Origin of the sequence: Pseudomonas sp. 203-8, assembly GCF_020708595.1 — a bacterium.
In the GTDB taxonomy this organism is placed as follows: domain Bacteria; phylum Pseudomonadota; class Gammaproteobacteria; order Pseudomonadales; family Pseudomonadaceae; genus Pseudomonas; species Pseudomonas aeruginosa.
Map to the genome: position 1 here is coordinate 1 of NZ_JAJFDF010000015.1, position 111149 is coordinate 111149.

General features: G+C 66.2%; 109 protein-coding genes, 1 tRNA gene and 2 pseudogenes. 53 read left to right on the forward strand and 59 right to left on the reverse strand.

Annotation, left to right across the window (positions count from 1 at the left end; translation table 11 throughout):
• Nucleotides 1–127 precede the first annotated feature (127 nt).
• Nucleotides 128–331, reverse strand: a pseudogene (locus LJF27_RS28405) (restriction endonuclease); the annotation flags it as partial.
• 298 nt (nt 332–629) lie between these two features.
• Nucleotides 630–890, reverse strand: a complete 261-nt coding sequence (locus LJF27_RS28410; protein ID WP_046880622.1) for a hypothetical protein — start codon at nt 888–890, stop codon at nt 630–632.
• 206 nt (nt 891–1096) lie between these two features.
• Here LJF27_RS28410 and LJF27_RS28415 point away from each other — a divergent pair, with 206 nt between their 5' ends.
• On the forward strand, nt 1097–1369 hold the full coding sequence (locus LJF27_RS28415; protein WP_003123013.1) for a hypothetical protein: 273 nt from the start codon (nt 1097–1099) through the stop codon (nt 1367–1369).
• A gap of 30 nt (nt 1370–1399) precedes the next feature.
• Here LJF27_RS28415 and LJF27_RS28420 read toward each other — a convergent pair whose 3' ends face one another.
• On the reverse strand, nt 1400–1825 hold the full coding sequence (locus LJF27_RS28420) for a VOC family protein (protein WP_003116492.1): 426 nt from the start codon (nt 1823–1825) through the stop codon (nt 1400–1402).
• Between the two features lie 100 nt (nt 1826–1925).
• Between LJF27_RS28420 and LJF27_RS28425 the strand changes: the two genes are divergently transcribed.
• Nucleotides 1926–2810 (forward strand): LysR substrate-binding domain-containing protein, encoded by an 885-nt coding sequence (locus LJF27_RS28425; RefSeq protein ID WP_003123014.1) that lies wholly within the window; start codon nt 1926–1928, stop codon nt 2808–2810.
• On the opposite strand, the gene LJF27_RS28430 is transcribed toward LJF27_RS28425, so the two are convergent.
• Nucleotides 2783–3736 carry a LysR family transcriptional regulator gene (locus LJF27_RS28430; protein ID WP_003085661.1) on the reverse strand — a complete coding sequence of 318 codons (954 nt, stop codon included), beginning with the start codon at nt 3734–3736 and terminating at the stop codon, nt 2783–2785. The genes LJF27_RS28425 and LJF27_RS28430 overlap by 28 nt on opposite strands.
• 220 nt (nt 3737–3956) lie before the next feature.
• On the opposite strand from LJF27_RS28430, the gene LJF27_RS28435 reads away from it, so the two are divergent.
• From LJF27_RS28435 to LJF27_RS28460, 6 genes are all read left to right on the forward strand, one after another.
• Entirely contained in the window at nt 3957–4391 is a 435-nt protein-coding gene (locus LJF27_RS28435; RefSeq protein ID WP_003116494.1) for a RidA family protein, read from the forward strand.
• Nucleotides 4388–5635 carry an aminotransferase class V-fold PLP-dependent enzyme gene (locus LJF27_RS28440; RefSeq protein WP_023103461.1) on the forward strand — a complete coding sequence of 416 codons (1248 nt, stop codon included), beginning with the start codon at nt 4388–4390 and terminating at the stop codon, nt 5633–5635. The genes LJF27_RS28435 and LJF27_RS28440 overlap by 4 nt, the downstream gene beginning before the upstream one ends.
• A 288-nt stretch (nt 5636–5923) precedes the next feature.
• Complete coding sequence (locus LJF27_RS28445) at nt 5924–7219, forward strand: 3-keto-5-aminohexanoate cleavage protein (RefSeq protein ID WP_003118649.1); 1296 nt, start codon at nt 5924–5926, stop codon at nt 7217–7219.
• Complete coding sequence (locus LJF27_RS28450; protein ID WP_023116711.1) at nt 7216–8463, forward strand: MFS transporter; 1248 nt, start codon at nt 7216–7218, stop codon at nt 8461–8463. Before LJF27_RS28445 ends, LJF27_RS28450 begins: the two co-directional genes overlap by 4 nt.
• A gap of 30 nt (nt 8464–8493) precedes the next feature.
• Nucleotides 8494–9195 carry a haloacid dehalogenase type II gene (locus LJF27_RS28455; protein ID WP_023103462.1) on the forward strand — a complete coding sequence of 234 codons (702 nt, stop codon included), beginning with the start codon at nt 8494–8496 and terminating at the stop codon, nt 9193–9195.
• A gap of 106 nt (nt 9196–9301) precedes the next feature.
• The gene (locus LJF27_RS28460; protein ID WP_003106624.1) at nt 9302–10618 is read left to right on the forward strand and encodes an Nramp family divalent metal transporter; all 1317 of its coding nucleotides are present in this window, start codon (nt 9302–9304) and stop codon (nt 10616–10618) included.
• 51 nt (nt 10619–10669) lie between these two features.
• Here LJF27_RS28460 and LJF27_RS28465 read toward each other — a convergent pair whose 3' ends face one another.
• The 3 genes from LJF27_RS28465 to LJF27_RS28475 all read right to left on the reverse strand — a co-directional run bounded on the left by LJF27_RS28465 (nt 10670) and on the right by LJF27_RS28475 (nt 13001).
• Nucleotides 10670–11143: an SRPBCC family protein gene (locus tag LJF27_RS28465; protein WP_023103463.1), complete on the reverse strand. Its 474-nt coding sequence runs from the start codon at nt 11141–11143 to the stop codon at nt 10670–10672.
• Between the two features lie 68 nt (nt 11144–11211).
• Complete coding sequence (gene ampDh3, locus LJF27_RS28470; RefSeq protein WP_003114198.1) at nt 11212–11979, reverse strand: N-acetylmuramoyl-L-alanine amidase AmpDh3; 768 nt, start codon at nt 11977–11979, stop codon at nt 11212–11214.
• A 626-nt stretch (nt 11980–12605) separates the two neighbouring features.
• A complete protein-coding gene (locus tag LJF27_RS28475; protein WP_003106627.1) occupies nt 12606–13001 on the reverse strand; it encodes a DoxX family protein in 396 nt (131 codons plus the stop codon).
• A 560-nt stretch (nt 13002–13561) separates the two neighbouring features.
• Here LJF27_RS28475 and LJF27_RS28480 point away from each other — a divergent pair.
• Nucleotides 13562–13789: a hypothetical protein gene (locus tag LJF27_RS28480; RefSeq protein ID WP_003085644.1), complete on the forward strand. Its 228-nt coding sequence runs from the start codon at nt 13562–13564 to the stop codon at nt 13787–13789.
• A gap of 209 nt (nt 13790–13998) precedes the next feature.
• Here LJF27_RS28480 and LJF27_RS28485 read toward each other — a convergent pair whose 3' ends face one another.
• The 5 genes from LJF27_RS28485 to LJF27_RS28505 all read right to left on the reverse strand — a co-directional run bounded on the left by LJF27_RS28485 (nt 13999) and on the right by LJF27_RS28505 (nt 17514).
• Nucleotides 13999–14820, reverse strand: coding sequence for an aldo/keto reductase (locus LJF27_RS28485; RefSeq protein WP_023103464.1), 822 nt, complete (start codon nt 14818–14820; stop codon nt 13999–14001).
• Between the two features lie 31 nt (nt 14821–14851).
• Entirely contained in the window at nt 14852–15292 is a 441-nt protein-coding gene (locus tag LJF27_RS28490) for a VOC family protein (RefSeq protein WP_023103465.1), read from the reverse strand.
• 85 nt (nt 15293–15377) lie between these two features.
• Entirely contained in the window at nt 15378–15701 is a 324-nt protein-coding gene (locus LJF27_RS28495) for a DUF3325 domain-containing protein (protein ID WP_003114195.1), read from the reverse strand.
• A complete protein-coding gene (locus tag LJF27_RS28500) occupies nt 15701–17221 on the reverse strand; it encodes a PepSY-associated TM helix domain-containing protein (RefSeq protein WP_003103038.1) in 1521 nt (506 codons plus the stop codon). Before LJF27_RS28500 ends, LJF27_RS28495 begins: the two co-directional genes overlap by 1 nt.
• Entirely contained in the window at nt 17218–17514 is a 297-nt protein-coding gene (locus LJF27_RS28505; RefSeq protein WP_003085639.1) for a DUF3649 domain-containing protein, read from the reverse strand. Before LJF27_RS28505 ends, LJF27_RS28500 begins: the two co-directional genes overlap by 4 nt.
• Nucleotides 17515–18169: 655 nt before the next feature.
• On the opposite strand from LJF27_RS28505, the gene LJF27_RS28510 reads away from it, so the two are divergent.
• Nucleotides 18170–20161, forward strand: coding sequence for a DEAD/DEAH box helicase (locus LJF27_RS28510; RefSeq protein ID WP_078465432.1), 1992 nt, complete (start codon nt 18170–18172; stop codon nt 20159–20161).
• A 13-nt stretch (nt 20162–20174) separates the two neighbouring features.
• Here LJF27_RS28510 and LJF27_RS28515 read toward each other — a convergent pair whose 3' ends face one another.
• Nucleotides 20175–20825, reverse strand: a complete 651-nt coding sequence (locus tag LJF27_RS28515) for a class I SAM-dependent methyltransferase (protein ID WP_078465431.1) — start codon at nt 20823–20825, stop codon at nt 20175–20177.
• Between the two features lie 117 nt (nt 20826–20942).
• Here LJF27_RS28515 and LJF27_RS28520 point away from each other — a divergent pair, with 117 nt between their 5' ends.
• The 6 genes from LJF27_RS28520 (at nt 20943) to prpD (ending at nt 29454) form a co-directional block, all read left to right on the forward strand.
• Complete coding sequence (locus LJF27_RS28520; RefSeq protein ID WP_003085635.1) at nt 20943–21665, forward strand: GntR family transcriptional regulator; 723 nt, start codon at nt 20943–20945, stop codon at nt 21663–21665.
• A gap of 10 nt (nt 21666–21675) precedes the next feature.
• Nucleotides 21676–22572, forward strand: a complete 897-nt coding sequence (prpB, locus tag LJF27_RS28525) for a methylisocitrate lyase (protein ID WP_003103044.1) — start codon at nt 21676–21678, stop codon at nt 22570–22572.
• Between the two features lie 92 nt (nt 22573–22664).
• On the forward strand, nt 22665–23792 hold the full coding sequence (gene prpC, locus LJF27_RS28530; protein WP_023103467.1) for a bifunctional 2-methylcitrate synthase/citrate synthase: 1128 nt from the start codon (nt 22665–22667) through the stop codon (nt 23790–23792).
• A 130-nt stretch (nt 23793–23922) separates the two neighbouring features.
• Nucleotides 23923–26529 (forward strand): Fe/S-dependent 2-methylisocitrate dehydratase AcnD, encoded by a 2607-nt coding sequence (gene acnD, locus LJF27_RS28535; protein ID WP_003085627.1) that lies wholly within the window; start codon nt 23923–23925, stop codon nt 26527–26529.
• 118 nt (nt 26530–26647) lie between these two features.
• Nucleotides 26648–27835 carry a 2-methylaconitate cis-trans isomerase PrpF gene (prpF, locus tag LJF27_RS28540; protein ID WP_003103056.1) on the forward strand — a complete coding sequence of 396 codons (1188 nt, stop codon included), beginning with the start codon at nt 26648–26650 and terminating at the stop codon, nt 27833–27835.
• Between the two features lie 134 nt (nt 27836–27969).
• The gene (gene prpD, locus LJF27_RS28545; protein WP_003103059.1) at nt 27970–29454 is read left to right on the forward strand and encodes a 2-methylcitrate dehydratase; all 1485 of its coding nucleotides are present in this window, start codon (nt 27970–27972) and stop codon (nt 29452–29454) included.
• Here the strand turns inward: prpD and LJF27_RS28550 are convergent.
• A complete protein-coding gene (locus LJF27_RS28550) occupies nt 29432–30220 on the reverse strand; it encodes an AraC family transcriptional regulator (RefSeq protein ID WP_023116715.1) in 789 nt (262 codons plus the stop codon). The genes prpD and LJF27_RS28550 overlap by 23 nt on opposite strands.
• A gap of 106 nt (nt 30221–30326) precedes the next feature.
• Here LJF27_RS28550 and LJF27_RS28555 point away from each other — a divergent pair, with 106 nt between their 5' ends.
• The gene (locus tag LJF27_RS28555) at nt 30327–31142 is read left to right on the forward strand and encodes a sulfite exporter TauE/SafE family protein (protein WP_023116716.1); all 816 of its coding nucleotides are present in this window, start codon (nt 30327–30329) and stop codon (nt 31140–31142) included.
• Between the two features lie 125 nt (nt 31143–31267).
• On the opposite strand, the gene LJF27_RS28560 is transcribed toward LJF27_RS28555, so the two are convergent.
• Entirely contained in the window at nt 31268–32683 is a 1416-nt protein-coding gene (locus LJF27_RS28560) for an amino acid permease (protein ID WP_003103066.1), read from the reverse strand.
• Nucleotides 32684–33113: 430 nt separating this feature from the next.
• Nucleotides 33114–33323: a hypothetical protein gene (locus LJF27_RS28565; RefSeq protein WP_009875978.1), complete on the reverse strand. Its 210-nt coding sequence runs from the start codon at nt 33321–33323 to the stop codon at nt 33114–33116.
• Between the two features lie 154 nt (nt 33324–33477).
• Here LJF27_RS28565 and LJF27_RS28570 point away from each other — a divergent pair, with 154 nt between their 5' ends.
• Complete coding sequence (locus LJF27_RS28570; RefSeq protein ID WP_025921241.1) at nt 33478–36603, forward strand: transglycosylase domain-containing protein; 3126 nt, start codon at nt 33478–33480, stop codon at nt 36601–36603.
• A gap of 4 nt (nt 36604–36607) precedes the next feature.
• On the opposite strand, the gene LJF27_RS28575 is transcribed toward LJF27_RS28570, so the two are convergent.
• From LJF27_RS28575 to azoR1, 3 genes are read right to left on the reverse strand one after another with little or no spacing between them, the layout of a single operon-like run.
• Nucleotides 36608–37768: an AAA family ATPase gene (locus tag LJF27_RS28575; RefSeq protein ID WP_003123024.1), complete on the reverse strand. Its 1161-nt coding sequence runs from the start codon at nt 37766–37768 to the stop codon at nt 36608–36610.
• Between the two features lie 55 nt (nt 37769–37823).
• Nucleotides 37824–38129, reverse strand: coding sequence for a DMT family transporter (locus LJF27_RS28580; RefSeq protein WP_003103070.1), 306 nt, complete (start codon nt 38127–38129; stop codon nt 37824–37826).
• A 9-nt stretch (nt 38130–38138) separates the two neighbouring features.
• The gene (gene azoR1 / locus LJF27_RS28585) at nt 38139–38777 is read right to left on the reverse strand and encodes an FMN-dependent NADH-azoreductase AzoR1 (protein WP_023116718.1); all 639 of its coding nucleotides are present in this window, start codon (nt 38775–38777) and stop codon (nt 38139–38141) included.
• A 126-nt stretch (nt 38778–38903) separates the two neighbouring features.
• On the opposite strand from azoR1, the gene LJF27_RS28590 reads away from it, so the two are divergent.
• Nucleotides 38904–39833 carry a LysR substrate-binding domain-containing protein gene (locus tag LJF27_RS28590; RefSeq protein WP_003123025.1) on the forward strand — a complete coding sequence of 310 codons (930 nt, stop codon included), beginning with the start codon at nt 38904–38906 and terminating at the stop codon, nt 39831–39833.
• Between the two features lie 144 nt (nt 39834–39977).
• On the opposite strand, the gene putP is transcribed toward LJF27_RS28590, so the two are convergent.
• Nucleotides 39978–41498, reverse strand: a complete 1521-nt coding sequence (putP, locus tag LJF27_RS28595) for a sodium/proline symporter PutP (RefSeq protein WP_003103073.1) — start codon at nt 41496–41498, stop codon at nt 39978–39980.
• 311 nt (nt 41499–41809) lie between these two features.
• Nucleotides 41810–44992 carry a bifunctional proline dehydrogenase/L-glutamate gamma-semialdehyde dehydrogenase PutA gene (putA, locus tag LJF27_RS28600; RefSeq protein ID WP_003085590.1) on the reverse strand — a complete coding sequence of 1061 codons (3183 nt, stop codon included), beginning with the start codon at nt 44990–44992 and terminating at the stop codon, nt 41810–41812.
• A gap of 463 nt (nt 44993–45455) precedes the next feature.
• Between putA and LJF27_RS28605 the strand changes: the two genes are divergently transcribed.
• Nucleotides 45456–47519: a TonB-dependent receptor gene (locus LJF27_RS28605; protein WP_003101985.1), complete on the forward strand. Its 2064-nt coding sequence runs from the start codon at nt 45456–45458 to the stop codon at nt 47517–47519.
• A gap of 121 nt (nt 47520–47640) precedes the next feature.
• Here LJF27_RS28605 and LJF27_RS28610 read toward each other — a convergent pair whose 3' ends face one another.
• Nucleotides 47641–48393 (reverse strand): AraC family transcriptional regulator, encoded by a 753-nt coding sequence (locus LJF27_RS28610; protein WP_003085585.1) that lies wholly within the window; start codon nt 48391–48393, stop codon nt 47641–47643.
• 190 nt (nt 48394–48583) lie between these two features.
• Here LJF27_RS28610 and lon point away from each other — a divergent pair, with 190 nt between their 5' ends.
• The 6 genes from lon (at nt 48584) to cmoB (ending at nt 54863) form a co-directional block, all read left to right on the forward strand.
• On the forward strand, nt 48584–50983 hold the full coding sequence (gene lon / locus LJF27_RS28615; RefSeq protein WP_003101982.1) for an endopeptidase La: 2400 nt from the start codon (nt 48584–48586) through the stop codon (nt 50981–50983).
• A 110-nt stretch (nt 50984–51093) separates the two neighbouring features.
• Complete coding sequence (locus LJF27_RS28620; protein ID WP_003085581.1) at nt 51094–51498, forward strand: protease inhibitor I42 family protein; 405 nt, start codon at nt 51094–51096, stop codon at nt 51496–51498.
• Between the two features lie 98 nt (nt 51499–51596).
• A complete protein-coding gene (locus LJF27_RS28625) occupies nt 51597–52349 on the forward strand; it encodes a substrate-binding periplasmic protein (protein ID WP_023086588.1) in 753 nt (250 codons plus the stop codon).
• A gap of 131 nt (nt 52350–52480) precedes the next feature.
• Nucleotides 52481–53053, forward strand: coding sequence for a hypothetical protein (locus LJF27_RS28630; protein WP_003085577.1), 573 nt, complete (start codon nt 52481–52483; stop codon nt 53051–53053).
• Between the two features lie 104 nt (nt 53054–53157).
• Nucleotides 53158–53898: a carboxy-S-adenosyl-L-methionine synthase CmoA gene (cmoA, locus tag LJF27_RS28635; protein WP_003123029.1), complete on the forward strand. Its 741-nt coding sequence runs from the start codon at nt 53158–53160 to the stop codon at nt 53896–53898.
• Nucleotides 53895–54863 (forward strand): tRNA 5-methoxyuridine(34)/uridine 5-oxyacetic acid(34) synthase CmoB, encoded by a 969-nt coding sequence (cmoB, locus tag LJF27_RS28640; protein WP_003085573.1) that lies wholly within the window; start codon nt 53895–53897, stop codon nt 54861–54863. Before cmoA ends, cmoB begins: the two co-directional genes overlap by 4 nt.
• 90 nt (nt 54864–54953) lie before the next feature.
• Here the strand turns inward: cmoB and pdxJ are convergent, their stop codons facing one another.
• The 12 genes from pdxJ to rpoE form a co-directional block, all read right to left on the reverse strand.
• The gene (pdxJ, locus tag LJF27_RS28645; RefSeq protein WP_003101974.1) at nt 54954–55700 is read right to left on the reverse strand and encodes a pyridoxine 5'-phosphate synthase; all 747 of its coding nucleotides are present in this window, start codon (nt 55698–55700) and stop codon (nt 54954–54956) included.
• On the reverse strand, nt 55693–56394 hold the full coding sequence (recO, locus tag LJF27_RS28650; RefSeq protein WP_003101972.1) for a DNA repair protein RecO: 702 nt from the start codon (nt 56392–56394) through the stop codon (nt 55693–55695). Before recO ends, pdxJ begins: the two co-directional genes overlap by 8 nt.
• Before the next feature lie 60 nt (nt 56395–56454).
• A complete protein-coding gene (gene era / locus LJF27_RS28655; protein ID WP_010793857.1) occupies nt 56455–57372 on the reverse strand; it encodes a GTPase Era in 918 nt (305 codons plus the stop codon).
• Nucleotides 57365–58054: a ribonuclease III gene (gene rnc, locus LJF27_RS28660; RefSeq protein WP_003085565.1), complete on the reverse strand. Its 690-nt coding sequence runs from the start codon at nt 58052–58054 to the stop codon at nt 57365–57367. The genes era and rnc overlap by 8 nt, the downstream gene beginning before the upstream one ends.
• Entirely contained in the window at nt 58051–58428 is a 378-nt protein-coding gene (locus tag LJF27_RS28665) for a DUF4845 domain-containing protein (protein WP_003085562.1), read from the reverse strand. Before LJF27_RS28665 ends, rnc begins: the two co-directional genes overlap by 4 nt.
• A 168-nt stretch (nt 58429–58596) precedes the next feature.
• The gene (lepB, locus tag LJF27_RS28670) at nt 58597–59451 is read right to left on the reverse strand and encodes a signal peptidase I (RefSeq protein WP_003101969.1); all 855 of its coding nucleotides are present in this window, start codon (nt 59449–59451) and stop codon (nt 58597–58599) included.
• A 5-nt stretch (nt 59452–59456) separates the two neighbouring features.
• Nucleotides 59457–61256: a translation elongation factor 4 gene (gene lepA, locus LJF27_RS28675; protein ID WP_003085555.1), complete on the reverse strand. Its 1800-nt coding sequence runs from the start codon at nt 61254–61256 to the stop codon at nt 59457–59459.
• A gap of 149 nt (nt 61257–61405) precedes the next feature.
• The gene (gene mucD / locus LJF27_RS28680) at nt 61406–62830 is read right to left on the reverse strand and encodes a serine protease MucD (protein WP_003114183.1); all 1425 of its coding nucleotides are present in this window, start codon (nt 62828–62830) and stop codon (nt 61406–61408) included.
• 39 nt (nt 62831–62869) lie between these two features.
• Nucleotides 62870–63325 carry an alginate biosynthesis regulator MucC gene (gene mucC / locus LJF27_RS28685; protein ID WP_003101962.1) on the reverse strand — a complete coding sequence of 152 codons (456 nt, stop codon included), beginning with the start codon at nt 63323–63325 and terminating at the stop codon, nt 62870–62872.
• On the reverse strand, nt 63322–64272 hold the full coding sequence (mucB, locus tag LJF27_RS28690) for a sigma factor AlgU regulator MucB (protein WP_017002466.1): 951 nt from the start codon (nt 64270–64272) through the stop codon (nt 63322–63324). Before mucB ends, mucC begins: the two co-directional genes overlap by 4 nt.
• A gap of 8 nt (nt 64273–64280) precedes the next feature.
• The gene (mucA, locus tag LJF27_RS28695; protein ID WP_003101958.1) at nt 64281–64865 is read right to left on the reverse strand and encodes an anti-sigma factor MucA; all 585 of its coding nucleotides are present in this window, start codon (nt 64863–64865) and stop codon (nt 64281–64283) included.
• 31 nt (nt 64866–64896) lie between these two features.
• Nucleotides 64897–65478 (reverse strand): RNA polymerase sigma factor RpoE, encoded by a 582-nt coding sequence (rpoE, locus tag LJF27_RS28700; protein ID WP_003085543.1) that lies wholly within the window; start codon nt 65476–65478, stop codon nt 64897–64899.
• A 408-nt stretch (nt 65479–65886) separates the two neighbouring features.
• On the opposite strand from rpoE, the gene nadB reads away from it, so the two are divergent.
• Nucleotides 65887–67503 (forward strand): L-aspartate oxidase, encoded by a 1617-nt coding sequence (gene nadB / locus LJF27_RS28705; RefSeq protein ID WP_003101954.1) that lies wholly within the window; start codon nt 65887–65889, stop codon nt 67501–67503.
• Here the strand turns inward: nadB and LJF27_RS28710 are convergent.
• Nucleotides 67472–67924, reverse strand: a complete 453-nt coding sequence (locus LJF27_RS28710) for a protein YgfX (protein ID WP_003114181.1) — start codon at nt 67922–67924, stop codon at nt 67472–67474. The two genes, nadB and LJF27_RS28710, sit on opposite strands and share 32 nt — an antisense overlap.
• Nucleotides 67908–68162 carry a succinate dehydrogenase assembly factor 2 gene (locus LJF27_RS28715; RefSeq protein ID WP_003085532.1) on the reverse strand — a complete coding sequence of 85 codons (255 nt, stop codon included), beginning with the start codon at nt 68160–68162 and terminating at the stop codon, nt 67908–67910. The genes LJF27_RS28710 and LJF27_RS28715 overlap by 17 nt, the downstream gene beginning before the upstream one ends.
• A 272-nt stretch (nt 68163–68434) precedes the next feature.
• On the opposite strand from LJF27_RS28715, the gene LJF27_RS28720 reads away from it, so the two are divergent.
• On the forward strand, nt 68435–69379 hold the full coding sequence (locus LJF27_RS28720; RefSeq protein ID WP_003101947.1) for a YgfZ/GcvT domain-containing protein: 945 nt from the start codon (nt 68435–68437) through the stop codon (nt 69377–69379).
• A gap of 100 nt (nt 69380–69479) precedes the next feature.
• Entirely contained in the window at nt 69480–70316 is an 837-nt protein-coding gene (locus tag LJF27_RS28725) for an HDOD domain-containing protein (protein WP_003085528.1), read from the forward strand.
• An 8-nt stretch (nt 70317–70324) separates the two neighbouring features.
• On the opposite strand, the gene LJF27_RS28730 is transcribed toward LJF27_RS28725, so the two are convergent.
• Together LJF27_RS28730 and LJF27_RS28735 are read right to left on the reverse strand one after the other, a co-directional pair.
• Nucleotides 70325–71707, reverse strand: coding sequence for a sensor histidine kinase (locus LJF27_RS28730; protein WP_003101943.1), 1383 nt, complete (start codon nt 71705–71707; stop codon nt 70325–70327).
• A complete protein-coding gene (locus LJF27_RS28735) occupies nt 71700–72371 on the reverse strand; it encodes a response regulator (RefSeq protein WP_003085524.1) in 672 nt (223 codons plus the stop codon). The genes LJF27_RS28730 and LJF27_RS28735 overlap by 8 nt, the downstream gene beginning before the upstream one ends.
• Nucleotides 72372–72581: 210 nt before the next feature.
• Here LJF27_RS28735 and LJF27_RS28740 point away from each other — a divergent pair, with 210 nt between their 5' ends.
• Genes LJF27_RS28740 through LJF27_RS28760 form a run of 5 tightly spaced genes read left to right on the forward strand, consistent with a single transcriptional unit; the run spans nt 72582 to nt 77955 of the window.
• A complete protein-coding gene (locus LJF27_RS28740; RefSeq protein WP_003116508.1) occupies nt 72582–73865 on the forward strand; it encodes an OprD family porin in 1284 nt (427 codons plus the stop codon).
• Nucleotides 73866–73894: 29 nt separating this feature from the next.
• Complete coding sequence (locus LJF27_RS28745) at nt 73895–74878, forward strand: tripartite tricarboxylate transporter substrate binding protein (RefSeq protein WP_003085519.1); 984 nt, start codon at nt 73895–73897, stop codon at nt 74876–74878.
• Between the two features lie 48 nt (nt 74879–74926).
• On the forward strand, nt 74927–75397 hold the full coding sequence (locus LJF27_RS28750; protein WP_003101933.1) for a tripartite tricarboxylate transporter TctB family protein: 471 nt from the start codon (nt 74927–74929) through the stop codon (nt 75395–75397).
• Nucleotides 75398–75407: 10 nt separating this feature from the next.
• Nucleotides 75408–76925, forward strand: coding sequence for a tripartite tricarboxylate transporter permease (locus tag LJF27_RS28755; protein ID WP_003116509.1), 1518 nt, complete (start codon nt 75408–75410; stop codon nt 76923–76925).
• Nucleotides 76918–77955: an AbrB family transcriptional regulator gene (locus tag LJF27_RS28760; RefSeq protein ID WP_003114172.1), complete on the forward strand. Its 1038-nt coding sequence runs from the start codon at nt 76918–76920 to the stop codon at nt 77953–77955. The genes LJF27_RS28755 and LJF27_RS28760 overlap by 8 nt, the downstream gene beginning before the upstream one ends.
• Before the next feature lie 126 nt (nt 77956–78081).
• On the opposite strand, the gene ung is transcribed toward LJF27_RS28760, so the two are convergent.
• From ung to LJF27_RS28775, 3 genes are all read right to left on the reverse strand, one after another.
• Nucleotides 78082–78777 carry a uracil-DNA glycosylase gene (gene ung, locus LJF27_RS28765; RefSeq protein WP_003106436.1) on the reverse strand — a complete coding sequence of 232 codons (696 nt, stop codon included), beginning with the start codon at nt 78775–78777 and terminating at the stop codon, nt 78082–78084.
• A gap of 99 nt (nt 78778–78876) precedes the next feature.
• Nucleotides 78877–79698: a VanW family protein gene (locus LJF27_RS28770; protein WP_003106439.1), complete on the reverse strand. Its 822-nt coding sequence runs from the start codon at nt 79696–79698 to the stop codon at nt 78877–78879.
• Between the two features lie 56 nt (nt 79699–79754).
• Nucleotides 79755–80636: an AraC family transcriptional regulator gene (locus LJF27_RS28775; RefSeq protein ID WP_003106441.1), complete on the reverse strand. Its 882-nt coding sequence runs from the start codon at nt 80634–80636 to the stop codon at nt 79755–79757.
• A gap of 132 nt (nt 80637–80768) precedes the next feature.
• Between LJF27_RS28775 and LJF27_RS28780 the strand changes: the two genes are divergently transcribed.
• From LJF27_RS28780 to LJF27_RS28810, 7 genes are all read left to right on the forward strand, one after another.
• Nucleotides 80769–82277: a CoA-acylating methylmalonate-semialdehyde dehydrogenase gene (locus tag LJF27_RS28780; protein ID WP_003116510.1), complete on the forward strand. Its 1509-nt coding sequence runs from the start codon at nt 80769–80771 to the stop codon at nt 82275–82277.
• Nucleotides 82278–82288: 11 nt separating this feature from the next.
• On the forward strand, nt 82289–83452 hold the full coding sequence (locus LJF27_RS28785; protein ID WP_003116511.1) for an isobutyryl-CoA dehydrogenase: 1164 nt from the start codon (nt 82289–82291) through the stop codon (nt 83450–83452).
• Nucleotides 83453–83517: 65 nt separating this feature from the next.
• Nucleotides 83518–84336, forward strand: a complete 819-nt coding sequence (locus tag LJF27_RS28790; RefSeq protein WP_003085498.1) for an enoyl-CoA hydratase — start codon at nt 83518–83520, stop codon at nt 84334–84336.
• 58 nt (nt 84337–84394) lie between these two features.
• A complete protein-coding gene (locus tag LJF27_RS28795; protein WP_003120788.1) occupies nt 84395–85498 on the forward strand; it encodes an enoyl-CoA hydratase/isomerase family protein in 1104 nt (367 codons plus the stop codon).
• A gap of 111 nt (nt 85499–85609) precedes the next feature.
• Nucleotides 85610–86506, forward strand: coding sequence for a 3-hydroxyisobutyrate dehydrogenase (mmsB, locus tag LJF27_RS28800; RefSeq protein WP_010793850.1), 897 nt, complete (start codon nt 85610–85612; stop codon nt 86504–86506).
• Between the two features lie 56 nt (nt 86507–86562).
• Nucleotides 86563–87207 (forward strand): potassium channel family protein, encoded by a 645-nt coding sequence (locus tag LJF27_RS28805; protein WP_003085490.1) that lies wholly within the window; start codon nt 86563–86565, stop codon nt 87205–87207.
• Nucleotides 87208–87322: 115 nt separating this feature from the next.
• The gene (locus LJF27_RS28810) at nt 87323–87964 is read left to right on the forward strand and encodes an NAD(P)-dependent oxidoreductase (RefSeq protein WP_003110820.1); all 642 of its coding nucleotides are present in this window, start codon (nt 87323–87325) and stop codon (nt 87962–87964) included.
• Nucleotides 87965–87998: 34 nt separating this feature from the next.
• On the opposite strand, the gene LJF27_RS28815 is transcribed toward LJF27_RS28810, so the two are convergent.
• On the reverse strand, nt 87999–89975 hold the full coding sequence (locus LJF27_RS28815) for an alkyl/aryl-sulfatase (RefSeq protein WP_004348205.1): 1977 nt from the start codon (nt 89973–89975) through the stop codon (nt 87999–88001).
• Between the two features lie 102 nt (nt 89976–90077).
• Between LJF27_RS28815 and LJF27_RS28820 the strand changes: the two genes are divergently transcribed.
• Nucleotides 90078–90992, forward strand: coding sequence for a LysR family transcriptional regulator (locus LJF27_RS28820; RefSeq protein ID WP_003098349.1), 915 nt, complete (start codon nt 90078–90080; stop codon nt 90990–90992).
• Nucleotides 90993–90995: 3 nt separating this feature from the next.
• Here LJF27_RS28820 and LJF27_RS28825 read toward each other — a convergent pair whose 3' ends face one another.
• The 4 genes from LJF27_RS28825 to LJF27_RS28840 form a co-directional block, all read right to left on the reverse strand.
• Nucleotides 90996–91184 carry a hypothetical protein gene (locus LJF27_RS28825; RefSeq protein ID WP_003098351.1) on the reverse strand — a complete coding sequence of 63 codons (189 nt, stop codon included), beginning with the start codon at nt 91182–91184 and terminating at the stop codon, nt 90996–90998.
• Nucleotides 91185–91306: 122 nt separating this feature from the next.
• Complete coding sequence (locus LJF27_RS28830; protein ID WP_003085479.1) at nt 91307–91552, reverse strand: DUF1145 domain-containing protein; 246 nt, start codon at nt 91550–91552, stop codon at nt 91307–91309.
• A gap of 116 nt (nt 91553–91668) precedes the next feature.
• Nucleotides 91669–92124 (reverse strand): hypothetical protein, encoded by a 456-nt coding sequence (locus LJF27_RS28835; protein WP_003114164.1) that lies wholly within the window; start codon nt 92122–92124, stop codon nt 91669–91671.
• A 95-nt stretch (nt 92125–92219) separates the two neighbouring features.
• Nucleotides 92220–92399 (reverse strand): hypothetical protein, encoded by a 180-nt coding sequence (locus LJF27_RS28840; protein WP_073672623.1) that lies wholly within the window; start codon nt 92397–92399, stop codon nt 92220–92222.
• A 232-nt stretch (nt 92400–92631) separates the two neighbouring features.
• Here LJF27_RS28840 and LJF27_RS28845 point away from each other — a divergent pair, with 232 nt between their 5' ends.
• From LJF27_RS28845 to LJF27_RS28880, 8 genes are all read left to right on the forward strand, one after another.
• Complete coding sequence (locus LJF27_RS28845; RefSeq protein ID WP_003114162.1) at nt 92632–93708, forward strand: DUF2157 domain-containing protein; 1077 nt, start codon at nt 92632–92634, stop codon at nt 93706–93708.
• Complete coding sequence (locus LJF27_RS28850) at nt 93705–94520, forward strand: DUF4824 family protein (RefSeq protein WP_017002463.1); 816 nt, start codon at nt 93705–93707, stop codon at nt 94518–94520. Before LJF27_RS28845 ends, LJF27_RS28850 begins: the two co-directional genes overlap by 4 nt.
• Before the next feature lie 80 nt (nt 94521–94600).
• On the forward strand, nt 94601–94813 hold the full coding sequence (locus LJF27_RS28855; RefSeq protein ID WP_003098360.1) for a cysteine-rich CWC family protein: 213 nt from the start codon (nt 94601–94603) through the stop codon (nt 94811–94813).
• A complete protein-coding gene (locus LJF27_RS28860; protein ID WP_003098362.1) occupies nt 94813–95505 on the forward strand; it encodes a pseudouridine synthase in 693 nt (230 codons plus the stop codon). Before LJF27_RS28855 ends, LJF27_RS28860 begins: the two co-directional genes overlap by 1 nt.
• A 135-nt stretch (nt 95506–95640) precedes the next feature.
• Nucleotides 95641–96684, forward strand: coding sequence for a L,D-transpeptidase (locus LJF27_RS28865; RefSeq protein ID WP_003098363.1), 1044 nt, complete (start codon nt 95641–95643; stop codon nt 96682–96684).
• 79 nt (nt 96685–96763) lie between these two features.
• Entirely contained in the window at nt 96764–97501 is a 738-nt protein-coding gene (locus tag LJF27_RS28870; RefSeq protein ID WP_003114158.1) for a murein L,D-transpeptidase catalytic domain family protein, read from the forward strand.
• Nucleotides 97502–97952: 451 nt separating this feature from the next.
• Entirely contained in the window at nt 97953–98855 is a 903-nt protein-coding gene (gene phaG / locus LJF27_RS28875; protein WP_016263849.1) for a (R)-3-hydroxydecanoyl-ACP:CoA transacylase, read from the forward strand.
• Nucleotides 98856–98985: 130 nt separating this feature from the next.
• Nucleotides 98986–99059: transfer RNA gene (locus tag LJF27_RS28880), tRNA-Gly, on the forward strand.
• Between the two features lie 108 nt (nt 99060–99167).
• Here LJF27_RS28880 and LJF27_RS28885 read toward each other — a convergent pair.
• The 13 genes and pseudogenes from LJF27_RS28885 to LJF27_RS28945 form a co-directional block, all read right to left on the reverse strand.
• Nucleotides 99168–99902, reverse strand: coding sequence for a hypothetical protein (locus tag LJF27_RS28885; RefSeq protein WP_023116719.1), 735 nt, complete (start codon nt 99900–99902; stop codon nt 99168–99170).
• A gap of 13 nt (nt 99903–99915) precedes the next feature.
• Nucleotides 99916–100728, reverse strand: a complete 813-nt coding sequence (locus LJF27_RS28890) for a hypothetical protein (RefSeq protein ID WP_023116720.1) — start codon at nt 100726–100728, stop codon at nt 99916–99918.
• A 106-nt stretch (nt 100729–100834) separates the two neighbouring features.
• Nucleotides 100835–101845 (reverse strand): tyrosine-type recombinase/integrase, encoded by a 1011-nt coding sequence (locus tag LJF27_RS28895; protein WP_023116721.1) that lies wholly within the window; start codon nt 101843–101845, stop codon nt 100835–100837.
• Nucleotides 101845–103137 carry a hypothetical protein gene (locus tag LJF27_RS28900; protein ID WP_023116722.1) on the reverse strand — a complete coding sequence of 431 codons (1293 nt, stop codon included), beginning with the start codon at nt 103135–103137 and terminating at the stop codon, nt 101845–101847. The genes LJF27_RS28895 and LJF27_RS28900 overlap by 1 nt, the downstream gene beginning before the upstream one ends.
• A gap of 229 nt (nt 103138–103366) precedes the next feature.
• Entirely contained in the window at nt 103367–104650 is a 1284-nt protein-coding gene (locus tag LJF27_RS28905) for a zonular occludens toxin domain-containing protein (protein WP_023116724.1), read from the reverse strand.
• Between the two features lie 3 nt (nt 104651–104653).
• On the reverse strand, nt 104654–105010 hold the full coding sequence (locus tag LJF27_RS28910; RefSeq protein ID WP_003114150.1) for a DUF2523 family protein: 357 nt from the start codon (nt 105008–105010) through the stop codon (nt 104654–104656).
• A gap of 4 nt (nt 105011–105014) precedes the next feature.
• Nucleotides 105015–106079: an attachment protein gene (locus LJF27_RS28915; RefSeq protein ID WP_253153522.1), complete on the reverse strand. Its 1065-nt coding sequence runs from the start codon at nt 106077–106079 to the stop codon at nt 105015–105017.
• 417 nt (nt 106080–106496) lie between these two features.
• Nucleotides 106497–106745, reverse strand: a complete 249-nt coding sequence (locus tag LJF27_RS28920; protein WP_003140506.1) for a major capsid protein — start codon at nt 106743–106745, stop codon at nt 106497–106499.
• A gap of 12 nt (nt 106746–106757) precedes the next feature.
• On the reverse strand, nt 106758–107009 hold the full coding sequence (locus LJF27_RS28925; protein ID WP_003115979.1) for a hypothetical protein: 252 nt from the start codon (nt 107007–107009) through the stop codon (nt 106758–106760).
• A 121-nt stretch (nt 107010–107130) separates the two neighbouring features.
• Nucleotides 107131–107565 (reverse strand): phage destabilizing protein, encoded by a 435-nt coding sequence (locus LJF27_RS28930; protein WP_023115529.1) that lies wholly within the window; start codon nt 107563–107565, stop codon nt 107131–107133.
• Between the two features lie 516 nt (nt 107566–108081).
• Nucleotides 108082–108369: a lysogeny maintenance protein PflM gene (gene pflM / locus LJF27_RS28935; RefSeq protein WP_031760609.1), complete on the reverse strand. Its 288-nt coding sequence runs from the start codon at nt 108367–108369 to the stop codon at nt 108082–108084.
• 256 nt (nt 108370–108625) lie between these two features.
• Nucleotides 108626–108742, reverse strand: a pseudogene (locus LJF27_RS30420) (Arc family DNA-binding protein); the annotation flags it as partial.
• Entirely contained in the window at nt 108739–108954 is a 216-nt protein-coding gene (locus tag LJF27_RS28945) for a hypothetical protein (RefSeq protein WP_023086597.1), read from the reverse strand. The pseudogene LJF27_RS30420 and the gene LJF27_RS28945, both read right to left, overlap by 4 nt.
• A gap of 112 nt (nt 108955–109066) precedes the next feature.
• Between LJF27_RS28945 and LJF27_RS28950 the strand changes: the two genes are divergently transcribed.
• The 3 genes from LJF27_RS28950 to LJF27_RS28960 all read left to right on the forward strand — a co-directional run bounded on the left by LJF27_RS28950 (nt 109067) and on the right by LJF27_RS28960 (nt 111101).
• Nucleotides 109067–109339: a DNA-binding protein gene (locus LJF27_RS28950; RefSeq protein ID WP_071534339.1), complete on the forward strand. Its 273-nt coding sequence runs from the start codon at nt 109067–109069 to the stop codon at nt 109337–109339.
• Nucleotides 109340–109394: 55 nt separating this feature from the next.
• On the forward strand, nt 109395–110093 hold the full coding sequence (locus tag LJF27_RS28955; protein WP_023116727.1) for a hypothetical protein: 699 nt from the start codon (nt 109395–109397) through the stop codon (nt 110091–110093).
• Nucleotides 110094–110165: 72 nt separating this feature from the next.
• On the forward strand, nt 110166–111101 hold the full coding sequence (locus tag LJF27_RS28960; protein ID WP_023090798.1) for a DUF6602 domain-containing protein: 936 nt from the start codon (nt 110166–110168) through the stop codon (nt 111099–111101).
• Nucleotides 111102–111149 lie beyond the last annotated feature (48 nt).

Below are 111149 nucleotides of genomic sequence, written 5' to 3' on the forward strand. Positions count from 1 at the left end.
AACACCAGGGCCGCGGCCTCTCGTTTGAACTCGGCGGAAAACGTACGTCGTTGCTTGCTCATCAGACACCTCTCTCACGGCGAGGATTTTCGCCTAAATCGGTGTCCGGGATCAGTAGACCACTACACTTGCCGATACGCGCAATACCAAAGTAATGCGGCTGAGCACTGAGGCGCTGATCAGCAAAGGACTTATCTGTCAGCTTGCCCTTGTAGTAAACCACCTGCACCCCTGGCTTAAGGATGGCGCTGTATCGCCTTGGGTAGTGGTAGACAGCTCCAGTTTCGTCGTCCCAGATCGACACATCATTCTCAGCGATAACGGCGGGCATAGCTGCAGAGTCCTTTCATGATGGTTGAGCGACAGCCTATCAGGCACCTGCCCAAAATCGAACCTGGCAAAGAGCGGGAGCAATGCCCCTCTACTAGAAACCTATACCTACTTGAGATCGTTAGGCATGTAGCGAAAAGGCATGCCCAATTCACCACAACAGCCTAGCCAGACAAGGCGGATAGTACGGCACAGACGCTCATAGTTAAGGCCTGTGTGAATTCGGCTCAATGAACATACCGGCTCACATAGAGACTCCTCTAACCCCCGGCCTCGCCGGGGGGCACCGCCTCCGTCGGTTATCGTTGTCTGCGTGCGTATTCCGCCTCGAACAGCGACAGGGCGTCGCTGAGCAACGACAGCAAGGAGCCGGTGATGCGGCGGTGCTTTCGCCGGTCTTCGGTTTCGTCGAGCAGGTCAAGGAGGCTCAGCGTTCCGATCGCCGACTCCAGCCGGCGGCGGGCGGTGTCGAACAGATCTTCGCTGGCTGCGCTGCAGTCCAGGTAGAGGGTGGCGCAGCCGGGATGCTGGTTGCATTGCGAGGTGCGTCGCAGGGGGATGAAGGTGGAAGGGGACTGTGCGGTGACGGTTTTGCCCGTATAAGGTGCCGCTCCGGCAAGGTGCGAAGCGCTTCACAAAATGCCAAACAGAGGGCGAGCGCATCCCATCGCCAACACGCAATCGCCTTGAATGGCCGCTTCGATTCCTCGTCATGCGGGGATGCCGTGCCCGGCTCCAGCGCATCGCCACCCACACCGGAAACCCCATGCCCTACCGCGTTCTCCTGCTCATCCTGGCCCTGACGCCCGCCCTCGCCTCCTCCGCCACCCTGGACGAACGCCTGGGTGACCTTGAACACGCCTTCAAGCCCGACCTCGACGGGACGACAAGCGCAAAGCCGGCCAGCCCGCCGCCGGAGCGGTTCAAGCTGGCGCCGCTGGGGAGCGTGGTGCGCAAGAAAGAGTGCGCGACGTCGATCCTGCCGGATGAGCAGTCCAGCTGCGCGGCGCTGGAGTTCTGCACGGACTGCGCGCAGTAAGCGCAGCCTCCAGGCGGAGCGCCGGCAATCTCACTTGGCGAACAACTGGTCCATGTCGCGGAAGCTCTTGAACTCCAGCGCGTTGCCGCAGGGGTCGAAGAGAAACAGCGTGGCCTGCTCGCCGACCTGGCCCTTGAAGCGGATGTAGGGCTCGATCACGAAGCGGGTGCCGCGCTGCTTCAGGCGTTCGGCCAGGGCGTGCCAGTCGTCCCAGGCGAGGACCACACCGAAATGCGGCACCGGCACGTCGTGGCCGTCCACCGGGTTGCTGCCGGCGTGGCGCTGGGAGTCGGTCTGCGGGTGCTGGTGGATGACCAACTGGTGGCCGAAGAAGTCGAAGTCGACCCAGTGCTCGGCGGAGCGGCCTTCGCTCAGGCCGAAGACCTCGCCGTAAAAGCGCCGGGCGGCGGGCAGGTCGTGGACAGGGATGGCGAGGTGGAAGGGCATCAGGCTCATGGCGCGGTTCCTCTGTGGGTGTGCCGGGATTATTTGCCGTGCCGATTTCGATGGAAAGCGCATAATATTTCGCCTGAGCAACACTTTTTTCGAGGCTTGGATGATCCGCGAACTCCGCACCCTGGTCGCCGTGGCGCGCCGGGGCTCCTTCGCCGCGGCGGGGGAACAGGTGGGGCTGACGCAGTCGGCGGTGAGCGCGCAGATCCGCGCGCTGGAACGCAGCGTCGGCGTCGAGTTGTTCAAGCGCACACCGCGCGCGGCGCACCTGAACGAGGTCGGGCGGCAGGCGGTGCGTACGGCCGAGCAGATCCTCGCGCTGTTCGACGGCATCGGCCAGGGCGACAGCCCGCGCGGACGCCTGCGCATCGGTGCGGTGAACACGGCGCAGACCGGGCTGCTGCCGGAGGTGCTCAAGCGCCTCGCCGAACAGGCGCCGCACATCGAGCCGCAGGTGGTGCCGGGCGTCTCGCTGCACCTGCTGGACCAGGTGGACGCCGCCGAACTGGACCTGGCGATCCTCATCCGCCCGCCGTTCAACCTGCCGCGCGGGCTCTCCGCGCAACGGGTCGAGCGCCAGCCGTTCGTGCTGATCACGCCGCCGCAATGCACCACGACGGATGCGCTGGAATTGCTGCGCACGCAACCGTTCATCCGCTACGACCATGTGTCCTTCGGCGGTCGCCTGGTGGGCGATTTCCTCGAGGCGCAGCAGCTCAGGCCGCGCCAGGTGATGGAGCTGGATGAGATCGACGCGATCGCGCGGATGGTGGAGAACGGTCTCGGCGTGGCGCTGCTGCCCCGGGCCGGGCTGTGGCTACGCGAGCCGGCGCGGGTACGGGTGATCGAACTGGGCGCGCTGGAATTCCAGCGCGAGCTGGTGATGGTCAGCCGCAGCGGTTCGGCGCAGGACGACCTGGTCGGTGAATTCCGCCGCGCCCTGCTGGCCGAGACGGCGGCTCAGGAGGCCGCGCCGACCACCGCGTAGCGCGGCGCCGGGCGCGCCAGCTCGCCGAGGAAGGTCCACAGGCGTTCGGCCTCGCCGGGTAGCGGCAGGCGGCGACGGATCAGGGTGTAGCGCAACGGCACGTCGAAGCGCTGGCCGCCGGCGCGCACCAGGCGACGGCTGGCGAGGTCCTCGCGGACCAGGGTATGCGGCAGCCAGGCGACGCCCAGGCGCGACTGGGCGAAGAAGCGCAGCCCCTCGGTCTGGCTGGAGCTGTGATGGCGCTGGAGGAACAGGCCGCTGTCGCGCAGCAGCGGTTCCAGGGCCCAGCCCAGGTGGCATTCCTCGGAGTAGCCGAGGAACGACAGCGCTTCGGTCTGCAGGCGGTCGAGGTTGAACAGCGGCTGGCCGGCGGCGTCCGGCGCGCAGACCGCCACCAGTTGTTCGTGACCAAGCTCCAGGCGCTGGAACTCGGCTTCGCTGTCAATGCCCAGGCGGCGCGACACCGCCTCGCCTTCGTCGAGCAACGCCACCACGTAGTCCACCGAGCCGTCGCGCAGGCGCGACAGGCATTGCGGCAGGTAATCGCAGTCGACGCTGAACTTGGCGCTGCGGAAGTCCGCCTGCAGACGCGGAATCCAGTGCGGGAAAAACACCGAGGAGAGGATGTGCGGGGCGCAGAAACGGATGCGCCGCTGGGCGTCTTCGTCGCGCTCGCGGATCGACTGGCGCAGGTTGTCCAGGGCGCGCACCGCGTCCTGCGCCACGCCTTGCAACTGGCGGCCGGCCTCGGTCAGTTCGAGGGCGTGCTTGTGGCGCTCGAACACCGGCGCGCCAAGCCACTGTTCCAGGGTCTGGATACGCCGGCTGAGCCCGGACACGGAGACATGGCACTCCTGCGCCGCACGGCTGAAGCTCTTGATCCGACAGAGGACGAGGAAGTCCTTGAGCATCACCAGGTCGATCATCGTTGCGCGTTCCTCAACGGTCGGGCGTTTTCAGTCTACTTCGCGCGGCGGTGCCTGTTGCAAGGCTAAAGTTCGGTTTGTTTTGCCGATTTGGCAAGCAGCTCGTCGACTCCCGCAAAACAGACCGGGAAAACCGGCCCACAGTAGTGAGGTCGCGCTTTTCCAGCCATCGACCCGCCCGAGCATCGTGGCCGGGCGGGTCCGCCACGAGGACAGGACCATGCAGACATCCCCCGCTCCGGCCATCGTCGCCGGCGGCGCCTACCAGCCGGTGGTGCTCCACGCCGGCATCGCCTACGTCAGCGGCCAGTTGCCGCGCCAGCACGGCGAGCTGCGCTGGACCGGCAAGGTCGGCAGCGAACTCGACCTGGAACAGGCCCGCCAGGCCGCCCGGCTCTGCGCGGCGCGCTGCCTGCAGGCGCTGGAGGAGGCGCTGGGCGGCCTGCAACGGGTCGAGCGGCTGCTCAAGGTGACCGGCTACGTCGCCAGCGCGGCGGGTTTCGTCCAGCAGCCGGCGGTGATCGATGCCGCCAGCGAATATTTCGACGAGGTGCTCGGCGCGCGCGGCGGCCACGCCCGCGCCGCCGTCGGCGTGGCCGAGCTGCCGCGCGGCGCCGCGGTGGAGGTGGAACTGATCGCGGCGGTGCGGCCATGAGCGCGCTCTTCCCCGCCGCCCCCGACGCCTTCGGTGCCGACGAACTGCTGCGCCTGCGCCGCGAGACCCCGGCCTGGGGCAGCTACGCGCACTTCGCCCATGGCTCCGCCAGCCTGCCGCCGCAGGTGCTCTACGACGCCCTCGACAGCTGGCTGGAAGCCGAGCGGCGCTGGGGCGTGCAGCGCGCCGCCGAGCATTTCGCCGAGCCCTTGCTGGCGGTCCGCGACAGCGTCGCGCGAGTGCTCGGCACCCAGCCACGGCACATCGCCCTGCTCGACTGCGCCAGCCGCGCCTGGTCGGTGGCCTTTGCCGCGGCCCTGGCCGCCCATCCACGGATACGGGCGATCAGCAGCTTCGACGAATACGGTTCCAACAGCCTGTGCCTGCTCGCCGCGCGCCAGCAGCGCGGGCTGGAGCTGCGCCTGATCGACGCACGCAGCGACGCCGCACAGCTGTTGCAACGGCTCGACGAGCAGTTGCACGACCTCGCCCCCGGCCAGACGCCGCTGCTGTCGCTCAGCGCGGTGCCCACCGGGCATGGCGCGGCTACCGCGCTGGAGGGCGTGGCCGAGCGCATCCGCGCCCATGACGGGCTGTTCTTCCTCGATGCCAGCCATGCGGTCGGCCAGTTGCCGCTGGCGGTGGAGGCGATCGGCTGCGACGTGCTGGTGTTCCCGCCACGCAAGTGGCTGCGCGGGCCAAAGGGACTCGGCGTGCTCTATCTCGGCGAACGCGCCCTGGAGCGCCTGGCCCTGCCCGACGGGCTGGACGTCGGCGGCGCGCAATGGAGCGACGCCTTCGCCTTGCAGGCACGGGATGACGCGCGGCGCTTCGAATGCTCGGAGTTCAACCCGGGGCTGCGCCTGGCGCTCAAGGCCAGTTGCGACTACCTGTTGCAGACCGACGTCCGGCGCATCGCCCGGCGCAACCGCCAGTTGCGCGAACGCATCGCCCAGCAGCTCTACCGCCGGCTCGGCTGGACGCCGCTGGAACAAGGGCCGCACGCCAGCGCGCTGATGACCTACGCGGCCCCCGAACTGAGCGGCGAGCAATGGTTGAAGCGCCTCCACGCGCGCGGCGTGAACGCCTCCTACATTGGCCCGCAGTATGCCCGCTGGGCGCTGCGCGAGCAGGCGCTGCCGGGGGTCCTGCGCCTGACTCCGCACTACCTGACCGACGACGGCGAGATCGAGCGCCTCGGCGAGGCCCTGGAGGATTGCCTGCGACAGCGCGCCGCCAGTTGAGCGAGCTTGCGCGAATGGCAACGTTGCGCCGCCGTGCCGGCGGTTGGCGCAACGCCGGGCGATTTGCGCAAGGTCTTTGTGCCGGCGGCAACGAGCGTTGCCGAATGCGCCGCGCACGGCCGCCGCCATGCGGTTTAAATCCCTCTCGTAGAACAACGCATAACGATCCCGCCAGCGACATCTTTCACCTGCCTGAGACACCGACGACTTTCGACGCCCTGGGCAGCCTTTCGGTCCGCCGCGGACCGCTCCGCCCTCAATGGAATGATGAATGGAGGAAAGACGACCATGACCGGATCCCGGAAAACCCTGATTCTCGGATGCGCCTCCACCGGCGCCAAGTTCACCCCGCGCAACCACGCCGCCACCGGCGACCGCCTGCTCGACAGCATCTGCACCGGCGCCACCATCCGCACCGCCCCCGGCGAACTGCTGGACGAAGCGCGCCAGCTCTACGAGATGGGTTGCCGCTACTACCACTATCACGCGCGCAACCCGCTGACCCAGGAACAGACCACCGACAACGACATCTACCAGGCGGTCAGCCGCGCCCTGCAGAACCGCTTCCCCGACCTGATGCTGAGCTTCGGCGCCAGCCGCAACGGCAGCGAGGTGCAGGAGAACATCCGCCGCTTCGGCGAGTGGGAGCGAGTCAGCCACTGCGCCATCCCGCTGCATCTGGGCGGTGCGCACTTCGTGACGATCCAGGCGGCCATCGAATTGCAGGTGATCTGCGAGCTGGAGAAGCAAAGGCGCAAGCTCGACCTCGACTATGCCTCCAGCCCGGCCTTCCTCGCCGACCTGCGCGACTACCAGCCGTCCACGGCGCTGGAAAAGGCCGAGTTGCAGACCCACTCCACCAGCAAGGGCGCCGACTACGGGGTGACCTCGCCGATGACCCAGTTCCAGGTCTACCGCAACGCCATCCAGGCGCGCCAGAAGCTCGGCCTGTTCCACGAGGTGGAGTGGGTGCAGCATGTGCGCAGCTACGCCATGACCCGTTTCGCCGTGGAGCACCCGCGCCTGCGCCTGGGCGGTTCCGGCCAGTTGAACGTGATCCTGCTGTTCGGCTTCTCGCCACGCCTGCCGTTCCCGGAGACCTACCAGCAGTTCCGCGCGGTGATCGAGAGCGCCAAGAGCCTGGAGTACGACATCGGCGAACCCGGCGTGCGCAAGCGCAAGGTCAGCATCACGGTCGGCGCGGCGGTGATGCCGCAGCATGCCGCGCAGCACTTCCGGCCGCTCGACGTCGGTCCTCGCGCCGGCACCCCGCTCTGCGCGGTGCGCCGGCTGGCCGCCTATGCCGCGCAGGCGGACAGCCAGGTCGATGTGCTGCGGGTCGGCATGGAGGACACGCCCTACGCGGTGGACGATGACGGCCGGGTGACGCTCAGCGACAACTGCCAACTGCTGCGCCAGGCCCTCGACGAACTGCGCGCCAACGGCGCCGAGGCCGAGCTCGACGGCGAACGGATCTTCCAGCGCATGGGCATGGAACGCACCCTCGGCGAATACCTGTCGCTGCAGCGCCTGCATCCGCTCGGCGAAGCCAACTTCACCCTCGCACGGGAGTTCGTCCAGTGACCGCCGCCCTCGCCGCGAACCCGACCCAGCGCTACCGCTGGGTCATCCTGCTGATCGCCACCTTCGCCCAGGCCTGCGCCTGCTTCTTCGTCCAGGGCATCGGCGCGATCGCCGTGTTCATCCAGAACGACCTGCAACTCTCGTCGCTACAGATCGGCCTGCTGGTGTCGGCGGCGCAGTTGGTGCCGATCGTCGGCCTGCTGGTGGCCGGCGAGCTGCTCGACCGCTACTCCGAGCGGCTGGTGGTCGGCCTCGGCACGCTGATCGTCGCGCTGGCCCTCTGCGCCTCGCTGTGGGCCACCGACTACCTGAGCATCCTGCTGTTCCTGGTGGTCGTCGGCGCCGGCTACAGCACGGCGCAGCCGGGCGGCAGCAAGTCGGTGTCACGCTGGTTCGCCAAGACCCAGCTGGGCTTCGCCATGGGCATCCGCCAGGCCGGGCTGCCGCTGGGCGGCGCGCTGTCCGCCGCGCTGCTGCCGTACCTGGCGGGGATCTACGGCTGGCGCAGCGCATTCCTCGCCGGCGGCCTGGTAGCGTTCCTCGGCGCGCTGGCCTTCATGCTCTTCTACCGCACCCCGCCGGACGCCCCCGCGCTCGGCGCGAACCCCGCCGAACGCGACCTGGGCGCGGTGGTGAAGTCGCGGCTGGCGATGATCACCGACCCGGCGATGAAGAACATCGTCTGTTCCGGGGTGGCGCTGATCTCGGTGCAGTACGGCATCCTGGTGTTCACCGTGCTCTACCTGCACGAGACCCTGGAGATCGGCATCGGCATGGCCGCGACCCTGCTGTTCGTCGCCCAGGGCAGCGGCGTCGCCGGGCGCATCCTGCTGGCCGCCTGGAGCGACCGCTGCCGCGCCGGGCGCTACTTCCCGGTGATGGTCTGCCTCGGCGCGGTGATCCTCGGCCTGCTGGCGCTGGTCCTGCTGCCCCTGCAATCACCGTTGGGGATGGGCCTGGTAGTGGCCTGGCTGGGCTTCTTCGGCTTCGGCTGGTACGGTCCCTGGGTGGCCTATGTGGCGGATACCGCGCCGGTCGGCAAGACCGGCTTCGCCCTCGGCCTGGCGATGGCCATCAACCAGTTGGCGATCGTTCTCGCGCCGCCGGCGCTGGGGCTGCTCAAGGACTTCAGCCACAGCTTCGTCCCCGGCTGGCTGGCGCTCTGCCTGATGGCGGCGGTAGCCCTTGTGGTCACCGCCTGGAGCGGCCGCGGCCTGCCCACCGCGCTGCCACAGAAGCACTGAAGCGATGACGGCCACGGCCGAGGAGGCACGATGCGCGCGATCCTGTTCGATGTGTTCGGTACCCTGGTGGACTGGCGTTCCAGCCTGATCGAGCAGTTCCAGGCGTTGGAGCGCGAACTCGGCGGGACCCTGCCCTGCGTGGAACTGACCGACCGCTGGCGCCAGCAATACAAGCCGGCGATGGACCGGGTACGCAACGGCCAGGCGCCCTGGCAGCACCTCGACCAGTTGCACCGGCAGAGTCTCGAGGCCCTGGCCGGAGAGTTCGGCCTGGCGCTGGACGAGGCCCTGCTGCAACGCATCACTGGCTTCTGGCACCGCCTGCGGCCGTGGCCGGACACGCTCGCCGGGATGCACGCGCTGAAGGCCGACTACTGGCTCGCCGCGCTGAGCAACGGCAACACCGCGCTGATGCTCGACGTCGCGCGGCACGCCGGGCTGCCCTGGGACATGCTGCTGTGCGCCGACCTGTTCGGCCACTACAAGCCCGACCCGCAGGTCTACCTCGGCGCCTGCCGCCTGCTCGACCTGCCGCCGCAGGAGGTGATGCTCTGCGCGGCGCACAACTACGACCTCAAGGCCGCGCGCGCCCTCGGCCTGAAGACCGCGTTCATCGCCCGGCCGCTGGAATACGGCCCCGGCCAGACCCAGGACCTCGCCGCCGAGCAGGATTGGGACCTGATCGCCAGCGACCTGCTGGACCTGCACCGGCAACTGGCGGCCTCGGCCTGACCGACTTCCTCCTTCCTGCCCCCTGAACCGCTCGCCCAACCCGCGCGCCACGGCGCGCCGGGAAAGGCGCGCGCAGCGCCGGCACGCGTCCGGCAGGAGCTTCGTCATGTCCGCGAAGGATACCCCGGCCCCCCAGGCCGCCGAGCCCGGTCGCGCCCAGCCGGTCGAAGTCCCCGGCGGCGGCCACTGGTGGCGCCGCCTGCTGGCCTTCGCCGGCCCCGGCTACCTGGTCGCGGTGGGCTACATGGACCCGGGCAACTGGGCCACCGACGTCGCCGGCGGCGCGCAACTGGGCTACCTGCTGCTCTCGGTAATCCTGCTCTCCAGCCTGATGGCGATGCTGCTGCAGGCGCTGTCCGCGCGCCTGGGCATCGCCAGCGGCCTGGACCTGGCCCAGGCCTGCCGCGAACGCTACTCGCCGAGCACCTGCCGCCTGCTGTGGCTGGCCTGCGAGACGGCGATCATCGCCTGCGACCTGGCCGAGGTGATCGGCACCGCCATCGCCCTGAAGCTGCTGTTCGGCCTGCCGCTGGCCTGGGGCGCGTTGCTCTGCGTGGGCGACGCGCTGCTGGTGCTGGTCCTGATCGGACGTGGCCAGCGGCCGCTGGAGGCCTTCGTGGTGGCGTTGCTGACACTGATCTTCGCCTGCTTCGCGGTACAGTTGCTGCTCTCGCGTCCCGAACTCGGCGAGGTGCTCCAAGGGTTCTTGCCGAGCCCGCGGGTGCTCAGCGATCCGGCTGCCCTGTACCTGGCGATCGGCATCGTCGGCGCGACCGTCATGCCGCACAACCTCTACCTGCATTCCTCGCTGGTGCAGAGCCGCGCCTACCCGCGCAGCCTTGCCGGCAAGCGCCAGGCGCTGCGCTGGGCGGTGGCCGACAGCAGCCTGGCGCTGACCCTGGCGCTGCTGGTCAACGCGGCGATCCTGATCGTCGCCGCCAGCGTGTTCCACCGCAACGGGCACACCGAGGTGGTCGATATCGAGCAGGCCCACGCGCTGCTCTCGCCATTGCTCGGCCTGGAACTCGCCTCGCTGCTGTTCGCCGTGGCGCTGCTCGCGTCCGGCCTCAACTCGACGGTCACCACCACCCTGGCCGGGCAGATCGTCATGGAGGGCTTCCTCCGCCTGCGCCTGGCGCCCTGGGCGCGGCGCCTGCTGACCCGTGGCGTCGCAGTGCTGCCGGTGCTGCTGGTGACCCTGCTCTACGGCGAGGATGGCACCGCGCGGCTGCTGATCTTCAGCCAGGTGATCCTGTCGATGCAGTTGCCGCTGGCAGTGATCCCGCTGCTACAGTTCGTTTCCGACCGGCGCCTGATGGGCCCGCTGGCGATCGGCGCCGGGACCCGGTGGCTGGCCTGGGCGGTAGCGCTGGCGATCGTCGGCCTGAACCTGCAACTGCTGGCCGACTTCGCGTTCGGCTGAGCATTGCCTGAGGGCACGCTGCGCGGTGCGGGACGCGCACTCAGGCAATGCTCAGCCATCGAGACCGCGGGGAAAACGGTCGGCCACCAGGTTCAAGGCGATACCGCGCTCCAGGCAGGCCTTGAGCCCGGCCAGCACCAGGGTGAAACCTTCGGTGGCGTCGACCACCCGCGGGATGACCTCTTCCGGGGTGCCGACGAAACCGCTGTTGCGGATGCTGACGAAGGTCCCGGCGCCGGGCAGTTCCTCGAACAGCCACTCCACCTGGGAAGGGTTGCTGTCGCCATTCGGCCATTCGATGAGGATGCGGCGGTTCGTTTGCAGGTCTTTCACTTCGATTTCCTGGGAAACCCCGTACATGTCCCAGTGCCAGCGCAGCCGTTTCCCGGCTTCGAGGCGGGCATCGCCGCGGCTGAACCAGAATCTGGCGGTGATGGCCGGATCGACGAAGGCTTCGAAGACCTCGGCGATGGGGCGGCGGATCAGCATTTCCGCCTTGGCGACGACCTGTGCGACGGCAGTCATGGCAAGTCCTCCATGGGGGTGGGCAAGGGAGCGGCCGCCGCATCGGGCGGCCGCTCGCGGTTAATGGCTCAGGCCGGGTATTTCTCGTTCAGAGCGTAGAGGATCGCCGCCGTCTCCACATCCAGCGCGCCGTCGTAGTTCTCCGGGCGGAAATGCATCTGGAAGGCGCGCAGCAGGCTGGCGAAGTAGGCGTCGTCGACCGTCGCCGGCAGCGCATAGCCGTACAGGCGGAACGCCTCCAGCAGGTCGGCGCGCGGCGGCAGGCCGTCGCGCTCGAAGCCTTCGCGATAGCGATCGCGGGTGGCATCGTCGTACCAGGCGCCGATACCGGCCTCGTAGAGTTCCTTCCAGGGCAGCTTCGGACCCGGGTCGGACTTGCGCCCGACGGCGATATCGGAGTGGCCGACCACGTTCTTCGGGGTCATGTCCGGGTAGCGCTGCAGGATGTTCTTCGCCAGTTGCTTGAGTGCGTTGATCTGCGAGCGCTCGTAGTCGGGGAAGGTGAACACGCCGTCGTCGTCGCGGGCGAGGTTGACGATCTCGATGCCGATGGAAGTGTCGTTGAGGTTGTCGCGGCGCGCCCAGCCGCTGACGCCGGCGTGCCAGGCGCGGTCTTCCTCGGCGACCAGGTTGAAGATGCGCTGGCCCTTGAAGCCGGCGGCCTTGTAGCTGGGGTCGTGCGGCGCCGGGATCAGGTAGTGGGCGCTGGCGGCGCCGGTGGTCAGCGCCTTGACCGAGGCGGCGAAGTCGAGCGCGGTGTAGTGCAGCACCAGGAAGCGCACGCGTTTGCCGTAGGGGGTAGTGGTGCGATAGCTGTTGTAGTCGATGGTCAGCATGGTTTTCACCTTTTTGCGGATGATGGAAAGCCTCCGGCCACAGGCTCGCCTGTAGCTAGGGACGTCGATGCAGCGATGAGGTTCAGGGGCCGGCCGAGGAAACGCGGGCCCCGGCTAAACCGGAAGGAAGAAGACCGGGCATAAAAAAGCCCGGCACGCGGCCGGGCAAAAGGGATACACCAAAGGCAAGCCCCAGCGAACTGGGGGTACGGGGGCTCACCGAGGCCACTGAACGATGGCGTTATGACAGCAGTCGGCACAACCGAACTTTAAGTTGGCCGGACGCCGTGCGGGCGCACCCCAGAGCCTTTCGCAGCGGTCGCCGCCCGCTGCGTCCGGTTGCGCGGCGGGCGGAAACGACGAAGCCCGGCGCTGGGGCCGGGCTTCGAGGGCGACCACGGGAAACGTGATCATGGGAAAAAACTACCGCGAGCGTCCCGCCGCGTGCAACACCGTTCGTCCGTTGGCCGCTCTACTTTGCACTTCTTCACAAAGTTCACCAATAGCCATACAGACCCTCGACAGAGCGGCTACTACTCTATCCACGCCAGGTCCGATTGCTCCTCCATCTCCTGGCATTCCCGGCCACTGTCCACCCCCGCACAGTGGCTTTTTTTCGCCTGCGCCTAGCGTCGTGCCAGCGGCGCCTCGTCCCGCGCCAGCATCAGCGCCAGGATGCAGCCGAGGAGGAACGCCTGCAGCGCCAGGCGAGCGGCCAGCAGCGTCGGCGGGAAGGATGGGAACAGGTCGGGGTGCTGCCACATGTAGAGGTTGGCCGGGGTCACGCAGAGGGTCAGGATGAACAGCCCGCACGCCGCCAGCCGGCGCCATGCCGGCACCAGCAGGGCGGCGGCGCCGAGCAGTTCGAAGACCCCGCTGACCCACACCGCCGCCAGCGGCCAGGGCACGTAGGGCGGGACGATGCCGACGAAGAAATCGGTGAAGACGAAATGGCCCAGCCCACCCAGCAGGAACCAGGCGGACACGAAGGCCACGAGCAGCGTGCGAGCGGGCGACGGCATGGATAACCTCGGCGCGGCGATGGAACGGCAATCCTGCCACGCGCCGCCGACGCCAGGCCCATAACCTTTGCCCGGTTGGCAGGCGTCCGCCGAAACAAATGCTCAAACATTCCCGCCGCCGGGGCGACATCTGCTCAAAAAATGTCCTGGCCTTTCTTCGTCGAAAGACATAGAATCCGGGACTGCGTACCAAACTGAAAGTCAATCAGGCTTTACCCCACGACCGGGCCCACAGATGAAAAGGGCTCTACCATCAGGGTTACAGCCTTCCGATGGTTCTTCGGTCGCCACTCTTCTGAAGCAATCCCCTGCCACGCAGGGCCGATGGGAAGACCGGCGTCCCGCAATACCACCCACAGATTGATCAGGATCCTGGCCTGGAAACTTTCCTGCCAATCGATCCTCTGATTAGTACCTGAACTGCCAGCTTGCTCTTTTCGAAAAAAGCCGGCATAACCAGTACGTTCCCCCGACACAAAGCTTTCTTGGCACTGTCACGGAGCGGGAACATTTGCAATATACGCTGTTCCATAAGCGTGAAAGTAAAGGAACATAAGAATATGTCTATTCAACATCGTACTCAGGATGCAATTCGCACCCTAACCGCCGCATTTGCGCCGTTCGACTGCCTGATCCAGGCAACTCGTAAAGGAAACTTCAGTTTCACCATCGTTGACCAGCATGGCGTGGCCTGCCACAGCGAGCGCCTGTATCCGGAGCAGTACGACGACTCCGGCAAAATGGAAGAAGTGATCAATCGAGTTCGCAAGAAAACACTGGCTGCCTGAATCATGCAAGCATCAGCGCGAATGCAAGGAAAAGCCCCGTCCCCGACGGGGCTTTTTTGTGGGACAGCGAAAAATACAGGTTAAGTTGAAGAAAGTTCCCACGCAGGAAATAAATATTTACTTATTCCTTTTTAAATATTTCCTCGCCAACTTCGTCATATTCCCGCGGCCAGGGGAAACAAGCGCAGGCCGTTTCTCCCGTACTCCACTCAGACGATCGCCAGGTTTCGCTTGCGGGTAGGCGGCGGAAACGCCTGGTCGAGCGCCCGCAGGTCGTCGGCGCTCAGTTCCAGGTCGGCCGCCGCTGCATTCTGGCGGATGTGAGCGGACGTCACCGCCTTCGGGATCGCGATCACCCCCTGCTCCAGTAGCCAGGCCAGGGCGACCTGGGCGCTGCTGGAGTCGTGGCGCGCGGCGATCTCGCCGAGCGCCGGGTGCCGTAGCAGCCTGCCGCCCTGCCCCACCGGACAGTAGGCCATCACCGGCATGCCGCGCTCCTGGCACCAGGGCAGCAGGTCGTATTCGATACCGCGTTCCTCCAGGTTGTACATCACCTGGTTGGCGGCACAGGCGCTGCCGTCCAGTTCGTACATGTCGCCCAGGTCGAAGTTGGACACGCCCCAGCGCAGGATCTTGCCCTGGTCGCGCAACCGCTCGAAGGCTTCGATGGTTTCCTCCAGCGGATACCGGCCCTGCCAGTGCAGCAGGTAGAGGTCGATGGTTTCGCAACCGAGCCGGCGCAGGCTGCGCTCGCAGGCCGCCGGCAGACCCTTGCGGCTGGCGTTGTGCGGGTAGACCTTGCTGACCAGGAAGACCTTTTCGCGGCGTCCCGCGATAGCCGCGCCGACCACGTCCTCGGCGCCGCCCTCGGCGTACATCTCGGCGGTATCGATCAGCGTCATCCCCAGTTCGATGCCTTCGCGCAGCGCCGCGACCTCGCGCTTACGTTCGCCGGGCTGCTCGCCGATATGCCAGGTACCCTGGCCGATGGCGGCGACCTCCTGGCCATCGATCAGCGTGAGCGTTTTCATGCAGCGTCTCCTGTGGTGAATGGACGGGGCCTCATGCCCAGGGATCATAGCTGCCGAAGCTCCAGACGTGGCCCTCTGGATCGCGGCAAGTGAAGCCGCGACCGCCGTAGTCCTCGTCCTTGATGTCGATGACGATCTCGGCGCCGGCGGCCTGGGCGCTGCGGAACAGGGCGTCGGGATCGACGACCACCAGGTAGAGGCTCTGGGTATTGCCGCCGGCTTCGTCGACGTGCCGCATCAGCCGACCGTAGGCGTTGTCGCGGACGCTCGAGCCGAGCATCAGCATGCCGTTGGCGCCGTTCGGGCTGGCGTAGGTCAACTCGGCGTGGAGCACCTGTCCGTCCTCGCCGGGCACCACCAGCTTGCGCTGGAAGCCAAAGGTCCGGCACAGCCAGTCGATGGCGGCCGGCGCATCGCGGTAACGCAGGCAGGGAATGACGCTGGCGACGGTGTTGCTGGCGGGCGTGTGCATGGCGCATACCTCCGGGGGAAAGCACGACCACCAGCATAGACGCTGGACCGGACCGCCCCCGAGGCACGGATGGGCGGCGCGCCCTTCAGCGCAGCAGCGCCAGCACCCCGCCGAGCAACGGCACTCCGGCGGCGCAAGGCAATGCCCAGCGTGGCCGCCAGGCGAGCAGCAGGACCAGCGTGCCGGCCGCCAGCATCAGCAGGCAGGACCAGAAGACGATGCCGATCTCCACGCCCTGCCGGTGGATCGAGAAGGCCAGTGCCAGGCCCAGGTCGAGCAGCGCCACGCCGCGTAGCAGAAGCACCCGGGGAGCCGACGGCTCGTGGCCGAGGAGGTTCTTGTGGTGGCGGTTCATGGCCAGGCAGAGAGCGGTGAAAGCCAGCAGGTTGAGGCCGAAGACCAGCAGCATCAGGCCACCTCCTGGACGTTCAGGCGTCGCCGGACGGGCTTGCTCGACGCTTGCCGACGTCGCCAACCTAGCCAGGCGCAGAGCAGGCCGAGGCCCAGCAGGCTGAGGTCGACGCCGGCCAGCACCCAGTCGCCGCGCTGCAGGCTGGCCAACAGGTTGCCTTCCGGGCTACGCAGCAGGCCGAGCAGCGGCAGGCCCAGCGCCAGCACGGCGGCGAGGCGCAGTTGCGTGCGACCGAGGGTCCCGCTGTTGCGGCGGACGATGGCCCACAGCGCGACCAGCGCCCAACTGGCGCAAAACACGCGGATCTCCCAGGTGTCGCGGCCGGCCAGTTGCGTCGGCAGCAGGCGGTTGCCCCACAGCAGCGCCAGGCTGGCCAGCGGCAGGCCGCCGCAGACCGCCAGGTTCAGCGCCCGCACCAGACCAACGCCACGACTGCCGCGGACCTCGCGCTTGGCCAGCCAGACCTGCAACCCGCCGAAGATCATCATCGCCCCGGACAGCCCGAGCAACAGGTACATCCAGCGCACCAACTGGCCGCCCCACTGGATCATGTGCAGGCCGGTCAGCCAGCCGTAGGTGGCGTAGCCGGGCGCATAGGACGGCTGGGCATGCAGCAGTTCGCCGCTGGAGGCATCGAAGTTGACCGTGCGCTGGTCGTCGAGGATGCGCGAGGCGTCGCGCCGGCGGATGTCCACGGTGGCCGCCTCGTCATAGGGATGGTGGACGCTGATCCAGCCCGGCGCGCCGCCGTCGCCCCAGACCTTGCCGGCCTCGACGATCAGGCCGTCGATGGACGCCGGCGGCCCCGCCGGGCGGCCGACTTCCTCGCGTTCGTAGGAGCCCTGCACTTCATGGAAGAAGCGCTCGCCATCGTTCTGGTAGACCACCTGCAGGCCCGCCTGCATGTAGTAGACGATGAAGATCACCAGGCCGGTGTAGGCGATCATCAGGTGGAACGGCAGGCCGATCACCCCCAGCACGTTGTGCGCGTCGAGCCAGGCGCGCTGCCGCGCCGCCTGCGGGCGCAGGGTGAAGAAGTCCTTGAAGATCCGCCGGTGCACGATGGTCCCACTGACCAGCGCCACCAGCATCAGCATCCCGGCGATGCCGACGATGTACAGGCCGACCATGCCGGCGTGCAGGTCGTAGTGCAGGGTGAAGAAGAACTCGCCGCCGACTGTCTTCGGCAGCGGCTGGCCGCTCACCGCGTCCAGCTGAAAGACCTTGAACTCGCTGCCGTCGCGCGGCTCCCAGCCGGCGTTCCAGTAGGGCGCCCGCTCGCTCGGCGGCAGCATCCACCAGGCATGGGCATCGGGGGCGCGCTGGCGCAACCAGTCGCGCACCTGGTCGGCGCCCAGCGACTGCGCGCCGGGCAGGTGCAGGTCCGGCTGCATCCAGCGGGTCAGCTCCTTGTCGAAGCTGGCCAGGCTGCCGGCGAAGACGATGACGAACAGCAGCCAGCTGACCAGCAGCCCCGACCAGGTATGCAGGCCGGACATCGATTGACGCAGGTTCATGGACGCGCTCCGTAGTCGAGGCCGAGCCAGGCCAGGCCGCCCAGCGCCAGGCTGGCCAGCGCCAGCACCCAGCAGGCGCGCCAGGCGCTGCGCGCGGCGAAGGCGTAGACGATGGCCGCGACCCACACGGCGAAGCAGCCGAGGCTGCCGAACGAGACCCGGTCGGGACGCGGCAGCGGCAGGTAGATGCTCAGGCAGGCGGTGACCGCATAGGCCAGCGCGTAGCCAAGCAGGACCGCGACGAGGATGCGGCCGGTGACGGACAGTCCGCCGGCCAGGGCCTGGCTGGTCATGGGGCGGCGTCCCGGGTGGAAACAGGGCCTTGCATCGTCGCTACCTCGTCTGGCTGGCACGGCGACGCCGCGCTCGCGGGTGGCGAGGCGGTCGTCGATTCGGAAGGTTTGCGACTGTATCTCAATTACGTTCGCATTTGTACTTGCTCCAGACGACCGCCAGGTCGCGTCGCGCCAGGGATTGCCGGGGTCCGACGAGTGCGGGTCGTATCCCGTCGCATTCGTCCGCCGCGCCATACGTCCATCTCCGCTCTGCGCAAGCGCGCCGAGCTTGGTAATATCGGCTGTTTGCGGTTTCGGCTGGTTTCGCCGAAGGACATACCGGATGACTTCACCCTCCGCCCCAGACACCCAGCTCAGCCTGGCCATCGACCCGGCCCGGCCGTATGCGCGGCTGACCCTCGGCAGCCACGTGCACAGCGGCTACGACCTGCGCAGCGGACGCATGCAGAGCATTTCCCGGCACCGTGCGGCGCTGGCCTTCATCTATGCCGGCGAGGCGGTTTCCGGGCGTCCCGGCAGCGAGCCACGGGAGGCCCAGCGGCGTATCGAACGGCGTCCGGCGCACGAGCAGGAATACCGCGAGACCCTGCGCCGCCTCGGCTTCAAGCCGGCGACCCGGCGCAGCGACGCGCTCGAGGAGAGCGCCGGCGAGATGTTCGAACTGCCCGGCGACAACGCCTGGCTGCACTTCATGCAGGACGACCTGCCGCGCCTGCGCCAGCAAGGCTGGTTCATCGACATCCGCGCCGACTTCGCCTACGACCTGACGCCCATCGACGCCTGGTACGCCGAGGTCGAGGAAGCCGACGACCGCCAGTGGTTCGAGCTGGAACTGGGCATCCAGGTCGCCGGCCAGCGGGTCAGCCTGCTGCCGGCGCTGACCGAACTGATCCGCCGCAGTCCGGCCCTGCTCGATCCGCGCGCCCTCGCCCGGCACGCCGACGAAGAGCAACTGGTGCTGCGCCTGGAACTCAACCCGCCGCTGCGCGTGGCGCTGCCCTTCGGCCGCCTGAAGCCGGTGCTGGCGGCGCTTTCCGACTTCTACCTGGGCGACCCCGAACCGCAGCGCAAGCTGCGCCTGGGCGCACCGGACGCGGCGCGCCTGGCCGATCTCGACGAGTTGCCGCTGGCCTGGGAAGGCGGCGACAACCTGCGCGACTTCGCCCGCCGCCTACGCAGTTTCCAGGCTCGTCCGGCGACCCCGCCGCAAGGCCTGCGCGCCGAACTGCGGCCCTACCAGCTCGAAGGCCTGAGCTGGATGCAGACCCTGCGCGAACTCGACAGCGGCGGCGTGCTGGCCGACGACATGGGGCTGGGCAAGACCTTGCAGTCGCTGGCCCACGTGCTCCTGGAAAAGCAGGCCGGGCGGCTCGACACGCCGGCGCTGGTGGTGATGCCCACCAGCCTGATCCCCAACTGGCTGGACGAGGCCGAGCGCTTCGCCCCCGATCTGCGCGTGCTGGCCCTGCACGGCGCCGGCCGGCGCCGCGACTTCGCCCGCATCGACGAGCACGACCTGGTGCTGACCACCTATGCCCTGCTGCCACGCGACGCCGCCGAGCTGGGCAAGCGGCGGTTCCACCTGCTGATCCTCGACGAGGCGCAGAACATCAAGAACGCCACCACCAAGGCCGCCGTCGCCGCCCGCGAGCTGGCGGCACGGCATCGCCTGTGCCTGACCGGCACGCCGCTGGAGAACCACCTCGGCGAACTCTGGTCGCTGTTCCATTTCCTGATGCCCGGCTGGCTCGGCGACGCCCGCCAGTTCGCCCAGGACTACCGCACGCCGATCGAGAAGCACGGCGACGAGGCACGCCTCAGTCACCTGGCCGCGCGCCTGCGGCCGTTCCTGCTGCGACGGACCAAGGAACAGGTGGCCTCGGAACTGCCGCCGAAGAGCGAGTTCACCCAGTTCGTCGAACTCAGCGAGGCGCAACGCGAACTCTACGAGACCGTGCGCCTGGCGCTGGACCGCAAGGTCCGCGAGGAGATCGCCCGGCGCGGCCTGGCGCGCAGCCGCATCGTGATCCTCGAGGCGCTGCTCAAGCTGCGCCAGGTCTGCTGCGACACGCGCCTGCTGCAACGCCAGGAAGACGGCGCGCGCAGCGGCCGGGCGCTCAGCTCGGGCAAGCTGGCCTACCTGCTCGACATGCTCGACGAACTGATCGCCGAGGGTCGCCGGGTCCTGCTGTTCTCGCAGTTCACCTCGATGCTCGCGCTGATCGAGGACGCCCTGCGCCAGCGCGGCGTCGACTACGTCCTGCTGACCGGCGAGACCCGCGACCGCCGCGCCCCGGTACAGCGCTTCCAGAGCGGCAAGGTGCCGGTGTTCCTGATCAGCTTGAAGGCAGGCGGGGTCGGCCTCAACCTGACCGCGGCGGACACCGTGATCCACTACGATCCCTGGTGGAACCCGGCGGTGGAGAACCAGGCCAGCGACCGCGCCTACCGCATCGGCCAGGACAAGCCGGTGTTCGTCTACCGGCTGATCGCCCGCGGCACGGTGGAAGAGAAGATCCAGCACCTGCAGCAGGAAAAGGCCGCCCTCGCCAACGGCCTGTTCAGCGAAGGCAACGGCGACGGCTGGAAGCTCGACGAGGCCGATATCGACGCGCTGTTCGCGCCCTTGCCCAAGGCGCTCTGAGGGCCGCCCGGATTCAGCGCGCGACGCCGCGGTAGACGTAGGTCATCGGCCGCGGCCCGGGCAGGTAGCCCTGTTCCAGCTCGTCGATGCGAAAGCCGGCCTCGCGCAGCAAGGCCGGCATGTCGCGGTCCAGATGGCAACCGCCGGCCAGCGGTTTCCACCAGGGCGTCAGGCGCCGTTGCCAGGCCAGCACCGAGGCGTCCGGCGCGCGCCCGTGCTCGCAGAACAGCAATTCGCCGCCACGCTTCAGCACCCGACGCATCTCGCCCAGCGCCGGCAGCGGCGCGGCGATGGAGCAAAGGGTGAAAGTGCAGACGATGGTGTCGAAGCTTTCCGCCTCGGCGCGGATCTCGCCAAGCTCGAGGGCGACCATTTCCACCGGGATGCCGATTTGCGCCGCGCGCTCGCGGGCCAGCGCCTGCATTTGCGCGGCCGGGTCGACGCCGACGATCGCCGACACCTTCGCCGCGTCGTAGAAGCCCAGGTTGAGCCCGGTGCCCAGACCGATCTCCAGCACCCGCCCATGGGCGCGCGGCAGCAGCAGCGAACGCTGCTTCATCACGTCGCCCATGCCGCAGGCGAAGTCGATCAGGCGCGGCAACACGTAACGGTCATAGATGCCCACGAAACTCTCTCCTGGCACAGCGGCTGGAGGGGAAAGCATAGACCAGCGATGCATTAGACGATTGTCGACAATCAAGCGACGAATGATTGACCCCACGCAATCCAGGCGGTAGCTTTCGCAAACATTGTCGACACATCGACCCGGACAGCCAGTACCATGACCCAGAACCCGCCCCCTCTCGAGATTGCCCATGACGACGGCGAGACCTTGTCGGAACACGTCTTCCGCAAGATCCAGAGCGCCATCGTCAGCGGCGAGATCGCGCCGGGCAGCAAGATCTCCGAGCCGGAGCTGGCGCGCACCTACGGCATCAGCCGCGGCCCGCTGCGCGAGGCGATCCACCGCCTGGAAGGCCTGCGCCTGCTGGTGCGGGTGCCGCATGTCGGGGCGCGGGTGGTGTCGCTGAGCCACGCCGAGCTGATCGAGCTCTACGAGATCCGCGAGTCCCTGGAAGGCATGGCCTGCCGACTGGCCGCCGAGCGCATGAGCCAGGCCGAGATCGACGAACTGCGCCGAGTGCTCGACACCCACGAGCGCGACGAGGCGTTCCAGGCCGGGCGCGGCTATTACCAGCAGGAAGGCGACTACGACTTCCACTACCGGATCATCCAGGGCAGCGGCAACGCCACTCTCACCCGCATGCTCTGCGGCGAGCTCTACCAACTGGTGCGGATGTACCGCATCCAGTACTCGACCACGCCGAACCGGCCGCGCCAGGCCTTCGCCGAACACCACCGCATTCTCGACGCCATCGCCGACCGTGACGGCGAACTGGCCGAGCTGCTGATGCGCCGCCACATCAGTGCGTCGCGCCGCAATATCGAGCGCCAGCTGGAACCCCAGCCGGCGAAGCTCGCCTCCGCTTCCTCCACCGTCTAAGAGGTCCGTGATGAGCCAGACGTCCCTTACCCCCGGCCAGCGCTTCCGCGAAGCCGTGGCCACCGAACACCCGCTGCAGGTGGTCGGCACCATCAACGCCAACCACGCCCTGCTGGCCAAGCGCGCCGGCTTCAAGGCCATCTACCTGTCCGGCGGCGGCGTCGCCGCCGGTTCCCTGGGCCTGCCGGACCTGGGTATCAGCGGCCTCGACGACGTGCTCACCGACGTGCGCCGGATCACCGACGTCTGCGACCTGCCGCTGCTGGTGGACGTCGACACCGGCTTCGGCTCCTCGGCGTTCAACGTCGCCCGCACGGTGAAGTCGATGATCAAGTTCGGCGCCGCCGCGATGCATATCGAGGACCAGGTCGGCGCCAAGCGCTGCGGCCATAGGCCGAACAAGGAGATCGTCTCGCAGCAGGAGATGGTCGACCGCATCAAGGCCGCCGTCGATGCCCGCAGCGACGACTCCTTCGTGATCATGGCGCGCACCGACGCGCTGGCCGTGGAAGGCCTGCAGGCCGCCATCGACCGCGCCTGCGCCTGTGTCGAGGCCGGTGCCGACATGATCTTCCCGGAAGCCATGACCGAACTGGCCATGTACAAGGAATTCGCCGCCGCGGTGAAGGTGCCGGTGCTGGCCAACATCACCGAGTTCGGCGCCACCCCGCTGTTCACCACCGACGAACTGGCCTCCGCCGACGTGTCCCTGGTGCTCTACCCGCTGTCGGCCTTCCGCGCCATGAACAAGGCGGCGGAGAACGTCTACACCGCGATCCGTCGCGACGGCACCCAGAAGAATGTGATCGATACCATGCAGACCCGCATGGAGCTGTACGATCGCATCGATTACCACAGCTTCGAGCAGAAGCTCGACGCGCTCTTCGCGCAGAAGAAGAACGCCTGAACATCGAGCCCGGCGTGCGCCTGAGCGCCGGTCCGCGAACCCCGTGAAACCGAGTTGCAGCATCCAGAAAAAGTTCAAGAAAGGAGAGAGCAATGGCTGAAGCAAAAGTACTGAGTGGCGCCGGCCTGCGTGGCCAGGTGGCCGGTCAGACAGCCCTGTCCACCGTCGGCCAGGAAGGCGCCGGCCTGACCTACCGTGGCTACGACGTCCGCGACCTGGCGGCGGCGGCGATCTTCGAGGAAGTCGCCTACCTGCTGCTCTACGGCGAACTGCCGAACAAGCAACAGCTCGACGCCTACCTGAAGAAGCTCCAGGGCCAGCGCGACCTGCCGCAGGCGCTGAAGGAAGTTCTCGAACGGATTCCCAAGGACGCCCACCCGATGGACGTGATGCGCACTGGCGCCTCGGTCCTCGGCACCCTGGAACCGGAGCTGAGCTTCGACCAGCAGCGCGACGTCGCCGACCGCCTGCTCGCCGCCTTCCCGGCGATCATGACCTACTGGTACCGCTTCACCCACGAAGGCCAGCGCATCGACTGCAACAGCGACGAGCCGACCATCGGCGGGCACTTCCTCACCCTGCTCCACGGCAAGAAGCCCAGCGAGCTGCACGTGAAGGTGATGAACGTCTCGCTGATCCTCTACGCCGAGCATGAGTTCAACGCATCCACCTTCACCGCGCGGGTTTGCGCCTCGACCCTGTCCGACCTCTACTCCTGCGTCACCGGCGCCATCGGCTCGCTGCGCGGCCCGCTGCACGGCGGCGCCAACGAGGCGGCGATGGAACTGATCGAACGCTTCTCTTCGCCGCAGGAAGCCACCGCCGAGCTGCTGAAGATGCTCGAGCGCAAGGACAAGATCATGGGCTTCGGGCATGCCATCTACAAGGATTCCGACCCACGCAACGAAGTGATCAAGGGTTGGTCGAAGCAGCTCGCCGACGAGGTCGGCGACAAGGTCCTGTTCGCGGTTTCCGAGGCCATCGACAAGACCATGTGGGAGCAGAAGAAGCTGTTCCCCAACGCCGACTTCTACCACGCCTCGGCGTATCACTTCATGGGCATCCCGACCAAGCTGTTCACGCCGATCTTCGTCTGCTCGCGGACCAGCGGCTGGACCGCCCACGTCTTCGAACAGCGCGCCAACAACCGCATCATCCGCCCGAGCGCCGAGTACACCGGCGTCGAGCAGCGCGCGTTCGTGCCGCTGGAGCAACGCTGATCCACGCCGTCCGGCGCGCCGAACGCGAGCGCGCCGGACGGTTGCCGCACCCAGAATTCGAAAGGCCGGCGTGGGCTGCGCCACGGCGCGAGCGACACGCTTCCGAACACCCCGTGATTGAGTCCGAGCCATGAACAGCGCACACCGCAAACCGCTCCCCGGCACCCGCCTGGACTACTTCGACGCCCGCGAGGCGGTCGAGGCGATCCAGCCCGGCGCCTACGCCAAGCTGCCCTATACCTCCCGCGTGCTCGCCGAGAACCTGGTGCGCCGCTGCGACCCGGCGACCCTGGAGGCTTCGCTGCGCCAACTGGTCGAGCGCAAGCGCGACCTCGACTTCCCCTGGTACCCGGCGCGGGTGGTCTGCCATGACATCCTCGGGCAGACCGCGCTGGTCGACCTCGCCGGCCTGCGCGACGCCATCGCCGACAAGGGCGGCGACCCGGCCCAGGTCAACCCGGTGGTGCCGGTGCAACTGATCGTCGACCACTCGCTGGCGGTGGAATGCGGCGGCTACGACCCCGAGGCCTTCGCCAAGAACCGCGCCATCGAGGACCGCCGCAACGAGGACCGCTTCCACTTCATCGACTGGACCAAGCAGGCCTTCCGCAACGTCGACGTGATCCCGCCGGGCAACGGCATCATGCACCAGATCAACCTGGAGAAAATGTCGCCGGTGATCCAGGCGCGCGACGGCGTGGCCTTCCCCGATACCTGCGTGGGCACCGACAGCCATACCCCGCACGTCGACGCCCTGGGCGTGATCGCCATCGGCGTCGGCGGCCTGGAAGCGGAAAACGTGATGCTCGGCCGCGCCTCCTGGATGCGCCTGCCGGACATCGTCGGCGTCGAGCTGAGCGGCCGTCGCCAGCCGGGCATCACCGCCACCGACGTGGTGCTGGCCCTGACCGAGTTCCTGCGCAAGCAGAAGGTGGTCGGCGCCTACCTGGAGTTCTACGGCGAAGGCGCCTCCAGCCTGACCCTCGGCGACCGCGCGACCATCTCCAACATGGCTCCGGAATACGGCGCCACCGCGGCGATGTTCGCCATCGACCAGCAGACCATCGACTACCTGCGCCTCACCGGCCGCGACGACGAGCAGGTCGCCCTGGTGGAGGCCTATGCGCGCACCGCCGGGCTCTGGGCCGACAGCCTGGTCGACGCCGAGTACGAGCGGGTACTGAAGTTCGACCTGTCCAGCGTGGTGCGCAACATGGCCGGCCCGTCCAATCCGCACGCCAGGGTCGCCACCAGCGAACTGGCGGCGAAAGGCATCGCCGGCAACCTCGAGCGGGCCCGCGCCGAGGAAGCCGAGGGCCTGATGCCGGACGGCGCGGTGATCATCGCCGCGATCACCAGTTGCACCAACACCAGCAACCCGCGCAACGTGATCGCCGCCGGCCTGCTGGCGCGCAACGCCGACCGCCTCGGCCTGGTCCGCAAGCCATGGGTGAAGACCTCGCTGGCACCCGGCTCCAAGGTGGTCACCGAATACCTGCGCGAAGCCGGCCTGCTGCCGCACCTGGAAGCCCTCGGCTTCGGCGTGGTGGCCTACGCCTGCACGTCTTGCAACGGCATGTCCGGCGCCCTCGACCCGGCGATCCAGCAGGAGATCGTCGAGCGCGACCTGTACGCCACCGCGGTGCTCTCCGGCAACCGCAACTTCGACGGGCGCATCCACCCCTACGCCAAGCAGGCCTTCCTCGCCTCGCCGCCGCTGGTGGTGGCCTACGCCATCGCCGGGACCATCCGCTTCGACATCGAGCGTGACGTGCTCGGCGTGGTGGACGGCAAGGAGATCCGCCTGAAGGACCTCTGGCCGAGCGACGAAGAGATCGACGCGGTGGTCAGGGCGGCGGTGAAGCCCGAGCAGTTCCGCCAGGTCTACATCCCGATGTTCGACATCACCCACGGCGAGCGCGAGAAGGTCGACCCGCTCTACGCCTGGCGCCCGACGAGCACCTACATCCGCCGCCCGCCGTACTGGGAAGGCGCCCTCGCCGGCGAACGCACCCTGCGCGGCATGCGCCCGCTGGCGGTGCTGCCGGACAACATCACCACCGACCACCTGTCGCCGTCCAACGCGATCCTCGCCGACAGCGCGGCGGGCGAATACCTGGCGAAAATGGGCCTGCCCGAGGAGGACTTCAACTCCTACGCCACCCACCGCGGCGACCACCTCACCGCACAACGCGCGACCTTCGCCAACCCGAAGCTGTTCAACGAGATGGTGCGCAACGCCGACGGCAGCGTGAAGCAGGGTTCGCTGGCGCGGGTCGAGCCGGAAGGCAAGGTGATGCGCATGTGGGAAGCCATCGAGACCTACATGGAGCGCAAGCAGCCGCTGATCATCGTCGCCGGCGCCGACTACGGGCAGGGTTCTTCGCGCGACTGGGCGGCCAAGGGCGTGCGCCTGGCCGGGGTGGAGGCGATCGTCGCCGAGGGCTTCGAGCGCATCCACCGCACCAACCTGATCGGCATGGGCGTGCTGCCGCTGGAGTTCAAGCCGGGTACCACCCGCCTGACCCTGGGGATCGACGGCAGCGAGACCTTCGACGTGCTCGGCGCTCGCCGGCCGCGCGCCGACCTGACCCTGGTCATCCACCGGCGCGACGGGGAGCGGCTCGAAGTGCCGGTGACCTGCCGCCTGGACAGCGACGAGGAAGTCTCCATCTACGAAGCCGGCGGCGTACTGCAACGCTTCGCCCAGGACTTCCTGGAGGCGGCCGGCGCCTGATGGCGCCGGCGAAACACCCTGGTAGGACGGACGACGCGTAGCGTCATCCGCCGACGACCGGCAGCGGCTGTCGAACGCAGCCGCTGCCCCTGAATTCGATTGCCGAGGACGACGACGCATGGCCCACCCACCCCAGATCCGCATCCCCGCCACCTACCTGCGCGGCGGCACCAGCAAGGGCGTGTTCTTCCGCCTGGAAGACCTGCCGGAATCCTGCCGGGTCCCCGGCGAGGCGCGCGATCGGCTGTTCATGCGGGTGATCGGCAGCCCCGACCCCTATGCCGCGCACATCGACGGGATGGGCGGCGCCACCTCCAGCACCAGCAAGTGCGTGATCCTCTCGAAGAGCAGCCAGCCGGGCCATGACGTCGACTACCTCTACGGCCAGGTCTCCATCGACAAGCCCTTCGTCGACTGGAGCGGCAACTGCGGCAACCTCTCCACCGGGGCCGGCGCCTTCGCCCTGCACGCCGGGCTGGTGGATCCGGCGCGGATACCGGAAGACGGCATCTGCGAGGTGCGCATCTGGCAGGCCAATATCGGCAAGACCATCATCGCCCACGTGCCGGTGAGCGGCGGCCAAGTCCAGGAAACCGGCGACTTCGAGCTGGACGGAGTGACCTTCCCGGCGGCCGAGATCGTGCTGGAGTTCCTCGACCCGTCCGACGACGGCGAGGACGGCGGCGCCATGTTCCCCACCGGCAACCTGGTGGACGATCTGGAGGTGCCGGGGGTCGGTACCTTCAAGGCGACCATGATCAACGCCGGGATTCCCACGGTGTTCGTCAATGCCGAGGAGATCGGCTACCGCGGCACCGAGCTGCGCGAAGAGATCAACGGAGACCCGCAGCAACTGGCGCGCTTCGAACGGATCCGCGTCGCCGGCGCCCTGCGCATGGGCCTGATCAAGACCCCCGAGGAAGCCGCGACCCGCCAGCACACGCCGAAGATCGCCTTCGTCGCCCCGCCCCGCGACTACCGCACCGCCAGCGGCAAGCTGGTGGCGGCCGGCGATATCGACCTGCTGGTCCGCGCGCTGTCCATGGGCAAGCTGCACCACGCGATGATGGGTACCGCGGCGGTGGCCATCGGCACCGCCGCAGCCATTCCCGGCACCCTGGTGAACCTCGCCGCCGGCGGCGGCGAACGCAGCGCGGTACGCTTCGGCCATCCCTCCGGCACCCTGCGAGTGGGCGCCGAGGCCAGCCAGGCGAACGGCGAATGGACGGTGACCAAGGCGATCATGAGCCGCAGCGCGCGAATCCTCATGGAAGGCTGGGTGCGCGTACCCGGCGACGCCTTCTGAACCGACCTATCCTTGCCCCGGCCTTCCGCCACCGCGAAAGGCCGGGGCGTCTTGCAGCCACGACAAGAAAAACCATCCCCGAACCAGCCTGACCCGAGAGGAAACCCACCACTTACGAACCACTGGAGTACGCGATGAGTGCCAACGTCGATCTCAACCAACGTCCCGACTACGACGCCGTCCTGCAGGACATCGCCGACTACGTGCTGGACTACCGCATCGATTCCACGGAGGCCCTGGACACCGCCCGCAACTGCCTGATGGATACCCTCGGCTGCGGCCTGCTGGCGCTGCGCTTCCCGGAATGCACCAAGCACCTCGGCCCGCTGGTCGAGGGCACCCTGGTCCCGCACGGCGCGCGGGTGCCGGGCACCTCCTTCCGGCTCGACCCGGTCAAGGCCGCCTGGGACATCGGCTGCATCGTCCGCTGGCTGGACTACAACGACACCTGGCTGGCCGCCGAGTGGGGCCATCCCTCGGACAACCTCGGCGGCATCCTCGCCGTCGCCGACCACCTCTCGCAGAAACGCCTGGCCAACGGCGAAGCGCCGCTGAGCATGCGCCAGGTACTGGAAGCGATGATCATGGCCCACGAGATCCAGGGCGTGATCGCCCTGGAGAACTCGTTCAATCGCGTCGGCCTCGACCATGTGCTGCTGGTCAAGGTCGCGTCCACCGCCGTCTGCGCCAAGCTGATGGGGGCCGACCGCGAGCAACTGCTGGCCGCCCTCTCCCACGCCTTCGTCGACGGCCAGGCCCTGCGCACCTACCGTCACGCACCGAACGCCGGCTCGCGCAAGTCCTGGGCCGCTGGCGACGCGACGAGCCGCGGCGTGCGCCTGGCGGACATCGCCTTGCGCGGCGAGATGGGCATCCCCGGCGTGCTCAGCGCGCCGCAATGGGGTTTCTACGATGTCCTGTTCAGCCACACCAGCAAGGACCTGGCGACCAAGCCCGAGGACAAGCGGCGCTTCAGCTTCCCCCAGGGCTACGGCAGCTACGTGATGGAAAACGTGCTGTTCAAGATCAGCTTCCCCGCCGAATTCCACGCGCAGACCGCCGCCGAGGCCGCCGTGCGCCTGCATCCGCTGGTGAAGGACCGCCTGCAACGGATCAGCCGCATCGTCATCACCACCCACGAGTCGGCGATCCGCATCATTTCCAAGGTCGGCCCGCTGGCCAACCCCGCCGACCGCGACCATTGCCTGCAGTACATGACCGCCGTGCCGCTGATCTTCGGCGACCTGGTGGCCGAGCACTACGAGGACGCCTTCCACGCCGCCCACCCGCTGATCGACCGCTTGCGCGAGAAAATGGAGATCGTCGAGGAGCCGCGCTACAGCCGTGAATACCTGGAGGCGGACAAGCGCTCCATCGCCAACGCCGTGGAAGTGTTCTTCGACGACGGCAGCAGCACCGGCCAGGTCGCCGTGGAGTACCCGCTCGGCCATCGCCGCCGGCGCGCCGAAGGCATCCCGCTGCTGCAGGAGAAGTTCAAGGCCAACCTGGCCACGCGCTTCCCGCCGCAGCGCTGCCAGAGGATCTTCGACCTGTGCAGCCACCAGGCATCGCTGGAAGCCACGCCGGTGAACCGCTTCATGGACCTCCTGGCGATCTGAGCGCGCCCGCCTGGAAGGCGCTGGGCGGCTGGCCGAGGACCCGGCGGAACATGGTCGAGAAGGCTGCCGGGCTCTGGTAGCCGCAGTCCAGGGCGATGGCGGTGACCGTTTCGCCGCCGGCCAGCCGCGCCAGTGCCTGCACCACGCAGGCGCGTTGCTTCCAGGCACCGAAGCTGAGGCCGGTGTAGCGACGGAAGGTGCGGTTGAAACTGCGCAGGCTGGTATGCAGCAACCCGGCCCAGCGTTCGGCGCTGGCGCGGATGTCGGGCTCGACGAGGAACGCCTCGCAGAGCGCCAGCCAGCGCGGCTCGGGCGGCAAGGGCACGTGCAGCGGCAGCGTCTCGGCCACCGCCAGCTCATGGAGCAACAGCGTCGCCAACGCGCCGTCGCGACCTTCGGTGTCGTATTCCAGGGGCATGTCCACCGCCGCCAGCAACAGTTGCCGCAGCAGCGGCGACACCGCCAGCACCTGGCAGTGCGCCGGCATCGCCATGGCGCTGCCGGGCTCGATGTACAGGCTGCGGGTGCTCACCCCGAGCATTCGCACCTCGTGCTCGACGCCCGGCGGAATCCACACTGCGCGCTGTGGCGGCACCACCCAGCCGGCGTCGCCGGTACGCACCTGCATCACCCCGCTGGCACCGTACAGCAATTGCGCGCGACGATGCCGATGGCGCGGCAGCAGGTAGCCGTCGGGATAGTCGGTACCCATGGCCACCACGGCCCGGGGCGTGGCGTCGTACTGCTCGATGGAAGCGTTGCGCATGGTCGAAGCACCTGGCCGAAACACGAATAGTATTGGCCAACCTCGCGAAGCGGGCCAGCCCCGGGACGCCTAAGCTGGCCTTCCGCTCTCGCTCCGGAAACCCGCCATGTTCTATCTCCTGCTCTTTCTCTGCGGCTGCCTCACCGGGGTCAGCGCCGTGTTGTTCGGCTTTGGCGGCGGCTTCGTGGTGGTGCCGCTGCTCTATCACCTGCTGCAACTCGGTCGCGCCGCCGACGACCCGCAGGCCCAGGCGGCCATGCAGGTCGCGGTGGCCACCTCGACCTGCGTGATGATCGTCAACGCCGCCCTCGCCACCTATCGCCACCGGCGCGCCGGCAGCCTGCTGCGCGCCTATGTCTGGCCGCTGGGCGCGTACATCGGTATCGGCGCGGTGCTTGGCGCGGCGCTGGTCGGCCTGGCCAGCGGCGACTTCATTCGCCTGGCCTTCGTCGCCTACCTCGCCATCACCATCCTCGACTGCCTGTTGCGTCGCGGCTTCCTCAGCCGCGCCGAGGAGCGCCAGGCGCGGCCGCTGGGCGTCGGCGAGACGCGCCTGGGCGGAACGCTGATCGGTGCGATCGCCACCTTCCTCGGCGTCGGAGGCAGCGTGATGACCGTACCACTGCTGCGCCGCTGCGGGCTGAGCATGACCCAGGCGACCTCCATGGCCAACCCGCTGAGCCTGCCGGTGGCTCTTGGCGGCACCCTTACCTACCTGGTCCTGGCCGGCTACCAGGAGCAAGGCCTGGGCCGAGGCTTCGTCGGCTACATCGACCTGCTGGCCTTCGCCACCCTGGCCGGCGGCGGCTGGCTCGGCATCCGCCTGGCGACCCCGCTGATCGGGCGGATTCCCGATGCGCTGCATGCACGGGTGTACGTCGGCCTGCTGGCGGCGGTGATGCTGAGCATGCTGGCGGGCTGATGCCCCAGCCTGGGTAGGGCGAATAACGCCAACGGCGTTATCCGCCGGATGCACCGGACCGGATATCGGCGCAACGAAAAAAGGGCCTCGTCCGAGGCCCCTTTTCTTTTCCGGCGCTACACCGCTCAGGACGCCGCGCGGCTTACCGAGCCGGTGCCGGCAGGCTCCTTCGGCGCCAGGTTGAAGGCGTAGTACAGGACGGTCAGCAGCAGGATGAACGGCGGGCCGATGTAGAGGGCGATGCGGGTGTCCTCGAAGAAGGCCATCAGCACCACCACCATCACCAGGAACGCCAGCGCCAGGTAGGAACTGACCGGGTACAGCCACATGCGGTATTGCAGCTTGTCGCACTCGGCCGGGCTGAGCGTCTTGCGGAAGCGCAACTGGGCCAGCAGGATCATCGCCCAGGTCCAGATCGCGCCGAAGGTGGCGATGGAAGTCACCCAGACGAATACCTTCTCCGGCACCAGGTAGTTCAGCAACACGCCCAGCAGCAGCGCCAGGATCGACAGGATCAGCGCCCGGCGCGGTACGCCGCTGCGCGAGGCCTTGCCGAAGAAGGCCGGGGCCTGGCGATGCTGGGCCAGGCTGTAGAGCATGCGCCCGGTACTGAAGATGCCGCCATTGCAGGACGACAGCGCGGCGGTGATCACCACGAAGTTGATGATCCCGGCGGCGGTCTTGATGCCCATGCGCTCGAAGGTCATCACGAAGGGGCTGCCCTGGGTGCCGATCTCGTTCCACGGATAGAGCGACATGATCACGAACAGCGAGCCGACATAGAACAGCAGGATGCGCCAGAACACCGAGTTGATCGCGCTGGGAATGGTCTTGGTCGGGTTACGCGCTTCGCCGGCGGTGAGGCCGATCATTTCCACCCCGAGGTAGGCGAACATCACCATCTGCAGCGACATCAGCACGCCCTGGATGCCATTGGGCATGAAGCCGCCGTGGGCCCAGAGGTTGGAGATGCCGGTGGCGATGCCGTCGTTGCCGAAGCCGAAGGCGATCATGCCGATGCCGACCACCACCATCGCCAGGATGGTGACGATCTTGATCAGGGCGAACCAGAACTCGAACTCGCCGAAGGCACGCACCGCGATGAGGTTGATCGTGCCCATGCTCGCCAGGGCCGCCAGGGCCCAGATCCAGCGCGGCACGTCGGGGAACCAGATACCCATGTAGACGGCGACGGCGGTGATTTCGGCGACACAGGTCACCAGCCAGAGGAACCAGTAGTTCCAGCCGGTGATGAAGCCCGCCAGCGGGCCCAGGTAGTCCTTGGCGTACTGGCTGAAGGAACCGGCCACCGGATTGTGTACCGCCATCTCGCCGAGGGCGCGCATGATCACCAGGATCGCCAGGCCGCCGAGGATGTAGGAGATCATGATGGCCGGGCCGGCCATCTGGATGGCCTTCGCCGAGCCCAGGAACAGGCCGACGCCGATACAGGCGCCGAGCGCCATCAGGCGGATGTGTCGCTCACCGAGCTCGCGCTTCAGGGAGCCGTCTTGAACCTTCTGTTCGCCGACAGACGACATGGGAACAACCTCATTTTGTTATTGAGATAGATCAGTTGCGGACTCGCTCGTGCGGTCGGGGTAGGGAAGCGGATTTCGCCAACGGCGCGGCCCCTGCGCGATACCGCACAGCGGGCGACGACGGGGCGTCATAGGTTCCAGGACTGCACACCGGAAGAGGCTGTCCGCTCTCGTGGAGCGAACGTGGGCATTGCGGGAGTCGACTACAACTGAGGTCGGGCCGGAGTTTTACACAAGATTTCAAGGCCGTCATGCCCCGCGATGGGGCAACTGGACCAAAGGCGTAAGGACCGCCAACGCTGAATGGATTCACTCCCTGGGCCGCGCGCGCAGCAGCAGGGACAGCGGCCGGCCGAGCCGGGAGTGGACGGTTTCGCGCTGGCCTTGCAGGCGCCAGCTGCGCTCGAGCAGCCGGCTGCGCTGCATGGGGTCAGCGCAGGGGTTCGCGGCAGCGGAGATCGCGGTAGGGGCCGTCGAGCCTGACCCAGCCGTCTCCCGGCGAGGTCTGCATGCAGGCGACCTGGCCGTCGAGCTTGCTCTGCCATTTGTAGAAGGGCGCCGGCGCGGCCTGCGCCGCGAGGCCGGAGAAACCCGCCAGGACGACACCGACGAGAAGGGGAAAAAGTGTGCGCATCGACATTCCGGACCCGAAACACAAGGAACTCAGACAGACACTCTAACCCCTGCGCCACGCCGCTCCAATCCTCGGTCGTCCGATTGCCACCGGGGAGATTTTCCTTGCACGAATGACAGCAGGGTTGCAGCGGGACAACTAGACTTCCCCCCAGGTGCGGATGAATTGCGCAGCTACAGGCGGTGCGAGCATGGGTGCATCAGAACGATCCACGAACGACCCTTCCGAGCTGCAACCCTGCAGTCTCCCTGCCTCCGCTTCTCCTCGAAAAAGCCGTCTCCGCCAACGCCTGATGCTGATCGGCTTCGCCTTGCCGATCCTCGCCGCGGTGGGCATCGTGGTACTTCACGAAGCGCACACCTCGCGGCTGCAGGCACGCGAGCTGGCACGCTATGCCGCGACCCTGGGCTACGAGGTGCGCCAGGGTCCCAGCGAGGCCATCCTGTTCCCGGCGGACGGCCCCTTCGACCGCCGCCTCGGCTACCAGTTGCTGCCTTCGTTCATGCAGCGCCTGTACGACCGCGACTACGCCATCACCCGCCAGGCGCACTTCTCCCCGGCACTGATGCGCTACGCCGAACACCGGCTGTTCCCGCCCTACGCGGAAAAGGCCCAGGCCGGGCTGGACATCGCCGATTGCCGCGGCGTGCCGATCTACGACTTCCGCTATCCGCAACGGCGCTACGCGAACTTCGCCAGCCTGCCGCCGCTGGTGGTGCAGAGCCTGCTGTTCATCGAGAACCGCGACCTGCTCGATCACGAACGCCCCTACCTCAACCCGGCGGTGGACTGGGGTCGCTTCACCCAGGCGGCGCTGTCGCAGGTCGGCAAGATGCTCGGCTTCAGCGCGCACTCCTCCGGCGGCAGCACCCTGGCGACCCAGATCGAGAAATACCGCCACTCTGCCGAAGGGCGCACCGGCAGCATCGGCGACAAGCTGCGGCAGATGCTCTCGGCCAGCGTACGCAGCTATCGCGAAGGCCCGGCCAACTTCGCCGCGCGCCAGGACATCGTGCTCACCTACCTCAACTCGGTGCCGCTGTCGGCGGCGCCGGGCTACGGCGAGGTCACCGGCCTGGCCGATGGCCTGTGGGTCTGGTACGGCGCCGACTACCGGCAGGTCGGCGAGGCACTCGACGGCAAGGCCGGACTCGCCGCCCAGGGCCTGGCCCTGCGCCAGGTGCTGGCGCTGATGATCGCCCACCGCCGGCCTTCCTTCTATCTGGCGCCGCGCGGCCGCGACGAGCTGGACCGGATGACCGACAGCCACCTGCGGGTCCTGACCCAGGCCGGCGTCATCGAGGCGCCGTTACGCGATGCGGCGCTGGCGCAGAAGCTGGCGTTCCGCGACCCACGCAGCCAGCCGACGGTGCAACCGCTGCCGACCAACAAGGGCGTGACCCTGGCTCGCACCCGCCTGGCCGGGATGCTCGGCGTGCCACTGTACGACCTCGACCGTCTCGACCTGCGGGCCAATACCACCCTCCAGCACGAGTTGCAGGAAAGCGTCACCGCCTACTTGCAGAAACTCGCCGACCCGGACTACGCCGCCCAGCTCGGGCTGATCGGCGAACGCCTGCTGACCCCGACCTCGACCCGCTCGGTACGCTACAGCTTCACCCTGTTCGAACGTACGCCGAGCGGCAACCAGGTGCGGGTGCAGACCGACAACACCGACCAGCCCTTCGACATCAACGAAGGCAGCAAGCTGGAGTTGGGCTCCACCGCCAAGCTACGGGTGCTGGCCAGCTACCTGGAGACCGTCGCGCAGATCCACCGCGACTATGGCGGCATGAGCGTCGCCGAGCTGCGCAAGGTGGAAGTGGAGCCGCTCGATTTCATCCTCCGCTGGGGCATCGACTACCTGGTCGCCAGCCGCGACCGCGATCTTTCCGCGATGCTCCAGGCGGCCATGGAACGGCGCTATTCGGCCAGCCCCTACGAGAGCTTCTTCACCGGCGGCGGGCTGCACACCTTCAACAACTTCCGCAAGGAAGACAACGGCCGCCGGCCGATGCTGCTGGAAGCCCTGCGCGAATCGATCAACCTGCCCTTCGTGCGCCTGCTGCGCGACCTGATCCGCCACGATATCTACCAGAACGCCGGGAGCAAGGTGCAGTTGCTGGCCGACGACAAGGACCCGCGCCGCGCCGACTACCTCGACCGTTTCGTCGACAAGGAAAGCCAGGTCTACCTGCGCCGCTTCTGGGTCAAGTACCGCGACAAGGACGCCAACCAGCGCCTGGAGACCTTCCTCGACGGCCTGCGTCCCTGGCCGGTGCGGCTGGCCGCGATCCACCGCTACCTGCAGCCACAGGCCGACCTGGCGAGCTTCAGCGCCTTCCTCCGCGAACGCCTGCCCCGCGGCAGCCTGACCGACAAGCGCGCCGCCGAGCTGTACGAGCGCTACGGCCCGGGCAAGTTCAACCTCAACGACCAGGGCTACGTCGCCCGCGTGCACCCGCTGGAGCTATGGCTGCTCGGCTATCTGCAGAAGCAGCCGCAGGCGACCTTCGGCGAGGCGGTGGCGGCCAGCGGCGCCGAGCGCAAGGAGGTCTACGGCTGGCTGTTCAAGTCGCGGCACAAGAACGCCCGCGACAAGCGCATCCGCATCCTGCTGGAGGTGGAGGCCTTCCTCGACCTGCACCAGCAATGGAAGAAACTCGGCTATCCCTTCGATCACCTGGTGCCCTCCTACGCCACCGCCCTGGGCAGCTCCGGCGACCGCCCGGCGGCGCTGGCCGAACTGATGGGGATCATCGTCAACGATGGCGTGCGCATGCCGACCCTGCGCCTGGAGCACCTCGACTTCGCCCTGGGTACGCCCTACGAGACGCGCTTCGCCCCGGAAGCCACCCTCGGCCAGCGGGTGATGACCTCGGAGGTCGCCACGACCCTGCGCAACGCGCTGTCCCAGGTGGTCGACGCCGGCACCGCGCGGCGCCTGCAAGGCACCTTCAGCCGTCCGGACGGCGCGCCACTGGTGATGGGCGGCAAGACCGGCACCGGCGACAACCGCCTGCAGACCTTCAGCGCCGGCGGCCACGTGCGCAGTTCGAAGGCACTGAACCGCACCGCCACTTTCGTCTTCTACATCGGCCCGCGGCACTTCGGTACCCTCACCGCCTACGTCGACGGCAGCGAGTCGAGCCAGTTCAAGTTCACCTCGGCCCTGCCAGTGCAGGTACTCAAGGGCATGGCACCGCTCCTCAGGGACTACCTCGACCCACGCACCGCCACCCGCTGCCAGGTACCGTTGTCGCCGCAACAGATCGGCCGCCTGTAGCGGTTCAGCGCACCGGCCAGTACCAGGCCGGTCGGTCCAGCTCGCGCAGCCCCTGGATGCGGGTCTCGCCGAAGTCCTTCTCCAGCCCCAGCGAATGGCATTCCGGGTGCTCTTCGAGCGTCGCGACAAGCCGCGCGGCGTGCGACACCACCAGCACCTGGGAGTGCTGCGCGGCCTGGCCGACCAGGCGCCCGAGGGCCGGCAGCAGGTCGGGATGCAGGCTGGTTTCCGGTTCGTTGAGCACCAGCAGCGCCGGCGGCCGCGGCGACAACAGGGCGGCGATCCACAGCAGGTAGCGCAGGGTGCCGTCCGACAGCTCCGCGGTGCGCAGCGGCCGCAGCAGGCCGGGCTGCTCGATCAGCACTTCGAAGCGCCCTCCCGGGTTGTCGATGTGCAGGCGGCTGCCGGGAAAGGCATCGTCCACCGCCTCGTCCAGCGCCGCCGCATCACCGATCTCGCGGATGGTCTGCAGGGCCGCGGCCAGGTCGGCGCCGTCGGCGCCCAGCACCGGCGTATGGGTGCCGATCTGCGGCCGCCGCGCCGGTGCCTCGGCGTCGCTGCGGAAATGGTCGTAGAAGCGCCAGGAGCGGATCCGCTCGCGCAGGCCGAGCAGTTCCGGCACCTGTCGCGGGTCCACCGCCGCGCCCAGCATGCTGTCGAAGGTGGCGAGGTGCTGCGCCGCCACTTCCCAGCGACCGCCGCCGCGTGCGCGCAACAACGGCCCGCGACGGTCGACGAGGACATTGGCCGGGCGCAGGAACGGGCCGGCCCAGATGCATTCGCGCTTGATCACCGGGTCGAGACCGAACTTGCTCTGGCTTGGCTCCGGCAGGCCGAGGTCGATGCAATAACCGAAATCCTCCCCGGCGAAGCCCAGGCGCAGGTTCACCGACTGCCGGCGCACGCTGCCTTCGATCGGCTGGGCGCCACTGCGCATGGCCCGGCTGATGTCCTCCGGTCCCGCCCACAGGGTCGATGGCAGGCCGCCCTCGCGCGCCAGCGACGGGATCACTTCGCCGCGCGCGCTGTCCGCCAGCAGGCGCAAGGCCCGGTAGACGTTGGACTTGCCGGCGCCGTTGGCGCCGGTGATCAGGTTCAGGCGCCGCAGCGGCATCACCAGGTCGCGCAGGGTGCGGTAGTTGGACACCGCCAGGGTGGTCAGCATGGCTGCTCTCGAAGGAACGGAAACGCGGCCGATTGTAGGCCAAATGCCGCATCGCTTACTTGAGCCCGGCCACCCCGGCGACGATCAACCCGACAGAAACCAGCTTCACCGCCGTCAGGCTCTCGCCAAGCAGCAGGACGCCGAGGAACACCGTGCCCAGCGAGCCGATCGCGGTCCAGATCGGATAGGCGACGCTGACCGGCAACTCGCGCAGCGCCAGGGTCAGGAAATAGATCCCGCCGATCGCCGCGACCACCGTCAGCAACGACGGCCAGAGTCTGCCGAAGCCGTTGGAGAACTTCATGCCCATGGCGAAGGCGACCTCGAAGGCCGCCGCCACCAGCAGATGGAACCAGGCCATGGCGGCTCCTCAGGCCGACCGCGCCAGCGCCAGCAGGCGCTGTTCCGCCTCGGCGCAGGAGTCCTCGAAGGACCAGCCGCCGGATTCCTCGCCTTCCGCCGCGACCACCGTGACCTCGTCGATGCCGATGAAACCCAGCGCGGTGCGCAACCAGGGATCGGCGTGGTTCATCGCCTGGTTCTCGCCGCCCGGGCCGAAGCCATGGCCACCGCGACTGGTGACGATCAGCGCACGCTTGCCACGCAGCAGCGGCCGGTACTGGGCGACGCCATTGTCGAGGACGAAATCGAAGGTCACCCGGAGGCGCACGATCTGGTCGATCCAGGCCTTCAGGCCGCTGGGCACGCTGAAGTTGTACATCGGCGTGGAGATCACCAGCAGGTCGCTGTCGAACAGTTCGCCGACCAGTTGGTCGCTCAGCGCCAGGTCGGCCTGCATCGCCAGCGAACGCTGTTCCGGCTGGGGATGGAAGGCGGCGGCGACGAAGGCCTCGGTGACCGCCGGAAGCGGTACCCGGCCGACTTCGCGGCGCGCCACGCGGGCCTGCGGATGGGCTTCGCGATAGGCCGCCAGGAAAACCTCGGCGAGACGCCGGGACTGCGAGCGCTCGCCTCGCGGACTGGCATGCACTGCAAGAATTCTACTCATCTGTATCTCCGTGGATTCGGCTAGACTCGAATGGCCTCAAGGCCCTTCTCCTGGAGCCAGAAATTATTGGCAGCGGGGGTTCCCGACAAATGAGCAATAGTTGTTCAGGGTGAATTCAGTTCACCCATGGAGATTCCAATGTTCGCTTCCCTGCCGCTGACCGCGTTGCGCACCTTCGAATCGGCGGCCCGCCAGTCGAGCTTCAAGGCCGCCGCCGAGGAGCTTGCGGTAACGCCAACCGCGGTTTCCCACCAGATCCGTTCGCTGGAAGCCTGGCTCGGCGTTCCGCTGTTCCAGCGCCTGCCACGGAAAGTGCGCCTGACCGACTGCGGCGAACGGCTGTTCCGCAGCCTGCACGGGGCCCTGCTGGAAATTTCGCAGAGCGTCGACACGCTGCGTCCGCAGCGCAGCGTAGGCAACCTGACGGTCTCCACCACCCCGGCCTTCGCCGCCCTCTGGCTGGTGCCGCGTCTCGGCCGCTTCTACGCCGCGCACCCGCAGATCAACCTGCGCCTGGACACCAACTGCGAAGTCCTCGACCTGCACCAGGACGCCAGCATCGACCTGGTGATCCGCTACAGCCTCGACGACCATCCGAACTTCTACGGTCTCTGCCTGTTCGACGAATGCTTCGCGGTCTACGGCTCGCCGGCCCAGGTCGCCCTGGCCGCAGAACGGCAGCCGACCCTGATCAGCGTGCGCTGGCACAACTCCAGGCTCTACGCCCACGGCTGGGAGGCCTGGTGCGCGCAGGCCGGCGAAGACTGGATGGAGGGCCAGCCGGTGATCCGCCAGTACGACGAGGAGCACTATGCCCTGCAGGCGGCCATCGCCGGCCAGGGACTGGTGCTGGCCAGTTCGATCCTGGTTTCGGAAAGCGTCGCCAGCGGCCTGCTGCAACCCTACAGAGCGGATATCAGTGTCGACGGCGCCGGCTACAGCGCGCTATGCGTGCCCGGACGGGAACGTCATCCGCCGGTGAAGGCATTCTTCGAATGGCTGAGGCTGGAGGCACGACAGTCGGGGCACGCTTGCCGGCTGGAGCGGGACGCCTGAGCGGCGCGGCGGGACAGGGACAACGCGGCTGCCGTTATCCGTCCTGCGCGGAGAGGCGCAGCAGCCGCCGGACAAAACGACGGCCCGCACCTTGCGGGGCGGGCCGTCTCCATGCGCGGGCGCTTTACCCGCCCGCAGGCTCGATCAGCGCTGGGTTACCGGAGCGGCGGAACCCTGGTGCGCCTCGCGGTACTCCTGCTCCGCATCGTCGAAGCGCTTGAGCATGCTCGTCGAAGGAGCCTTGCCGAGCAGGCTGAAGACGACGATGGCGACGCTGGCGAAGAGGAAGCCGGGGATGATCTCGTACAGGCCGGTCCAGCCCAACAGGTTCTTCCACAGGATCACCGTCGCCGCGCCGACGATCATGCCGGCCAGCGCGCCGTTGCGGGTCATCCGCTTCCACAGCAGGGAGAACAGCACCAGCGGGCCGAAGGCGGCGCCGAAGCCGGCCCAGGCATAGGACACCAGGCCGAGCACGCGGTTTTCCGGGTTGGAGGCCAGCCAGATGGCGATCACCGCCACCAGCAGCACCATGGCGCGACCGACCCAGACCAGTTCCAGCTGGCTGGCGCCCTTGCGCAGGAAGGCCTTGTAGAAGTCCTCGGTGAGCGCCGAGGAGCAGACCAGCAGCTGGCAGCTCAGGGTGCTCATGACCGCGGCGAGGATGGCGGACAGCAACACGCCGGCGATCCACGGGTTGAACAGGATCTTGGCCAGCTCGATGAATACCCGCTCGGGGTTCTCGCTGACCGCGCCGGCCTGCTCCGGATGCGCCTGGAAGTAGGCGATGCCGAAGAAGCCCACGGCCACGGCGCCACCGAGGCAGAGGATCATCCAGGTCATGGAGATGCGGCGCGCGGCAGGGATCGATTTCACCGAGTCGGCGGCCATGAAGCGCGCCAGGATGTGCGGCTGGCCGAAGTAGCCCAGGCCCCAGGCCATCAGCGAGATCACGCCGATGAAGGAGGCGCCCTTGAGCATGTCGAAGCTGGTCGCGTCCTTCAGCTCGATGGCGGTGAAGGTCGGCTCGACGCCGCCGGTGGCGAGCATCACGATCACCGGGGTGAGGATCAGCGCGAAGATCATCAGCGAGGCCTGCACGGTGTCGGTCCAGCTCACCGCGAGGAAGCCACCGATGAAGGTGTAGGCGATGGTCGCCGCGGCGCCGGCCCACAGCGCGGTCTCGTAGGAGAGGCCGAAGGTGCTCTCGAACAGGCGCGCACCGGCGACGATGCCGGAAGCGCAGTAGATGGTGAAGAACACCAGGATCACCAGGGCCGAGAAGATCCGCAGCAGGCGGCTGTTGTCCTCGAAGCGGTTGGTGAAGTAGTCGGGCAGGGTCAGCGCGTTGCCGTTGTGCTCGGTCTGCACCCGCAGGCGGCCGGCGACGAACAGCCAGTTGAGGTAGGCGCCGACGATCAGGCCGATGGCGATCCAGCTTTCGGACAGGCCGGACAGGTACACCGCGCCGGGCAGGCCCATCAGCAGCCAGCCGCTCATGTCGGAGGCGCCGGCGGACAGCGCCGTGACGAAGCTGCCGAGGCTGCGGCCACCGAGGATGTAGTCGGAGAAGTTGTTGGTGGAGCGATATGCCGCCAGGCCGATCAGGACCATGGCCGCGATGTAGATCACGAAGGTGATCAGCGTGGGCGTATTGACACTCATAGGGACTCCCCTATTGCTTGTTTTTATCCGGGCCCTTGCGTGTGCAAGCAACGGGTAGCGGGCCCTTGGTTGGCAGAATGGCGCTTGTGGCGTCACTCCGTGAGCGCTTGCCGGAGCAAGCCGGAAACGTGGGTGGCCTCAAACGAGTCCGAACAGGCCCACGCCTCACGATCCCTCCCCTGTCGGGCAGGGAAAATCGTCCTTTATGGTCCGTTCCGGGCACGCACCGGAACGGCGGTCATTTCCCTTGGCGTTCGCTGCGGCGAACCCCGGAAACCGACCCGGGCGCCAAGGCGCCCGGGAACGGAGTATCACTCGGCGTCGGCCAGCGACAGCAGCGACGCGTTGCCGCCCACCGCGGTGGTGTTCACCGACGTGGTGCGCTCGCTGACGAAACGCAGCAGGTAGTTCGGCCCGCCGGCCTTGGGACCGGTGCCGGACAGCCCGTGGCCGCCGAACGGTTGCACGCCCACCACCGCGCCGATCTGGTTGCGGTTGATGTAGAGGTTGCCGACCCGCGCCAGCTCTTCGATGCGACGGGCGGTTTCCTCGTTGCGGCTATGGACCCCCATGGTCAGGCCGAAACCGGTGGCGTTTATCGCCTGCACGACCTTTTCCAGGTCCTGCGCGGCATAACGCACCACGTGCAGCACCGGGCCGAAGTTCTCTTTCTTCAGCTCGTCGATGCCGCTGATCTCGAACGCGACGGGAGCGACGAAGTGACCGTTCAGGTTGCCCGGCACCTTGGTCTCGGCGATCAGCTTGCCGGCGGCCTTCAGCGCGGCGATGTGCTGCTCCAGGCCGGCCTTGGCCTCGGCGTCGATCACCGGGCCGACGTCGCTGACGCGCACGTCGGTCGGGCCGACCTTCAGCTCGGCCATGGCGCCCTTGAGCAACTCGATCACCCGCTCGGCGATGTCCTGCTGCACGTACATCACGCGCAGCGCGGAGCAGCGCTGGCCGGCGCTGGTGAACGCGGATTGTACCGCATCCTTGATCACCTGTTCCGGCAAAGCGGTGGAATCGACGATCATCGCGTTCTGCCCGCCGGTCTCGGCGATCAGGGTGGCGATGGCGCCGGGCTTCTCGGCCAGTTGGCGGTTGATGATGCGGGCGGTGTCGGTGGAGCCGGTGAAGGCCACCCCGGCGACCCGCGCGTCACGGCAGAACACGCCGCCGAGGGTGGCGCCGTCGCCCGGCAGCAGGGCGATAACGTCCTTCGGCAGGCCTGCTTCGAACATCAGTTCGACGGTGCGCGCGGCGATCAGGCTGGTCTGCTCGGCCGGCTTGGCCAGCACAGTGTTGCCGGCCACCAGCGCGGCGCTGATCTGGCCGAGGAAGATCGCCAGCGGGAAGTTCCACGGGCTGACGCAGGCGAAGATGCCGCGGCCTTCGTAGAACAGCTCGTTGCGCTCGCCGGTCGGGCCGCGCAGTTCCTCGCGGACCAGGCGCTGGCGGGCCTGCTGGGCGTAGTAGCGGCAGAAGTCGACCGCCTCGCGGATCTCGTCGATACCGTCCTGCAACGACTTGCCGGCTTCCAGGGTGCACAGCGCCATCAGCTCGCCGCGCTGGGCTTCCAGCAGGTCGGCGAGACGCTCGAGGATGCCGGCACGCTCGTCCACCGGGGTGGCGCTCCAGCGCGGCCAGGCCGCCTGCAACACGTCGAGGGCCTTGCCGGCCTGCTCGGCGGACGCGTACTGGACGCTGCCGACCAGCCTCTCCAGGTCGTACGGGCAACGCACTTCGTGGGCCGGGCCGGAGAGCTTCTCGCCGTTGACGATCGGCGCGGCTTGCCACTGGCGGGTCAGGTGCGGCTTGTAGGCGAGCTCCAGCTCGTTCCACTGGTTCTGGATGTTCATGTTGATGCCCTGGGAGTTTTTCCGCCCGGCGCCGAAGATCGCCTGGGGCAGAGGGATACGGTCGTTGGCCAGCGTCTTGAACTGGCGCAGTTGGGTAACCGGGTGCTGGATCAGCGTCTCCACCGGCACGCGCGGGTCCACCAGCTTGTGCACGAAGGAAGAGTTGGCGCCGTTCTCCAGCAGGCGCCGGACCAGGTACGGCAGCAGGTCCTTGTGCGCGCCGACCGGGGCGTAGATGCGCACGTTGCGGCGGTACTTCTCGATCACCGTGTCGTACAGCGCGTCGCCCATGCCGTGCAGGCGCTGGAACTCGAAGTCGCGCTCCTCGCCGCCGGCGGCCCTGGCTTCGTCGGCCAGGGCGAGGATGGCGGTCACGGTGTGGGCGTTGTGGCTGGCGAACTGCGGGTAGATCACCCCGCGGGTGTGCTCGCTGAGCAGGTAGCGGGCGCAGGCCAGGTAGGAAGTGTCGGTGCCTTCCTTGCGGGTGTAGACGGGGTAGCCATCGGCGCCCTGCACCTGGCACTGCTTGATCTCGCTGTCCCAGTAGGCACCCTTCACCAGGCGCAGCGGGATGCGTGCGCCAAGCTCGCGGCCGAGCAGGGTCAGCCATACCAGCACCGGCAGGCAGCGCTTGGAGTAGGCCTGGATGACCAGGCCGAACTCGCCCCAGCCGGCAATGGCCGGGTCGCGCATCAGCTTCTCGTAGAGTTCGAGGGACAGCTCCAGGCGATCGGCTTCCTCGGCGTCGATGGTGATGCCGACGTTCAGCTTGCGCGCGCGCACCGCCAGTTCCAGGACATTGGCGAACAGCTCGCTGAGCACCCGCTCGCGTTGCGCCACTTCGTAGCGCGGATGCAGCGCCGAGAGCTTGATCGAGATCGACGGCCGCGGCCCCGGACCGACCTGCGGCTCGGCGCCGACGGTGTCGATGGCCTGGCGGTAGTCGGCCATGTATTTCTCGGCGTCGGCGGCGGTCAGCGCGGCCTCGCCGAGCATGTCGAAGGAATAGGTGTAGCCCTGCTCGCGGCATGGACGACCGTTCTTCAGCGCTTCGGAGATGGTCCGGCCAAGCACGAACTGCTTGCCCATCAGCTTCATCGCCTGGTTCATCGCGGCGCGGATCACCGGTTCGCCAGAGCGCTGCACCAGCCGGCTGATGACGCTCGGGGCGCGGCCGTCGGTGCGTTCGTCGATGTTCACCACCTTGCCGGTCATCACCAGGCCCCAGGCGGCGAAATTGACCAGAACGTTGTCGCTCTGGCCGAGATGGCGCTGCCAGTCGGCGGCGGACAGCTTGTCGCGGATCAGCGCGTCGGCGGTCGCCGCGTCAGGCACACGCAACAGCGCCTCGGCCAGACACATCAGCATCAGGCCTTCCTGGGTGTCCAGGCTGTATTGGCGCAGGAGTGCGTCGAGGGTATCGACGGCGTTGTCCCGGCTGCGCACGGTTTCGATCAGTGCGCGGGCGTTGCGGCGGATAGCCTCGATGCCGTCGGGACCGGGGTCGGCGAGCTGCAGCAGTTCGCCCAGGTAGGCTTCCTCGTCGACCGCGTAGTTGGCGCTGATGACAGGGAAGAATTCGGCTGCGGACCGGGTCTGGTCCTCGCCCTGCAAGACGTGACTGGCTTTGAACATCACGCCCTCCTCTTGTGGAGCCATTGTTATTGAAAGAAGTCCGGCCAGGCGTCCATTGCCCGGGGCACCGCCGCCGGGGGGTTGTACCGGCGGCGCGGCACGTCCTGTGGCGCGGGAATACGGATCAGTATGGGTCAGGCCCATTCCGCCGGCGCGAGGCACCAGCGGATAGCGGAATGTAGTGGCTGCGAGAGGGGCGATTCTTGCGAAAGACTCTGGAGTTTTTGCGGAAAACTCCTGGCTGCGGAACTTTCCCGTTCCTCTTCGCCGGCAGGCATGCGGACATTGCCGCTGCACGTCGGCACGACGCCATGCAGAGTGGCTACGCGGGTCTACCGACACAAAAAGAAATAATATAACATCCCAATAAATACGCCGATCCGACCCCGTCGCCCTTCCTCCGGGAAGGGCCTGGGTTCGCTTTGGCCTGAAAAAAGTCCGACCCATGACCATGGAGCCCGCAATGTCCTCTTCCGGCCTTTTCCCTTCCCGTCCGCTCTGGCCTCTCACGCCACTGGCGCTGGCCTGCCTGATCGTTTCGGGGGAAACGCTCGGCGCCGACGGCCGCCCCAGCGAATTGCCCTCCCAGGTGATCACCGCCAACCCGCTGGGCAACGAATCTCCCGCCACGCCCAGCAGCGTGCTCGAAGGCGACGAGCTGACCCTGCGACAGAAAGGCAGCCTCGGCGAAACCCTCAACGGCCTGCCCGGGGTGTCCTCCACCTACTTCGGACCGGGCGCCAGCCGACCGGTGATCCGCGGCATGGACGGTGATCGCATCCGCCTGCTGCGCAACGGCGTCGGTGCGCTCGACGCCTCGTCGCTGTCCTACGACCACGCGGTGCCGGAAGACCCCAACAGCGTCGAGCGCCTGGAAGTGGTACGCGGCCCGGCCGCCCTGCTCTACGGCGGCAATGCCATCGGCGGGGTGGTGAACAGCTTCGACAACCGCATCCCCAGCGAACCCGTCGACGGCATCCACGGCAGCGGCGAACTGCGCTACGGCGGCGCCGACACCACCCGTAGCCGCTCCGGCGCACTGGAGGCCGGCGACGGCAACTTCGCCCTGCACGTGGACGCCGCCAGCCGCGAGTTCAACGACGTCAGGATTCCCGGCTACGCCCATTCCAGCCGCCAGCGGCAGATCGACGGCGACACCGGCAAGCATCGGGTGCAGAACAGCGACGGCCGCCAGGACGGCGGCGCCGTCGGTGGCTCCTATCACTGGGAGCACGGTTACGCCGGCCTCTCCTACAGCGGCTACGACAGCAACTATGGCTCGCCGGCCGAGGACGACGTGCGCCTGAAGATGCAGCAGGACCGCTACGCCTTCGCCTCCGAGATCCGCGACCTCGAAGGCCCGTTCACCTCGCTGAAGCTGGACGCCGCCTATACCAAGTACGAGCACAAGGAAATCGAGGACGGCGAGACCGGCACCACCTTCAAGAACGAAGGCTACGAAGGCCGCATCGAGGCCCGCCACCGCCCGCTCGGCCCGCTGAACGGGGTGGTCGGCGCGCAGTTCGCCAACAGCCGCTTCTCCGCCCTCGGCGAGGAAGCCTTCGTGCCGCACACGGAAACCGACAGCGCCGCGCTGTTCGCCCTGGAGGAATGGAAGCTCAGCGACCGCCTCGACCTCAGCTTCGGCGCCCGCCTGGAGCACACCCGCGTGGACCCCGACGCCAAGGGCAACGAGCGCTTCGCCGAGAACGACGGTTCGCAGAGCTTCACCACCGGCAGCCTGTCCACCGGCGCGGTGTACAAGCTGACGCCGATCTGGTCGCTGGCCGCCACCCTCAGCTACACCGAGCGCGCCCCGACCTTCTACGAGCTGTACGCCAACGGTCCGCACGCCGCCACCGGCACCTACGAGGTAGGCGATGCCGACGCGGACAAGGAAAAGGCGGTCTCCACCGACCTCGCCCTGCGCTTCGACAACGGCGTGCACAAGGGCAGCGTCGGGGTGTTCTACAGCCGCTTCTCCAACTACATCGGCCTGCTCGCCAGCGGTCGCCATCGCAACGAGGAAGGCGAAGTGGTCGCCGCCGGCGATGACGAGGCGCTGCCGGAATACCTCTACAGCGGCGTTCGCGCGGACTTCTACGGCGTCGAGGCGCAGGACCGCATCCACCTGCTGGAAAGCCCGTACGGCAACTTCGACCTGGAACTCTCCGGGGACTACACCCGCGCCAAGAACAAGGACACCGGCGAACCGCTGCCACGCATCGCCCCGCTGCGCCTGAACACCGCGCTGATCTGGGAGTTGCAGCAGTGGCAGGCGCGGGTCGACGTCGAACACGCCGCCTCGCAGCACCGCGTGCCGGAGGAAGAACTCTCCACCGACGGCTACACCACCCTCGGCGCCAGCCTCGGCTACAACTTCGACCTCGGCGAGAGCCGCTGGCTGGCCTTCGTCAAGGGCACCAACCTGACCAACCAGACCGTGCGCTACGCCAGTTCGATCCTGCGCGACCGGGTGCCGGCGGCGGGACGCGGCATCGAGGCGGGGGTGAAGGTGGCGTTCTGAGACAGGCCGTGCGGGACGAATTCGCTCGGCGGATGACGTCCGCGCCGTTATCCGTATATGGACTCCTGCCGGTAGGGCGAATAACCGCCTGCGGTTATCCGCCGAAGGTGGCAGATGACGCTCAGCCCTTGCGCAGCGACTTCGGCGTCAGCCCCAGGTAGCGGCGCATCGCCGTGGTCAGCGCGCTCTGGCTGGAGAAGCCGCATTCCTCGGCGATCCGCACCAGAGGCAGTCGGCTTTCCCGCAGCAACCGCGCGGCGCAGTCGAGGCGGACCTTGAGCAGGTACTGGTGCGGGGTCAGGCCGACGCTGTCCTTGAACTGCGCGTGGAAATGGCTCGGGCTGAGACAGGCGACCTGGGCCAGTTCGGCGACCGTGATGCGCCGCGCCAGGTTCCGCACGATATGCGCGTCCAGGCGCTCCAGGTCGAGCGGCCCGCTGGCCGCCAGGGGCTGCTGCTCGCCGAACAGGCGCAGGTGCAGGGCGCGGATCAGCACTCCGCCGAGGGCACGGGTCAGCAGCGGGTCGCTGCCGTAGCGGGCCAGTTCGGCGCCGGCGTAGCTGAGCAGGTTCTGGAAGTCGGCGTCCAGGGTCGGGTAGCGCGGCGCCTCGAACAGGCGCGCGAGCAGGTCGGGGTCTTCCGGGGTCGGGTTGTCCTCGCCCAGGTCGATGATCAGCATGCGGTTGTCGCCCACCCCGGCGAACACGTGGCCCGCCTCGCCCGGCACCAGGCAGGCGCGCATCCGGCAGACTTCCCCGCCACAGCCGTTGACCTCGAATTCGGCGCGCCCGGCCAGCGACATCACCAGTTGGTGATGCTCGTGGGCGTGGGTGTGCGACTGGTCGGGCAGACGGATGAGGCGGGTGTCGAACATGAACGGCAACTGCTCAATTTTTGCGCACTCTACTCGACTTGCCCGACGCTGCCCAGCACCTTGCCGCAAGTGGTACCCGCGTACCGCGTGCTGCGTGGAAACCTTCGGCAACATCCTTGAACGGACAGGGATTGAAACCCGCCCCCGGGGCCCCATCTAGACTCTCATGTTTCAGTCAGTCAGGTGCCTCATGAGCGACCAGGACGTTAATCCCGAACACATCAGCGACGCGCAGCCCGCCGGCACCGGCCTGGTGCTGCCCGGCCAGACCCTGCCGACCACCCTCTACGTGATCCCGATCCACAACCGCCCGTTCTTCCCGGCGCAGGTGCTGCCGGTGATCGTCAACGAAGAACCCTGGGCGGAAACCCTCGAACTGGTGGCCAAGACCGACCACCATTCGCTGGCCCTGTTCTTCATGGACAATCCTCCGGAAGACCCGCGCCACTTCGACGTCAACAGCCTGCCCGAGCACGGCACGCTGGTCCGGGTGCACCATGCCTCGCGCGAGGGCGGCAAGCTGCAGTTCGTCGCCCAGGGCCTGTCGCGGGTGCGTATCCGGGGCTGGATCAAGCGCCATCGTCCGCCGTTCATGGTGGAGGTGGACTATCCGAAGACCCCGATCGATCCCAGTGACGAAGTGAAGGCCTACGGCATGGCCCTGATCAACGCGATCAAGGAGCTGCTGCCGCTCAATCCGCTGTACAGCGAGGAACTGAAGAACTACCTGAACCGCTTCAGTCCCAACGACCCGTCGCCACTCACCGACTTCGCCGCGGCCCTGACCACCGCGCCCGGCGGCGAACTGCAGGAAGTGCTGGACACCGTGCCGATCCTCAAGCGGATGGAGAAGGTCTTGCCGCTGCTGCGCAAGGAGGTGGAAGTCGCGCGCCTGCAGAAGGAACTGTCCGCCGAGGTCAACCGCAAGATCGGCGAACACCAGCGCGAATTCTTCCTCAAGGAACAGTTGAAGATCATCCAGCAGGAGCTGGGCATCACCAAGGACGACAAGAGCGCCGACGCCGACGAATTCCGCGCCCGCCTGGAAGGCAAGGTGCTGCCCGAGCAGGCGCGCAAGCGTATCGACGAAGAGCTGAACAAGCTGTCGATCCTCGAGAGCGGCTCGCCCGAGTACGCCGTCACCCGCAACTACCTGGACTGGGCCACAGCCCTGCCCTGGGGCGTGTACGGCAAGGACAAGCTCGACCTCAAGCATGCGCGCAAGGTCCTCGACAAGCATCACGCGGGCCTCGACGACATCAAGGATCGCATCCTCGAGTTCCTCGCCGTGGGTAGTTTCAAGGGCGAGATCGCCGGCTCCATCGTGCTCCTGGTCGGCCCGCCGGGAGTGGGCAAGACCAGCATCGGCAAATCCATCGCCGAGAGCCTCGGCCGGCCGTTCTACCGTTTCAGCGTCGGCGGCATGCGCGACGAGGCGGAGATCAAGGGCCACCGCCGCACCTACATCGGCGCCCTGCCCGGCAAGCTGGTGCAGGCATTGAAGGAAGTCGAGGTGATGAACCCGGTGATCATGCTCGACGAGATCGACAAGCTCGGCGCCAGCTACCAGGGCGACCCGGCCTCGGCGCTGCTGGAAACCCTCGACCCGGAGCAGAACGTCGAATTCCTCGACCACTACCTGGACCTGCGCCTGGACCTGTCCAAGGTGCTGTTCGTCTGCACCGCCAACACCCTCGACTCGATCCCCGGACCGCTCCTCGACCGGATGGAAGTGATCCGCCTGTCCGGCTACATCTCCGAGGAAAAACTGGCCATCGCCAAGCGCCACCTGTGGCCCAAGCAGTTGGAAAAGGCCGGCGTACCCAAGGGCCGCCTGAGCATCAGCGATGCCGCGCTGCGCGCGGTGATCGAGGGCTATGCGCGGGAAGCCGGGGTGCGCCAGTTGGAGAAACAGCTCGGCAAGCTGGTGCGCAAGTCGGTGGTCAAACTGCTGGAGGATCCCGAGTCGAAGGTGAAGATCGGTCCCAGGGACCTCGAGGACTACCTCGGCATGCCGGTGTTCCGCAGCGAGCAGGTGCTTTCCGGGATCGGCGTGATCACCGGGCTGGCCTGGACCAGCATGGGCGGCGCCACCCTGCCGATCGAGGCGACCCGCATCCACACGCTGAACCGTGGCTTCAAGCTCACCGGCCAGCTCGGCGACGTGATGAAGGAATCCGCCGAGATCGCCTATAGCTACATCGGCTCGCACCTGAAGAAGTATGGCGGCGACCCGACCTTCTTCGACCAGGCGTTCGTCCACCTGCACGTGCCGGAAGGTGCCACGCCCAAGGACGGTCCCAGCGCCGGCGTCACCATGGCCAGCGCCCTGCTCTCCCTGGCGCGCAACCAGGTGCCGAAGAAAGGCGTGGCGATGACCGGCGAACTGACCCTGACCGGCCAGGTCCTGCCCATCGGCGGGGTCCGCGAGAAGGTGATCGCCGCGCGCCGGCAGAAGATCTTCGAGCTGATCCTGCCGGAAGCCAACCGCGGCCACTTCGAAGAGTTGCCCGACTATCTCAGGGAAGGGCTGACCGTGCATTTCGCCAAGCGCTACGGCGACGTGGCCAAGGTGCTGTTCCCGGCCTGAGCCGGCGGCGGATGGCCGACCGGTTCAGCCGTCCGCCGCGCCAACCTTGGCACTCGGGCGCCAGCAGGGTTTATGCTGGCGCCCTTTCCATTCGAGCCGAGGAGCGCTGCATGTCCTTTTCCCCCTCCCGTCTGCTGCTGCCATTGTCCATCGTGGTCCTGGCCGGCTGCGCCGGGCAACAGAAGCCGGTGGTCACCCTGGACGACGCCGACGACTGTTCGCCGCTGAAGCTGACGCAAGGCCAGGAACTGGTGCTGACCCTGCCGAGCAATCCCACCACCGGCTTCCGCTGGGAACTGCGCAACCCTGCTGCCAGCGTGCTCAAGCGCCTTGGCCCGGAGGTCTACAGCAATTCCGAAGAAGACAGTGGCCTGGTTGGCAGCGGCGGCGAATCGACCTGGCGCTTCCGCGTCGCCGCCAGCGGCGACGACCGCCTGGAACTGGTCTACCGGCGGCCCTGGGAAAAGGACGCGGAACCGGCGGAAAGCTTTTCCTGCGCGATCCAGGTGCGCTGAAACCGCTGCCCGCGGCGGACACATTCTGTACGAAGACCGACGTCCTGCGCCGTGGCGACCTGGCCTATCCTGACAGGCCCCGTCGCCCCGAGGACTCCATGCTCCGCGCCTCCTTCGTCCTGCTCGCCCTGTCCTGCGCCGCTCCTCTGCTCTCGCTGGCCGAACCGTTGCGCTTCGCAGGCGACGACGGCTGCCCCTACCTGTGCCCTGGCACGCCGCAGCGGCCCGGCTACCTGGTCGAGGCGCTCAGCCAGGTCCTTCGGGAGCCACCGCACTTCGACAGCCTGCCCTGGCCGCGCGCCGTGCAGATGGTCCGCGACGGCCATCGCGACGGCCTGGTCGGCGCCTATGGACTCGACGGCCTGCGGGTCGGCAGCGAGCCCATCGGCTGGGTCGGGCTGGCCTTCTACACCCGCCACGACAGCGACTGGCGCTACTCCGGCGATGCATCCCTGCTCGGCCAGCGCCTGGGCCTCGCCCAGGGCTACGTGAACAATCCGCGCTTCGAAGCCTGGCGCAGCCAGGCCGGCGACGACGACCTGCACCTGCAGGTCCTCGGCGGCGAGCGCGTGCTGCCGCGCAACCTGCAGAAACTGCTGCTCGGCCGCATCGACGTGCTATTGGAAGACCGCGACATCATCGAGCACTACCTGGAGCATCATCCGCAGCTCGCCGGACAGGTCCGCCGCGCTGGCGAACTGCCCGGGCGGCAGCCGCTGCACGTCGGCCTCAGTCCGCACCTGCCGGAGGTCGACGCGCGTCTCGCGGAACTCGACGAAGGGCTGCGCCAACTGCGTCGCGAAGGCACCCTGAAGGTCCTCGGCGAGCGCTATAGGCTTTCTTTCGAATGACTTTCCGGGCCGCCGGAAATCCGCCGCCAGACCAGCAACCACGCTGCTTTCAGCCGATTGAATAAATTCCGGCAGGCCTTTTTGGCGTCGTCTATTACTCAATCTACGACGGCACCGAAAGGAGGCGCGTCATGGGCACCGCTCTTCGTTACTCACTGCTCTGGGCATCCACTGTCTTCGTTTCCTCCTGCGGCAGCCTGCTGCCCAGCGAACGAGCGGAAGTCCAATCCCCCTTCGTCGACTACCTCGATGCCGAACTGCGCTATTCCCAGGCGCAACCCGGCAGCACGACCCGTTCGCAGCTGTTCGGGCTGGGTTTCGATCCATTGACCCAGGGCAACGGCCGCATGCTGTCGTTCATCGACGTGCGGCTCATGTTCATCCAGCCGAACATCCCCATCGATTACCTGCCGGGCGGCCTGGTGCAATGCCTGGAAGCGAAGGACCGTTGCATCGGCTACGCCTTCGATTTCAGCAAGACCGACACCCAGCGGGTCGGCAGCTTCTGGGCGGACGTGTTCAACTTCCGCAAGAAACGGGAGTTGCAGGGCTGGTCGTTCAAGGCGGTGTTCGTCTTCGTCAACGACGTGCTGGTGCACAAGGTCAGCAACGGCGAACCGAACATCCATCGCCTGGAAGACAAGAAGAACCCGCTGGGTCCGCTGCAGGGCGCGGGAGAGTACTTCTCCGACAAGCTCAGGTGATTCGCCTGCGCGCATGGGTGAATCGTCGCCGCGCAGTTGGGCGACGCTCATCCCTCGGCTACAATTCGGCCCCCTGAAAAGCCGTGATGCCCGAGGTCACCCGCGTGAGCGAGTCCGATCGCCTGTTCGCCCAACCCCAGCAACGTGTCGCCGACTTCGTGTTCAACGAAGACGTGGTGCGCGTGTTCCCCGACATGATCAAGCGCTCCGTGCCGGGCTACCCCACCATCGTCGAGAACATCGGCGTACTCGGCGCGCAGTTCGCCCAGCCGAACAGCGTGCTCTACGACCTAGGCTGCTCGCTCGGCGCGGTCACCCAGTCGTTGCGCCGCCACGTCCGCAACGACGGCTGCCGGGTGATCGGGGTGGACAACTCGCACGCGATGATCGAGCGCTGCAGTGAATACCTGCATGCCCAGGACGCCATGTACCAGGAGCTGCTGCCGGTCGAGCTGATCGAGGCCGACATTCTCGCCCTGGACCTGCAACCCACCTCGCTGGTGGCGATGAACTTCACCCTGCAGTTCGTCGCCCCCGACCAGCGCCTCGGCCTGCTGCGCAGGATCCGCCAGGCACTGCTGCCCGGCGGCGCGCTGATCCTCTCGGAGAAACTGCGCTTCGCCGATGCGCAGGAGCACGCGCTGCTCACCGACCTGCACATCGCCTTCAAGCGTGCCAACGGCTACAGCGAGCTGGAGATCGCGCAGAAGCGCAGCGCGCTGGAAAACGTCATGCTCCCCGACACCTTCGAGGAACACCGTGAACGGCTCCTGGCCGCCGGCTTCAGCCGGGTCAGCCAATGGTTCCAGTGTCTCAACTTCGCCTCGATGATCGCCCTGCCATGATCCAGCACCTCGCCCTCGACGCCCTCCAGCGACACCTCGCCGGCTCTCCGCTGTACGGCTGGGCGACCAGCCTGCCCGCGCAGATCGCCGCGCGCATCGAGGAAGGCCACGGCGACCTGGCCCGTTGGTGGAGCGCGGTCCAGCGCCTGCCCCAGGTGCCCGCGCCGAAGGTCGAACTGGCCCAGCGCTTCGCCCTGCACAGCGACCACGATGCGGCGCTACAAGCGCAGGTGAAGGAAGCGCTGCAAGGGCTGATTCCCTGGCGCAAGGGGCCGTTCGACTTCTTCGGCGTACAGGTCGATACCGAATGGCGTTCCGACTGGAAATGGGAGCGTGTCTCGCCACATGTCGAACTGCGTGGCAAACGCGTCCTCGACGTCGGCTGCGGCAACGGCTACTACCAGTGGCGCATGCTCGGCGCCGGCGCGGAAAGCGTGGTCGGGGTCGATCCGAACTGGCTGTTCCTCTGCCAGTTCCTCGCCGCCAAGCGCTACCTGCCGGAGCTGCCGGCCTGGCACCTGCCGCTGGCCCTGGAAGACCTGCCGGAGAAGCTCGAAGGCTTCGACACGGTATTCTCCATGGGCGTGCTCTATCACCGTCGCTCGCCCATCGACCACCTGCTGGCGCTCAAGGACTGCCTGAAGCGCGGCGGCGAACTGGTCCTGGAGACCCTGGTGGTGGAAGGCGACGCCAGCACCGTGCTGGTGCCCGAGGACCGCTACGCGCAGATGCGCAACGTCTGGTTCCTGCCCTCGGTGGCAGCCCTGGAGCTCTGGCTGCGCCGCGCCGGGTTCGCCGACGCGCGCTGCGTCGACGTCAGCCTGACCAGCGTCGAGGAACAACGCTCCACCGAATGGATGCGTTTCCAGTCGCTGCCGGAATTCCTCGATCCGCAGGACCGTTCGCGAACCGTCGAAGGCCTGCCGGCACCGATGCGCGCCACGCTGGTGGCGCGCAAGCCCTGACAGCGAATAGGGAAAAGCCCATCCTCGGATGGGCTTTTTTTCATGCTTTCATCCGCCCCGCAGGTCGACGGGAAGCGGGGCGCGATTGCCTCAGCGCTTGGTCGCCGCGGCCAGCATCAGCGCTTTCATCTCGGCCACCGCCTGCCTGAAGCCGACGAACAGGGCGTGGGCGACGATGGCGTGGCCGATGTTCAGCTCGTTGATGCCGTCGATGGCCGCGACCGGCTCGACATTGTGGTAGTGCAGGCCATGCCCGGCGTTGACGATCAGGCCGAGGGAACGCCCGAGGGCCACGCCCTCGCGTACCCGCTGCAGCTCGCGGGCCTGCTCCTCGGGGTCTTCGGCGTCGGCGTAGCGACCGGTATGCAGTTCGATAGCCGGCGCGCCGACCCGGGCGGAGGCCTCGATCTGCCGCGGATCGGGATCGATGAACAGCGACACTTCGCTGCCCACCGCAGCCAGGCGTCGCACCGCGTCGCGGATGCGCTGTTCCTGGCCGGCGACGTCGAGGCCGCCCTCGGTGGTCAGTTCCTCGCGGCGCTCGGGGACCAGGCAGCTATGCGCCGGCCGGATCTCCTCGGCGAAGGCGAGCATTTCCTCGGTGACCCCCATCTCGAAGTTCATCCGCGTCTGCAGCACTTCCTTGAGCACCCGCACGTCGCGTTCCTGGATATGCCGGCGGTCCTCGCGCAGGTGCACGGTGATACCGTCGGCGCCGGCTTCCTCGGCGTCCAGGGCGGCCTTCACCGGGTCCGGATAGCGGGTGCCCCGGGCCTGGCGCAGGGTGGCGACGTGATCGATGTTCACGCCGAGCAGAATTCGAGTGGCTTCAGTCACGGGGTGACTCCTTACGGTTCATGAACAGCTCGCGGCTGACCAGCGGCCGGCCGCCCAGATGGGGAGCGAGCGCCTGGCGCATCAGGCGCTTGGCCGCCGCCAGGGCGCCGGGGGCGCTCCAGTCGGCGTCGGCCATGGATAACAGTTCGGAGCCCTGGAACAGCCCGGGTTGCAGTTGCGCCACCGGCTCCAGGCCGGCCTCTGGCAAAAGCTGGTACAACGCCTGCGGCTCGATCGGGCGCCCATCGATGTCGACATCGAGAGCGAAACCATAGCCCAGTTGCTCCAGCAGGCGCCATTCGAACGCGCGCAGCAGCGGTTCGATGGGGCGCCCCGCCGCCAGCAGCGGCAGGGTCGCGGCGTAGTGGGCGAAGATTTCCGGCTGCGGGTCTTCCGCCGGCAACAGGCGGATCAACAGCTCGTTGAGGTAGAGACCGCTGAACAGCGCCTGGCCATTGAGCAGGTTGGGAACACCGGCGCTTTCCAGGCGGGCCACGGTCTTCAGTTCGCCGCGCCCGCGCCACTCCGCTTCCAGCGGCACGAATGGCCGCGCCAGGGCGCCAGCCTTGCCGCGGGCGCCGCGCAGGACCGCGCGCAGGCGACCCAGCGGGGTGAAGAAGTCCACCAGGGCGCTGGTTTCCTTGTACGGCCGGCTATGCAGCACGTAGGTGGCTTGGGCGGCGGCGAAGGACATGGCGGGTCGACCGGGCGCGAGAGGGATGGCGCCCGGCTGGCGCCGGGCTGCCGGGAACGGTCAGAGGTCGCCGTAGCCCAGCGAGCGCAGGGCGCGCTCGTCGTCGGACCAGCCGCCCTTGACCTTGACCCAGAGGTTGAGCATGACCTTGGAGTCGAACAGCACTTCCATGTCCTTGCGCGCGTTCTGGCCGATGCTTTTGATCCGCTCGCCCTTGTCGCCGATGATGATCTTCTTCTGCCCCTCGCGCTCCACCAGGATCAGCGCATGGATATGCAGGATGCGACCTTCCTGCTTGAACTCCTCGATCTCCACGGTGATCTGGTAGGGCAGCTCGGCGCCTAGCTGGCGCATGATCTTCTCGCGGACCAGCTCGGCGGCCAGGAAGCGGCTGCTGCGGTCGGTGATCTGGTCTTCGGGGAAGAAGTGCTCGCTTTCCGGCAGACGCTCGGCGACCAGCTTCTCCAGCACGTCCAGGTTGGTCCCGTGCTGCGCCGAGATCGGTACTATCTCGGCCTTCGGCAACTGCTGGGTGAGCCATTCGAGGTGCGGCAGCAGGTCGGCCTTCTCCTCGATGCGGTCGGTCTTGTTCACCGCGATCAGCACCGGGCAACTGACGTACTGCACGCGCTCCAGGACCATCTGGTCCTCTTCGGTCCAGCGGGTGCGGTCGACCACGAAGATCACCACGTCGACATCCTTCAATGCCGCGCTGGCGGTACGGTTCATGTAGCGGTTGAGGGCCTTCTCGCCGCTCTTGTGCAGGCCGGGCGTATCGACGTAGACGGCCTGCACCTCGCCCTCGGTCTTGATCCCGAGCATGTTGTGACGGGTGGTCTGCGGCTTGCGCGAGGTGATCGCCAGCTTCTGCCCGAGGATGTGGTTGAGCAGGGTGGACTTGCCCACGTTGGGGCGGCCCACGATCGCCACGTAGCCGCAACGGCTGCCGGCGGGGATGTCGTCGTGCATGTCAGTCATGGCCATTCTCCACGCCCAGGGCCACCAGCGCGGCGGCCGCGGCCACCTGCTCGGCGATGCGGCGGCTGCCGCCGTGCCCGTGGGTCTTGTCGCTCAGCAGGGCCACTTCGCAATCGACGAAGAAGGTCCGGCAATGGGGTTCGCCCTGGATATCCACCACCTCGTAGCGCGGCAGGTCGCAGCCACGCGACTGCAGGAACTCCTGCAGGCGGGTCTTGGGGTCCTTGTTGGTGTCCACCGGGGTCAGCTCGCGCAGTTGCGGTCCGAGCCAGGCGATGATCCGCTCGCGCGCGGAGTCCATGCCGGTATCCAGGTAGATGGCGCCGATCAGGGCTTCCATCGCATCGGCGAGGATCGACTCGCGGCGGAACCCGCCGCTCTTCAGCTCGCCCGAGCCCAGCCGCAGGTAGTCGCCCACCTCGAAGCCGCGCGCCAGCAGGGCCAGGGTCTCGCCCTTGACCAATCGCGCGCGCAGGCGCGAAAGCTGGCCTTCGCGAGCCTGCGGGAAGTGGTGGAACAGCGCCTCGCCGATGACGAAGTTGAGAATGGCGTCACCGAGGAACTCCAGGCGCTCGTTGTTGCGCCCGGCGTAGCTGCGATGGGTCAGGGCCAGGACCATCAGGTCCCGGTCTTTGAAGGTATAGCCGAGCTTGCGCTCGAGTCGGTCCAGCGAATTACTCACGGCATGCGTACACGGAATTCTTTGTCGAAGTGGACCACCAGGTCGATGTTGCTGATCAGTGGCTCGCGTTTTTCATATTTCAGGTGCGCCCGGAATTGGTTGTCTTCCAGTTGCACCTCCAGGGCCTTCTCCAGGTCCAGGTTGCGGATGCCGTTGATCTGCATCCCCTTGCCGACGTAGCTGTAGAACTCCGGCACGGAACGCACCTCGGCCGCCTTGTCGGTCTCCACGGAAGTGATCACCTTCTCCAGCGAGTAGTAATCCATGTAGTGCGGGATGATCTTGAACGCGGCGCTGGCGAAGAACGCCACCACGCCCAGCACCACCAGCCACCCCAGCAGGGACATCCCCTTCTGCGAACGCGCGAACCTCATGTCGGACCTCATGTCAGTGTAGTTATTCCGTCCAGCGAGCGGTAACGCCATCGGGCAGGGCCCTGCGGCGGCGTTCGCGGAAGTGAAAGCGGGGCTGCCCTCGGGAGCAGCCCCGCTTCGCGATTATTCAGCAGGAGCGCCCTTCCGCGTGGCGAACCTGCGCACAGGTCAGTGAATCACGCCGACCCGGGAGAAGTTCGGCAGGTTGCTCATCTTCGGATCGGGCCAGCTCATCCACACGGCGAAGGCCTTGCCGACGATATTGCGGTCCGGAACCATGCCCAGCAGATCCTTGGGGATCTTCGGATCGTTCCAGTAGCGGCTGTCGTTGGAGTTGTCGCGGTTGTCGCCCATCATGAAGTAGTGGCCGGCGGGAATGGTCCACTGGCGGTCGGGCTCGATGCGATAGCGGCTCATTTCCTTGCGGATCAGGTGCTCGGCCTGGCCCAGCTTCTCCTGGTACAGCGTCACGCTGCCCAGGGTGCCCGGTTCCTCGCCGACCAGCTTCTCCGCCACCAGCTCGCCGTTGACGTACAGGCGCTTTTCCTTGGTATAGCGCACGGTGTCGCCGGGCAGGCCGACCACGCGCTTGATGTAGTTGATGTTCGGTTCGCTGGGATAGCGGAACACCATGACATCGCCGCGCTGCGGATCACCGATCGGGATCACCTTGGTGTCCAGCACCGGCAGGCGGATACCGTAGGCGAACTTGTTGACCAGGATGAAATCGCCGACCTCGAGGGTAGGTTTCATCGACCCCGAGGGAATCTGGAACGGTTCGACCAGGAAGGAACGCAGCACCAGCACGATGAACAGTACCGGGAAGAACGACTTGCCGTACTCCACCAGCAGCGGTTCCTTGTTGAGCTTCTCCAGCACTGCCGGATCGGGCTCGTTCACCTGCCCTTCGTAGGAAGAGATCGCGGCCCGCCGACGCGGCGCGAACAGCACCAGGTCGACCAGGGCCAGGGCGCCGCATACAGCCACGGCGATGACCAGCAACAACGGGAAATTGAGTGTCATGGGTTCTAGCTATCCACTTTGAGCACGGCGAGGAAGGCTTCCTGGGGAATTTCCACGCTACCGACCTGCTTCATCCTTTTCTTACCAGCCTTCTGCTTCTCCAGCAGCTTGCGTTTACGGCTCACGTCGCCACCGTAACACTTGGCCAGCACGTTCTTCCTGAGCGCCTTGACCGTCGAGCGGGCGATGATCTGCCCACCGATGGCTGCCTGGATCGCCACGTCGAACATCTGCCGCGGGATCAGTTCCTTCATTTTCTCCACCAGCTGGCGGCCCTTGTAGGGGGCGTTGTCGCGGTGGACGATCAGGGCGAGGGCGTCGACCTTCTCGCCATTGATCAGCACGTCGAGACGAACCAGGTTGGACGGCTCGAAACGATCGAAGCTGTAGTCCAGGGAAGCATAGCCGCGGCTGGTGGACTTGAGGCGATCGAAGAAGTCGAGCACCACCTCGTTCATCGGCAGGTCGTAGACCACCTGCACCTGGCCGCTGAGGAAGTGCATGTCGCGCTGCACGCCGCGCTTCTCGATGCACAGGGTGATCACGTTGCCCAGGTGGTCCTTGGGCACCAGGATGGTGGCGCGGCAGATCGGTTCGCGCATTTCCTGGATCGACGCCAGGTCCGGGAGCTTGGACGGGTTGTCGACGTAGATGATCTCGCCGTTCTTCTGCACGATCTCGAAGACCACCGTGGGCGCGGTGGTGATCAGGTCCAGGTCGTATTCGCGCTCCAGGCGCTCCTGGATGATCTCCATGTGCAGCATGCCGAGGAAACCGCAACGGAAGCCGAAGCCCAGGGCTTCGGAGCTTTCCGGCTCGTATTGCAGCGACGAGTCGTTGAGGGTCAGCTTCTGCAGGGCGTCGCGGAAGTCCTCGAAATCGTCCGAGCTGACCGGGAACAGGCCCGCGTAGACCTGCGGCTTGACCCGCTTGAAGCCCGGCAGGACCTCGACGTCCGGCGTGTTGTTCAGGGTCAGCGTATCGCCCACCGGCGCGCCGTGGATATCCTTGATCCCGGCGATGATGAAGCCCACCTCGCCCGCCTTCAGGTCGACGGTCTCGGTGTGCTTCGGAGTGAATACCCCGACGCTGTCCACCTGGTGGACCTTGCCGGTGGACTTCACCAGGATCTTGTCGCCCTTCTTCACCCGGCCGTTCTTCACCCGTACCAGCGAGACCACGCCGAGGTAGTTGTCGAACCAGGAGTCGATGATCAGCGCCTGCAGCGGCGCCTCGATCTCGCCTTCCGGGGCGGGGATGGCGGTCACCAGGCGCTCCAGCACCTCCAGCACGCCCATCCCGCTCTTGGCGCTGCAGGCCACGGCGTCGGTGGCGTCGATGCCGATGATGCTCTCGATTTCCTCTTTCACCCGCTCCGGCTCGGCCTGGGGCAGGTCCATCTTGTTCAGCACGGGCATCACTTCCAGCCCCTGCTCGATGGCGGTGTAGCAGTTGGCGACGGACTGCGCCTCGACGCCCTGGCCGGCGTCCACTACCAGCAGCGCGCCCTCGCAGGCGGCCAGCGAGCGGCTGACTTCGTAGGTGAAGTCGACGTGGCCGGGGGTATCGATGAAGTTGAGCTGGTAGGTCTTACCGTCCTGCGCCTTGTAGTGCAGGGTCACGCTGTGGGCCTTGATGGTGATCCCGCGCTCGCGCTCCAGGTCCATGGAGTCCAGGACCTGGGCCTCCATTTCGCGATCGGAGAGGCCGCCGCACATCTGGATGAAGCGATCGGCCAGCGTCGACTTGCCATGGTCGATATGGGCAATGATGGAGAAATTGCGGATATGGCTCAGGTCGCTCACGGCTCAACACACTCGAAAAGGGCAAGGGCGGCAATCCGCCGAAAAATAGCCGGGGAGTTTACCTGATGCTCGGGCAAGGCGTCACGCAGGTAACGGATTGACGGGCATGAAAAAGGGCGGTGGAAACCGCCCTTTTTTCGCCAGCCGGCTTATTCGGCCAGCTTGAAGGTAATGAAGCTGGCGCGTCCCTGGCGCAGCACCCGCATCGAAACCGAACGGTTCTTCGGCAGGGCCTTGGCCACGTCGGCGAAGACCTTGGTCGAGGTCACCGCCTTGTTGTCCAGGTGGGTGATGACATCGCCCGGACGCAGGCCGATGACCGCGGCCGGACCGTCCTGGACTTCCTTGATCACCACGCCGCCCTGGATATCCAGGCTCTTGCGCTGCTCGGCGGTCAGGTCGGCGACGGTCACGCCCAGGCGGTTGCTGCTGCGCTCGGCGCCCGGAGCGCCCATCGAGGCGATTTCCTCGTCGTCGTCCGGAAGGCTGCCTACCGCCATGCTCAGGGACTTGCGCTGGCCGTTGCGAATCACGTCCAGGTTGATCTTGTCGCCCGGCTTCATGTTGCCCACCAGGTGCGGCAGGTCGGCGGACTCGTTGATCGACTGGCCGTTCAGGCTGAGGATCACATCGCCCACCTGCAGGCCACCCTTGGCCGCCGGGCCGTCTTCCACCAGTTGCGCCACCAGCGCGCCGGACGGCTTGTCGAGGCCGAAGGACTCGGCGAGATCCTTGTTCACTTCCTGGATCACCACGCCCAGCCAGCCGCGACTGACCTTGCCGGCTTTCTTCAACTGGTCGGCGACGTTCAGCGCGACATCGATCGGAATGGCGAAGGACAGGCCCATGAAGCCGCCGGAACGGGTGAAGATCTGCGAGTTGATGCCGACCACTTCGCCCTGCAGGTTCAGCAGCGGACCGCCGGAGTTACCCGGGTTGATCGCCACGTCGGTCTGGATGAAGGGTACGTAGCTCTCGTTCGGCAGGCTACGCCCCTTGGCACTGACGATACCGGCGGTGACCGAGTGATCGAAGCCGAACGGCGAACCGATGGCCAGGACCCATTCGCCCACTTTCAGCTTGTTCGAATCGCCCAGTTTCAGGGTCGGCAGGTTCTTCGCCTCGATCTTCAGCACCGCCACGTCGCTGCGCGGGTCCGCGCCGATCAACTTGGCCTTGTGCTCGCTACGGTCGGACAGGCGCACCAGGATCTCGTCGGCATCGGCCACGACGTGATTGTTGGTGAGGATGTAGCCGTCGTTGGAGATGATGAAGCCGGAACCCAGCGATTGCGCCTCGCGCTGCTGGCCGCGCGGATTGCGCGGAACCTGCGGGATGCTGCGCTCGAGGAAGTCGCGGAACATCGGCGGCAGCCCTTCGAGGTCGGGGATCGACAGCTGCCCGCGTGCCATGGCGCGATCCGGCAGCTTCTGCCGCGTACTGATATTCACCACCGCCGGCGACGCCTGTTCGACCAAAGGCGTGAAGTCCGGCAGTTCTGCCCGGGCCGTCATCGCCAGGCTCAAGGCCAGCAAGGCCACCATCGCAGCCATACAGCGTTTTAGGGTATGCATCGACTACAGCTCCCGTGATGTTCGAGGGAAGAGAAAGACTCAGGCCGAATCGGACGGCCCGGAAATCAGCGCTCGCAGAACCACCGGCTGCGAGGCTGGATCATCGGCATGACGACGAGCATGCCGACGCACCAATAGCCAGGCCGCCAGCAAACCCGCCAGCCCGGACACGATGATCAGAGGTTCGACAAAGCCCGCCCGGGTCGCCAGCAATGCTGCCACGAAAAACCCGAGCAGAGGGAAAAGATAGAAGAGGACGGAGGCGCGCAACAACAGGTCTTCATGAATTCCTAGGACGACCGCATCGCCGACCCGCAGGCTCAGGTCGCTCAACGCGCGCACCCGGGCACGCCCCGCGCCGACGCCCAGGCGCTGCATCAGCCCCTGGCCGCAACCGGCATTGGCCGAGCAGGACGAGCAGGTACTGCGGCGCACGGTCTCGACCCATACCGCTCCCGGCTCGGTCGCCACCACTCGCCCCTGCTCCTCGATCATTTCTGGGCGGCGGCCTCGGGCCGGATGGACAGCGCCACCCGCTCGGCGGTGCCCAGCGGCACTTCGCCGACGACGGTCACCATCTGGCCGCCGTCATCGGTCTGCAGGCGCTTGGAAACCACCACGGTCGGGCCGAGCTGGCTGCGCGCGTCGCCAACCATGGCACCGTGCAGCGGCTCGATGAACACCGAGAATCGTGCCAGGCCATCGCCATAGGTCAGGCAGGCGACCGGATCGGGGGTGACCGGACTGCGACGCATGAAACTGCGGGTCAGGGTGAAACCTGGCGGCAGCCATTCCGAGCGCCAGGCCACGGTCTTCTCGCCGTCGGCCTTGGCCGGGCCGACGACCTGGCATTCGGCGCCCGCCTGCAACTGGTCTTCGGCAGGTGCCGCGCCGGTATTCAACTGGGTGAACTGGAAGCGCTCGAGCAACTGCCCCTTCTCGTTCAGCAGCAGCGACTTCAACGGCAGGCCGGTGTCGCGGTCCAGGTGCAGCTCGAAGCCGTAGCGATGCTGGTCGCGCGGAGTCACCGCAAGGACCACTGCCGGGCGGCCGGCGACACGGGATTCGCCGACCAGGCGCAGGTCGTACCAGGAAGCCAGCTGGGAGGGATCGAACTTGCGCACCGGCCACAGCTGGGCATCGGCCAGTTGGTCGGCAAGGCCGCCGCTGATGCACTGGGTGCGCCCGTCGACCCGGACCACTTCCTGGCGCGCGCCGTCGAGCTGGAGCAGGCGCTCGCGAACCGCACCATCGCTCTCCACGCGATGCCAGATCTCATGGGTGGAGAAGCTGCCATTGCGCTCGTAGACGAAGGAGCCTTGGAAACTGTTCTGGCGATCGGCCTCGGCGAGACGATTCAGCCAGTCGGAAGCGTCGGCAGCCTGAGTAGCGGGAACCGCCATCAGGCTGCCAAGCAAAAGCAACAGGGAGGTGGTGCGCATGTCTCTCCTCAGCGGTTTTCCAGGCTGGCTGCCCGAGCGTAGGGCAGCGCGCTCTCTGTACCACTGACGGCGGATTGTTGCACGTGCTGACGCAGGTAGATCGGCAGACGCTGCTCATGCCAGCGGGTATCGCTGGACGAGGAGTTGGTGATCACCTGCGGCGCCCCCTGCTCTTCGCTGTAGCCGGCCAGCACGGCCGGGCCTTTCACCTGAGGCAGGGCGATCTGCGGGGTGGTCCCCTGTTGCGCCATCTGCGGCAGGGCGTCGTTCTGGTTGTACAGACGCACGCCGGCCAGCACCGCCAGGGTCACCGAGGCAGCGACCGCCAGGCGACCGACCATCCGCCACGGTCCCTTCTCCGCTTTCGGCGGAGCGGCCTCGTCGGCCAGGGCAGCAGAGACCGCCGCAGCGATATCCAGCTTCGGCAGGGTAGGCTCGCGGTGCATGACGGACCGCGCCAGCTGGTAACGCGACCAGGTGGAACGCAGCTCGGCATCCTCGCCGCAAGCTGCGAGCACCCGCCGCAACTCGAGTTCATCCGCTTCGTTATCCATCACAGCGGACAGAGTTTCCTGCAGGGCTTCACGACTCATAGCGATACCTCTCTTGGCATTTGCCGCTGTGTCAGGCTTCTCGCAACAAAGGCTGCAGAGCTTTGTCGATTGCTTCACGAGCGCGGAAGATCCGCGACCGTACCGTCCCCACCGGACACTGCATCACGGTGGCGATATCTTCGTAACTCAAACCTTCGAACTCGCGCAGGGTCAGGGCCGTGCGCAAATCCTCGGGCAACTGCTGGATGGTCTGGTGCACGGTGGCCTCGATCTCATCCCGCAACATCGCCCGTTCCGGCGACTCGATGTCCTTCAGGGCGTGGTCGCCCTCGAAGAACTCCGCATCCTCTGCGGTCACATCGCTGTCCGGTGGCCGACGCCCGCGAGCGACCAGGTGGTTCTTCGCGGTGTTGATGGCGATCCGATACAGCCAGGTATAAAAAGCACTATCGCCGCGGAAATTGCCGAGCGCACGGTATGCCTTGATGAAGGCTTCCTGCGCTACGTCCTGGGCTTCCTGGGCGTCGTGCACGAACCGCACGATCAATCCCAGTATCTTGTGCTGGTATTTCAGTACCAGCAGATCGAAAGCCCGCTTGTCTCCGCGCTGTACCCGTTCAACCAGTTGCTGATCCTGTTCCTGGGTTAGCATGAAAGCTCCTCTTCGAACCTGGAGGAGCTTCGAGCGTCCCAGCGAATCGTCTTGCCAAGATAGACTCGGGCTTCTTGCAAAAGTTCTCCCCTCCAAGCATGCGTCACGAGTTTTTTCCTCGCTCGTGACGTGCGGCCCCGGACATCGTGTCCGGGCCCCGCGAAAATGGATTGCATCGGGCTCAGGGCCCGGCCTCTGTGCCGCTGGGTAGGCCAACCGGACGAGGTCTTCAGGCATCCTGCTTTGGAACCGATGCGTCTAAGAAAGTTCCAGCACTACATCGCCCCGCTCTGATGACGCCTGCCGATGACAGGCCCGCAGCTCATCCGCCGGACCGGCAGCGGGGGTGCGCTATTGTGCCGCCAGGCCCTTCTATATACTAGGGCTCCACCACGGGGAAATGCGGGCATGAGCCAACATTATCAACACGATGTACTGGTCATCGGCAGCGGCGCCGCCGGCCTGAGTCTGGCCTTGACCCTTCCGGAACACCTGCGCATCGCCGTCCTCAGCAAGGGCGAACTGTCGCAGGGCTCGACCTACTGGGCCCAGGGCGGCGTGGCCGCCGTGCTGGACGATACCGACACCGTGGAATCCCACGTCGAGGACACCCTGGTCGCCGGTGGCGGCCTGTGCCGCGAGGATGCGGTGCGCTTCACCGTGGAGCATAGCCGCGAAGCGATCCAGTGGCTGATCGAACAGGGGGTGCCCTTCACCCGCGACGAGCAGCACAACCACGAGGAAGGCAGCTTCGAATACCACCTGACCCGCGAAGGCGGGCACAGCCACCGGCGCATCATCCATGCCGCCGACGCCACCGGCGCCGCGATCTTCAATACCTTGCTGGCCCAGGCCCGGCGGCGACCGAACATCGAGTTGCTGTCGCAGCGGGTGGCGGTCGACCTGATCACCGAGCGCAAGCTAGGCCTGCCGAGCAAGCGCTGCCTGGGCGCCTACGTGCTGAATCGGGAAAGCGGCGAAGTCGATACCTTCCGTGCCCGCTTCACCGTGCTGGCCTCCGGTGGCGCGAGCAAGGTCTACCTTTATACCAGCAATCCCGACGGCAACTCCGGCGACGGCATCGCCATGGCCTGGCGCGCCGGCTGCCGGGTCGGCAACCTGGAGTTCAACCAGTTCCACCCGACCTGCCTGTACCACCCGCAGGCCAAGAGTTTCCTCATCACCGAGGCATTGCGCGGCGAAGGCGCCCTGCTCCGCCTGCCCAATGGCGAGCGTTTCATGCCGCGCTTCGACCCGCGTGGCGAGCTGGCGCCCCGGGATATCGTGGCCCGCGCCATCGACCATGAAATGAAGCGTCTGGGGATCGACTGCGTCTACCTGGACATCAGCCACAAGCCGGCCGAGTTCATCAAGGCGCACTTCCCCACCGTCTACGAGCGCTGCCTGGACTTCGGCATCGACATTACCCAGCAACCGATCCCGGTAGTGCCGGCCGCTCACTATACCTGCGGCGGCGTGCTCGTCGACCAGCACGGGCATACCGACGTGCCGGGCCTCTACGCCATCGGCGAAACCACCTTCACCGGCCTGCACGGCGCCAACCGCATGGCCAGCAATTCGCTGCTGGAATGCTTCGTCTATGCCCGCTCTGCCGCCGCCGACATGCTCCAGCGCCTGCCCGGCACGCCCGTGCCGGAAAGCCTGCCGAGCTGGGACGCCAGCCAGGTCACCGACTCCGACGAGGACGTGATCATCGCGCACAACTGGGACGAACTGCGGCGTTTCATGTGGGACTACGTCGGTATCGTGCGCACCAACAAGCGCCTGCAGCGCGCCCAGCACCGGGTACGCCTGCTGCTCAGCGAGATCGACGAGTTCTACAGCAACTACAAGGTCAGCCGCGACCTGATCGAGTTGCGCAACCTGGCACTGGTCGCCGAACTGATCATCCGCTCGGCCATGCAGCGCCGCGAAAGCCGGGGCCTGCACTACACGCTGGATTATCCGGACCTGCTGCCCGAAGCCCGCGACACTATCCTGGTGCCGCCCATCTACGGCGACTGAAGCGCAGGCGGACACGCAGGCGCCGATGGCTGTCGGCGCCCAATGCATCGGCCGGGATACAGCAGCCAAGGATGCGCCAGCGGCCCGGCAGGCGCACGCGCAGTACGATCAGCCAGGGCAGCGCCAGGCTGTCAGGGCGCAATTGCACCGCTTGCCAGCCGCTTCCGGCGCTCCACAGCTGCCAGCCCCGCTCGTCATGGCGCACGCCGCGGAAGGCCCGCGAGCCGCGCAGCAGTACCTGGCGGTACAGCCCCCAGGCACCGTAGGCCAGGCAGACCAGCGCAAGCGGCGGCTTCAGCCAGACCGGCAGCGCCGCCAGCAGGATCGACAGCAGCGCCAGGGCCCACAGTGCCAGGCTCGCCGCCAGCAGGATCGGAGAGACCCGCCAGCGGCATTCGAACGGCTCAATCCGGCTGGACACGGTCCAGGATCATCCGCACCATCCGCCGCAGGTCGGCGTCTTCCGGCTCGCCGCGCTGCATGAACCAACCGAACATGTCCTGGTCCTCGCACTCCAGCAGCTTGCGGAAGCGCGCCTGGTCCTCGGCGTCCAGGCCCGGGTAAACCTCCTGCACGAAAGGCACCAGCAGCACATCCAGTTCCAGCATGCCGCGACGGCTGTGCCAGTAGAGTCGTTTCAGTTCGGTTTCATCTGCCATGTTCGGGCTCCTCGAAAACGCCCGGCATTATAGGGCGGTTGCGCTCGAATGGCGCGGCCCGATGACGAGGCGTCGCTCCGCCGGCGTCCGCCCTTGGTCGTATTGCCCGGCAAACCAAGGGTATCCGCGCGGGACGCAGGCCCATGCCGACGGCGGCCTCGGAAGTGTCCGACAACCGTCAAGGCGGATGCGCCAGGCATTCTTGCCCGCTGACAAGCCTCGGACCGAGTTCTATGATGACGGTCCTGACTGACTGACCGCGCAGCATCGCAATGGCCGACCCCGCTTTCCACACCCCGCTAGTCCATGAAGGCATCCTCGCCGTCCGCGGCCCTGACGCCGCCAAGTTCCTCCAGGGCCAGCTGACCTGCAACCTCGCCTACCTCAACGACGAGACCTCCAGCCTCGGCGGCCGCTGCAACATCAAGGGCCGCCTGCTATCGAGCTTCCGCATCCTGCCCGAGGGCGACGGCCTGCTGCTGGCGATGGCCGGCGAGCTGCTCGAGGCCCAGTTGGCGGACCTGAAGAAATACGCCGTATTCTCCAAGGCCAGCCTTGCCGACGAGAGCGCAGCCTGGCTCCGCATAGGCTTGCGCGACGCCAGCGAGGCACTGCGCGCCCTGGGGATAGACACCCCGGCGGAGAGCGGCAGGATCGCCCGCCACGGCGACCTGCTCGCCGTCGCCCTGGGCGACGCCCGCGTCGAGCTATGGGTTCCGGCGCAGCGCGCCGAGGCGGTGCTTGCCACGCTCCGCGAGCACAGCCGCGAGGCGCCGCTCGACGATTGGCTGCTCGGCCAGGTGCGCGCAGGCATCGGCCAGGTGTTCGGCGCTACCCGCGAGCTGTTCATCCCACAGATGATCAACCTGCAGGCGGTCGGCGGGGTCAGCTTCAAGAAGGGCTGCTATACCGGCCAGGAAATCGTCGCCCGCATGCAGTATCTCGGCCGCCTCAAGCGCCGCCTGTATCGCCTGGCGCTGGACGCAGACGAGGTGCCGGCGCCCGGCACCGGGCTGTTCTCGCCAGTCCATTCCACCAGCGTCGGCGAAGTGGTACTGGCCGCCCGTACGCCGGAGAACAGCGTGGAATTGCTCGCCGTGCTGCAGGACGACGCCGTCGCCGACGGCCGGATCAGCCTCGGAAGCGCCGAAGGAGCGCCGCTCGTCCTCCTCAATCTGCCTTACACGCTGGACAGCGACCGCGAAATCCAGCGCTGACCGTAAACTGTGCCTCGCCGTCCGCGGACGGCCCGCCAGTATTCCCATGGCCGGTGCACGTAGAGCGTGCTCCGGCCATTGCGTTTTCAAAGGAAATGCCATGAGCAAGCTTGCCGACAAAGTCCAACAGGACCTGATCCGCGCCATCGATCAGGATGAACTGGTGCTGCCGACCCTGCCCGAGGTGGCCCTGCAGGTCCGTGAGGCGGCGGAAGACCCGGATGTCAGCATCCAGGCCCTGAGCAAGGTGATCGGCAACGACGCGGCGCTGACCGCGCGCATCATCCGCGTGGTGAACAGTCCGCTGCTGCGCAGCCCGAAGGAAATCACCGACCTGCAGATGGCGATCAGCCGGCTGGGCATCAACTACACCTGCAACCTGGCCACCGGCCTGGCCATGGAGCAGATGTTCCAGGCCACCACCGACGTGGTCGACCGCAAGATGCGCGAAGTCTGGAACAAGAGCACCGAGATCGCCGGCATCTGCCACGTGCTGGCCCGTCACTACACCCGTCTGGCGCCGGACCAGGCGACCCTGGCCGGGCTGGTGCACCAGATCGGCGTGCTGCCGATCCTCACCTACGCCGAGGATCACAACGAGCTGCTGTCGGACTCCATCAGCCTGAGCCATGTGATCGAGCGCATCCATCCGCTGATCGGCGAGCGCATCCTCAAGGCCTGGGATTTCCCCGCGCCGATCGCCGAGGTCCCGCGCCAGCACCTGGACTTCACCCGCAACTCGCCGCGCGCGGACTATACCGACCTGGTCCAGGTCGCCACCCTGCAGAGCTACCTTGGCAGCGAGCATCCCTATACCCGCCTGGACTGGAGCCAGATCCCGGCGTTCGCCAAGCTCGGCCTCGAGCCGACCGTCGACATGAAGGAAGACGAGGACCTCTCCAGCGCCCTGGAAGCCGCCACCAGCATGCTGCAATAGACCCCGCCCTACTCCGCCGGGAAGCGCACCCGCACCAGCAAGCCGCCCAGTTCGCCCTGGTCGAGCTGGATCTGCGCCCGGTGCGCCCGGCAGACCTCGCCGACGATCGCCAGCCCCAGGCCGCTGCCGGGGCTGTCGCCGCGCCGGTAGAAGCGCTGGAAGACCCGCTCGCGGTCGGCGGCGGGAATTCCCGGACCATCGTCTTCCACTTCCAGCACGCCCCCCTCCAGCACCCTGAGGATCACGTTGCCGCCCTGCGGGGTGTGCGCCAGCGCGTTGTCCAGCAGGTTGCTGAGCAATTCGTTGAGCAGCGTCGGTTCACCCTGGATCCACACCGGCCCGGCGCTTTCCAGCGCCAGCGAGGCTCCCCGCGCATAGGCCAGCGGCGCCAGCGCCAGGCCCAGTTCCCGGGCCAGGGCGGTCAGGTCGATACGCTCGGCGCCACCCTCGGCAATGGCCTGGGCGCCGCTTTCGATGCGCGCCAGGGAAAGCAGCTGGTTGGCCAGGTGGATCAGGCGGTCGGTGTTCTTCGCCGTGGTCTCCAGGGTCGAACGCCAGGCTTCCGGCTCCTGCTCGCGCAGGCCCAGTTCCAGGCGCGCCTTGAGCGCCGCCAGCGGCGTGCGCAACTCGTGGGCGGCATCGGCGATGAACTGCGACTGCCGCTCGAACAGGCTGCGCAGGCGCTGGGTGAAGTGGTTCAGCGACTCCACCAGCGGCCGCAATTCATGCTGGACCTCTAGCATCGGCAACGGCCGCAGGTCGTCCGGCTGGCGCTCTTCCACCTCGCGGCGCAGGCGATCCAGCGGACGCAGCGCGGCGCTCACCGCCAGCCACACCAGCACCAGCGCGCCGACGCCGAGGACGCCCAGGCGCAGCAGGGTATCGGTCATCAGGCTGCGCGCCATGCGCTCGCGGGCGCCTTCGGTCTCCGCCACGCGGATCTCCGCCATGCCGCTCATGCTCGGTTCGCTGACCGGTTGCAGCAGGCTCACCACGCGTACGTCGACGCCCTGGTAGACGCCGTCGTAGAACTTGGCCAGGGCCGGGTAGTCGTCGGTGCGCAGGGTATCGGCGGGTGCCGCCGGAAGATTCTCGTAGCCGGAGATCATCCGTCCGTGGATGTCGTTGACCTGGTAGAAGATCCGCCCGGCGCTGTCGTAGGCGAAGGTATCCAGTGCCACGTAGGGGACGTCGGCGCGCAGGGTGCCGTCCTTCTCGTAGAGCCCGTCGGCGATCGCCCGCGCCGAGGCCAGCAAGGTCCGGTCGTAGGCGGTGTCGGCCACCTCGCGACCGTTCCAGTAGGCGCTCAGGCCGCTCGCCAGGAGCACCAGCAGCAGGAGCAGGGCCAGCCACAGCAGCAGCCTTCCGCGCAGGCTGCCGGCATCAGTCACCCTGCGCCTCCAGCAGGTAGCCGAGGCCGCGGAAGGTGACGATGCGCACGGCGCCGCCTTCCAGCTTCTTGCGCAGGCGGTGGACGTAGATCTCGATGGCGTCGGCGCTGGCCTCCTCGTCCAGGCCGAAGACCTGGGCGGCCAGTTGCTCCTTGCTCATCACCCGCCCCGGCCGGGCGATCATCGCTTCCAGCACCGCCTGTTCCCGCGAGGTCAGGGTCAGCGGCTGCTCGTCGAGGCTGAAGCGCCGGGTGCCGAGGTCGTAGACCAGGGCGCCGCAGCGCTGCAACTGTTCGCCACCGAGCACGCTGCGGCGCAGCAGGGCCTTGACCCGCGCCTCCAGCTCGGACAGTTCGAAAGGCTTTGCCAGGTAGTCGTCGGCGCCGAGATTGAGGCCGTGCACCCGGTCCTTCACCTCGCCGCGCGCAGTCAGCATCAGCACCGGCAGGGTCTTGCCGCGCCCGCGCAGGCGCGCCAGCACCTCGAAGCCGTCCATCCGCGGCAGGCCGACGTCGAGGATCGCCAGGGCGTACTCCTCGCTGGCCAGAGCCAGGTCGGCGGCCACCCCGTCCTGCAGCAGGTCTACCGTCCAGCCGGCGCCCTTGAGCGCCTGGACCACGCTTTCGGCGAGCTGCGGATGATCTTCCACCAGAAGGATGCGCATGGACGGTTCTCCACCACCGGATGAGGGCACAAGAGGCGAAGTGTACCGGGGAAAACCCTCCGGTAAATGGCTTCTCTGCCACCGGGGATTGCTGAAAGCCTGGCGAAAGCTTGGCGTCTTAGGATCAGTCGATGGACGGCGCAGATCGTCCGCCAAAACGCCCTGCAGCGTGGTGCTCGGCGTACAAGAACAAGAATCGGAGACCACTGCATGTCGACTTCCCTGCCGCAGGCCGCAAGGTCTGTACGTTCGTCCCGCAGCACCACCCTGACCACCACCGCCGTCGTGCTCGCCGGCATCGCGCCCCTGGGCAACGCCGCCGGCTTCCTCGAAGACAGCAAGGCCAGCCTGGAAACCCGCAACTTCTACATGAACCGCGACTTCCGCGACGGCCCCGGCCAGTCCAAGCGCGAGGAGTGGGCGCAAGGCTTCATCCTCAACCTGCAGTCCGGCTACACCCAGGGCACCGTCGGCTTCGGCCTCGACGCCATGGGCATGCTCGGCGTCAAGCTCGACTCCGGCCGCGGCCGCAGCGGTACCGGACTGCTGCCGAAGGATTCCGACGGCCGCGCGCCGGACACCTACTCGAAACTGGGCCTGACCGCCAAGGTCAAGGTCTCGCAGAGCGAGCTGAAGGTCGGCACGCTGATTCCGAAGCTGCCATCGGTACAACCGAACAACGGGCGGATCTTCCCGCAGATATTCGAAGGCGCGCTGCTCACCTCGAAGGAGATCAAGGACCTCGGCTTCACCGCCGGGCGCCTGGAAAAGACCAAGATCCGCGACTCCAGCGACTCCGAGGACCTCGCGCTGAACGACAAGAACGGCCGCTTCGCCGGGGTCAGCGCCGATCACTTCGACCTCGGCGGACTGGACTACAAGCTCACCGACCAACTCACCGCCAGCTATCACTACAGCAACCTGCAGGACGTCTACCGCCAGCACTTCGTCGGCCTGCTGCACAGCTGGCCGATCGGTCCCGGCGAACTGACCAGCGACCTGCGCTTCGCCCGCAGCACCGACAGCGGCTCGGCCAAGGCCGGCGGCATCGACAACAAGTCGCTCAACGGCATGTTCACCTACAGCCTTGGCAACCATGCCTTCGGCGCGGCCTGGCAGCGAATGAACGGCGACGACGCCTTCCCCTACCTGGAAGGCAGCAACCCGTACCTGGTCAACTTCGTCCAGGTCAACGACTTCGCCGGTCCCAAGGAGCGTTCCTGGCAACTGCGCTACGACTACGACTTCGTCGGCCTCGGCATTCCCGGCCTGACCTTCATGACCCGCTACGTCAAGGGCGACAATGTCGAACTCGCCGGGCAGCGCGGCGAAGGCCGCGAATGGGAACGCAACACCGAACTGCAGTACGTGTTCCAGAGCGGCGCGCTGAAGAACCTCGGAATCCGCTGGCGCAACGCGACCTTCCGTTCCAATTTCACCCGCGACATCGATGAGAACCGCCTGATCGTCAGCTATACCCTGCCGATCTGGTAAGCCAGAACAAGAACTCCACAGGAGCACCGATGATGATGAAACTGTCTTTTCGTCCCCTCGCCTTGGTTGCCGCCGGCCTGCTGCTGGCCGGCGCCGCCGTGGCCGAACCCAAGCGTCCCGAATGCATCGCCCCGGCGTCCCCCGGCGGCGGTTTCGACCTCACCTGCAAGCTGGCCCAGAGCGCCCTGGTCGAGGCCAAGCTGCTGAGCAAGCCGATGCGCGTCACCTACATGCCCGGCGGCGTCGGCGCGGTCGCCTATAACGCGGTGGTCGCCCAACGCCCGGGCGACGCCGGCACCATCACCGCCTTCTCCAGCGGCTCGCTGCTGAACCTGGCCCAGGGCAAGTTCGGCCGCTTCGACGAGAACGCGGTGAAATGGCTGGCCGCCATCGGCACCAGCTACGGCGCCATCGCGGTGCGCACCGACTCGCCCTACAAGAACCTCGACGACCTGGTGAAGGCGCTCAAGGCCGACCCGAGCAAGGTGGTGATCGGCTCCGGCGGCACCGTCGGCAGCCAGGACTGGATGCAGACCGCGCTGATCGCCAAGGCCGCCGGGATCAATCCGCGCGACCTGCGCTACGTGGCCCTGGAAGGCGGCGGCGAGATCGCCACCGCGCTGCTCGGCGGGCACATCCAGGTCGGCAGCACCGACATTTCCGACTCCATGCCGCACATCCTCAGCGGCGACATGCGCCTGCTCGCGGTGTTCTCCGAAGAACGCCTGCCGGAGGCGGCGATGGCCAACATCCCCACCGCCAAGGAACAGGGCTACGACATCGTCTGGCCGGTGGTTCGCGGGTTCTACCTCGGGCCGAAGGTCAGCGACGAAGACTACGCCTGGTGGAAGAACGCCTTCGACCAACTGCTGGCCTCCGAGGACTTCGCCAAGCTGCGCGACCAGCGCGAGCTGTTCCCCTTCGCCATGACCGGCGAGGAACTCGACGGCTACGTGAAGCAGCAGGTCCAGCAGTACAAGCAACTGGCCAAGGACTTCGGCCTGATCCAGTAAGCCAGCCCGCGCGCGGCCGGACCCCGGCCGCGCCACGAGGATCGTCCCATGACCCGTTCCAACCTGTACCAGCGCCTGTTCGCCGGGCTCTGGCTGCTCGCCTGCGTCGGCCTGGCGGTCGCCGGCTGGCGTTACCAGGCGCCGTTTTCCTACGAACCGGTCGGCCCGCGCGCCTACCCGCTGCTCTGCCTGGCGCTGATGGGCGCCGGCCTGGCGTGGCTGATCGCGCGGCCGACGCCGATCCGCCACGCCGAGGACGAACAACCGCTGGGCGGCGCCGTGCTGCTCAAGGTGCTCGCCTGCATCGCCCTGCTGCTGGTGTTCGCCGGCCTGTTCGAAACGCTCGGCTTCATCCTCAGCGCCGCCCTGGTCGGCTCCTGCATGGCCATTCTCTACGGCGCCCGGCCAATCCCTGCGGTGGTCACCGCGAGCCTGCTCGGGATCGGCCTCTACTGGCTGTTCGACCGCGCCCTGGACGTCCCGCTGCCGCTGGGCGTTCTCGACTTCCTGCCGCTGTGAGGACTTCGTGATGGAAACCTTGAACTACCTCGGCCAGGGCTTCGGCGTCGCGATGACGCCGACCAACCTGATCACCGCGCTGATCGGCACCCTGATCGGCACCATCGTAGGCCTGCTGCCAGGCCTCGGTCCGATCAACGGCGTGGCACTGCTGATCCCGGTGGCCTTCGCCCTCGGCCTGCCGCCGGAAACCGCGCTGATCCTGCTCGCAGCCGTGTACCTGGGCTGCGAGTACGGCGGGCGGATCAGCTCGATCCTGCTCAACATCCCCGGCGAAGCCTCGACCGTGATGACCACCCTCGACGGCTACCCGATGGCACGCAAGGGCCTGGCCGGCGTGGCCCTGTCGCTGTCGGCCTGGAGTTCGTTCATTGGCGCTTTCATCGCCACCTGCGGGATGGTCCTGTTCGCCCCGCTGCTGGCCAAGTGGGCGATCGCCTTCGGTCCGGCGGAATATTTCGTGCTGATGGTGTTCGCCATCGTCTGCCTCGGCGGGATGGCCGGCGACCGCCCGCTGAAGACCCTGCTGGCGGCGCTGCTCGGGCTGTTCCTGTCGAGCGTCGGGATCGACGCCAACAGCGGCGTGTACCGCTTCACCGGGGACAGCATCCACCTCGCCGACGGCATCCAGTTCGTGGTCCTGGTGCTGGGCCTGTTCTCGGTCAGCGAGATCCTCCTGCTGCTGGAGAAGACCCACCACGGCCAGGAGGCGGTGAAAGCCACCGGACGCATGCTGTTCAACTTCAAGGAGGCCGCCAGCGTATTCCTGGTCAACCTGCGCTGCGGTCTGCTCGGTTTCGTCATGGGCGTACTGCCCGGCGCCGGCGCGACCCTGGCAAGCGCGGTGGCCTATATGACCGAGAAGAAGCTGGCCGGTGCCAAGGGCGAGTTCGGCAAGGGCGACATGCGCGGCCTGGCCGCTCCCGAGACCGCCATCGGCGCCTCCGCCTGCGGCGCCATGGTGCCGATGCTGACCCTCGGCGTGCCCGGCTCGGGTACCACTGCGGTGATGATCGGCGCCCTGACCCTGTACAACATCACTCCCGGCCCGCTGCTGTTCCAGCAGCAACCGGACATCGTCTGGGGCCTGATCGCCTCGCTGTTCATCGCCAACGTCATGCTGATCATCCTCAACGTGCCGATGGTCCGCGTATTCACCCGCATCCTCGCGGTGCCGAACTGGGCCCTGGTGCCGGCCATCGCGATCATCACCGGGATCGGCGTGTACGGCGTGCATGCGACCACCTTCGACCTGTTCCTGATGGTCGGCATCGGCGTGATCGGCTATATCCTGCGCAAGCTCGACTTCCCGCTCTCGCCGCTGCTGCTGGGCTTCATCCTCGGTGGACTGATGGAGCAGAACCTGCGCCGCGCGCTGTCGATCTCCAACGGTGAACTGGGCATCCTCTGGTCGAGCCCGATCAGCCTGGTGACCTGGGCGCTGGTGGTGGTAATGCTGCTGTTGCCGCTGGTCCGCGCCTGGCGCCGCCGCGTGGCCCGTCGCGCGACAGGGCTGGCCGATGCCTGAGCGCGTCACCTGGAGGCTGTACTGGGCGACGCCGCTGGTGGGCGCCCTTGGCGGCTGGCTGGCAAGCCTGGTCGGCTGGCCGCTGCCGTGGATGATCGGCTCGCTGCTTGCGGTGATGCTGGTGCGTTGCCTGGCCGACCTGCCGCTGGCCGAAGTGCCGGGGGCACGCAAGTGCGGGCAATGGATCGTCGGCATCGGCATCGGCCTGCACTTCACCCCGGCAGTGATCGAGCAAGTGCTGGCGCATAGCGTGATCATCGTCTTCGGCGCCGTGGCCACCACGCTTTCCAGCGTGCTGGCGATCGCCTTCATGCGCCGCAGCGGCGAGGACCGCGCCACCGCGTTCTTCGCCAGCATGCCCGGTGGTGCCAGCGAGATGGTCAACCTCGGGCAGCGCCACGGCGCGGTGCTCAGCCGCGTCGCCGCAGCGCAGAGCCTGCGCCTGTTGCTGGTAGTGCTGCTGGTGCCGGCGGCGTTCCAGTACCTGCTCGGCGGCGGCCAGCCAGGCCCGCACCAGGCCGCGCCGGTGGACTGGCACTGGCTGGCCCTGCTGTTCCCGGCCGGGGCGCTGGTCGCGCTGGGCTGGCAGAAGTTGCGCCAACCCAATCCCTGGCTGCTCGGCCCGCTGTTGCTGGCGGCCGGCGTCAGCCTCGGCTTCGACCTGCATATCGGCCTGCCGGCCGGTTCCAGCGGCGTCGGCCAATGGCTGATCGGCAGCGCCCTGGGTTGCCATTTCAACCGCAGTTTCTTCCGCAGCGCTCCAGCCTTCGTCAGTCGTACCCTGGTCTGCACGCTGTGGATGATGTTCGCCGCGGCGCTCGCCGCCGAGTTGCTCGGCTGGCTGACCACCCTCGACCACCAGTCGCTGATGCTCGGCATGATGCCCGGCGGCATCGCCGAGCTGAGCCTGACCGCCGAAGCCTTGCAGCTCTCGGTGCCGCTGGTCACCGCCTTGCAGGTACTGAGGCTATTGCTGGTGCTGTTCCTCGCCGAGCCGTGCTTCCGCTACTGGAGGAAGCGCGCCGGCTGATCGAGCCACGCCGCCACACTGGATGTGTGGCGTTTTCCAGCCCGCCTCGTGCGGGCTTTTTTTTCCGGGCGCGGTCAGAGGCACACAGCGGCACCCACCATGTGAAGAGCTGGGCGACAGCGGCCTTCAGAGGTCCGGCAGCGACCAGTCGATAGGCGTCTTGCCGTTCTGCTCGAGGAACTTGTTGGTGCGGCTGAAGTGGCCGTTGCCGAGGAAACCGCGGTAGGCCGACAACGGCGACGGGTGCGCCGACTTGAGAATCAGGTGGCGCTGCGGGTCGATCAGCTTCTGCTTGCTCTGCGCGTGGCTGCCCCAGAGCAGGAACACCAGGCGCTCGCAACGCTCGTTGACCACCTCGATGACGCGGTCGGTGAACGGCTGCCAGCCGGCATTGGCGTGGGAGCCGGCCTTGGCCTGCTCGACGGTCAGGGAGGTATTGAGCAACAGCACGCCCTGCTCCGCCCAGCGCTGCAGGTAGCCGTTGTTGGGAATCGGGATGTTCAGGTCGCGGTTGAGTTCCTTGTAGATGTTCTGCAAGGACGGCGGCGTCGGCACGCCGGGCTGCACCGAGAAGCACAGGCCGTGGGCCTGGCCTGGTCCGTGGTAGGGATCCTGGCCGATGATCACCACCTTGACGTTCTCCAGCGGCGTGGTGTTCAGCGCGTTGAAGATCAATGGCCCGGGCGGAAAGATCACCTTGCCGGCGGCCTTCTCCTGGCGCAGGAACTCGCCCAGTTGCTTCATGTAGGGCTTGTCGAATTCCTCGCGCAGCGCTTCCTTCCAACTCGCCTCGAGCTTGATGCGGTCGTCGTTATCGGTCATGGAACCCCCTGTCTCGGTACTGAAAAAGTCGTCCGGCCTTTTTCAGAAGGTCGCCGACAGCCTGTGGCCGCGGAACCGTAGAAAAGCCCGCCGCGCTTGTCAATCTCGGGACAGGCGGGCCTCTTCCACCGGATACTTCACGCGCACCCGGTTGCGGTACAGGCACTCGCTGGCCAGCAGGGTGCCGGCCTGGCCCTTTTCCCGGATGTCGCGCCAGATCTCGTTGAGCCTCAGCACCGCATCGCCGTCGCGGACAAAGCGCTGGGCCCTCTCATAGACGTGGTAGCGCACAGGGCGCGGCGCGCTGCACAGCAGTTCGCCTTCCAGTTGGTGGGCGGCGATATGGAAGCGCAGCTGGAAGGTATCCGCCGTCGGATTGTGCAGCACCAGGTCGATGAAGTTGTAGAAGATCGCCGCGCCCGAGCCGAACGGCAGGATCCGTCCCTCGTCGGGAAACGGGTCGAAGCTGTGGTTGGCCCGCTCCACCACGCGCAGCGGGGAATGCAGGGCCATCCAGTGGATCAGGTTGCTCAGTTGGCAGATGCCGCCGCCGATTCCGCTGCGCGCCTCGCCGAAGGACAACTCCATACCTTCGACGAAGCCACGCCGGGCGCTGGGCCGACCGACCAGCCGGCAGAACGAGAAGTACTCGCCGGGGCCGATGCTCACGCCGTTCATGCAGTCCACCGCCAGGCGCAGGTTGACCACCTTGTTGCGTTGCAGGGCGAGGTCGCTGTCGCCGAGGCGGCGGATCAACTTCGAGGTGTGCTTGATGTAGCGGTACGGCAGGCGCTCGTCGATCGATGGCAACCGCACGTAGCGACGGCCGCCAAGACGCCAGCGGCAGTGCCGCCAGAGACGTCGTTGCCAGACCCGCAGCCAGTAGAGCCAGGGGTGGTAGAGCGATAGGGGTTTGCGCATCGACGATCCTTGTCGGTCTCGGCCCACGGGCAGGATGCAGCATTATGCCCGGAGCACTAGCCCTGGTGCAGCGCCCGGTAGTGACTGGGCGCCATGCCCACCACCTTGCGGAACAGCCGCGAGAAGTAATAGGGATCGGCGTAGCCGAGCTGCTCGGCGATCTGCCGCACCTCCAGCGCGCCCTCGTCGAGCAGGCGGCAGGCATGGGCCATCTTCATCTGGATGAAATCCTGGATCGGCGCCTGGCCGGTCAGGGCGCGATAGGTCTTGGCGAAATGGAAGCGCGACAGCTTGAACTGCGCCGCCAGCTCGTCGAGGTTGAGGCTGTCGTGCAGGTGCGCGCGCATCAGCGCCTGCACCGCGTCGATGTCCAGCACCCGTCCGGATTTCAGGCTGGCCCGCGCCGGACGCACCGCCAGCGAGGTGAGCAGGCCCTGCAACAGGTGCGCGGCATGGATGAAGTGCGGCAGGCTGAGGCCCTGGCGACGCAGCGCCAGCAGCGCATCGAACTCCGCCAGCAGGCGCGGCTGCATGCCCAGGCGCAGGCGCGGGGCGCTGCCCAGCGGACGCAGGAAATCCTCCGCCAGTCCGCCTTCGAAATGTACCCAGTAGATGCTCCAGGGCCGCTGCGAGTCGGCGCCGTAGGCATGTTCCCGGCCCTTGGGCAGGACCAGCAGGTCGCCGCCGCCGACCTCGACGCGCTCGCCGGCACACTCCAGCCAGCCGCGTCCGGCCCGGCAGTAGATCAACAGGTTGTCGTCCGGCGCGCGCCGCTGCATGTGGTGGCCATGCGCCTCCGGATAGTAACCGAGGGCCAGCGGGTAGCAGGCCTGGCCGAGCGGATGGCGGGCCAGGGCGCGACGCAGGCGGGGCGGCGTGATGAAACGCACACCCTGGTTGGGCAGGGGCCAGGCGGAGGTCTGTACGGAACGCTTCACGGCGACGCGACTCGGTAGTCTGAATCCCAAGATCGTCCATCCCTTGCGCAAGATCGTCAATCCACAGGCGGCTTGCGGCCGGCTATAACGACTCAAAACAACATCCCGGTCCACCGGGAAGCGGAGGCGACGATGGCCAAGGCAATCCCCCAGCTGATCGACGGCGAATGGCGCGGCAGCCGTTCCCGCGAGCTGGTCGAAGTCACCGATCCGGCGACCCAGGACGTCCTCGCGCTGGCGCCGAAGGCCACCGCCGACGAGATCGAGCAGGCCATCGCCAGCGCCCAGCGCGCCTTCGAGACCTGGCGCGAAGTCCCGGCTCCCGAGCGAGCGCGGTTGATGCTGCGCTACCAGCACCTGCTCAAGGAACACCACGACGAACTCGGCGAACTGCTGGCCCGGGAGACCGGCAAGAACCTCGCCGATGCCAAGGGCGACGTGTGGCGCGGCATCGAGGTGGTCGAACACGCCGCCAACGTGGCCAGCCTGATGATGGGCGAGACGGTGGAAAACGTCGCCCGCGAGATCGACACCGCCAGTTGGATCCAGCCCCTCGGCGTGTGCGCCGGGATCACCCCGTTCAATTTCCCGGCGATGATCCCGCTGTGGATGTTCCCGCTGGCCATCGCCTGCGGCAACACCTTCGTCCTCAAGCCCTCCGAACAGGATCCGCTGACACCCAACCGCCTCGCCGAGCTGTTCCTCGAGGCCGGCGCGCCGAAGGGCGTGCTGCAGGTGATTCATGGCGGCCGCGAGCAGGTCGATGCCCTCCTCACCCACCCGGACATCCGGGCGATTTCCTTCGTCGGCTCGGTCGCCGTCGGCCAGCACGTGTACCGCACCGGCACCGCGCACCTGAAGCGGGTGCAGGCCTTCGCCGGGGCGAAGAACCACATGGTGATCCTCCCCGACGCGAACAAGGCCCAGGTTCTCGGCAACCTGGTCGGCGCCAGTTGCGGCGCCGCCGGCCAGCGCTGCATGGCGATCAGCGCGGCGGTGTTCGTCGGCGCGGCGCGCGAGTGGATTCCCGAACTGGCCGAGCGGATGGCCGCCCTGCGCCCCGGCCACTGGCAGGACCCGGACGCCGCCTATGGTCCGCTGATCAGCCCGCAGGCGCGCCAGCGCGTGCTGCGCCTGATCGCCGAAGGCAAGGCGGAAGGCGCCGAGTGCCTGCTCGACGGCTCGCAGTGCCAGGTCGAAGGCTATCCCAACGGCAACTGGCTCGGTCCCACCCTGTTCCGCGCAGTGACGCCGAAGATGGGCCTGTACCGCGAGGAAATCTTCGGCCCGGTGCTGGCCTGCCTGGAGGTGGAAAGCCTGGAAGAGGCCATCGCCCTGGTCAACGCCAACCCCTATGGCAATGGAACAAGCCTGTTCACCCGCTCCGGCGGCGCCGCTCGGCGCTACCAGCACGCGGTGCAGGTCGGCCAGGTGGGTATCAACGTACCGATCCCGGTACCGCTGCCGTTCTTCTCCTTCACCGGCTGGAAGGGTTCCTTCTACGGCGACCTGCACGCCTACGGCAAGCAGGCTGTGCGCTTCTATACCGAGACCAAGACCGTCACCAGCCGCTGGTTCGACGATGAACCGACGACCGACGAATCGTCGGCCGGCCCGAACATGACCATCCATCTCAAGTGACCCGAGGACCTATGGATTTCGACCTCACCGAAGAACAACGCCTGCTGGTGGAGAGCGCCCGCGCCTTCGCCCGCCACGAACTGGCGCCGAAGGCGGCCGACTGGGACCGCGACCATCACTTCCCGGAGGAAGTCATCCGCGCCGCCGCCGAACAGGGCTACCTCGGCCTGTACATCGCCGAGGAAGACGGCGGCCTGGGCCTGTCGCGGCTGTCCACTTCGCTGATCTTCGAGCAACTGGCCGCCGGCTGCGTGGCCACTACCGCCTACATCAGCATCCACAACATGGCCGCCTGGATGCTCGCCTCGTTCGGCGACGCGGCGCTGAAGGAGGCCTGGCTGCCCGGCCTGATCGGCGGCGAGTCGCTCGCCTCCTATTGCCTGACCGAGCCCGATGCCGGCTCCGACGCCGCGCGCCTGCGCACCCGCGCCCGCCGCGAGGGCGACGAATACGTGCTGGACGGCAGCAAGTGCTTCATTTCCGGCGCCGGCAGCACCCAGGTGCTGATCGTCATGGCGCGCACCGGCGAGGACGGCGCCAGGGGCATCTCCTGCTTCCTGGTACCGGCCGACGCGCCCGGCATCCGCTACGGCCGCAACGAGGACAAGATGGGCTGGCGCGCGCAGCCGACCCGCACCATCACCTTCGAAGGCGTGCGCATCCCCGCCGGCAACCGCATCGGCCCGGAGGGCCAGGGCTTCGTCTATGCCATGAAAGGCCTCGACGGCGGCCGCCTGAACATCGCCAGTTGTTCCCTGGGCGCCGCCCAGGCGGCGCTGGAGCAGTCGATGCGCTACGTCGAGGAGCGCGAGCAGTTCGGCAAGCCGCTGGCGACCTTCCAGGCCTTGCAGTTCAAGCTCGCCGACATGCTCACCGAACTCACCGCCAGCCGCCAGATGGTCCGCCTCGGCGCCCATCGGCTGGACCGCGGCGACGCCGAGGCGACCCTGTACTGCGCAATGGCCAAGCGCTTCGCCACCGACCGCTGCTTCGATGTCTGCAACGAGGCCTTGCAACTGCACGGCGGCTACGGCTATCTCAACGATTATCCGCTGGAGCGCTGGGTACGCGACACCCGCGTGCACCAGATCCTCGAAGGCACCAACGAAATCATGCGGGTGATCGTCGCCCGCCGCCTGCTGGAGCAGGGCGGCATGCTCGATCGCCTGCTGTGAACGCCGCGAACCATCGCATCCGATAGTGCCGGGACGCCCCGGCCCATGATCCAGTGAGGGACTTCATGAACACTGCCGTCGAACCCTACAAGGCTTCCTCCTTCGACCTGACCCACAAGCTCACCGTGGAAAAGCACGGGCACACCGCGCTGATCACCATCAACCACCCGCCGGCCAACACCTGGGACCGCGACTCGCTGATCGGCCTCCGCCAACTGATCGAGCACCTCAACCGCGACGACGATATCTACGCCCTGGTAGTGACCGGCCAGGGGCCGAAGTTCTTCTCCGCCGGCGCCGACCTGAACATGTTCGCCGACGGCGACAAGGCCCGCGCTCGCGAGATGGCCCGCCGCTTCGGCGAAGCCTTCGAGGCGCTGCGCGATTTCCGCGGGGTGTCGATCGCGGCGATCAACGGCTACGCCATGGGCGGCGGGCTGGAGTGCGCCCTCGCCTGCGACATCCGCATCGCCGAGCGCCAGGCGCAGATGGCCCTGCCGGAGGCCGCGGTGGGCCTGCTGCCCTGCGCCGGCGGGACCCAGGCGCTGCCCTGGCTGGTGGGCGAAGGCTGGGCCAAGCGGATGATCCTCTGCAACGAGCGGGTGGATGCGGAAACCGCCCTGCGCATCGGCCTGGTCGAACAGGTGGTGGACAGCGGCGAGGCGCGCGGCGCCGCCCTGCTGCTGGCGGCCAAGGTGGCACGCCAGAGCCCGGTGGCGATCCGCACCATCAAGCCGCTGATCCAGGGTGCCCGCGAACGCGCGCCGAACACCTGGCTGCCGGAGGAGCGCGAGCGCTTCGTCGATCTGTTCGACGCCCAGGACACCCGCGAAGGGGTCAACGCCTTCCTCGAGAAGCGCGATCCCAAGTGGCGCAACTGCTGAGCCTTCCCATCGAACCCGGCGGGCTGCGCCACAGCCCGCCCGAGCCGAGAGCCCCGACATGAACGTGCTTTTCGAAGAACGCCCGAGCCTGCATGGCTTCCGCATCGGCATTGCCACCCTGGATGCGGAAAAGAGTCTGAACGCCCTGTCCCTGCCGATGATCGAGACCCTGGCGGCGAAACTCGACGCCTGGGCCGAGGACGCCGGCATCGCCTGCGTGCTGTTGCGCGGCAACGGCGCCAAGGCCTTTTGCGCCGGCGGCGACGTGCGCAAGCTGGTGGACGCCTGCCGCGAGCAACCCGGCGAGGTACCGGCCCTGGCGCGACGCTTCTTCGCCGATGAATACCGCCTCGACTACCGCATCCATACCTACCCGAAACCCTTCATCTGCTGGGCCCACGGCTATGTGATGGGTGGCGGCATGGGGCTGATGCAGGGTGCCGGGATTCGCATCGTCACCCCGTCCAGCCGCCTGGCGATGCCGGAGATCGGCATCGGCCTGTACCCAGACGTCGGCGCCAGCTGGTTCCTCGCCCGCCTGCCCGGCAGGCTCGGCCTGTTCCTCGGCCTGAGCGCGGCGCAGATGAACGCCCGCGACGCTCTCGACCTCGACCTGGCCGACCGCTTCCTTCTCGACGACCAGCAGGACGCCCTGCTCGCCGGCCTGGTGCAGATGAACTGGAACGAGTCGCCCCAAGTGCAACTTCACAGCCTGCTTCGCGCCCTCGAACACGAGGCCCGCGGCGAACTGCCGGAGGCCCAGTTGCTCCCGCGCCGGCCGCGCCTGGACGCACTGCTCGACCAGCCGGACCTGGCGAGCGCCTGGCAGGCGCTGGTGGCGCTGCGCGACGACGCCGACCCGCTGCTTGCGCGTGGCGCGAAGACCCTGGCCGAGGGCTGCCCGATGACCGCGCATCTGGTCTGGCAGCAGATCGAGCGTGCGCGCTACCTGTCGCTGGCCGAGGTGTTCCGCCTGGAATACGCCATGAGCCTGAACTGCACGCGCCATCCGGACTTCGCCGAGGGGGTACGCGCAAGGCTGATCGATCGCGACAACGCACCGAACTGGCATTGGCCGCAGGTGGAATCGATCCCGCAGGCGGTGATCGAGGCGCACTTCGAGCCGACCTGGGAGGGCGAGCATCCGCTGGCGGGGCTCTGATCCGCCGCGCCGCCCTCTGCCGAAGGAGGGCGCGGGCCCGCCACGTCCATAGCGTCTAAGCTGTTTCACAGCATCCCCAAGAGGCCTCGCGGCCGCCACAGGAGGAGCTCCATGAAACAGATCGCCTTCATCGGCCTCGGCCACATGGGCGCGCCGATGGCCACCAACCTGCTCAAGGCCGGCTACCTGCTGAACGTCTTCGACCTGGTGCAGAGCGCCGTCGACGGCCTGGTCGCCGCCGGCGCCAGCGCCGCCCGCAGCGCCCGCGACGCGGTGCAGGGCGCCGACGTGGTCATCAGCATGCTGCCGGCCAGCCAGCACGTCGAAGGCCTGTACCTCGACGACGATGGCCTGCTCGCGCACATCGCCCCCGGCACCCTGGTGCTGGAATGCTCGACCATCGCCCCGACCTCGGCGCGCAAGGTCCACGCCGCCGCCCGCGAGCGCGGCCTGGCGATGCTCGACGCGCCGGTGTCCGGCGGCACTGCCGGCGCGGCAGCCGGCACCCTGACCTTCATGGTCGGCGGCGACGACGAAGCCCTGGAGAAGGCCCGGCCGCTGTTCGAGGCCATGGGTCGCAACATCTTCCATGCCGGCCCCGACGGCGCCGGCCAGGTGGCCAAGGTGTGCAACAACCAGCTCCTCGCGGTGCTGATGATCGGTACCGCAGAAGCCATGGCCCTGGGCGTGGCCAACGGCCTCGACGCGAAGGTGCTGGCCGAGATCATGCGCCGCAGCTCCGGTGGCAACTGGGCGCTGGAAGTCTACAACCCCTGGCCGGGGGTTATGGAGAACGCTCCGGCGTCGCGCGACTACAGCGGCGGCTTCATGGCCCAGTTGATGGCCAAGGACCTCGGGCTGGCCCAGGAAGCCGCCCAGGCCAGCGCCAGCAGCACGCCGATGGGCAGCCTGGCGCTGAGCCTGTACCGTCTGCTGCTGAAGCAGGGCTATGCGGAGCGGGACTTTTCCGTGGTGCAGAAATTGTTCGATCCGACCCAAGGCCAATAGACAGGCAGGCGGGTCCGCGCCCAGGCTGGTCGATTCGACGATGCGAGGAGCCCGCCTTGAACGCCCTGCTGCTGCGTTACCGTTTCCGCCTGCTGTTCTTTTCCACCGTGCTGTTCACGGCGATCCTCGGCCTGCCGTCGAGCACCAAGCCACGGGTGCTCGGCAGCCTCCTGCTGCTGGTGCTGGCCGGGATGAACACCTTGCGCAGACGCAGTCCGCTGGTCTACCTGACGGCCTTCTTCGGCCTGTTCAGCCTGGCCCTGTACACCACTGCGGACTTCAGCAGTCCCTACTCCAGCCTGCCGCCCGGCCTGCTGCGCGGGCTGAGCCTGATCCTGCTGTACCTGACCCTGTTCGCCGCGCTGTTCCGCCGCGTCACCCAGGAGCGCCCGGTGACCCACGAGCTGCTCTACGGACTCTGCGCGCTCTACCTGCAGATGGCGCTGGCCTTCGCTCTCGCCTACTACATGGTCGAACAGATGCAGCCGGCCAGCTTCATCGCCAGCCATGGCGCACTCGGCCTGGATACCTTCGTCTACTACAGCCTGGTGACCCTGACCACCGTGGGCTACGGCGACATCCAGGCGATCAACCCGCTGGCGCGCCTGCTGGCCGGCAGCGAGGGAGTGATCGGGGTCCTGTTCATCGCCCTCGCCGTGGCCCGCAGCCTGACCCTGATGAGCGACAGCGAGGAGGTCTGATTATTAAGCTGGGCTAACGAGTGCATCCCCCGCGCAGCGGTTTATCCCGGCGAGCGCAGGGCGGATGATGCTGATCGACGCCGCTCTGCGGCATTTCTCGAACGGAAGGTGCAGCATGAAAATCGCCCTGATCGGCGCCACCGGCCACGTCGGCCACTATTTCCTCAACGAAGCCCTGCAACGCGGCCACGCGGTGACCGCCCTGGTCCGCGACCCGAGCAAGCTGGCGGCGCGCGACGGCCTCTGCGTAGTGCAGGCGGACGTCAGCGACCCGGCCCAGGTGGCCAGCGCCGTGGCAGGCCACGAGGTGGTCATCAGCGCTTTCAACGGCGGCTGGGGTAGCGCCGACCTCCGCGCCCGCCACGCCGCCGGCAGCCAGGCCATTCTCGACGGCGTGAAACGCTCCGGCGTGCCGCGCCTGCTGGTTCTCGGCGGCGCCGGGAGCCTGGAGATCGCCCCCGGCCAGCGCCTGGTGGACAGCCCGGAATTCCCCGAGCAGTGGAAGCAGGGCGCCCTCGGCGCCGCCGACGCCCTCGACCAACTGCGCGGCGAGCAACGACTGGACTGGGTGTTCCTCAGCCCGGCGATGCTCCTCGAACCCGGCCAGCGCAGCGGCAAGTTCCGCCTCGGCGGCGACCAGGTTCTGTTCGACGCCAAGGGCGAGAGCCGGATTTCCCTGGAAGACCTGGCGGTAGCCATGCTCGACGAGGCCGAGCAGCCCCGTCATCATCGCCAGCGCTTCACCGTGGCCTACTGAAAAGACCAGGCGCCCCTCTCGGGCGCCTTCGTCGTCAGCCTTCGGACTTCGCCGCCGGCGTGACGATATCGAACCAGAAGTCGAAGTCGCCGAGCATGCCGAACAGTTGCCCCAGCAACAGCGGATTGCCGGAACTCTTCAGCTTGCCCTCGAAGACCAGGCGTACCGCCGATACCTCTTTGAGCAGCAGCCGGTTGAGATCGGCGCGGTCGATGCTCACGGTCTGCCCGGCGTCCTCGCTCTGCACGCCGCGCAGGTTGTTCAGGTGCGAGTTCTTCAGTTCCAGCAGGTAGTTCTCACCGATGTCCGGCAGGCGCAGGTTGATGCTCAGCGCCTTGCCCTCCGCAGCGCCGGCGTCCAGGCGCACGCCGAGATAGTCGAACAGCAGGCCGGTGTCCATCGCCGCCAGGGCATCGGCGCTGCCGGCCTTCATCGTCGGCTGGTCGCGCGGTACGCCGTGGCGCAGTTCGTAGGCGGCGCTGAGGTAGCTGTTGCGCCAGCCGGCGTTCTCCGCCTGGTAGCCGAGCTGCTCCAGGGCGTCGGCCTGCAGCTCGCGCGCGGCCCGGTTATCCGGCTCGGCGAAGACCAGCCTGTTGACCACCTCGACCACCCAGCGGTATTCGCCCCTGGCGTACGACGCCCGCGCTTGCTCCAGCAGGCGCTCGGCGCCGCCCATGTATTCCACGTAGCGGCCCGCCGAGTCCTCCGGGCTGAGCGGGTCGAGGCTCGCCGGGTTGCCGTCGTAGTAGCCCAGGTAGCGGTTCAGCACGGCCCGTGCGTTATGGCTGACCGAGCCGTGGTAGCCGCGGTCGTACCATTCCTGGTCGAGGCTGGGCGGCAGGCGCAGGCGGTTGTGCACCTGGCCGATGGTCACGCCCTGGTTGGCCAGGTGCAGGGTCTGGTCGTGCAGGAAGCCGTACAGGTCACGCTGCTTCTCCAGCACCTCGACGATCTCCGCGTTGCCCCAGCGCGGCCAGTTGTGCACTGCGAACATCACCTCGGCCTGCCTGCCGAAACGATGCAGCGCCTGGTTGATGTACTTGCTCCAGCCCAGCGCATCACGTACCTCGGCGCCGCGCAGGGTGTACAGGTTGTGCAGGGTGCCGACCACGTTTTCGGCCATCAGCAGGGCCTTCTGCCGCGGCAGCCAGATGTTCATCTCCGCCGGCGATTCGGTACCCGGCGTGTTCTGGAAGGTGAACGGCACGCCGTCCAGCACCAGGTCCTCGCCCTCGCCTTCGATCAGGCGGGTCGGCGCCAGCAGGCTCAGCGGTCCGCGCGCCAATCCCTTGCCGATGGCCATGTCGACCTGCCCCTGCGGCCCCTTGGGCAGTTGCGTGCCGTACTGGTAGGTGGCGCGGCGCATCATGGCGTTGCCGGCCAGGACGTTCTCCTTGATCGCCGCCTCCATGAAGCCGGCCGGAGCGATGATCTGCACCGCGCCGCTGGCGACCTGCTGTGGCTCTACCAGACCGCGCACGCCTCCAAAGTGATCGGCGTGGGCGTGGCTGTAGATCACCGTACGGATCGGCCTCTCGCCCAGCTCGCGGCTGACCAGTTCGTAGGCCGCCCTGGCGGTGGCCGGGGTGGTCAGGGTGTCGACCACGATCCAGCCGCTGTCGCCGCGGATGAAGGTGATGTTGGCCAGGTCGAAGCCGCGCACCTGGTAGATACCCTCGGCAACCTCGAACAAGCCGTACTTGAGATTGAGCAGGGCCTGGCGTTGCAGGCTGGGATTGATGCTGTCGCGAGGCTTGCCGTCGAGGAGGAAGTCGTAGCCACCGAGCTGCCAGGCGACGCTGCCGTCGGGGTTGCGGATGAGTAACCGCTCCGGGCGCCGGATCAGGCCGCGTTCGGCGCGCTCGAAGTCGGCGCGGTCGGCGAAGGGCAATTCCGCTTCGACCCGCCGCTGGGCCTCGACGGTGAAGGCACTGGGCGGTTTGGGCGCGGTGGTTTCGGCGGCGCCGGCGAGCAGCGGGGCGAGCGCCAGGAGTGCAAGCAGACGGCTCATCGGATACTCCGTTTTATTGTTGTGGGCTTCGGCTGGCACTATGCCGAGCGGCACGGCAATAATTCCAATGCATTCCAGGTCCACATTCGATGCGGAGTCCGCATGAGCGATCTACGCCAGTTCCGCCACTTCGTCGCCCTCGCCGAGCACGGCCACTATGCCCGCGCCGCCGAAGCGGTGAATCTCAGCCAGCCGGCGCTGTCACGCAGCATCCAGGCGCTGGAGGGACAGTTGGGTTGCACCCTGGTGGAGCGCGGCAGCCGCGGCGTGGCCCTCACGGCCCACGGCCGGCTGGTGCTGGAACACGCTCGGCGCCTGCTGGCCGGGCATCGCGCACTGCACAACGCGGTGAGCCAGTTGGCCAATCTCGACAGCGGCGAGCTACGCCTGGGCGGCGGTCCCTTCCCCGCCGCACGGCTGTTGCCCGAGGCACTGGCCGGTTTCTCCAGCGCCCACCCACGCGTGCGCGTCGTACTGCTCATCGAAGACTGGCAGACCCTACGCCAGCGCCTGCTGGATGACGCCGTCGAACTCTTCGTCGCCGATATCCGCGAGCTGCAAGGCGATCCGCAGTTGCGCATCCACCCGCTACGCGAGTATCCCGGCGTACTCTTCTGCCGCCCCGGCCATCCGTTGCTGCGTCTGGTGAGGCCGAGCGCCGAGCAACTGGCCGACTACCCGCTGGCCGGCCCGCGCCTGCCCGAGGCAGTCCGCGGCGACCTGGCGCGCCTGCTGCAACGCGAAGAACCGCTCGGCATACAGTGCGACGACGTGCTGATGCTCAAGGGCCTGGTCGGCTCCAGCGAGCTGATCAGCCTGGCGCCCTGGGACGTGGTTGCCGCCGACGTCGAGGCCGGCCGCCTAGCGCTGCTGCCCTGGCCCGCCGGCTCCGAGCCCGCCCGCGCCAAGGGCTCCGCCTACGGTCTGGTCAGCCGCGCCGGCCGCAGCCTGTCGCCGGCCGCGGCAGTGTTCGTCGAGCGGGTGCTGGAACAGGACCGGCGCTTCGCCGCCACCTGAGGATCAGCGCCAGCGAGCGTCGTCGCGGCGCTCCTGCCAGGAACGGTTCCAGTCGCGCCCGCGGTTGTCACGGTCGCGGTCGTGATAGCGCTCGTAGCGGTAGTCGGGACGATGCCGGTGGTCGTTGCGGTCGTAGACCACGCAGGCCGACAGCGGCAGGACGAGGATCAGCAGGGAAAGCAAACGACGCATGGCGCCTCCTGTGCGGTTCCGGCCTCTCCTGCGGATGCGGGAGGATTGCCTGTTCCGGAACCTGCACATCGGACTGCGCGGCGCGCGGACGGTGCCCGCGGCGAGAGTAAAGCCTGGGTAAATCAGCCGAGGCTACGCAGGTGCAGGACGCCGAACAGCAGCACCTGGAGGCGCTCCAGCCAAGGTGCCGGGCGCGCCTTGAGACGCCCGTTGAGCAGCAGGATCTCGGCGGCATGGACCAGCACCAGCACGCCGGACAACAGCAGGATCGGTCGATGCAACTCGCCCAGCGGGTAGGCCAGGTTGACCAGCGCGACGAGCCAGAACATCGCCAGGGCGCCCTTGGCGAACGACAGAAAATGACTCATGGGAACCTCCTCGTTTCGGTATCGGCAGAGTGTGCCGAGCAAATGCGCCAAGAGGGTCCGCACTTTCGACTGGAAAGCACGACGGCGCCCGCAAGCGCCGCCTTTCCTTGCGCACCTCAGTTGCGCCAGCGAGGTGTCCCGCCCTGCTGGCCCTGGTGTCCCGGACGATCCTGCCGACCGTGTTGTTGCCAGCGTTGCGGAGAATGCCCGCGCCATTGCGGCTGGCCGCCGCGCTGCCAGTTGCCCGGATGCCGCTCGCCACGATGGGCCGGGCGCGATTCGTGGTAGCGCTGCTGGTAGCGATATTGCTCGCGCCGGTAGTCGCGGTGGCCATCGTAGCGGCGTGGCGCCGGGTAGTAGCGTTGGTCGTAGTAGCGCGTCGAGTAGTAGCGCCGTTCGCTGCGCCAGCCATCGTCATACACGCGATAGCGCGGCACTTCGTAGGCGTAGCCGTAGGGCTGGCCGCGATAGTGGCGCCAATCGCCGTCATCGTAGTCGTAGTCATACACCGCGCAGCCACCCAGGCTGGCGAGAAGCAGAAGAAGCGGGACTCTCAGGAATGTGCGCCACATGGCAGCCTCCTGCGGCCCCGCTGCCGACCGGCCGGACGACCGGCGACGCCGCGAGGCGCGCATACGACGTGAAGACTCGGGAAAAGGAAGTGGGCTCAGCACCAGCCTTTCTTGGCGTGGCCCGGAGGACAATGGGGCGGGCCGCCGCGATCGTAGCCGTAGTAGCCATCGTCGAACGGATCCAGTTCGACGTAGGCGCCCGGCACCCGAACGCTGCAACCGCTCACCAGGAAGGCCGCCAGTAGCAGCCCGAACAATCGCATGACCATCAGCATTCTCCTTCATCGCAGAACGCAGCCGAACCACGCCTGGACAAAATCCCGATGGAGCGGGAAGCCGGTTGCGGCGGTTGCAACCCGGCTGCAATAGAGACCGAAGGAAAAAACGGAAATTCCCTGAATCCGACCAACGACACGGACCTCCAGAACGTGACCGCAGCCGGCGTTTCTCGGTAGAGTGCGCGGACCAAGGACTGCCGGCCCCGCCGGAACCGCTCAAGGAGCATGCATGCAACCCATCGACCGCGCCCAGGCACAGCAGCGCGCCAACGACATCCTGGTGTTCCAGCGCGAGCTGCAACGCCTCGACCAGGAGCAGGCGTTCCGCCTCGAACCGGCCCAGGCCCGGCAACTCGCCGACTATCACCTGGCCCTGCTGGACAGCTACCGCGACCGTTTCGACATCGACCACGACCTGCGCAGCCAGCAACTTTCGCTGGGCATGCGGGTAGCCTCGTTCTTCGGCGCCCTGGCCTTCGCCGCCAGCGTGTTCCTGCTGTTCTATCGCTTCTGGGGCCTGTTCCCCACCGTCGCCCAGGTGGCGATCCTGATCGGCAGCGCCTTCGCCGCGTTCTTCGCCACGCTCTGGGTCCAGGCCAAGGACGCCTCGGGCTACTTCAGCAAGCTGGCGGCGATGGTCGCGTTCGCCTGCTTCGTCCTCGACCTGACCATGCTCGGGCAGATATTCAACGTCACCCCCAGCGACCTGGCGCTGGTGCCCTGGGCGCTCTACGCCCTGCTCCTGGCCTACCTGTGCAACGCCCGCCTGCTGCTGGCGGCGGCGATCCTCTGCGTGATGGGTTTCATCGCCGCGCGCGTCGGCACCTGGGGCGGCGGCTACTGGCTGAGCGTAGGCGAGCGACCGGAGAACTTCTTCCCCGCCGCCGCGCTGATCTTCGCCGTGCCGCTGTGCTTCGATCAGCGCAACTTCAGCGGCTTCGCCGTGATCTACCGGGTGTTCGCCCTGCTCGGCCTGTTCCTGCCGATGCTGGTGCTGGCCAACTGGGGCTCAGGCAGCTACCTGGCGTTACCGTCGGCGCTCATCGAGGGGCTCTACCAGGTCGCCGGCTTCGTCGCCGCCGCCCTTGTGATCTGGCTCGGCGCGCGACGCAACTGGGCGGACGTGAGCAATACCGGGATCACCTTCTTCGTCATCTTCCTCTACACCAAGTTCTTCGACTGGTGGTGGGAAGCGATGCCGAAGTACCTGTTCTTCCTGGTGCTCGGCCTCAGCGCCCTGCTGATCCTGCTGGTCCTGCGCCGCCTGCGCACGCCCCTGGGCATCGCCGCGAGGACTGACGCATGAATCGCAACCGTCGCAACGCCCTGGTCGCCGGCAGCCTCCTGCTGCTGGCGGCGAACCTGGCCGCCCTCGGTGGCGTCGCCTGGAACCGGTCCGGCGAGGCCGAAAGCAAGCTGGTGCTCAGCCAGCGCGAGCTCCAGCGCAACTGGTCCTACGGTTTCTGGAGCGAAGAGAACAGTGGCGTCGAACTGCGCCTGGAGCTTCGCTCGCCGAGCAGCGAGCCGCCCAGTGACCTCGCTCCCCCGCTGCCGCCCGAGCAGATGCGCGCCCTCGGTTTCAGCATCCCGGACGCGCTCGACGAAGAGAGCGTATGGCGCTACCGCCGCCAACAGGAAAAACAGGTGCTGCTGGTCCTGGAGCTCGACGGCCCGGCCTATCGCCGCGAAGTACGCCTGGCCGAGGAGCGCCTGGCCGAGGCCCGCGCCCGCAGCAAGGCCCTGCCCAAGGACGAAATGCTGTCCAGCCAGATGGAGGCCGCTCGCCACCAACTGAAGCATGAGCAGGGAGAGGCCAGCCGACTGTTCATCGTCGACACCGGCCTCGACCTGGCCGCCCTGCGCCAGCGCTACCCCGAGCGCCAGCGCTACGCCATCGTCAAGGGCCGGGTGCGTCCCTGGTCCGCGGTCGACGGAGGCAGGACGCTGGTCGGCGGCTACATCAGCCGTACCGACCTCGCCGCGATCAACGTGCCACGACAATGGCACGCGGTATTCGCCAAGGTCGACGAACAAAACTACCGGCTAGCGCCGCTGGAACTGCACCTCAGCTTCGGCCAGCGCCTGGAGCCCTGGATCACCAACGCCGTTCGCCGCTGAAACGCCCCGCCTGGCGCACGATGCTTGCATCCGCGCGCCGGGCCCTGCACCCTGGGCACCCGCCAGCCATCCACCGCGCCATGAACAGCGAAATCGATCCAGGCCGCTGCCCGCTGTGCCAGCAATCCAACCGCTGCACCCTGGCCTATCCCGCTAGCGCCACCCAGGCTTGCTGGTGCTTCACCACGGAGATCGATGCGGCCGTGCTGGAGCGGATTCCCGCCGAGCTGCGCCGCCGCGCCTGCCTCTGCCCACGCTGCGCGCAACTGCTGCCGCCCGACGCCGACGACTGATGCGCCTGGACCGCTTCCTCGCCAACCTGCCCGAACTCAGCCGCCGCGACGCGCAGATGCTGATCGCCGGTGGACGCTTGCGCGTGGACGGCCAGGTGGTGCGCGACGGCACCCACGAGGTGCGGGTGTTCAGCCGGGTGGAACTGGACGAGCGGCTGCTCCAGGCTGGCAAGCCGGCGCGCTACTACATGCTGCACAAACCGATGGGCTGCGTCAGCGCCACCCGCGACCCGCAACACCCGACCGTCCTCGACCTGTTCCCGGAAGACCTGCGCGACGACCTGCACATTGGCGGTCGTCTCGACTACAACACCACCGGCCTGATGCTGCTGACCAACGATGGCCAGTGGTCGCGCCGCCTGACCCTGCCGGGCAGCCGGCGCGACAAGGTCTACTACGTGGAAACCGAGGCGCCCATCGACCAACGCTACGTGGATGCCTTCGCCGCCGGCCTCCACTTCCGCTTCGAAGACCTGGTCACCCTCCCCGCGCAGCTCGAACCGATCGGCCCACGCTGCGCCCGCCTGACCCTGCACGAAGGCCGCTATCACCAGGTCAAGCGCATGTTCGGCCACTTCGACAACAAGGTGCTGCGCCTGCACCGCGAGCGCATGGGCGATATTTGTCTCGACCCGCAGTTGCCGCCGGGTGCCTGGCGCCCCCTGAATGCTGAAGAAATCTGTTCGGTGTGAAACCCCGCCGCCCGCCGCCTGTCCACCGAAAGAGGCCAGACCGCATGGGTTTGGCCGGCCGTCGCGAGCGACGCTAAGCTGAATGGCATCTGTCGGAGCGACAGCCTTTCCCGCATGGAGCAAGAGAAAGCGCCAATGAAAAGATCCCTTGCCGTACTGCTGCTGGCCTTCGCCGTCGGCAGCCTCCACGCGGCGCCCGCCAGCCCAGCGAACGCGCCTTTGCCGCCGGCCGACATCAAGGCGCGGCTGAAGAGCATGAAGCCCGGCGAGTACCTCTGGTACCCGGAGGTTTCCCCGCAGGGACCAGTGACCATCGTGGTCAGCCTTACCGAACAGAAGGCCTACATCTACCGCAACGGTATCGCCATCGGGGTCAGCACCCTCAGCTCCGGCAAGAAGGGCCGGGAGACCCCGACCGGAGTGTTCTCGATCCTGCAAAAGAGCGTCGACCACAAGTCCGACCTCTACAACAGCGCGCCCATGCCCTACATGCAGCGCCTGACCTGGGACGGCATCGCCCTGCACGCCGGCAACCTGCCCGGCTATCCCGCCTCCCACGGCTGCATCCGCCTACCCATGGCGTTCGCCAAGAAGCTCTACGGCATCACCGGCTTCAGCTCCACCACGGTAATCATTTCCAACGCCAGCAGCGCGCCGAAGGAAGTCGACCACCCCGGCCTGCTGGCACCGACGGTAGCGGACGGGCGACCGGTGACGCTGCCGGTGGAGCCCGGAGAAATCGCCTGGAACGACCCCGGCGCGGAACGCGGTCCGTTGTCGGTGCTGATCAGCCGCGCCGACCAGCGCGCCTATGTCTATCGCGGCGGCCAGCGCATCGGCACCGCACCGGTGCAGTTGCCGGCACGCCCGCAAACCGGCATGGCGGTGTTCTCGCTGCTGGAAAAGCCGACCCCGGAAGAAATCAGCGAGACCTCGCCGAACCTGCGCTGGTCGGTGGTCCAGGTGAGCAACCCGGGACAGGGCCTGACACCCTCCGAGCAACTGGGCAAGATCCGCATGGACCCGACCTTCGTCCGCGAAATGCTCGGTGCCATGGACGTCGGCAGCACCCTGGTGATCACCGACTGGGCCTCGACCCGGGACACCCACAGCGACTCCGATTTCACGGTGATCGCCACGGAAACACCGAACAATCCGACGAAATCGCTTAAAAAGTAGTCGGCAAGTTGTTCAAAAATCGAGCACAATGCCTCTCATCCGGTAAAAACCACACTGAACCGATGGGAATACTGCTCGTATGCCAACCTTCCTCCGTGCCGCCCTGCGCAGGCTGAGCCTGGCGGGCGCCACCCTTTGCGCACTGGCCAGCGGGCCGGTATTCGCCATGCCACTTCCCTCCGCCAAGGACCTGCAGAAACTCGCTCCACAGGCCAGCCTGCCAACCCTCGAACTGGCCCTTACCGCCTATGCCTGCGCGAGTGCCAGCCAGGGCGGCGACAACGGCCTGCTGACGGTGATCGACTACTCGCGGCCGTCACGCGACAAGCGTCTCTGGGTATTCGACCTGAAGACCCGCAAGCTGCTCTTCGAAGAGTGGGTGACCCACGGCAAGAACAGCGGCGATGACCTTGCCACCTCCTTCTCCAACCGGCCGAACAGCTACCAGTCGTCGATCGGGCTGTTCCAGACCGGCCAGCTCTATACCGGCAAGCATGGTCAGTCGCTGCGCCTGGTTGGCCTGGAGCCGGGCTTCAACGACAAGAGCGAAGAACGCGCCATCGTCATGCATTCCGCTGCCTACGCCGATCCCAGGGTGGTTCCCGGGCTCGGTCGCCTGGGCCGCAGCCAGGGCTGCCCTGCGGTACGCCCGGCCGTGGCGGCCCGGCTGATCAACACCCTCAAGCGCGGCAGCTACGTGTTCGCCTACTATCCGCAGCCGAAGTGGCTGGAGACCTCGCGCTTCCTCGCCCCGCAGAGCTGCGCCGTGGCACGTGCGGCGCGTACGCCGGAAGTCATCGCCAGCCTGCTCAAATGAACCGCCGGGGCGGCGGCCGCGCCGTCCCTTTCCTTCCCGGCATCCCGAAATCGCAGCATCGGTACTTGCCTCGCGGCATTTCGTCGGATTCCAGCCCCCCTTCCCCCATCCAAAAGCGAAACAGGGCTTGCAGTCCGGCACGCCGGCTGCTTAACTGACGCTCACGTTGTGACTGACCAGTCACAAACGACTTCCAAGAAAGCCCGCGTGACTGCCCGCGCTTCGGCGCCGGCCTTTCCTGCCCGGCCAATAGCCGCTTCGCCAAAATCCGAGAGGATTTCGGACGCTCTCTATTTGCCTGTAGGTCGTTGAAAATCAAAAGTTTATCAAATCCATCCGAATGACATTCAACTGTCATTGGGAGGCGCTTTCATCTGCCCATGAGCATTTTGTATTCGCCGCGACAAGCAGGTCGCCGCGTTCCCATCGAACGATTCCAGGAGGAAGCGACATGAGGCCGGAAACAGCCATCATCGAGATCCACGGGCAATACAGGATTCACACCGAGTTCTACGGCAACCCCGCGGCGCAGCAGACCATCATCCTGGTCAACGGCTCGCTGTCGACCACAGCGTCCTTCGCCCAGACCGTGAAGTACCTGCAGCCGCATTACAACGTGGTGCTCTACGACCAGCCGTATGCCGGCCAGTCCAAACCCCATAACGAAAACCGCACGCCGATCAGCAAGGAATGCGAGGCCAGGATCCTGCTGGAACTGATCGAACGCTTCCGTGCCGAGGTAGTGATGTCGTTCTCGTGGGGCGGCGTCGCCACCCTGCTGGCCCTGGCGCAACGTCCCGGACGGATCCGCAGGGCGGTGGTCAACTCATTCTCGCCTCAGCTCAACCCGGCCATGCTCGACTACCTGCATCGCGGCCTCGACTACCTCGCCGCCTGCGATCGCACCCAGATCGGCAACCTGGTCAACGAAACCATCGGCCGCTACCTGCCGCAGTTGTTCAAGCGCTACAACTTCCGCCACGTCAGCAGCCTGGACGAGCACGAATACCACCAGATGCACTTCCATATCCGCGAAGTGCTGCGCCTGAACGCCGATAGCTATACCGAGAGCTTCGCCGGCATCGAGATCCCGGTGCTGTTCATGAACGGCGAGCTGGACATCTACACCACGCCCCACGAAGCCCGCCAGTTCGGCCAACTGATCCGCGGCGCGGAATTCCACACCATCCGCAATGCCGGCCACTTCATCGACGTCGAGCACAAGGCCGCCTGGCAACAGACCCAGGACGCCCTGCTGGCCTTCCTCCGCCCGCAGCGCACGCAGCCGCTCAACCCGATCTACCGCCCCCAGCCCAACGGCGCCAGCGTCCCCCTCGCCGCCCTCGCCAGCTAACCGCCACCGCCACGGGGAGCCCCGCTCCCCTGGCGGAAAAACCCAGCGAAATCAACAAAAACCCCGCCCCGGGCTTCACCTGCCGCCGCGCATCTGGTAAAAAGGCGCCCTGGCCGCAAAAGCCGTCCGAGCGGGCGTCGTATAATGGCATTACCTGAGCTTCCCAAGCTCATGACGAGGGTTCGATTCCCTTCGCCCGCTCCAGATTCCATAGCTAAGCCCCTGAAAACATTGCGTTTTCGGGGGCTTTGTTTTTTAGGGATCGGAAACGTGTCGAAAAAGTGTCGAAGAATTCCGAAGAACCCTGTCTAGCTACTTTTTTACGGGTACCTCAGGGCTTGCTCCGATTTTCCAGTCCTCTCCCGGCTCAACGAGAATTGCCTCGCTCTCCCTAGTGCCCAGCTTACGAACCAGAATGAGCTTCTCTGATACATAGCCTGCAAGTAGCCAGTCGTTGCGCCCATCCTTCCCCGTAACCATGGGAAGAAAGCTCTCGGGAGAACCTCTTAATTGATTTGTTAGAGATGATCCGCTATATGTGGGAGCAATGTATGTGCCAATTAAAACAGACACAACTACCCCAGTAACCTTTAGATTTGATAGTGTTTTATCTTTCCAAAGCCTCATTATCGACACTGATAGAATCAAGCCTGCGGCAGCATAAATTAACATACATATGTACATGGCGACTGCCACAGAAGGCTTCGCGCCGACCTCAGCTGATAAACTATATAACAAGGGCGCAATCAGAAGCGCGATAAAAACAAATATAGCTATCATAGGCTTTAATTTGTTACCAAGGAGAAGGTATAGTCCGCCGGATAGTGTGATGCCAAACACTCCTGAAGGTACAAATCCATACCGTAACAAGTCCTCGGCTTTAGCCATTTCAAGGGCCCAGGAGATACCGATCCCCTTATAGTAAGCTGACAAATAAAAATAGCCCGCAAGGTACGCAAAAACAGAGAGGCCTATTACGGCCCCTCCTAGTTTTGCTAGAGCTTCAAGAATGTCTGATGAGACTTGAGATGCTCCGCTAGAATTCATTTAGTCACCTTGCCTACAGGCGTACCTGCACTCCAAATACCTTGTAACGTTTAATAACCTCCCGGCCAGTATATACTTTTTGGACTGTCATGACGATCTTACCGTCAAGCCCCCTGTTCCGTTCGTCAAGAGACCTGCTGAGTAGGGCGCGCTCTTCGTTTGAAACGTCAGCGTCTAAATCAAACGAAATAGTATGCCCTAGCTCATCATCGTAAAACTTCCCAAACCCACTAAGAATATTGTATTTGGTTACGTTTCCAGTTACAAATTGATTTTCAACCACAACCTGTGCGGTTACATAGGACAAGGTGTTCTGATCAAGCTTTATAACTTCACCAACACGAGGCCTGTATATTGTTATCTCTGTGTTAGGTGCCCCCTTGATTGGACGGTGAAGCTCCTCCATGGCAGACTCGAGGGAGATCCCCATCTCGTCAACAAAAGGCTCGACACGATCGTCAAACTTGCGAACGTACCTTGTTTCTGGTTGATGTGCTCTGCCAATAGAGTTGGACCATGTCCATTGGAGGAAATCCCAGAAACATTTAGTGACAACTGAAGTTCCAATGAATGTCGCAACAGGATTGGCAAGTGCAACAGTAGCTAAAGCCTCAAAACTACCTTGACGCGGGGGGTGTAGAAAAATTTTTGCGTTATGAGCTGAAACAGCTCGGCGGCGAATCTCCCCATCATTGGCAAAGGCATGTGTAGTTATTGCTAGTGCCCGCGCCAAGCCTCTTATCGACTCGCTTGCGTCGTAGATATCTAGAAGTCCCTCGTCTGCATAGCCACCAGTATATGAAATTTTCAGCTCAATCTCTTTCATTCTTCGAATTCCTTTCGACTTGACCATTCACGTGGTCGGAAGCGTAACTTCGTGCATCCGATGATAGCCTTTTAGCACTACCTCTTCTTGAGATGCTAGTCTTTCCCTACTTTGGTCTACAGTCCCAAGGCTCGCAGTGGTAAAGCGGGCTAAAGGAAAGTGCTTCAGATAGGTGATCTTGAGACAGGTGAGCGTAGCGCATCGTCATTGACAACGAGGCGTGCCCCAGGATGTGCTGCAACGTCACGATGTGCCCGCCGTTCATGATGAAGTGACTGGCGAACGTGTGGCGCAGTACGTGGCTGGCCTGCCCCTTCGGCAGCTTGATCGAGGTCGACAGTAGCACCAGGCGGAACACGCCAAGGCAGTTCGTGAACGGCCCGTGGGTCTGCCAATGCCGGCGAATGTCGGCGGCCAATTGTTCCGAGATCGGCACCGAGCGCACACGCTTGGACTTAGTGTTGGCGAAGATCGCCGTATTACCTTTCAGACGTTCCGGCGTCAGCGCCTGAGCTTCACCCCATCGAGCACCTGTCGCGAGACAGATACGAGCGACCATCTTCGGATGAGGCGACGTGGTGCGCGCATCCAGGGCCGTAAGCAGTTCGGACACCTGATGCTTGGTCAAGTACGACAGCGGTCTTTCCTGAAGCTTGAGCGGCCGCATGCGCCCTACCGGATTCTCATAGTCAATGACGCCGAGTTGGCGCAATTCGTTGTACATGGACTTGAGGTAGCCAAGACGGTTGTTCGCGGTCTTGCCCGACATGCCATTGGCTATCTGTCGGCTACGCAACCGAGCCACTTTCGCAGGCTCCAGGGAGACAGCGACCGGGTCGCCCAAGTCCTTTGCCACCAACCGCAGAATCGCCACGCAACGATGCCCGTTGCTCAGGGTCTGGCCATGCAGTTCATACCAGAGTTCGACCAACTCCGAGAGACGCCGCCGGTCCTTCGGCTTGAGCGTCCAGCAGGGGTTTTCCGCACACTTCTGACGCGCAGTGGCCTCGAATTGCTGCGCCTCCATCTTGGTCTTGAACCGCTTGCGAAAGCGCTTGCCCTTGATCGGTTCTACATCGACGAACCAACGGCCATCGGGGAGCTTGGTGATCGACATTAGACGGCATACCCCCGCCGCAGATACCGATCACACATCAGCTTGTGTATATGCCTTTCCAGATCGCGACGAGTCCAACCCTTGTCGAGATAGTGGTCTTCGATAACGTGCCAGAACTCCAGTTTACGGGCGGACTCAATAGCCTTTTTTGCCGGGACACGCTCCCGCGCGATCAGGCTCACGAACTGGCCGAGAAACATCTCGCAGTTGCGCCCGCTGAAGCCCTTGGCGGTCTTGTAATAGCGCCGATACTCGGTGCGCTCGATCAGCGGATCGCACTCGACCTGGACGCGGGCGTCCTGGCTGATCAGGCTCCAGAACGGATCGTAGACCGCCGTCCGGCTCAGCAACTTGAAGCTTTCGCAGGCGTAGTTCCACAGCCCCTGTAGATGCGGGCAAAGGCCCTCGTAGGTGCGGCAGCCGATGACCTCTCCCGAGGCCATACGCGAGCCTTCGGAGAACTGCTGGACGATGGAGTGGTGATAGCGAAACTCGATCCGCCACACCGTTTCCAGGGGGTTATAGGCCGGGTCGCCATCGCCGAACGGATCCCCATTCAGGGTCGCCCACACGCTTTCCCAATAGTCGAGCTTGTCGGTGGCCCGAGCCTGGAGGGTCTTGTTATAGATCGACAGTTGCAGGCCGTTGGCCGAGCCGAACATGTACGTCTCGCCACGCCCGTAGACCGAGGCGTTGCCATCGAACTCGATACGCTCGATCCCGCTGATTTGCCGTACTCGACGCGAGCGGCAATGCATGCGGTCCACCAAATCGCGAGGCGGTTTCCAGCCTTGCACGTCCAGGGCGATATGCACAGCGGCTTGGTTGGTTTCGCAGTGGCTCAGCACGGCAGCGGCCAAGTCATCCAGCACGCCCTGGAGGATGCGCGGATCGGCGCCATCGAGGGCGTGAGGCGATACCTCGATCTTGAGGTGCGAGCCGAGGGTATCGACCTTGATGTTGTGATTCTTGATCAGCAGGATCAGCCCCAATTCTGCGTTCTGCAGGCGGTACTGATAGCCGGAGTCGCGACCGATGCGGCCCTTGGACCACTCGTAGCCGGCGAACTCGACCACATCCACCGAGAGGTCAAACAGCGCCATGACTTCCGGCCGGAGTTTGCCGTTGTACAACTGCCGCACCGTATCCACGCCGCACCGCAGAATGCGCACGCCTGACAGGTCGGTGAATTGAGCCGTGGTGTCGTCGAAGAACAACCGCCCTTTCGGGCTTTCCAAGACCTGTCCGTCCGACTCGATACTGACGCGAATTTGATGGCTGATTTTCTTCATCTTTAACGATCCAAATTGGTACGAATTGAAACCGCAATAGGTGGCTTATCTGACGTGTTACAGGGGCGTCGGCCGCGCCTTCGGCCTATCGCTCATGCCTTGCGCTCCCGGCCGGCGGCGCGGCCCGCCCCTCATGGCGGCGCCCCTACCGCCGCTAGCGCCGTCATCACCGACCACCAGTGATGCAGCGCCCAGCCCATAGCCACCGGAACGAGGAATTCCCAATCGATCATTTCTGCCTCCAGGGCCGCGAGGCGTATTCGGAATCGGGGACGATGGTCAGCGGCACCTTGTCAGGTTCGTGGGCGCCCGCTGCTGATGGCGGCAGGTTGAGCAACGGCGGCACGCCAGCGACCGCCACCGGCCGGACCGAAGAGCCGGCACAGGTGACGGTCCCCTCCCATTCCCCGTAGAGCAGTTCGGCCACGCACTCGCCGCGTGGCTTGATCGCGTAGCCGGATCCCACGAGTTGCCAACTGGTGAGTTCCAGGTGCCGGCCGGCAGGGTCATCCAGGGCGAACATGTAGATATCGCCCTTCGACGGCATGTAGGCGTGGGCGAGGATCGAAATCCGCCGATCGGCGAAGGGATGGGCGTTCAGATCAACAGGCGCAGCAGCAGGCCCATCAGGTACAAGCCCAGGAGGAAGAAAGCTATTCGCAGCAGGACGCGCTGGAGCAGCCACAGCAGCAGGCGCAGTAGCGGTCGGAAGAGGCTTAGGAGTAGGCGCGGAAGCCGCCGGATCAGGCTTAGCACCAATAACCCGCATTGGCCCCATATAGCTAACAAAGCCAATAGTGCCGGCCAGCAATGCCAGTAGAAGAACCAGCTTAGGCGACCGGAAGAGGCTCTTGCCCGCCTTGGTGTCTTGGGTCTTTCCGGTGGCCGTGGACTGGTAGAGGGCGAAGGTCTGCTTTCGGATCCGCTTGTATTCGATGATGGTGCCATCAGCGGGCGGACGGTTGAGTTGGGCGTCATGCTGGGCCTCCTTGTAGCGGCCAGGGATGCCGATCACCGCGAGGTTGGAATGCTTGTAGGCCATCTCGCAGGTCATGCGGATGTCGTCGCGGATGTAGGAGATGTTCGGCGTGGTGAGGACGATGTCCCAGTTGAAATGCCGGTGCCGGGTCCAGGCGTCGAGCCAGCCCATGGGGCGGTCGGCCGCGTGGGCCGCTTCCGGTCCACCGGGGTAGTCGAAGCGCTCGAGGTCTTTTTCCCGCCAGGACTTGGGAAACAGCAGTTGGGTTTCGTCGAAGATCAGGAAGGCCCCGCGGGGCGCCCACTGAAACCACGTGCGCATCTTTTCGAGGTCTTCCAGCGACTCCAGATCGAGGTTGATGATTTCCGCCGTGTTGGGCAGGTCCGGGAAGACCTGATAGGCCCGCTCCAGGGTGAAGCCGCGCACGTTGGTGATGATCACCCGCCCGTCTTTCAGCGCGGGCACGGCGTCATCTTGGATCGCGCCGGAGGTCTTGTAGGAGCCATTGGGGCCGTGATGGATCTTGATCGACACGGTTCACCTCCCAATGAACGGCACGAAGCGCATGCAGAAGCGCGTCGCCGCCGCGACCATGATGATGTTCAGCGCCTGCGGCACGCCGAAGAAGGCCAGACCCGCCGCAATCGGACCCGGCAGCGCGGCGTACATGCTGCGGATCATCTGCGGAACGCCGAGGCTGTCGATCAGTTCGCGGGCGGCGGTGTAGCTGACATCGATCAGCAGGATCAGGGTCTGGAGCGCGGCGTACATCGACGCCTTGGTGGCGACCACCAGACCGTCGCGCACGAAGTCATAGATGCCTTGGGCGAAGAAATCCCAGATCCACTGGAAGAAGGCGATGATCTGATCGAGAAAACCGGAGAGCCATTCCATAGGGTCAGTCCCTCAGCAGTATGAAAGCGGCGATCAGCGCGGCCATCAGCAGCAGCGCCACACGCAGGTTGGAGAGCTGGTCGGCGTAGTCGGCGACGCAGAGGGAGTAGGATCGGCCCCAAATGGTCACGGACTCGCAGGGAAGCTGGCCGCCGCCTTCCGCCAGGTTGAGGTCGAACGCGCCCTTCATCTGATCGACGTTGGCCCGGACCTTGTCCTTGAGTTCTTTCTTGGCGTCCTCGACCTTCTGTTCCCAGGTGGCGGTGGCGTCATCCCAGGTGCCGGGCTTGGGTTCCTTGAGTTCGCCGCCGGGGCCGGCAGGACCGGGGGAGCAGTCCTGTTTCGCCGGGTCGCAGTTGCCGCCATCGCCGCCATCGCCGCCACCGGTTCCGCCGCCGCTGCCGTCGCCTCCCCCGCTTCCATCGCCGCCGCCCTCCCCATTGCCGCCGCTCCCATCGGAGCCACCGGTGCCGCCGTCGCCACCCCCGTTGTCATTGCCGCCGCCGTTGTCGCCCCCGCCATCGCCGCCACCGGTGTTACCGCCATCACCACCATCACCGCCATCGCCCCCCGGCTCAGTCGGATCCGTGGGCGTCTTGACGCAGGTCGTCCCGGACCAGCTATAGCCGGGAGGACAGCCAGGGTCATTCGGGTCGGACGGCGGTTCGTCGGGATTGGTCGGCGGGGTGTCGTTCAACGAGGGACCGGTCATGCCGGGATTGCCGGAGTCAGCGGCGCAGGCACTACCGTCCGTCATCAACACGTAGTTGCAGAAGCCTTGGTTGTCGCTGCCGGGATAGCGATAGCAACTGGTGGTCTTCGAGGTGGTCGGCAGGTACTGGCAGCCATTCTTGCAGCCAGTGGGCGGCGAGCTATTCACGAAGTTTCTGCCGCCCGACACGAAGATGTTCGAGGGTGGCGAACTGAACAGATCGGTCAGCCCTTTGATGCAGTCTTCTGGTGGCGTGGGGGGTTCTTTACACGTCCCGGTTATTTCGTCCGGAATCTTGGGCGCGGTACAACCCTCCCCTTTCCTATACACCGGATTGTTATAGGACGTGCTACACATCCTTTCCACGCCCTGGCTAAGGCAGTAGAACTCGAGTCCATAGGTCGCCATATCCTGCCTGCCATTGGCAGGGTAGATAACGCGCACAGCCTCGACACGCGAATAGCCAGGATTGTTGGCAATCGCCGCTTTTCGCGCCTCCTCGACCACTTCCATATAGCTTCCATACTTCTGAGTACCACGCGGCCAGTAATAGTCCTCAGCACTGGCGCAAACGCTCATGAACAACGTCAGCAGAACCAGCAGCGTTCGTTTAATCCTCATCACAGGTCCCTCAAGCAACAAAAAGCCCCCTGCCGGAAACTCCGGAGGGGGCTTCCGCCTCGGTCTGTTCGGTTAGAAGAATTCGCCGGTCCGGTACCCGGTGATGAAGGCGCCGGCGAAGAACGCCCCCAACCACACCGACCAGAGCACCCGTTACGCCTTGCGCAACATGCTGTAGACCAGGCCGGCGACGGCCAGAATCACCAGGGCGCCGACGATGTAGCCGCCGATGCTGGACATATCGCCCTTGCCCTCGGTGATCGCGGCCTCGACCGCACTGGTGTCGATCACCCCGGCGAAGGCCGGCAGCGAAGTCGCGGCAGTGACGGAGCCGGCGATGCACAGGTTGCGGAACGAGGCGACCGGGCTGAACTTGGCGATGCGTTGCTTCATTGCTTTCATGGTGTTTCCTCTCTACTTGGCTTTACGAAGAAGTGACGCGACCCAGCCAATCAAAAGCCCCGTCACGAACGATCCCAGGACGCCAGCGGCACCGATGCCAAAGGCTTCCGGGGAGAAACCACCGTTGACCAGGATGTCCACGTATCCAGCGGCCTCGGGCGGAATCAGGTAGGCCTGTTGCCATGCGAGTTCACGACACGCCATGAAGCCCTCGGGGGTCGAGGTCCACGCGGTACACACCTGCACAGCGACAACGCCTGACATAGCGATCAGTCCTCAAACAGCCAGGGAGGCCGCCAGGCCGTCGATCCAGCCCCAGGCGTAGCCGGTGGCCAGACCTACCGCGAACAGCGAGAGATAGCGGAGCATCGCGGCCTCCTACGGCTTACGCCTTGGCGTCCGGGGACTTGTCTTGTTTGTCCTGGCCCTGCGGCTGCTGGGCCGGGCGCGGGGCTTGGGCCTGCACTTGCGGGCGGGCCGGGGCTTGGGCGGTCGGCGCCACCGGCTTGCCGCCCACGGCCAGCAGATCCACGAGGACCTGGGTATTGGTGATCCGGCCGAAACGGTCTTGGGTTGGGCGGACCACGCTGGCGAACTTGCAGAGCACCGGCTGGCCTTCGAAGACGATGGCGTCCAGCAGGGTCGGCTCGATGTTGTATTCGCTGATCTCGAAGCCCTTGGCGTTGCCACGGGCACCTTCCGGGATCGGCGCGATGGACTGGACCGAGGCGTAGATTTCCCCGGTCTTGGTCGAGGTATAGGTGTCGGTCTTGGTGACCCACAGTTCGACGACGCCGCCTTGGGTTGCAAACATGTTCATCGGTGTTTCTCCTTCAATTCGCCTTTTTCGGCGTGAGTTGTCCCGCTGCTGCAAATTCGGCTGTTTCGCCTTCATTCAGCGGTGTTGGGTGAAAAGTGATGTGTCGGGCGATCCCTTCGGGCCGGGCTCTATTCGCTAGCGAACCAAGCCAACCACGGGTGTTCGTCTCGGCCCATTCGGGTAACGCCCCCTATCGCAACGTCGTCGCCGACGGCCAAGGGGAACGCTTCCCCTTGGAACCCGCAGAGCAACACCAAGGACTCTGCCCTTGTCATCCCGCTCTTGCCGCCGATGGCTCGGGAGCGCGGGGCGGAGGAGCTGCCCCACACTCCCAAGCAGAGGCTGTTTCAGGGGGGAGGCGTTCAAGGGTGCGCTCCGCCCGTGCTTCCGTTCGCCGGAACGATGAAGCTGTTCCGACGAGCCGGGAGCGCGGCCCTTGACCGGATCAGCCACGGTGCGGGCGGCCTGGATCAGGCAGAGCAGGAGCAGCGCTTTCAGGGTCTTAGCGAGCATGGGTCAGCCCTCCAGTTGGAATGCTTCGCGCACGGGCACGAAGGGCGTGGGTTTCCCGCTGTCGTACACAACGTGCCAGTACTTCGGCGGACGCCGGGACGGGTCGTGTTTCGCGCAGAAGGAACGGGGACGGCAGAGCCAGCGGCCATCTTCCCGATAGGGCAGCCCAGGGGGCCGGCAGTCCGGACACGGCGACGGGCTGTGCAATGGGATGGCCTGCCTTGCGGACCAGCACACAGAGCAGGCGCAGTCCGGGGCGTGGGTTTGGCGCAAGTAATTCGGAGACGACATGGTCAGCTTCCTCCTTATCTTGGCGAGCACGGCCCCAGGCGAGAGCTTCAACCCGCAGGTCGGTCAGATAGGATTCTTCCGGCTGGGAGAGGTAGCCGGCGTCCATGAGGCCATCGATCAGCATCAGGGCGCGGTCGAAGGGTTCGCTGGGATGCTCCGCCGCGTGCAACAGATGGCCCTCAAGGAAGCTCAGCAACGCGTTAATCGGGTTGCTCGACAGAACGCGCGCTACCTCAACGCCTTCAAAGCTCTGCTCAACACGGAAGACCAGTTCGGCATTCAGGGAACGCATAGAGGCCTTGGCAGCCTGTTCAACCCGAGCGCGAAGGGCTAGAGGCATACGGAGCTTGAATTGCGGATCGGTGCGGCTCATGCCGTCCACTCCTGTTCCAACAGCCAGTTGCGAAGCAGCGCGCTATTCACCATGCGCAGCTTTCCGAGCTTCACGGACGGCAGTACGCCCCGGTAAACCCAGGCGCGGGCGGTCCCGTAACTGATGCCGTTACGCTCCGCCCACCGTTCGATGGACTCCACATCCTGTTGCGGCCCTATCAGGGCACCGGGGTTAAGCTCTTCCAGTTCCATGCTCATTCCGTCACTATTCGTGGCATTAGCAAAGCTCATCTATGGATATAGTACATATGTACATTATCCATAAATCGAGAATTATGACAATAGTCCATAATGGTATTTATCAATGGCTGAAGGCATGGCCAATAGAGCGCTTCAATTGCTTGATCAGACCAGCTTGAAAGAGTTGGCAGAGGTCAATAGCAAGGACTACGTCCGCTGGCAGAGTATTAAGAGAGGTAGGGCGAGAATTGGCGCAGAAGAGCTAGAACAGTTGGGGAAAATCTATCCCCAGTATCGCTGGTGGCTCATGACCGGAGAAGTTATGCCTGAAATTGGGCAAACTAGTCCGTCCTATGACGAAGCCAATCGAAACTTGCCCAATCAAAACGCGGGATAGCGATCACTAGAAAAGTAGCACTACGATGGTACGCCCTACGGACAGAAGGCAAGAAATGAAAGCAGACAGGGACGATGCGCCGGAACACTTGAAGAGAAAGCGGAACCAGAGCATTGGTAAATGGACGCTTGCAATTGCTCTAGGACTAGGACTTTCAGGATTGGCTTCACACATGGCAGGAAACAAACTCTCTTCCCTTCCAAAACCACAACCCAGCCAACCCTCTAACCTTGAGAAACCTGCTCACACCCCTAACAATAACACTCCCCAAAACCAGCCCCAAAAGACATCAGAAGAAATTTTTTGGGAAAGTGTGAATTCACACAATTATCAACAGAGCCAGCCTAAGCAGACTGTTTATAACGATAGTAATTACAGGCGGCAAAAACCGGCCAACACCTACACACCGTCAGCACCCCATCGAGTAGTATCTGCGCCCCAGCAAACACGGCAGCGCCAAACCAATCGAGCAAGCCGCAAACGAACCTCTAAGTGGATCAAAAGCTGGAATGGGGGTACAAACTACCTAGCAGAATGGCTATCCGTAAACAATCACATAGATGGCTCCAGTGTCTGCGCCAATCACCGACGCGGCTCAATCGACTACCGCGAGTGTCGTAAGGCTGCCAAGCAGCACTTCCATGAACAATGCAGAATCTGGCGTGCGCGTTATGACAATGACCGAAAAGTAAGCAGTGATCGAATGAAGACGCGTTACTGCACTGCGGCGAGCAGCTTCAACCCAATGGGATAATCTAATTAAAATAACGCCATTACAACCAGCAGAAATATTATACCAAGCCTACTTATAGCTGAGCCTCGTAATATGACCTCTGACGCACCTCCGAATTTTGGCGGAATGCTTCACTCGCCACCAACGGAAGACCGCAACTTCTTGGATCACTATTTCTCCAGCATCTACAACAAGCTGGAGGCAGACGCGTTACTGTTTAATCGCAAGCTGCCGCATGCTGGTCTCGTCGGATCCGAGAACGAAATTGCTATTGCTGGAATTATACGCGAGTTTCTGCCGCCGAGATTCGGTGTTGAGGTCAATGCATTAATAATTGACCGACATGGAAAGGTCAGCAAACAGGCCGATATCGTTATTTACGACGCTGAAAGACAGGCTAGCTTCTTCCGCAAGGTCTATCCCGTTGAAATTGTGTACGCAGTTATAGAAGTAAAAACCTCTATGTCATCCACAGAGGCAAAGGTTGCACTGGAGAATCTCGTCTCTGTCTCGGACCTTGAGTTTCGGCCAGCTCTCACGCCTTATTGGGAGACCAAAACGCGGGAAGAGCAAATTCACCATTACCCACCAGCGCTGTACGCATTTGCTTATCGCACCGACTGCCAGTCATTCGAAACCTTCGCCCGGTGGTTCGATTGGCAGTATTTATTTCGTGGCGTCAAGCTGCGTGACGCAGCACCAAAATACCCCGAGATCCGCGTCATCCGCGCATGCGCACTTGATCAGGGTGTCATCCATATGGCAAGTACCAATGGTTATGTGCAACGCTGGGTTGCCGTTGCTACTGATGCAGGAATCACGCGAGCCTTTCAGACGAAAGTTCAAGGACAGACTGTTCTTGTTGATCCAGCCAAGTCTCTGTTCATGTTCTTGCAGCGCCTCTGGTTTGATCTTGAGAGCCACGCCCTTCACCCGGGATTTGATATCCGCTCTTACATGAGTACCGTGCTCGGAACCGCAATTGAAGTACCGAACGAGCTCATTTACACAAACGATAAAGGTGAATAGGGGTTACTTCCTTGCTATAAACGTCCGCTTTTGGCCGGTTAGCGACGG

Excerpts from the sequence above, each read along its gene's own strand:
- LJF27_RS28415 (WP_003123013.1), top strand. The coding sequence starts at position 1,097 with ATGCCCTACCGCGTTCTCCTGCTCATCCTGGCCCTGACGCCCGCCCTC.
- LJF27_RS28420 (WP_003116492.1), bottom strand. The coding sequence starts at position 1,825 with ATGAGCCTGATGCCCTTCCACCTCGCCATCCCTGTCCACGACCTGCCC.
- LJF27_RS28425 (WP_003123014.1), top strand. The coding sequence starts at position 1,926 with ATGATCCGCGAACTCCGCACCCTGGTCGCCGTGGCGCGCCGGGGCTCC.
- LJF27_RS28430 (WP_003085661.1), bottom strand. The coding sequence starts at position 3,736 with ATGATCGACCTGGTGATGCTCAAGGACTTCCTCGTCCTCTGTCGGATC.
- LJF27_RS28435 (WP_003116494.1), top strand. The coding sequence starts at position 3,957 with ATGCAGACATCCCCCGCTCCGGCCATCGTCGCCGGCGGCGCCTACCAG.
- LJF27_RS28440 (WP_023103461.1), top strand. The coding sequence starts at position 4,388 with ATGAGCGCGCTCTTCCCCGCCGCCCCCGACGCCTTCGGTGCCGACGAA.
- LJF27_RS28445 (WP_003118649.1), top strand. The coding sequence starts at position 5,924 with ATGACCGGATCCCGGAAAACCCTGATTCTCGGATGCGCCTCCACCGGC.
- LJF27_RS28455 (WP_023103462.1), top strand. The coding sequence starts at position 8,494 with ATGCGCGCGATCCTGTTCGATGTGTTCGGTACCCTGGTGGACTGGCGT.
- LJF27_RS28460 (WP_003106624.1), top strand. The coding sequence starts at position 9,302 with ATGTCCGCGAAGGATACCCCGGCCCCCCAGGCCGCCGAGCCCGGTCGC.
- LJF27_RS28465 (WP_023103463.1), bottom strand. The coding sequence starts at position 11,143 with ATGACTGCCGTCGCACAGGTCGTCGCCAAGGCGGAAATGCTGATCCGC.
- ampDh3 (WP_003114198.1), bottom strand. The coding sequence starts at position 11,979 with ATGCTGACCATCGACTACAACAGCTATCGCACCACTACCCCCTACGGC.
- LJF27_RS28475 (WP_003106627.1), bottom strand. The coding sequence starts at position 13,001 with ATGCCGTCGCCCGCTCGCACGCTGCTCGTGGCCTTCGTGTCCGCCTGG.
- LJF27_RS28480 (WP_003085644.1), top strand. The coding sequence starts at position 13,562 with ATGTCTATTCAACATCGTACTCAGGATGCAATTCGCACCCTAACCGCC.
- LJF27_RS28485 (WP_023103464.1), bottom strand. The coding sequence starts at position 14,820 with ATGAAAACGCTCACGCTGATCGATGGCCAGGAGGTCGCCGCCATCGGC.
- LJF27_RS28490 (WP_023103465.1), bottom strand. The coding sequence starts at position 15,292 with ATGCACACGCCCGCCAGCAACACCGTCGCCAGCGTCATTCCCTGCCTG.
- LJF27_RS28495 (WP_003114195.1), bottom strand. The coding sequence starts at position 15,701 with ATGCTGCTGGTCTTCGGCCTCAACCTGCTGGCTTTCACCGCTCTCTGC.
- LJF27_RS28500 (WP_003103038.1), bottom strand. The coding sequence starts at position 17,221 with ATGAACCTGCGTCAATCGATGTCCGGCCTGCATACCTGGTCGGGGCTG.
- LJF27_RS28505 (WP_003085639.1), bottom strand. The coding sequence starts at position 17,514 with ATGACCAGCCAGGCCCTGGCCGGCGGACTGTCCGTCACCGGCCGCATC.
- LJF27_RS28510 (WP_078465432.1), top strand. The coding sequence starts at position 18,170 with ATGTTCGAACTGCCCGGCGACAACGCCTGGCTGCACTTCATGCAGGAC.
- LJF27_RS28515 (WP_078465431.1), bottom strand. The coding sequence starts at position 20,825 with ATGCTTTCCCCTCCAGCCGCTGTGCCAGGAGAGAGTTTCGTGGGCATC.
- LJF27_RS28520 (WP_003085635.1), top strand. The coding sequence starts at position 20,943 with ATGACCCAGAACCCGCCCCCTCTCGAGATTGCCCATGACGACGGCGAG.
- prpB (WP_003103044.1), top strand. The coding sequence starts at position 21,676 with ATGAGCCAGACGTCCCTTACCCCCGGCCAGCGCTTCCGCGAAGCCGTG.
- prpC (WP_023103467.1), top strand. The coding sequence starts at position 22,665 with ATGGCTGAAGCAAAAGTACTGAGTGGCGCCGGCCTGCGTGGCCAGGTG.
- acnD (WP_003085627.1), top strand. The coding sequence starts at position 23,923 with ATGAACAGCGCACACCGCAAACCGCTCCCCGGCACCCGCCTGGACTAC.
- prpF (WP_003103056.1), top strand. The coding sequence starts at position 26,648 with ATGGCCCACCCACCCCAGATCCGCATCCCCGCCACCTACCTGCGCGGC.
- prpD (WP_003103059.1), top strand. The coding sequence starts at position 27,970 with ATGAGTGCCAACGTCGATCTCAACCAACGTCCCGACTACGACGCCGTC.
- LJF27_RS28550 (WP_023116715.1), bottom strand. The coding sequence starts at position 30,220 with ATGCGCAACGCTTCCATCGAGCAGTACGACGCCACGCCCCGGGCCGTG.
- LJF27_RS28555 (WP_023116716.1), top strand. The coding sequence starts at position 30,327 with ATGTTCTATCTCCTGCTCTTTCTCTGCGGCTGCCTCACCGGGGTCAGC.
- LJF27_RS28560 (WP_003103066.1), bottom strand. The coding sequence starts at position 32,683 with ATGTCGTCTGTCGGCGAACAGAAGGTTCAAGACGGCTCCCTGAAGCGC.
- LJF27_RS28565 (WP_009875978.1), bottom strand. The coding sequence starts at position 33,323 with ATGTCGATGCGCACACTTTTTCCCCTTCTCGTCGGTGTCGTCCTGGCG.
- LJF27_RS28570 (WP_025921241.1), top strand. The coding sequence starts at position 33,478 with ATGAATTGCGCAGCTACAGGCGGTGCGAGCATGGGTGCATCAGAACGA.
- LJF27_RS28575 (WP_003123024.1), bottom strand. The coding sequence starts at position 37,768 with ATGCTGACCACCCTGGCGGTGTCCAACTACCGCACCCTGCGCGACCTG.
- LJF27_RS28580 (WP_003103070.1), bottom strand. The coding sequence starts at position 38,129 with ATGGCCTGGTTCCATCTGCTGGTGGCGGCGGCCTTCGAGGTCGCCTTC.
- azoR1 (WP_023116718.1), bottom strand. The coding sequence starts at position 38,777 with ATGAGTAGAATTCTTGCAGTGCATGCCAGTCCGCGAGGCGAGCGCTCG.
- LJF27_RS28590 (WP_003123025.1), top strand. The coding sequence starts at position 38,904 with ATGGAGATTCCAATGTTCGCTTCCCTGCCGCTGACCGCGTTGCGCACC.
- putP (WP_003103073.1), bottom strand. The coding sequence starts at position 41,498 with ATGAGTGTCAATACGCCCACGCTGATCACCTTCGTGATCTACATCGCG.
- putA (WP_003085590.1), bottom strand. The coding sequence starts at position 44,992 with ATGTTCAAAGCCAGTCACGTCTTGCAGGGCGAGGACCAGACCCGGTCC.
- LJF27_RS28605 (WP_003101985.1), top strand. The coding sequence starts at position 45,456 with ATGTCCTCTTCCGGCCTTTTCCCTTCCCGTCCGCTCTGGCCTCTCACG.
- LJF27_RS28610 (WP_003085585.1), bottom strand. The coding sequence starts at position 48,393 with ATGTTCGACACCCGCCTCATCCGTCTGCCCGACCAGTCGCACACCCAC.
- lon (WP_003101982.1), top strand. The coding sequence starts at position 48,584 with ATGAGCGACCAGGACGTTAATCCCGAACACATCAGCGACGCGCAGCCC.
- LJF27_RS28620 (WP_003085581.1), top strand. The coding sequence starts at position 51,094 with ATGTCCTTTTCCCCCTCCCGTCTGCTGCTGCCATTGTCCATCGTGGTC.
- LJF27_RS28625 (WP_023086588.1), top strand. The coding sequence starts at position 51,597 with ATGCTCCGCGCCTCCTTCGTCCTGCTCGCCCTGTCCTGCGCCGCTCCT.
- LJF27_RS28630 (WP_003085577.1), top strand. The coding sequence starts at position 52,481 with ATGGGCACCGCTCTTCGTTACTCACTGCTCTGGGCATCCACTGTCTTC.
- cmoB (WP_003085573.1), top strand. The coding sequence starts at position 53,895 with ATGATCCAGCACCTCGCCCTCGACGCCCTCCAGCGACACCTCGCCGGC.
- recO (WP_003101972.1), bottom strand. The coding sequence starts at position 56,394 with ATGTCCTTCGCCGCCGCCCAAGCCACCTACGTGCTGCATAGCCGGCCG.
- era (WP_010793857.1), bottom strand. The coding sequence starts at position 57,372 with ATGACTGACATGCACGACGACATCCCCGCCGGCAGCCGTTGCGGCTAC.
- LJF27_RS28665 (WP_003085562.1), bottom strand. The coding sequence starts at position 58,428 with ATGAGGTTCGCGCGTTCGCAGAAGGGGATGTCCCTGCTGGGGTGGCTG.
- lepB (WP_003101969.1), bottom strand. The coding sequence starts at position 59,451 with ATGACACTCAATTTCCCGTTGTTGCTGGTCATCGCCGTGGCTGTATGC.
- mucD (WP_003114183.1), bottom strand. The coding sequence starts at position 62,830 with ATGCATACCCTAAAACGCTGTATGGCTGCGATGGTGGCCTTGCTGGCC.
- mucC (WP_003101962.1), bottom strand. The coding sequence starts at position 63,325 with ATGATCGAGGAGCAGGGGCGAGTGGTGGCGACCGAGCCGGGAGCGGTA.
- mucB (WP_017002466.1), bottom strand. The coding sequence starts at position 64,272 with ATGCGCACCACCTCCCTGTTGCTTTTGCTTGGCAGCCTGATGGCGGTT.
- mucA (WP_003101958.1), bottom strand. The coding sequence starts at position 64,865 with ATGAGTCGTGAAGCCCTGCAGGAAACTCTGTCCGCTGTGATGGATAAC.
- rpoE (WP_003085543.1), bottom strand. The coding sequence starts at position 65,478 with ATGCTAACCCAGGAACAGGATCAGCAACTGGTTGAACGGGTACAGCGC.
- nadB (WP_003101954.1), top strand. The coding sequence starts at position 65,887 with ATGAGCCAACATTATCAACACGATGTACTGGTCATCGGCAGCGGCGCC.
- LJF27_RS28715 (WP_003085532.1), bottom strand. The coding sequence starts at position 68,162 with ATGGCAGATGAAACCGAACTGAAACGACTCTACTGGCACAGCCGTCGC.
- LJF27_RS28720 (WP_003101947.1), top strand. The coding sequence starts at position 68,435 with ATGGCCGACCCCGCTTTCCACACCCCGCTAGTCCATGAAGGCATCCTC.
- LJF27_RS28725 (WP_003085528.1), top strand. The coding sequence starts at position 69,480 with ATGAGCAAGCTTGCCGACAAAGTCCAACAGGACCTGATCCGCGCCATC.
- LJF27_RS28735 (WP_003085524.1), bottom strand. The coding sequence starts at position 72,371 with ATGCGCATCCTTCTGGTGGAAGATCATCCGCAGCTCGCCGAAAGCGTG.
- LJF27_RS28740 (WP_003116508.1), top strand. The coding sequence starts at position 72,582 with ATGTCGACTTCCCTGCCGCAGGCCGCAAGGTCTGTACGTTCGTCCCGC.
- LJF27_RS28745 (WP_003085519.1), top strand. The coding sequence starts at position 73,895 with ATGATGATGAAACTGTCTTTTCGTCCCCTCGCCTTGGTTGCCGCCGGC.
- LJF27_RS28750 (WP_003101933.1), top strand. The coding sequence starts at position 74,927 with ATGACCCGTTCCAACCTGTACCAGCGCCTGTTCGCCGGGCTCTGGCTG.
- LJF27_RS28755 (WP_003116509.1), top strand. The coding sequence starts at position 75,408 with ATGGAAACCTTGAACTACCTCGGCCAGGGCTTCGGCGTCGCGATGACG.
- LJF27_RS28760 (WP_003114172.1), top strand. The coding sequence starts at position 76,918 with ATGCCTGAGCGCGTCACCTGGAGGCTGTACTGGGCGACGCCGCTGGTG.
- ung (WP_003106436.1), bottom strand. The coding sequence starts at position 78,777 with ATGACCGATAACGACGACCGCATCAAGCTCGAGGCGAGTTGGAAGGAA.
- LJF27_RS28770 (WP_003106439.1), bottom strand. The coding sequence starts at position 79,698 with ATGCGCAAACCCCTATCGCTCTACCACCCCTGGCTCTACTGGCTGCGG.
- LJF27_RS28780 (WP_003116510.1), top strand. The coding sequence starts at position 80,769 with ATGGCCAAGGCAATCCCCCAGCTGATCGACGGCGAATGGCGCGGCAGC.
- LJF27_RS28785 (WP_003116511.1), top strand. The coding sequence starts at position 82,289 with ATGGATTTCGACCTCACCGAAGAACAACGCCTGCTGGTGGAGAGCGCC.
- LJF27_RS28790 (WP_003085498.1), top strand. The coding sequence starts at position 83,518 with ATGAACACTGCCGTCGAACCCTACAAGGCTTCCTCCTTCGACCTGACC.
- LJF27_RS28795 (WP_003120788.1), top strand. The coding sequence starts at position 84,395 with ATGAACGTGCTTTTCGAAGAACGCCCGAGCCTGCATGGCTTCCGCATC.
- mmsB (WP_010793850.1), top strand. The coding sequence starts at position 85,610 with ATGAAACAGATCGCCTTCATCGGCCTCGGCCACATGGGCGCGCCGATG.
- LJF27_RS28810 (WP_003110820.1), top strand. The coding sequence starts at position 87,323 with ATGAAAATCGCCCTGATCGGCGCCACCGGCCACGTCGGCCACTATTTC.
- LJF27_RS28815 (WP_004348205.1), bottom strand. The coding sequence starts at position 89,975 with ATGAGCCGTCTGCTTGCACTCCTGGCGCTCGCCCCGCTGCTCGCCGGC.
- LJF27_RS28820 (WP_003098349.1), top strand. The coding sequence starts at position 90,078 with ATGAGCGATCTACGCCAGTTCCGCCACTTCGTCGCCCTCGCCGAGCAC.
- LJF27_RS28825 (WP_003098351.1), bottom strand. The coding sequence starts at position 91,184 with ATGCGTCGTTTGCTTTCCCTGCTGATCCTCGTCCTGCCGCTGTCGGCC.
- LJF27_RS28830 (WP_003085479.1), bottom strand. The coding sequence starts at position 91,552 with ATGAGTCATTTTCTGTCGTTCGCCAAGGGCGCCCTGGCGATGTTCTGG.
- LJF27_RS28835 (WP_003114164.1), bottom strand. The coding sequence starts at position 92,124 with ATGTGGCGCACATTCCTGAGAGTCCCGCTTCTTCTGCTTCTCGCCAGC.
- LJF27_RS28840 (WP_073672623.1), bottom strand. The coding sequence starts at position 92,399 with ATGCTGATGGTCATGCGATTGTTCGGGCTGCTACTGGCGGCCTTCCTG.
- LJF27_RS28845 (WP_003114162.1), top strand. The coding sequence starts at position 92,632 with ATGCAACCCATCGACCGCGCCCAGGCACAGCAGCGCGCCAACGACATC.
- LJF27_RS28850 (WP_017002463.1), top strand. The coding sequence starts at position 93,705 with ATGAATCGCAACCGTCGCAACGCCCTGGTCGCCGGCAGCCTCCTGCTG.
- LJF27_RS28855 (WP_003098360.1), top strand. The coding sequence starts at position 94,601 with ATGAACAGCGAAATCGATCCAGGCCGCTGCCCGCTGTGCCAGCAATCC.
- LJF27_RS28860 (WP_003098362.1), top strand. The coding sequence starts at position 94,813 with ATGCGCCTGGACCGCTTCCTCGCCAACCTGCCCGAACTCAGCCGCCGC.
- LJF27_RS28865 (WP_003098363.1), top strand. The coding sequence starts at position 95,641 with ATGAAAAGATCCCTTGCCGTACTGCTGCTGGCCTTCGCCGTCGGCAGC.
- LJF27_RS28870 (WP_003114158.1), top strand. The coding sequence starts at position 96,764 with ATGCCAACCTTCCTCCGTGCCGCCCTGCGCAGGCTGAGCCTGGCGGGC.
- phaG (WP_016263849.1), top strand. The coding sequence starts at position 97,953 with ATGAGGCCGGAAACAGCCATCATCGAGATCCACGGGCAATACAGGATT.
- LJF27_RS28885 (WP_023116719.1), bottom strand. The coding sequence starts at position 99,902 with ATGAATTCTAGCGGAGCATCTCAAGTCTCATCAGACATTCTTGAAGCT.
- LJF27_RS28890 (WP_023116720.1), bottom strand. The coding sequence starts at position 100,728 with ATGAAAGAGATTGAGCTGAAAATTTCATATACTGGTGGCTATGCAGAC.
- LJF27_RS28895 (WP_023116721.1), bottom strand. The coding sequence starts at position 101,845 with ATGTCGATCACCAAGCTCCCCGATGGCCGTTGGTTCGTCGATGTAGAA.
- LJF27_RS28900 (WP_023116722.1), bottom strand. The coding sequence starts at position 103,137 with ATGAAGAAAATCAGCCATCAAATTCGCGTCAGTATCGAGTCGGACGGA.
- LJF27_RS28910 (WP_003114150.1), bottom strand. The coding sequence starts at position 105,010 with ATGGAATGGCTCTCCGGTTTTCTCGATCAGATCATCGCCTTCTTCCAG.
- LJF27_RS28915 (WP_253153522.1), bottom strand. The coding sequence starts at position 106,079 with ATGTGTAGCACGTCCTATAACAATCCGGTGTATAGGAAAGGGGAGGGT.
- LJF27_RS28920 (WP_003140506.1), bottom strand. The coding sequence starts at position 106,745 with ATGAAAGCAATGAAGCAACGCATCGCCAAGTTCAGCCCGGTCGCCTCG.
- LJF27_RS28925 (WP_003115979.1), bottom strand. The coding sequence starts at position 107,009 with ATGTCAGGCGTTGTCGCTGTGCAGGTGTGTACCGCGTGGACCTCGACC.
- LJF27_RS28930 (WP_023115529.1), bottom strand. The coding sequence starts at position 107,565 with ATGAACATGTTTGCAACCCAAGGCGGCGTCGTCGAACTGTGGGTCACC.
- pflM (WP_031760609.1), bottom strand. The coding sequence starts at position 108,369 with ATGTCGTCTCCGAATTACTTGCGCCAAACCCACGCCCCGGACTGCGCC.
- LJF27_RS28945 (WP_023086597.1), bottom strand. The coding sequence starts at position 108,954 with ATGGAACTGGAAGAGCTTAACCCCGGTGCCCTGATAGGGCCGCAACAG.
- LJF27_RS28950 (WP_071534339.1), top strand. The coding sequence starts at position 109,067 with ATGGCTGAAGGCATGGCCAATAGAGCGCTTCAATTGCTTGATCAGACC.
- LJF27_RS28955 (WP_023116727.1), top strand. The coding sequence starts at position 109,395 with ATGAAAGCAGACAGGGACGATGCGCCGGAACACTTGAAGAGAAAGCGG.
- LJF27_RS28960 (WP_023090798.1), top strand. The coding sequence starts at position 110,166 with ATGACCTCTGACGCACCTCCGAATTTTGGCGGAATGCTTCACTCGCCA.